The sequence below is a fragment of the Microvirga medicaginis genome (assembly GCF_052658925.1).
The window spans coordinates 1-113449 of the sequence record NZ_JBQWEL010000017.1; the positions used below are offsets into that span (position 1 = coordinate 1).

Annotated in this window: 102 protein-coding genes, 3 tRNA genes and 1 pseudogene (1 of these 106 cut by a window edge); 48 read left to right on the forward strand and 58 right to left on the reverse strand. The window is 61.2% G+C overall.

Annotation, left to right across the window (positions count from 1 at the left end; translation table 11 throughout):
• The 3 genes from ACUXUR_RS19195 to ACUXUR_RS19205 form a co-directional block, all read right to left on the reverse strand.
• Positions 1-425 (reverse strand): PAS-domain containing protein (locus ACUXUR_RS19195; protein WP_445503964.1); only part of this gene is annotated, 425 nt, incomplete at its 3' end.
• A 204-nt stretch (positions 426-629) separates the two neighbouring features.
• Positions 630-797, reverse strand: coding sequence for a hypothetical protein (locus ACUXUR_RS19200; protein WP_445503965.1), 168 nt, complete (start codon positions 795-797; stop codon positions 630-632).
• Positions 798-801: 4 nt separating this feature from the next.
• Positions 802-2769, reverse strand: a complete 1968-nt coding sequence (locus tag ACUXUR_RS19205) for a putative bifunctional diguanylate cyclase/phosphodiesterase (RefSeq protein ID WP_445503966.1) — start codon at positions 2767-2769, stop codon at positions 802-804.
• A 287-nt stretch (positions 2770-3056) separates the two neighbouring features.
• Between ACUXUR_RS19205 and ACUXUR_RS19210 the strand changes: the two genes are divergently transcribed.
• The gene (locus ACUXUR_RS19210) at positions 3057-3419 is read left to right on the forward strand and encodes a hypothetical protein (RefSeq protein ID WP_445503967.1); all 363 of its coding nucleotides are present in this window, start codon (positions 3057-3059) and stop codon (positions 3417-3419) included.
• A gap of 176 nt (positions 3420-3595) precedes the next feature.
• On the forward strand, positions 3596-4165 hold the full coding sequence (locus ACUXUR_RS19215) for a DUF1003 domain-containing protein (protein WP_445503968.1): 570 nt from the start codon (positions 3596-3598) through the stop codon (positions 4163-4165).
• A gap of 43 nt (positions 4166-4208) precedes the next feature.
• Here ACUXUR_RS19215 and ACUXUR_RS19220 read toward each other — a convergent pair.
• The 7 genes from ACUXUR_RS19220 to ACUXUR_RS19250 all read right to left on the reverse strand — a co-directional run bounded on the left by ACUXUR_RS19220 (position 4209) and on the right by ACUXUR_RS19250 (position 11364).
• Positions 4209-4284, reverse strand: a tRNA-Val gene (locus ACUXUR_RS19220).
• A 156-nt stretch (positions 4285-4440) separates the two neighbouring features.
• Complete coding sequence (locus tag ACUXUR_RS19225) at positions 4441-4719, reverse strand: HU family DNA-binding protein (protein ID WP_445503969.1); 279 nt, start codon at positions 4717-4719, stop codon at positions 4441-4443.
• 194 nt (positions 4720-4913) lie between these two features.
• Positions 4914-7340 carry an endopeptidase La gene (gene lon / locus ACUXUR_RS19230; RefSeq protein ID WP_445503970.1) on the reverse strand — a complete coding sequence of 809 codons (2427 nt, stop codon included), beginning with the start codon at positions 7338-7340 and terminating at the stop codon, positions 4914-4916.
• A 230-nt stretch (positions 7341-7570) separates the two neighbouring features.
• Complete coding sequence (gene clpX / locus ACUXUR_RS19235; RefSeq protein ID WP_445503971.1) at positions 7571-8839, reverse strand: ATP-dependent Clp protease ATP-binding subunit ClpX; 1269 nt, start codon at positions 8837-8839, stop codon at positions 7571-7573.
• A 225-nt stretch (positions 8840-9064) separates the two neighbouring features.
• A complete protein-coding gene (locus ACUXUR_RS19240) occupies positions 9065-9697 on the reverse strand; it encodes an ATP-dependent Clp protease proteolytic subunit (RefSeq protein ID WP_445503972.1) in 633 nt (210 codons plus the stop codon).
• Positions 9698-9776: 79 nt separating this feature from the next.
• Positions 9777-11171 carry a trigger factor gene (tig, locus tag ACUXUR_RS19245; RefSeq protein ID WP_445503973.1) on the reverse strand — a complete coding sequence of 465 codons (1395 nt, stop codon included), beginning with the start codon at positions 11169-11171 and terminating at the stop codon, positions 9777-9779.
• Positions 11172-11279: 108 nt separating this feature from the next.
• Positions 11280-11364, reverse strand: a tRNA-Leu gene (locus ACUXUR_RS19250).
• Positions 11365-11532: 168 nt separating this feature from the next.
• Between ACUXUR_RS19250 and ACUXUR_RS19255 the strand changes: the two genes are divergently transcribed.
• Positions 11533-12888 carry a multicopper oxidase family protein gene (locus ACUXUR_RS19255; RefSeq protein ID WP_445503974.1) on the forward strand — a complete coding sequence of 452 codons (1356 nt, stop codon included), beginning with the start codon at positions 11533-11535 and terminating at the stop codon, positions 12886-12888.
• Here the strand turns inward: ACUXUR_RS19255 and ACUXUR_RS19260 are convergent.
• Positions 12881-14365 carry an NAD(P)H-hydrate dehydratase gene (locus ACUXUR_RS19260; RefSeq protein ID WP_445503975.1) on the reverse strand — a complete coding sequence of 495 codons (1485 nt, stop codon included), beginning with the start codon at positions 14363-14365 and terminating at the stop codon, positions 12881-12883. The genes ACUXUR_RS19255 and ACUXUR_RS19260 overlap by 8 nt on opposite strands.
• 180 nt (positions 14366-14545) lie before the next feature.
• Between ACUXUR_RS19260 and ACUXUR_RS19265 the strand changes: the two genes are divergently transcribed.
• Both ACUXUR_RS19265 and glnA read left to right on the forward strand, forming a co-directional pair.
• On the forward strand, positions 14546-14884 hold the full coding sequence (locus ACUXUR_RS19265) for a P-II family nitrogen regulator (protein WP_445503976.1): 339 nt from the start codon (positions 14546-14548) through the stop codon (positions 14882-14884).
• Positions 14885-14948: 64 nt separating this feature from the next.
• A complete protein-coding gene (glnA, locus tag ACUXUR_RS19270; protein WP_445503977.1) occupies positions 14949-16358 on the forward strand; it encodes a type I glutamate--ammonia ligase in 1410 nt (469 codons plus the stop codon).
• A gap of 399 nt (positions 16359-16757) precedes the next feature.
• Here the strand turns inward: glnA and ACUXUR_RS19275 are convergent, their stop codons facing one another.
• A complete protein-coding gene (locus tag ACUXUR_RS19275; protein WP_445503978.1) occupies positions 16758-17546 on the reverse strand; it encodes a bestrophin-like domain in 789 nt (262 codons plus the stop codon).
• A gap of 500 nt (positions 17547-18046) precedes the next feature.
• Between ACUXUR_RS19275 and ACUXUR_RS19280 the strand changes: the two genes are divergently transcribed.
• Complete coding sequence (locus ACUXUR_RS19280) at positions 18047-18391, forward strand: DUF1236 domain-containing protein (RefSeq protein WP_445503979.1); 345 nt, start codon at positions 18047-18049, stop codon at positions 18389-18391.
• A gap of 253 nt (positions 18392-18644) precedes the next feature.
• Here the strand turns inward: ACUXUR_RS19280 and ACUXUR_RS19285 are convergent, their stop codons facing one another.
• Complete coding sequence (locus tag ACUXUR_RS19285) at positions 18645-19298, reverse strand: outer membrane protein (RefSeq protein ID WP_445503980.1); 654 nt, start codon at positions 19296-19298, stop codon at positions 18645-18647.
• Between the two features lie 312 nt (positions 19299-19610).
• Positions 19611-20309, reverse strand: coding sequence for an alpha/beta fold hydrolase (locus ACUXUR_RS19290; RefSeq protein ID WP_445503981.1), 699 nt, complete (start codon positions 20307-20309; stop codon positions 19611-19613).
• Between the two features lie 179 nt (positions 20310-20488).
• On the opposite strand from ACUXUR_RS19290, the gene ACUXUR_RS19295 reads away from it, so the two are divergent.
• Positions 20489-21943: a DEAD/DEAH box helicase gene (locus ACUXUR_RS19295; protein ID WP_445503982.1), complete on the forward strand. Its 1455-nt coding sequence runs from the start codon at positions 20489-20491 to the stop codon at positions 21941-21943.
• Here the strand turns inward: ACUXUR_RS19295 and ACUXUR_RS19300 are convergent.
• Together ACUXUR_RS19300 and ACUXUR_RS19305 are read right to left on the reverse strand one after the other, a co-directional pair.
• Complete coding sequence (locus ACUXUR_RS19300; RefSeq protein ID WP_445503983.1) at positions 21940-22332, reverse strand: TfoX/Sxy family protein; 393 nt, start codon at positions 22330-22332, stop codon at positions 21940-21942. The genes ACUXUR_RS19295 and ACUXUR_RS19300 overlap by 4 nt on opposite strands.
• Positions 22333-22336: 4 nt before the next feature.
• The gene (locus ACUXUR_RS19305) at positions 22337-22717 is read right to left on the reverse strand and encodes a HesB/IscA family protein (RefSeq protein WP_445503984.1); all 381 of its coding nucleotides are present in this window, start codon (positions 22715-22717) and stop codon (positions 22337-22339) included.
• Between the two features lie 170 nt (positions 22718-22887).
• On the opposite strand from ACUXUR_RS19305, the gene ybaL reads away from it, so the two are divergent.
• Positions 22888-24726, forward strand: coding sequence for a YbaL family putative K(+) efflux transporter (gene ybaL, locus ACUXUR_RS19310; protein ID WP_445503985.1), 1839 nt, complete (start codon positions 22888-22890; stop codon positions 24724-24726).
• On the opposite strand, the gene ACUXUR_RS19315 is transcribed toward ybaL, so the two are convergent.
• Complete coding sequence (locus ACUXUR_RS19315) at positions 24640-25860, reverse strand: FAD-dependent oxidoreductase (protein ID WP_445503986.1); 1221 nt, start codon at positions 25858-25860, stop codon at positions 24640-24642. The two genes, ybaL and ACUXUR_RS19315, sit on opposite strands and share 87 nt — an antisense overlap.
• A gap of 137 nt (positions 25861-25997) precedes the next feature.
• Here ACUXUR_RS19315 and ACUXUR_RS19320 point away from each other — a divergent pair, with 137 nt between their 5' ends.
• Positions 25998-26360, forward strand: coding sequence for a hypothetical protein (locus tag ACUXUR_RS19320; protein WP_445503987.1), 363 nt, complete (start codon positions 25998-26000; stop codon positions 26358-26360).
• Between the two features lie 13 nt (positions 26361-26373).
• On the opposite strand, the gene ACUXUR_RS19325 is transcribed toward ACUXUR_RS19320, so the two are convergent.
• From ACUXUR_RS19325 to ACUXUR_RS19350, 6 genes are all read right to left on the reverse strand, one after another.
• Positions 26374-26670, reverse strand: coding sequence for an SUF system Fe-S cluster assembly protein (locus tag ACUXUR_RS19325; protein ID WP_371679829.1), 297 nt, complete (start codon positions 26668-26670; stop codon positions 26374-26376).
• Between the two features lie 98 nt (positions 26671-26768).
• Entirely contained in the window at positions 26769-28004 is a 1236-nt protein-coding gene (locus ACUXUR_RS19330; RefSeq protein WP_445503988.1) for a cysteine desulfurase, read from the reverse strand.
• Positions 28005-28138: 134 nt separating this feature from the next.
• Complete coding sequence (gene sufD, locus ACUXUR_RS19335; protein ID WP_445503989.1) at positions 28139-29452, reverse strand: Fe-S cluster assembly protein SufD; 1314 nt, start codon at positions 29450-29452, stop codon at positions 28139-28141.
• 1 nt (position 29453) lies between these two features.
• Entirely contained in the window at positions 29454-30206 is a 753-nt protein-coding gene (gene sufC, locus ACUXUR_RS19340) for a Fe-S cluster assembly ATPase SufC (RefSeq protein ID WP_445503990.1), read from the reverse strand.
• Between the two features lie 135 nt (positions 30207-30341).
• Positions 30342-31814: a Fe-S cluster assembly protein SufB gene (sufB, locus tag ACUXUR_RS19345; RefSeq protein ID WP_445503991.1), complete on the reverse strand. Its 1473-nt coding sequence runs from the start codon at positions 31812-31814 to the stop codon at positions 30342-30344.
• Positions 31815-31881: 67 nt separating this feature from the next.
• Positions 31882-33054 carry a cysteine desulfurase family protein gene (locus ACUXUR_RS19350; protein ID WP_445503992.1) on the reverse strand — a complete coding sequence of 391 codons (1173 nt, stop codon included), beginning with the start codon at positions 33052-33054 and terminating at the stop codon, positions 31882-31884.
• A gap of 240 nt (positions 33055-33294) precedes the next feature.
• On the opposite strand from ACUXUR_RS19350, the gene ACUXUR_RS19355 reads away from it, so the two are divergent.
• Positions 33295-33951: an alpha/beta hydrolase gene (locus ACUXUR_RS19355; RefSeq protein ID WP_445503993.1), complete on the forward strand. Its 657-nt coding sequence runs from the start codon at positions 33295-33297 to the stop codon at positions 33949-33951.
• Positions 33952-34022: 71 nt separating this feature from the next.
• Here the strand turns inward: ACUXUR_RS19355 and ACUXUR_RS19360 are convergent, their stop codons facing one another.
• Both ACUXUR_RS19360 and ACUXUR_RS19365 read right to left on the reverse strand, forming a co-directional pair.
• A complete protein-coding gene (locus tag ACUXUR_RS19360; protein WP_445503994.1) occupies positions 34023-36008 on the reverse strand; it encodes a M10 family metallopeptidase C-terminal domain-containing protein in 1986 nt (661 codons plus the stop codon).
• A 321-nt stretch (positions 36009-36329) separates the two neighbouring features.
• Positions 36330-37763, reverse strand: a complete 1434-nt coding sequence (locus ACUXUR_RS19365; RefSeq protein WP_445503995.1) for a M10 family metallopeptidase — start codon at positions 37761-37763, stop codon at positions 36330-36332.
• 177 nt (positions 37764-37940) lie between these two features.
• On the opposite strand from ACUXUR_RS19365, the gene tyrS reads away from it, so the two are divergent.
• Positions 37941-39203, forward strand: a complete 1263-nt coding sequence (gene tyrS / locus ACUXUR_RS19370; protein WP_445503996.1) for a tyrosine--tRNA ligase — start codon at positions 37941-37943, stop codon at positions 39201-39203.
• Between the two features lie 245 nt (positions 39204-39448).
• On the opposite strand, the gene ACUXUR_RS19375 is transcribed toward tyrS, so the two are convergent.
• Positions 39449-42907 carry a hypothetical protein gene (locus ACUXUR_RS19375; protein WP_445503997.1) on the reverse strand — a complete coding sequence of 1153 codons (3459 nt, stop codon included), beginning with the start codon at positions 42905-42907 and terminating at the stop codon, positions 39449-39451.
• 159 nt (positions 42908-43066) lie between these two features.
• On the opposite strand from ACUXUR_RS19375, the gene bcp reads away from it, so the two are divergent.
• The gene (bcp, locus tag ACUXUR_RS19380) at positions 43067-43531 is read left to right on the forward strand and encodes a thioredoxin-dependent thiol peroxidase (RefSeq protein WP_445503998.1); all 465 of its coding nucleotides are present in this window, start codon (positions 43067-43069) and stop codon (positions 43529-43531) included.
• Positions 43532-43577: 46 nt separating this feature from the next.
• Here the strand turns inward: bcp and prfB are convergent.
• The 3 genes from prfB to ACUXUR_RS19395 form a co-directional block, all read right to left on the reverse strand.
• A protein-coding gene (gene prfB / locus ACUXUR_RS19385; protein ID WP_445503999.1) for a peptide chain release factor 2 occupies positions 43578-44706 on the reverse strand; the annotation gives its coding sequence in 2 pieces (ribosomal slippage) (positions 43578-44636 and positions 44638-44706; 1128 coding nt in all).
• Between the two features lie 170 nt (positions 44707-44876).
• Positions 44877-47306, reverse strand: coding sequence for a penicillin-binding protein 1A (locus ACUXUR_RS19390; protein ID WP_445504000.1), 2430 nt, complete (start codon positions 47304-47306; stop codon positions 44877-44879).
• A gap of 147 nt (positions 47307-47453) precedes the next feature.
• On the reverse strand, positions 47454-48710 hold the full coding sequence (locus ACUXUR_RS19395; RefSeq protein WP_445504001.1) for an N-acetylmuramoyl-L-alanine amidase: 1257 nt from the start codon (positions 48708-48710) through the stop codon (positions 47454-47456).
• Between the two features lie 611 nt (positions 48711-49321).
• Here ACUXUR_RS19395 and ACUXUR_RS19400 point away from each other — a divergent pair.
• Complete coding sequence (locus ACUXUR_RS19400) at positions 49322-51997, forward strand: Rne/Rng family ribonuclease (protein ID WP_445504002.1); 2676 nt, start codon at positions 49322-49324, stop codon at positions 51995-51997.
• A 110-nt stretch (positions 51998-52107) separates the two neighbouring features.
• Complete coding sequence (locus ACUXUR_RS19405; RefSeq protein WP_445504003.1) at positions 52108-52635, forward strand: hypothetical protein; 528 nt, start codon at positions 52108-52110, stop codon at positions 52633-52635.
• A gap of 11 nt (positions 52636-52646) precedes the next feature.
• Here the strand turns inward: ACUXUR_RS19405 and ACUXUR_RS19410 are convergent, their stop codons facing one another.
• Entirely contained in the window at positions 52647-53825 is a 1179-nt protein-coding gene (locus tag ACUXUR_RS19410; protein ID WP_445504004.1) for a pyridoxal phosphate-dependent aminotransferase, read from the reverse strand.
• Between the two features lie 231 nt (positions 53826-54056).
• Here ACUXUR_RS19410 and ACUXUR_RS19415 point away from each other — a divergent pair, with 231 nt between their 5' ends.
• The 4 genes from ACUXUR_RS19415 (at position 54057) to accC (ending at position 57544) form a co-directional block, all read left to right on the forward strand.
• Positions 54057-54836 (forward strand): DsbA family protein, encoded by a 780-nt coding sequence (locus ACUXUR_RS19415; RefSeq protein WP_445504005.1) that lies wholly within the window; start codon positions 54057-54059, stop codon positions 54834-54836.
• Positions 54837-55209: 373 nt separating this feature from the next.
• On the forward strand, positions 55210-55677 hold the full coding sequence (aroQ, locus tag ACUXUR_RS19420; protein ID WP_445504006.1) for a type II 3-dehydroquinate dehydratase: 468 nt from the start codon (positions 55210-55212) through the stop codon (positions 55675-55677).
• A gap of 26 nt (positions 55678-55703) precedes the next feature.
• Positions 55704-56180: an acetyl-CoA carboxylase biotin carboxyl carrier protein gene (gene accB, locus ACUXUR_RS19425; protein WP_445504007.1), complete on the forward strand. Its 477-nt coding sequence runs from the start codon at positions 55704-55706 to the stop codon at positions 56178-56180.
• Positions 56181-56188: 8 nt separating this feature from the next.
• Positions 56189-57544 carry an acetyl-CoA carboxylase biotin carboxylase subunit gene (gene accC / locus ACUXUR_RS19430; protein ID WP_445504008.1) on the forward strand — a complete coding sequence of 452 codons (1356 nt, stop codon included), beginning with the start codon at positions 56189-56191 and terminating at the stop codon, positions 57542-57544.
• Between the two features lie 47 nt (positions 57545-57591).
• On the opposite strand, the gene ACUXUR_RS19435 is transcribed toward accC, so the two are convergent.
• Positions 57592-57759, reverse strand: a complete 168-nt coding sequence (locus ACUXUR_RS19435; protein WP_445504009.1) for a hypothetical protein — start codon at positions 57757-57759, stop codon at positions 57592-57594.
• A 164-nt stretch (positions 57760-57923) separates the two neighbouring features.
• Between ACUXUR_RS19435 and aat the strand changes: the two genes are divergently transcribed.
• Positions 57924-58589, forward strand: a complete 666-nt coding sequence (gene aat, locus ACUXUR_RS19440; RefSeq protein ID WP_445504010.1) for a leucyl/phenylalanyl-tRNA--protein transferase — start codon at positions 57924-57926, stop codon at positions 58587-58589.
• Between the two features lie 6 nt (positions 58590-58595).
• On the opposite strand, the gene ACUXUR_RS19445 is transcribed toward aat, so the two are convergent.
• The 5 genes from ACUXUR_RS19445 to ACUXUR_RS19465 form a co-directional block, all read right to left on the reverse strand.
• Positions 58596-59216 carry a DUF2155 domain-containing protein gene (locus ACUXUR_RS19445; protein ID WP_445504011.1) on the reverse strand — a complete coding sequence of 207 codons (621 nt, stop codon included), beginning with the start codon at positions 59214-59216 and terminating at the stop codon, positions 58596-58598.
• Positions 59217-59362: 146 nt separating this feature from the next.
• The gene (locus ACUXUR_RS19450; RefSeq protein WP_445504012.1) at positions 59363-59590 is read right to left on the reverse strand and encodes a hypothetical protein; all 228 of its coding nucleotides are present in this window, start codon (positions 59588-59590) and stop codon (positions 59363-59365) included.
• A 30-nt stretch (positions 59591-59620) separates the two neighbouring features.
• Positions 59621-60034 (reverse strand): NADH:ubiquinone oxidoreductase subunit NDUFA12, encoded by a 414-nt coding sequence (locus ACUXUR_RS19455; RefSeq protein ID WP_445504013.1) that lies wholly within the window; start codon positions 60032-60034, stop codon positions 59621-59623.
• A gap of 282 nt (positions 60035-60316) precedes the next feature.
• Complete coding sequence (locus ACUXUR_RS19460; protein ID WP_445504014.1) at positions 60317-61408, reverse strand: calcium-binding protein; 1092 nt, start codon at positions 61406-61408, stop codon at positions 60317-60319.
• 635 nt (positions 61409-62043) lie between these two features.
• Positions 62044-65490, reverse strand: coding sequence for a beta strand repeat-containing protein (locus ACUXUR_RS19465; RefSeq protein WP_445504015.1), 3447 nt, complete (start codon positions 65488-65490; stop codon positions 62044-62046).
• Between the two features lie 996 nt (positions 65491-66486).
• Here ACUXUR_RS19465 and ACUXUR_RS19470 point away from each other — a divergent pair.
• The 3 genes from ACUXUR_RS19470 to ACUXUR_RS19480 all read left to right on the forward strand — a co-directional run bounded on the left by ACUXUR_RS19470 (position 66487) and on the right by ACUXUR_RS19480 (position 72019).
• The gene (locus ACUXUR_RS19470; RefSeq protein ID WP_445504016.1) at positions 66487-70197 is read left to right on the forward strand and encodes a vitamin B12-dependent ribonucleotide reductase; all 3711 of its coding nucleotides are present in this window, start codon (positions 66487-66489) and stop codon (positions 70195-70197) included.
• A gap of 165 nt (positions 70198-70362) precedes the next feature.
• A complete protein-coding gene (locus ACUXUR_RS19475) occupies positions 70363-70902 on the forward strand; it encodes an ImmA/IrrE family metallo-endopeptidase (protein ID WP_445504017.1) in 540 nt (179 codons plus the stop codon).
• 103 nt (positions 70903-71005) lie between these two features.
• Positions 71006-72019, forward strand: coding sequence for a hypothetical protein (locus ACUXUR_RS19480; RefSeq protein WP_445504018.1), 1014 nt, complete (start codon positions 71006-71008; stop codon positions 72017-72019).
• Positions 72020-72408: 389 nt separating this feature from the next.
• Here the strand turns inward: ACUXUR_RS19480 and ACUXUR_RS19485 are convergent, their stop codons facing one another.
• Together ACUXUR_RS19485 and ACUXUR_RS19490 are read right to left on the reverse strand one after the other, a co-directional pair.
• A complete protein-coding gene (locus ACUXUR_RS19485; protein ID WP_445504019.1) occupies positions 72409-72702 on the reverse strand; it encodes a GIY-YIG nuclease family protein in 294 nt (97 codons plus the stop codon).
• A 141-nt stretch (positions 72703-72843) separates the two neighbouring features.
• Positions 72844-73086 (reverse strand): hypothetical protein, encoded by a 243-nt coding sequence (locus ACUXUR_RS19490; RefSeq protein WP_445504020.1) that lies wholly within the window; start codon positions 73084-73086, stop codon positions 72844-72846.
• A gap of 84 nt (positions 73087-73170) precedes the next feature.
• Here ACUXUR_RS19490 and ACUXUR_RS19495 point away from each other — a divergent pair, with 84 nt between their 5' ends.
• Positions 73171-73743: an NADPH-dependent FMN reductase gene (locus ACUXUR_RS19495; RefSeq protein ID WP_445504021.1), complete on the forward strand. Its 573-nt coding sequence runs from the start codon at positions 73171-73173 to the stop codon at positions 73741-73743.
• 61 nt (positions 73744-73804) lie between these two features.
• Here ACUXUR_RS19495 and ACUXUR_RS19500 read toward each other — a convergent pair.
• Positions 73805-74190 (reverse strand): annotated as a pseudogene (locus ACUXUR_RS19500) (4-hydroxylaminobenzoate lyase).
• Positions 74191-74316: 126 nt separating this feature from the next.
• Positions 74317-74457 carry a hypothetical protein gene (locus ACUXUR_RS19505; protein WP_445504022.1) on the reverse strand — a complete coding sequence of 47 codons (141 nt, stop codon included), beginning with the start codon at positions 74455-74457 and terminating at the stop codon, positions 74317-74319.
• A 100-nt stretch (positions 74458-74557) separates the two neighbouring features.
• On the opposite strand from ACUXUR_RS19505, the gene ACUXUR_RS19510 reads away from it, so the two are divergent.
• From ACUXUR_RS19510 to ACUXUR_RS19535, 6 genes are all read left to right on the forward strand, one after another.
• A complete protein-coding gene (locus tag ACUXUR_RS19510; protein WP_445504023.1) occupies positions 74558-75106 on the forward strand; it encodes a sigma-70 family RNA polymerase sigma factor in 549 nt (182 codons plus the stop codon).
• Entirely contained in the window at positions 75099-75860 is a 762-nt protein-coding gene (locus ACUXUR_RS19515) for an anti-sigma factor family protein (protein ID WP_445504024.1), read from the forward strand. Before ACUXUR_RS19510 ends, ACUXUR_RS19515 begins: the two co-directional genes overlap by 8 nt.
• 21 nt (positions 75861-75881) lie before the next feature.
• Positions 75882-76598, forward strand: a complete 717-nt coding sequence (locus ACUXUR_RS19520; RefSeq protein WP_445504025.1) for a Bax inhibitor-1/YccA family protein — start codon at positions 75882-75884, stop codon at positions 76596-76598.
• 31 nt (positions 76599-76629) lie between these two features.
• Complete coding sequence (locus ACUXUR_RS19525) at positions 76630-77214, forward strand: DUF2076 domain-containing protein (RefSeq protein WP_445504026.1); 585 nt, start codon at positions 76630-76632, stop codon at positions 77212-77214.
• A gap of 377 nt (positions 77215-77591) precedes the next feature.
• A complete protein-coding gene (locus ACUXUR_RS19530; protein ID WP_445504027.1) occupies positions 77592-78341 on the forward strand; it encodes a TerC family protein in 750 nt (249 codons plus the stop codon).
• 67 nt (positions 78342-78408) lie between these two features.
• Positions 78409-78864 carry a 4-aminobutyrate aminotransferase gene (locus ACUXUR_RS19535; protein WP_445504028.1) on the forward strand — a complete coding sequence of 152 codons (456 nt, stop codon included), beginning with the start codon at positions 78409-78411 and terminating at the stop codon, positions 78862-78864.
• Between the two features lie 250 nt (positions 78865-79114).
• On the opposite strand, the gene ACUXUR_RS19540 is transcribed toward ACUXUR_RS19535, so the two are convergent.
• The gene (locus ACUXUR_RS19540; RefSeq protein ID WP_445504029.1) at positions 79115-80089 is read right to left on the reverse strand and encodes a quinone oxidoreductase family protein; all 975 of its coding nucleotides are present in this window, start codon (positions 80087-80089) and stop codon (positions 79115-79117) included.
• Between the two features lie 245 nt (positions 80090-80334).
• On the opposite strand from ACUXUR_RS19540, the gene ACUXUR_RS19545 reads away from it, so the two are divergent.
• Together ACUXUR_RS19545 and ACUXUR_RS19550 are read left to right on the forward strand one after the other, a co-directional pair.
• A complete protein-coding gene (locus ACUXUR_RS19545) occupies positions 80335-80451 on the forward strand; it encodes a hypothetical protein (RefSeq protein WP_445504030.1) in 117 nt (38 codons plus the stop codon).
• A 7-nt stretch (positions 80452-80458) separates the two neighbouring features.
• Positions 80459-80614, forward strand: coding sequence for a hypothetical protein (locus tag ACUXUR_RS19550; RefSeq protein ID WP_445504031.1), 156 nt, complete (start codon positions 80459-80461; stop codon positions 80612-80614).
• Between the two features lie 223 nt (positions 80615-80837).
• On the opposite strand, the gene hmpA is transcribed toward ACUXUR_RS19550, so the two are convergent.
• The 5 genes from hmpA to ACUXUR_RS19575 all read right to left on the reverse strand — a co-directional run bounded on the left by hmpA (position 80838) and on the right by ACUXUR_RS19575 (position 87146).
• Entirely contained in the window at positions 80838-82052 is a 1215-nt protein-coding gene (hmpA, locus tag ACUXUR_RS19555) for an NO-inducible flavohemoprotein (RefSeq protein ID WP_445504032.1), read from the reverse strand.
• Between the two features lie 230 nt (positions 82053-82282).
• The gene (locus tag ACUXUR_RS19560; RefSeq protein WP_445504033.1) at positions 82283-82669 is read right to left on the reverse strand and encodes a hypothetical protein; all 387 of its coding nucleotides are present in this window, start codon (positions 82667-82669) and stop codon (positions 82283-82285) included.
• A gap of 303 nt (positions 82670-82972) precedes the next feature.
• Positions 82973-84655 (reverse strand): methyl-accepting chemotaxis protein, encoded by a 1683-nt coding sequence (locus tag ACUXUR_RS19565; RefSeq protein WP_445504034.1) that lies wholly within the window; start codon positions 84653-84655, stop codon positions 82973-82975.
• 319 nt (positions 84656-84974) lie between these two features.
• On the reverse strand, positions 84975-86093 hold the full coding sequence (locus ACUXUR_RS19570) for an ABC transporter substrate-binding protein (protein WP_445504035.1): 1119 nt from the start codon (positions 86091-86093) through the stop codon (positions 84975-84977).
• A 267-nt stretch (positions 86094-86360) separates the two neighbouring features.
• Positions 86361-87146 carry an invasion associated locus B family protein gene (locus ACUXUR_RS19575; RefSeq protein ID WP_445504036.1) on the reverse strand — a complete coding sequence of 262 codons (786 nt, stop codon included), beginning with the start codon at positions 87144-87146 and terminating at the stop codon, positions 86361-86363.
• A 246-nt stretch (positions 87147-87392) separates the two neighbouring features.
• Between ACUXUR_RS19575 and ACUXUR_RS19580 the strand changes: the two genes are divergently transcribed.
• From ACUXUR_RS19580 to ACUXUR_RS19605, 6 genes are all read left to right on the forward strand, one after another.
• Positions 87393-87635 (forward strand): hypothetical protein, encoded by a 243-nt coding sequence (locus tag ACUXUR_RS19580; protein ID WP_445504037.1) that lies wholly within the window; start codon positions 87393-87395, stop codon positions 87633-87635.
• 255 nt (positions 87636-87890) lie between these two features.
• Positions 87891-88079, forward strand: coding sequence for a hypothetical protein (locus tag ACUXUR_RS19585; RefSeq protein WP_445504038.1), 189 nt, complete (start codon positions 87891-87893; stop codon positions 88077-88079).
• 43 nt (positions 88080-88122) lie between these two features.
• A complete protein-coding gene (locus ACUXUR_RS19590) occupies positions 88123-88278 on the forward strand; it encodes a YjiS-like domain-containing protein (RefSeq protein ID WP_445504039.1) in 156 nt (51 codons plus the stop codon).
• Between the two features lie 123 nt (positions 88279-88401).
• Positions 88402-88614, forward strand: a complete 213-nt coding sequence (locus ACUXUR_RS19595; protein WP_445504040.1) for a hypothetical protein — start codon at positions 88402-88404, stop codon at positions 88612-88614.
• Positions 88615-89626: 1012 nt separating this feature from the next.
• Complete coding sequence (locus ACUXUR_RS19600; protein ID WP_445504041.1) at positions 89627-90751, forward strand: DUF2778 domain-containing protein; 1125 nt, start codon at positions 89627-89629, stop codon at positions 90749-90751.
• Between the two features lie 94 nt (positions 90752-90845).
• Positions 90846-91988: an alginate lyase family protein gene (locus tag ACUXUR_RS19605; RefSeq protein WP_445504042.1), complete on the forward strand. Its 1143-nt coding sequence runs from the start codon at positions 90846-90848 to the stop codon at positions 91986-91988.
• 14 nt (positions 91989-92002) lie between these two features.
• Here the strand turns inward: ACUXUR_RS19605 and ACUXUR_RS19610 are convergent, their stop codons facing one another.
• Positions 92003-92989 carry an SDR family oxidoreductase gene (locus tag ACUXUR_RS19610; RefSeq protein WP_445504043.1) on the reverse strand — a complete coding sequence of 329 codons (987 nt, stop codon included), beginning with the start codon at positions 92987-92989 and terminating at the stop codon, positions 92003-92005.
• Positions 92990-93276: 287 nt separating this feature from the next.
• Here ACUXUR_RS19610 and ACUXUR_RS19615 point away from each other — a divergent pair, with 287 nt between their 5' ends.
• From ACUXUR_RS19615 to ACUXUR_RS19625, 3 genes are all read left to right on the forward strand, one after another.
• On the forward strand, positions 93277-94977 hold the full coding sequence (locus ACUXUR_RS19615) for a PAS domain S-box protein (RefSeq protein WP_445504044.1): 1701 nt from the start codon (positions 93277-93279) through the stop codon (positions 94975-94977).
• A gap of 230 nt (positions 94978-95207) precedes the next feature.
• Positions 95208-95912, forward strand: a complete 705-nt coding sequence (locus ACUXUR_RS19620) for a glutathione S-transferase N-terminal domain-containing protein (protein ID WP_445504045.1) — start codon at positions 95208-95210, stop codon at positions 95910-95912.
• A 367-nt stretch (positions 95913-96279) separates the two neighbouring features.
• On the forward strand, positions 96280-97284 hold the full coding sequence (locus ACUXUR_RS19625; RefSeq protein ID WP_445504046.1) for a phasin family protein: 1005 nt from the start codon (positions 96280-96282) through the stop codon (positions 97282-97284).
• Positions 97285-97376: 92 nt separating this feature from the next.
• Here the strand turns inward: ACUXUR_RS19625 and ACUXUR_RS19630 are convergent, their stop codons facing one another.
• Both ACUXUR_RS19630 and ACUXUR_RS19635 read right to left on the reverse strand, forming a co-directional pair.
• Entirely contained in the window at positions 97377-98525 is a 1149-nt protein-coding gene (locus ACUXUR_RS19630) for an amidohydrolase (protein WP_445504047.1), read from the reverse strand.
• Between the two features lie 38 nt (positions 98526-98563).
• Entirely contained in the window at positions 98564-99469 is a 906-nt protein-coding gene (locus ACUXUR_RS19635; RefSeq protein ID WP_445504048.1) for an MYG1 family protein, read from the reverse strand.
• Between the two features lie 243 nt (positions 99470-99712).
• On the opposite strand from ACUXUR_RS19635, the gene ACUXUR_RS19640 reads away from it, so the two are divergent.
• From ACUXUR_RS19640 to ACUXUR_RS19660, 5 genes are all read left to right on the forward strand, one after another.
• A complete protein-coding gene (locus ACUXUR_RS19640; protein ID WP_445504049.1) occupies positions 99713-99922 on the forward strand; it encodes a heavy-metal-associated domain-containing protein in 210 nt (69 codons plus the stop codon).
• Between the two features lie 70 nt (positions 99923-99992).
• On the forward strand, positions 99993-100370 hold the full coding sequence (gene copM, locus ACUXUR_RS19645; RefSeq protein WP_445504050.1) for a CopM family metallochaperone: 378 nt from the start codon (positions 99993-99995) through the stop codon (positions 100368-100370).
• 452 nt (positions 100371-100822) lie between these two features.
• The gene (locus ACUXUR_RS19650; protein WP_445504051.1) at positions 100823-101125 is read left to right on the forward strand and encodes a hypothetical protein; all 303 of its coding nucleotides are present in this window, start codon (positions 100823-100825) and stop codon (positions 101123-101125) included.
• Positions 101126-101296: 171 nt separating this feature from the next.
• The gene (locus tag ACUXUR_RS19655; RefSeq protein ID WP_445504052.1) at positions 101297-101776 is read left to right on the forward strand and encodes a DUF411 domain-containing protein; all 480 of its coding nucleotides are present in this window, start codon (positions 101297-101299) and stop codon (positions 101774-101776) included.
• Between the two features lie 41 nt (positions 101777-101817).
• Positions 101818-102828, forward strand: coding sequence for a ribonuclease Z (locus ACUXUR_RS19660; RefSeq protein WP_445504053.1), 1011 nt, complete (start codon positions 101818-101820; stop codon positions 102826-102828).
• Positions 102829-102834: 6 nt separating this feature from the next.
• On the opposite strand, the gene ACUXUR_RS19665 is transcribed toward ACUXUR_RS19660, so the two are convergent.
• Positions 102835-103299, reverse strand: coding sequence for a DUF2726 domain-containing protein (locus ACUXUR_RS19665; RefSeq protein WP_445504054.1), 465 nt, complete (start codon positions 103297-103299; stop codon positions 102835-102837).
• A gap of 101 nt (positions 103300-103400) precedes the next feature.
• On the opposite strand from ACUXUR_RS19665, the gene ACUXUR_RS19670 reads away from it, so the two are divergent.
• Positions 103401-104102, forward strand: coding sequence for a L,D-transpeptidase (locus ACUXUR_RS19670; protein WP_445504055.1), 702 nt, complete (start codon positions 103401-103403; stop codon positions 104100-104102).
• A 74-nt stretch (positions 104103-104176) separates the two neighbouring features.
• Positions 104177-105391 carry a peptidoglycan L,D-endopeptidase MepK gene (mepK, locus tag ACUXUR_RS19675; protein WP_445504056.1) on the forward strand — a complete coding sequence of 405 codons (1215 nt, stop codon included), beginning with the start codon at positions 104177-104179 and terminating at the stop codon, positions 105389-105391.
• An 88-nt stretch (positions 105392-105479) separates the two neighbouring features.
• Here the strand turns inward: mepK and ACUXUR_RS19680 are convergent, their stop codons facing one another.
• Together ACUXUR_RS19680 and ACUXUR_RS19685 are read right to left on the reverse strand one after the other, a co-directional pair.
• Positions 105480-105908 (reverse strand): RNA polymerase sigma factor region1.1 domain-containing protein, encoded by a 429-nt coding sequence (locus ACUXUR_RS19680; RefSeq protein ID WP_445504057.1) that lies wholly within the window; start codon positions 105906-105908, stop codon positions 105480-105482.
• Positions 105909-106036: 128 nt separating this feature from the next.
• The gene (locus ACUXUR_RS19685; RefSeq protein WP_047189100.1) at positions 106037-106294 is read right to left on the reverse strand and encodes a hypothetical protein; all 258 of its coding nucleotides are present in this window, start codon (positions 106292-106294) and stop codon (positions 106037-106039) included.
• Between the two features lie 123 nt (positions 106295-106417).
• Here ACUXUR_RS19685 and ACUXUR_RS19690 point away from each other — a divergent pair, with 123 nt between their 5' ends.
• Positions 106418-108385: a PhoX family protein gene (locus ACUXUR_RS19690; protein WP_445504058.1), complete on the forward strand. Its 1968-nt coding sequence runs from the start codon at positions 106418-106420 to the stop codon at positions 108383-108385.
• Positions 108386-108504: 119 nt separating this feature from the next.
• On the opposite strand, the gene ACUXUR_RS19695 is transcribed toward ACUXUR_RS19690, so the two are convergent.
• The 6 genes from ACUXUR_RS19695 to ACUXUR_RS19720 form a co-directional block, all read right to left on the reverse strand.
• A tRNA-Asp gene (locus ACUXUR_RS19695) sits at positions 108505-108581 on the reverse strand.
• Between the two features lie 141 nt (positions 108582-108722).
• Positions 108723-108947 (reverse strand): hypothetical protein, encoded by a 225-nt coding sequence (locus tag ACUXUR_RS19700; protein WP_445504059.1) that lies wholly within the window; start codon positions 108945-108947, stop codon positions 108723-108725.
• Positions 108948-108986: 39 nt separating this feature from the next.
• On the reverse strand, positions 108987-109490 hold the full coding sequence (locus ACUXUR_RS19705; protein ID WP_445504060.1) for a peptide deformylase: 504 nt from the start codon (positions 109488-109490) through the stop codon (positions 108987-108989).
• A gap of 26 nt (positions 109491-109516) precedes the next feature.
• Positions 109517-109912 carry a VOC family protein gene (locus ACUXUR_RS19710; protein ID WP_445504061.1) on the reverse strand — a complete coding sequence of 132 codons (396 nt, stop codon included), beginning with the start codon at positions 109910-109912 and terminating at the stop codon, positions 109517-109519.
• Positions 109913-110164: 252 nt separating this feature from the next.
• On the reverse strand, positions 110165-111199 hold the full coding sequence (locus ACUXUR_RS19715; RefSeq protein ID WP_445504062.1) for a hypothetical protein: 1035 nt from the start codon (positions 111197-111199) through the stop codon (positions 110165-110167).
• A protein-coding gene (locus tag ACUXUR_RS19720) for a penicillin-binding protein 1A (protein ID WP_445504063.1) crosses the window boundary here: on the reverse strand, positions 111199-113449 show its 3' portion. 641 nt of this gene lie beyond the right edge of the window; 2251 of the gene's 2892 nt are visible here — the last part of the coding sequence; the start codon falls outside the window, past its right edge — the gene reads right to left on this strand; the stop codon is at positions 111199-111201. The genes ACUXUR_RS19715 and ACUXUR_RS19720 overlap by 1 nt, the downstream gene beginning before the upstream one ends.

The following is a 113449-nucleotide window of genomic DNA, read 5'->3' on the forward strand; positions in this document are numbered from 1 at the left end:
CTCTCATGCGCCTGGCGCAGCGACTTTTCGTTGTGTTTCAGGGCCGTGATGTCGGCGCCGACGGTCAGAACCCAGCCGTTCGGCAGGATCGTGTGGTCCATCCAGAACCAGCGGCCATCGAGGAAGTCGGTCTCGAAGGACTTGCGGGGCACGCTTCGGCGCCGCGGCAGGGTTCGGGCGATGAGGGCCTCGACATCATTGTCATCGATCCTCACGCCAATGCCGTGCTTAGCCCCGTATCTCAGGATTTCTGTAAACGTGAAAGGCCCTTCATAGCCTTGCAGAAAGATGTCTTGATAGGTCCTGTTGGCATACCGAAGATTGTCTCCAGCATCGTAGATGGAGACCGCCTGCCCGCTTTCGGTCAGGGCTGCAACGAGGGACTGGAGGGTCTCGTCATCAAGATTGAGAGGGAACTGCATCATCACAAGCTAAAGCAGAATCAGAGGAAGTTGTAGGCGCGAAAGGAACGCATAATGTAAACGATTACATCCCCCAGGACGAGCCTTCCTCTAAGCTGAGACAGGCGAGGCTTCCGGTTTCAGCCGATTTTGCTTCGGACTGAATTATTTGGGAGTGATGCAGCAACGGGCCATCTCCCGGCAGGGTCTGGAACGGCACCATCCCGCTCAGGACCGAAGCTGCTCGAGACCCCTGGCGGCAAGGATCGCCCGCGCCTGCATCGTCAGAAGGTTTAGCAGGCGCTCAATGGACGCGCCGTGGTCAGCGACCATGCCCACCCCTTGCAAGCAGATTGAACGGCTTGCTGCATGACGCGGCACGAAGTTCATTTCCATCTCTTCAGCTCCGGCCAAGATTCGCGACAGAGGCCCGTGCCATCCCCGAAGTGGCAAGCATCGATGCCAGGCCATTCGCGGGCCTCGGTCGGCTGAAGAGATAGCCCTGGAACTGATCGCAGGCGAGCCCGCGTAATATGTCGGCCTGCCGCTTGGTCTCGATCCCCTCGGCCGTCACCTTCATGCCCAGCTGGTGGGCGAGCGTGATGATGGTGTTCAGAATCTGACGGGCCCTGTGCTCGTCCTTGTCGAGCGCGCTCACGAAGGATCGGTCGATTTTGAGCTTGTTGAAGCCGAACTGCCACAAGTAGGCGAGGCTCGAATAGCCCGTGCCGAAATCGTCCATGGCCACGGAGACACCAAGCGCCTTGAGAGAGCTGAGTTGCTCGGCAGTGCTCTCGGTGTTCTCCATCAGCATGGTCTCGGTGACCTCCAGCTCAAGCCGATGCGGTGCCAGGCCGCTCTCCTTGAGCGCGCTGCCGACGGTCGAGACCAGCGTCTGGTCGAAAAACTGACGGACCGACAGGTTGACCGAAACGAATGTGTCCGAAGGCCAGGTCGCGGCGGTCCGGGTGGCTTCCATGATCACCCAGCTGCCAATCGTTGCGATCAGCCCCATGGACTCGGCAATCGGGACGAACGTGGCCGGAGGAACATAGGTGCCCTGGCGGTCCCTGAGCCGCAGCAGGGCCTCAAAGCCGATGCAGCTCTCGTCATCGGCAGCGAGCAATGGCTGATAGTGAAGTTCGAAGCTCTGGTTCGCCGTGGCATGCTGCACCAAATCCTCAAGCTCGCGCCGCTTGCGCATGCGGTCATCGAGCTCCCTCGAGAACAGGCGCACCATGTTCTTGCCGTCGATCTTGGATTCGTAAAGAGCGACCTCCGCGCGACGCAGCGCCTCCTCGACCGTGACCCCTTCATCCACCATCACGGAGATACCTGCGCTGACGTGGGCGGCAATGGTATTGCCGCCCACAGAGATCGGCTCGTCGATGGTCGTGACGATCGCCTTTACATCGGACTCAATTTCGGCGACCTCGTCCCGGGTCAGCGCGATCACGAACTCGTCCCCGCCGGCGCGCGCGACAATGTCTTCGCTGCCGCAGAAACGGCTGATGCCGCGCGCAACGTGCCTGAGGAACTCGTCCCCTGCCCCATGCCCGAAGCTTTCGTTGATGAGCTTGAAGTCGTCGACATCGAGAAAGACAACCGCCAACTCCTTATCCGGCATCCGATCGGCTAACCTGGCCTGGAGCATTTCCGAGAACCGCGTGCGGTTAAGCAGGCCCGTCATGGGATCGTGGCTGGCGAGAAATTCTGCCCGGTAGCGAACTTCACGCGCCTGTCTCGTCCGGATCAGAAAGGCCACGCTCGGAACCCCGAAGGAGAAGGCGAAACCTACACCTAGCGCAACAGCCAGTGCCCCCAAGGAATGGTGGAAGAACGCTTCTGTTCTCGTCTCGTCGACATAGGTCTCGGCAATGGCGCGCAAATTGCCCTCGCGATCGAGCACCGGAACATACGCTTCGGCATAGAGCGATGGCATGTTGCGCTCGCGGGTACCATCGTTGATGGAAACCAGCGGCTGTTTGCTGGCGATCACCTCCATCACTTCATCGTCGATATGGTCTTGCTGTTCCTGGTTCGAAAATGTTTGGAGGTCGGACTGGAGGACGGCATTGCCTTTGGCGCCATAGAGCTTGAAGCGGAACACGTTGCCAACCATCGCGGTCGACACCACCGCTCTCTGACGTTCCGTGAGCTGGCCGCTGCGGACCAGCTCGTCGAATTCCGGGATTGCCGCGACAAAGTATTTTGCCCAGTCCTCCGCCCGGGCGCGTGCATCGACAGAGACGGCCCGATCAATGGCGAGATCCACGGCGAACACTACCAATCCACCCAGAGCGGCCGTACTCAGCAACGCAGCCGCGATATACTTCCGCAAATCAAATGCGGTAGTGCCAGTGGACATGAAGCTTTCCCCCTTGCAGCAGCTTCCAGCGGTCCATGGCACTCCTTAATTTGCAGTTAATGATCTTCACGGTAGCCGGGCGACTGTCGAATTCATGGATTACGAAGGGCCGCAACGGGTCGAGTCGTATGTAAGCGTGATCACCTGAATGCCGATGATGGCCGCTGTTGTGCGTGTGCTGAAACCAACCCCATGGCCCGGCTTCGCGACAACAGCGGCAGCCCAGAGTCGAGCGCTATTCCCGGCGTGTCGCGGCTCGGCCGTGAGCTCTCAGTAGGAGAATTCTTATGGGCCGTCGCCTTCTCCTTCTTGGTGGCCTCGCTGCCGCCATCGTGACCGCCCCTGCCCTGGCGCAAACCACCGGCCAAGCGGGCGTGAACATGCAAAGCTCCGTGTCGATGGACGCCAGTGCCCGTGACATGATGCCAAAGCTGCAGAACCAGCAGGCCCACGACGAAGTCGACAAAGCCTATCTAGAGGCCCAGCTTCAAGGGCACCGACCTGCTCCAGGTGCAGGAGCGCTATTTGCAATCGAACTCGCAGAACCGCGAGCATATCGCCATGCTGGAAGCCATGCAGAAGACGATCCGGTAACAGCTCTGGCTGACGCGCAAGAAATGGCCCGCTCCACATGTCGCGGAGCGGGCTAGTTGCAGGAGCGTCTCGGGAGGAATTTTCTCTAAACTTTACGCGATACTTCTTGTTGCAGGGGTGCGGCGTTCCACCTCAACCCTCACGCGCCGCTCCCCCTCCTCCGGCAAGCTCCTGAACTCTTCAGCGCACCAGTCGTTCTTGTCCTGCCCACATGAGAAGAAGGATTGGGTTTGTGACGGAGCGGAAAAGGGACTACGGGCATGATAGCCCGAGCACTGGAACACTCCGGCCTGGAGACTTTGCGTCTGTATTGGAACGCAACATCCATGTGCTTCGCGACAAGCGACAGGCAGAGGAAGATCGGGCCGGCCTCCAGGATCGTATTGCCGATACCATTACGCGCTTCAGCGGCAGCATGCTCTTCGTCTATCTGCATCTGGCACTGGTTGGAGCATGGACCGCCATCAATGTGGGGCTTGTCCCCGGCATCGCGCCCTTCGATCCGAGTTTCGTCATCCTGGCGACGGTCGCCTCTGTGGAAGCCATCTTTCTCTCCACCTTCGTTCTCATCAGCCAGAACCGTGCCGCGGCCGAAGCCGATCGAAGGGCCGAGCTCGATCTTCAGACCAATCTCCTGTCGGAACACGAGATCACGCGGCTTCTGTCGCTCACGATCGCCATTGCCGAACGCCTCGGCATCGAGGAAGCCTCCGATCCCAGCCTGAAGGAGCTGGAAAAGCACGTCGCGCCCGAGAAGGTGCTCGACAGGCTTGCAGAGGATGAAAAGGAAAACGAGATCTGAAGTTCGCCCCTACGGCCGCGTGATCCGGGGCAGGGAGAAGGAATGGTGGGCGGTGAGGGGATCGAACCCCCGACCTGCGGTGTGTAAAACCGATGCTCTACCAGCTGAGCTAACCGCCCTTTTGCGATGCCTTCGGCAATCTGTCTCCGAAGGAGCATGCGTCTTATCAGAAGCTGCGGATGTTTCCAGCCCTGATGCGTCCCTGACATAAAAAGAGAAGGCCAACAACGCAAGCGTGTTGGCCTTCCTAAAAGCGAATGCGGCTTTAAAAGCGCTTACTTCGCGTTGACGGCGTCCTTGAGGCCCGCGCCGGCGCGGAACTTCGGAGCCTTGGAGGCCGGAACGGGCACCTTCTCGCCGGTGCGCGGGTTACGGGCCTCACCGGCAGCGCGGTTGGTCACCAGGAACGTGCCGAAACCGACGATCTTCACCTCGTCGCCCTTCTTCAGGGCGCCGGTGATCGCCTCGATGGCGGCGTCGATCGCCTCACCAGCCTGGCCACGAGAAAGACCGACCTTGTCGGCGACGGCAGCAACGAGCTCGCCTTTGTTCATTTTGTATCCTCCAGTGATCACGGCGATCGTGAAGTTATGTATCACCGTTTCAGGGAGCATTCGTGTGGCCTAAAGCTTGCCCTGAAGCAACCCCCAAAGCGCCGCAAATGGGCCATTTTATGCCGTTTCGCACGAAAAAAGCCCCCGGATTTCTCATCCGGGGGCCTGTTTGCGCATAACGCAAGGTCAATCAGTTAGTGAGCGACCACTCCGGCCCCATCGTCCTCGACGGCGGGCTTGGGGCCCTTGAGAACCGAAGCCTCGTCCCACTCGATCGGTTCAGGCATGCGCACGAGGGCATGCTGAAGCACCTGATCCATGGTGGAGACCGGGACGATCTCCATGCCGTTCTTCACGCTCGCCGGGATGTCGACCAGATCCTTGGCATTCTCCTCGGGGATCAAGACCTTCTTGATGCCGCCGCGAAGGGCTGCCAGGAGCTTTTCCTTCAATCCGCCGATGGGCAGCACCCTGCCCCGCAGCGTGACCTCGCCGGTCATGGCGATATCACGGCGAACCGGGATACCGGTGACGACGGAGACGATGGCGGTCGCCATCGCGATACCGGCGGACGGGCCATCCTTCGGCGTTGCGCCTTCCGGCACGTGCACGTGGATGTCGCGACGGTCGAACAGCGGCGGCTCCACGCCAAACGCAACCGCACGGGAGCGGACGTAAGACGCCGCAGCCGAGATCGATTCCTTCATGACGTCCCGCAAGTTGCCCGTGACGGTCATCTTGCCCTTGCCCGGCATGCCGATGCCTTCGATGGTGAGCAGCTCGCCCCCCACCTCGGTCCAGGCAAGACCGGTAACCGTCCCGACCGAATCCTCCGTCTCGGCCTCGCCGTAGCGGAAGCGCGGGGGACCAAGGAAGTCCGGCAGATTGGCCGTGGTGACCTCGACGGACGGCACCTTGGAGAGAAGGATCTCCTTCACCGCCTTGCGGACGAGATTGTTGATCTCGCGCTCGAGATTACGCACGCCCGCCTCGCGGGTGTAGCGGCGGATCAACATGAGCAGAGCGTCGTCGTCGATCTTCCACTCCTTCTCCTGCAGGCCATGCTTCTGCGTGGACGACGGGATCAGGTGCGTGCGGGCGATCTCGGCCTTCTCTTCCTCAGTGTAACCCGCGATGCGGATCACCTCCATGCGGTCGAGAAGCGGGCCGGGAATGTTGAGCGTGTTGGCCGTCGTCACGAACATCACGCTGGAGAGATCGTAATCGACCTCCAGGTAATGATCGTTGAACGAGTTGTTCTGCTCAGGGTCGAGAACCTCCAGCAGAGCCGCCGACGGGTCGCCGCGGAAGTCCATGCCCATCTTGTCGATCTCGTCGAGCAGGATGAGCGGATTGGAGGTCTTGGCCTTGCGCATCGACTGGATGATCTTGCCGGGCATCGAGCCGATATAGGTCCGGCGGTGACCGCGGATCTCCGACTCGTCACGGACGCCGCCAAGCGACATGCGCACGAACTCGCGACCCGTGGCCTTGGCGATCGACTTGCCGAGCGAGGTCTTACCTACGCCGGGAGGACCGACGAGGCAGAGAATCGGGCCCGTGAGCTTGTTGGCGCGCTGCTGCACGGCCAGGTACTCGACGATGCGCTCCTTGACCTTATCGAGACCGTAGTGATCGGAATCGAGAATGTCCTGGGCGGCCTTCAGGTCCTTCTTCATCTTCGAGCGGCGGTTCCACGGAATACCGAGCAGCCAGTCGAGATAATTGCGCACGACGGTCGCTTCCGCGGACATGGGCGACATCTGGCGGAGCTTCTTCAGCTCGCCCAGCGCCTTTTCGCGGGCTTCCTTCGTGAACTTGGTCTTTTCGATCTTCTCTTCGAGCTCGGCCAGCTCGTCGCGACCTTCGTCGTCGCCGAGTTCCTTCTGGATCGCCTTCATCTGCTCGTTGAGATAGTACTCGCGCTGCGTCTTCTCCATCTGACGCTTCACACGCGTCCGAATACGCTTCTCGACCTGCAGGACGGAGATTTCGCTCTCCATCATGCCGAGCACCTTCTCGAGGCGCTGCGCAACGGTCGGCGTCTCCAGGATCGCCTGCTTGTCGCCGATCTTGATGGCGAGATGCGAAGCAATCGTATCGGCGAGCTTTGCAGGCTCGTCGATCTGGGTCACGGCGGAGACAACCTCCGGCGACACCTTCTTGTTGAGCTTCACATAATTCTCGAACTCTGCCACCACCGAGCGAGCGAGAGCCTCGGCCTCGATCTGGTCGCCGAGGGAGTCCGGAAGCACTTCGGCTTCGGCCTCGTAATATTCATCGGTGCGGACATAGGTCTTCACCTGCGCGCGGCTCGCACCCTCGACCAGCACCTTCACCGTGCCGTCGGGCAGCTTGAGGAGCTGGAGCACGTTGGCAAGCGTACCGACCTTGTAGATCGCGTCCGTAGCGGGATCATCATCCGTCGCATCGATCTGCGTCGCGAGCAGGATGTGACGATCGCTCTTGACCACTTCCTCAAGCGCACGAATGGACTTCTCGCGACCGACGAAGAGCGGGACGATCATGTGCGGGAAGACGACAATGTCGCGAAGAGGCAGAACCGCATAGGTTCCGGTCGAGCCCGGGACAACAGGCTGACGTGGCTTCGACTGTGTCATGAGACAACATCCTTATGTATGCGTCCGGAGGGCCCCTTGAATAAGCTGGTTCCCGGACGGGATACCGGAATGCTCAGGCTTTTTTTATGGGCTGCATCCGGTACGTGGCGCCGTCCCTCGGGGGATGAGCTGACAGCCACCACGCAAGTAAGTATGTGGCGTTGCGGGATACGCGTTTCAAGAACCGTGTCCGCAACGTCCTTCATCATGAAGGGAGCCCCCTGAACCCTTTAAGCGCTGGCGCTCGCAGTCTGCTCGCTGCGGTCGCCATGAATGAAGAGCGGCTTGGCCTTACCCTCCACCACCTCGGGGCCGATCACCACCTGCTCGACGGAATCGAGGCCAGGCAGGTCGTACATGGTCTCCAGCAGGATGCCCTCCATGATGGAGCGCAGGCCGCGGGCACCCGTCTTCCGCTCGATCGCCTTGCGGGCGATGAGGGTCAGGGCCTCCTCCTGGAAGGTCAGGGTCACGTTCTCCATCTCGAACAGGCGCTGGTACTGCTTCACCAGGGCGTTCTTCGGCTCCTGCAGGATCTTCTTCAGGGCTTCCTCATCGAGGTCCTCCAGCGTCGCCAGGACGGGCAGACGGCCGACGAACTCGGGGATGAGGCCGAACTTCAGGAGATCCTCGGGCTCCACCTCGCGGAAGATCTCGCCCGTGCGGCGGTCATCCGGCGAGCTCACCGTGGCGCCGAAGCCGATGGAGGTGCCCTTGCCGCGGCCGGCAATGATCCGCTCGAGACCGGCGAAGGCACCGCCGCAGATGAACAGGATGTTGGTCGTGTCCACCTGCAGGAATTCCTGCTGCGGGTGCTTGCGGCCGCCCTGCGGAGGCACGGAGGCAACGGTGCCTTCCATGATCTTCAGGAGAGCCTGCTGCACGCCCTCGCCCGACACGTCGCGGGTGATCGACGGGTTGTCGGACTTGCGGGAGATCTTGTCGATTTCGTCGATATAGACGATGCCGCGCTGCGCCCGCTCGACATTATAGTCGGAGGCCTGGAGCAGCTTCAGAATGATGTTCTCGACATCCTCACCCACGTAACCGGCTTCGGTCAGCGTCGTGGCGTCGGCCATGGTGAAAGGCACGTCCAGGATGCGGGCGAGCGTCTGCGCAAGCAGCGTCTTGCCCGAGCCGGTCGGACCGATCAGCAGGATGTTGGACTTCGCCAGCTCCACGTCGTTGTGCTTCGTCGCGTGGGCCAGGCGCTTGTAATGGTTGTGGACCGCCACCGAGAGCACCTTCTTGGCGTGCTCCTGGCCGATCACGTAGTCATCCAGAACGCGGCTGATTTCCTTCGGGGTGGGCACGCCATCCCGGGACTTCACGAGAGACGATTTCGACTCCTCGCGGATGATGTCCATGCAGAGCTCGACGCATTCATCGCAGATGAAAACCGTCGGGCCAGCGATCAGCTTGCGAACCTCGTGCTGGCTCTTGCCGCAAAAGGAGCAGTACAGCGTGCTCTTGGAGTCGTTGCCGCCAGCCTTGGTCATTATCACATCTCCAATCCGTGCCGGGACGGCCCTGTGCCGACCCCGCACCTCTTAAGTTATGAGCGTCAGAACTAATGAAAGGTTCCGACGCTAACAATTTTCGCAGTCAAATCGCCTCGTCTCCCGAATCCACATGCAATCACGGCCCGGGCGCGCGATCAACAGAAACGGGATTACAGGCCAAAAAGACGCACCTGGGGAGAATTTTTCCCCAGATTTTAAGGATTAGGCCGGTGCTGCCGCTGGCTCGGGACGCTTCTCGATCACCTGATCGATGAGGCCGAACTCACGGGCAGCTTCCGCGGTCATGAAGTTGTCGCGCTCGAGGGCCCGCTCGATTTCTTCGTAGTTGCGGCCGGTATGGCCCACGTAGATCTCGTTGAGGCGCCGCTTGAGGGCTTCGCTCTCGCGGGCATGAATCATGATGTCCGTGACTTGCCCCTGGTAACCGCCGGAGGGCTGGTGAACCATGATTCGAGCATTCGGGAGCGCAAAGCGCATGCCCTTTTCGCCTGCGGTCAGGAGAAGCGAACCCATCGAGGCCGCCTGACCGACGCACAGCGTCGAAACCGGGCAACGGATGAACTGCATGGTGTCGTAGATCGACAGGCCGGAGGTCACGACGCCGCCGGGCGAATTGATATAGAAGGAAATCTCCTTCTTCGGGTTCTCGGCCTCAAGGAAGAGAAGCTGCGCCACGATGAGCGAAGCCGAATAGTCTTCGACCGGACCCGTCAGGAAGATAATCCGTTCGCGCAGGAGGCGCGAATAGATGTCGAAGGCGCGCTCGCCGCGGTTCGACTGCTCGACCACCATGGGAACGAGCGTGTTGTTATAGAGCGCTACCGGATCTCTCATGTCTCACTGCTCCAAAGCGGCCGCGCAGAACGCGCGGCCGTCTGATTGATGCAAGCTGCGAGACGCTCGAGATGAAGCGTTACTCGCCCTTGCTGGCTTTCTTACCGCCCTTACCCGTCGGCTTGGAATCGGTCTCGGCGTCATCGTCGCTGAAGAGAGCGTCCTTGGAAACCTTCTCTTCATTCACCTTCACCTGGGAGAGGATCTGGTCGACAACTTTCTCCTCGAACAGAGGAGCCCGGATTTCAGCTAGAGCCTGCGGGTTCTTTTGGTAGAACTCCCAGACCTGCCGCTCCTGGCCGGGATACTGGCGGACCCGCTCGATGAGGGCCTGAGTCACCTCATCGTCGGAAATCTTGATATCGGACTTCTCACCGATCTGCGCAAGGACCAAGCCGAGGCGAACGCGGCGCTCGGCGATCTTGCGATAGTCAGCCTTGGCCTCTTCCTCGGTGGTGTCCTCGTCAGCGAAGGTGCGGCCGTTCGACTTCATGTCGGCTTCGACCTGCGACCACACGGCAGCGAACTCCTGCTCGACCAGGCTCGGGGGCAGTTCGAAGCTGTACTTGGCATCGAGAGCGTCGAGGAGCTCCTTCTTCACCTTGCGGCGGGACTGAGTGTCGAAGTCGCGCTGGATGGCGTCACGGATGGCTTCTTTAAGCTTGTCCAGGGACTCCATGCCGAAGCCCTTGGCCATCTCGTCGTCGATCTTCAGCTCGCCGGGAGCCTCGACCTCCTTCACGGTCACGTCGAACTCGGCGTCCTTTCCGGCCAGGTGCGCGGCCAGATAGTTCTCCGGGAACTTGACCTTCACGAGCTTGGTGTCGCCGGCCTTCAGGCCGATGAGCTGTTCCTCGAAGCCCGGGATGAAGGTGTTGGAGCCCAGCTCCACACGGACGTCCTGGCCCTTGCCGCCCTCGAACTCGGCACCGTCGATACGGCCGACGAAGTCGACGACGACGCGGTCGCCATCGGCCGAGGCGCCGTCCTTCTTCTCGAAGGTGCGGTTCTGCTTGGCCATGCGCTCGAGCGACTCGTTGATTTCCGCATCGGAAACCTCAGCCACCGGCTTCTTCACGCTCACGTCCGACAGATCGGCCAGCTCGAACTCGGGGAGAACCTCGAGAGCCACGGTGAAAGCCAGATCGCCCTTGGCGTCCATGGCCTTCTCGATCGTCTCCTTGTCCTCGGGGAACTGGATCTGGGGCTCGTGGGCGAGCTTCAGGCCGTTATCCTCGACGATCTTGCGGTTGGCCTCGTTGACGGCGTTCTGGAGAACGTCGGACATCACGGAACGGCCATAGACCTTACGCAGGTGAGCAACCGGCACCTTGCCGGGGCGGAAGCCGTTGATCCGCACGCGATCCTTGATGTTGTCCAGCTCGCTGTTCAGGCGCTGCTCCAACTCGGTGGCCGGGAGCACGACCTTGAACTCTCGCTTCAAGCCTTGGGACAGTGTTTCCGTCACCTGCATTGTTCTATTCGCCTTCGTTCACTCGAAAAATTGATGTTAGGCTCCGGCCGACGCGGCAAGAGCGCCGCCAACCAGTTGCCAGGAGCCTCCGGATCCAATCCTGACGATTGGTGCGGGCGGAGGGAGTCGAACCCCCACGACTTGCGTCGCTGGAACCTAAATCCAGTGCGTCTACCAGTTCCGCCACGCCCGCCTGGGAGCAGCACGATACACGCGCCCCTCTTCCGGGACGCGGCTCTATAGCATGCTTGGCGCGCCATGCATCAAAAAAGTTCGTGTGGGCTGAACCGGCAACCGAACTTGGCCTTTTCCGTTCAAGAAGATAACCCCCTACGCCCGATTTCCCTCGTGAGTTCTCCCGATGATCACCCGCCGCACCGCCACCGCAGGCCTTGCCGTCACACTGATTGGCTTGGCGGGACGGACGGAAGCCCAGACAGCCTCCCCGCCGGCTGTGAATAGGCTCAAGGGCAACGGACTTCGGTGGACCGTCACCGCCAAACCCGCTGCTCTGCGCCTGCGCCCAGATGCGGCGAAGGAAGCCGACCTCTGGACTCTCAATGGCGAACTGGCCCCTGTGTTCAGCTTGAAACACGGGGCAGACATGCGGCTTTCTCTGAAGAACGAAACCGCCCTGCCCCTGTCCCTGCATTTTCATGGAGTTCGGGTCCCGAATACCATGGATGGCGTCGGTGCCCTGACCCAAAAGCCCGTCGCCTCAGGCGGGAGCTTCGATTACACCTTCACCCCGCCTGATCCGGGCACCTTCCTGATCCGCCCCTGTATCCTTGGCGGCAGCGCCGAACCAATGGAGCGTGGGCTGTCGGCCCTCCTGATCGTCGAAGAGGCCAATCCTCCCCAGGTCGATCAGGACATCGCTCTGCTTGTGGACGATTGGGCCCTCGCCGAAGACGGCAGCCTTGCGCTCGCCGAGCCGGCTCCTGCGGGGCGTCTTGGCAACTTCCTGTCGCTGAATGGCAAGCCGACCCCGCAGCAGATCAAGGCCCTGCCTGGAGGGCGAATCCGGCTCCGCCTTGCCAATGCCTGCAATGCACGCACCATGCGCCTGCGCTTCGACGGATTGAAGGCGTATGTGATCGCCGTGGACGGGCAGCCCTCCAGCACCTTCGAGCCGTTGAAGTCCGTACTACCTTTTGCCCCTGGCAACCGTTATGATCTTCTGATCGACCTGCCGGTTGAAGCAGGTCAGAGCAGCACGGTGATTGCTCAAATCGGCAACGGGTTCCCGCTCGCTGAAATTCTGACGGAAGGCAGCCCGCGCGCGAGCCAGCCGCCCATCGCCCCGCTGCCGCCCAACGCCAAGCTGCCGGAGGCTATCAAGCTCCAGGATGCCACGCGCAAAGATGTGGTGATCAAGGGCGATCCCAAGACCAATGCTCTCTGGACGGTCAACGGCGCCACAGGCAAGCCCTCGGACGCGCCTCTCGTGAAGGTCAAGCGCGGCACGCCCGTGGTCCTGGCCTTGAAAAACGAGACCGCCTTTCTCCAGTCCATGCACCTGCACGGACATTCATTCCGGCTCCTGCACCCCCTGGATGATGGCTGGGAGCCCTATTGGCTGGATACGGTCCAGATCCCCGAGAACAAGACGATCCGCATTGCCTTCGTGGCCGACAATCCGGGCAAGTGGCTTTTCGCCTCGACCGTGATGGAGCGGTTCGACACGGGCCTGTGGACCTGGATCGATGTCAGTTAAGGAGCTTGCGGAGAACGCCCGGGATCAACTCGGACAGATCCTCCGCGATCAGCCCCGGCCCGAAGCTCGCGCCCGCCTCGGCATGGATCCAGACGCCTGTACTGGCGGCTTCGAAAGCCGGCAGACCTTGGGCCATGAGCCCGGCGATGATGCCGCACAGCGTATCGCCCGTGCCTGCCGTGCCGAGATAAGGAGTGCCGTTCTCGTTGATCGCGGCCCGGCCATCGGGAGCGGCGATGACCGTATCCGGCCCCTTCAACACCACGACCGCATCCGTGTAGACCGCTGCACGGTGCGCACGCTCGATTTTCGATTCCGGATCAAGGATATCCGGATGACCCTTGAACAGGCGCTTGAACTCGCCGTCGTGAGGCGTCAGCACGGTCGGGGCATAATGGAAAGCCTGATGAAGCTCCGAGGCTAAGCCTTCGAAAGAGGTCAGGGCATCCGCATCGAGCACGAGGCCGCGCCGCGCATGGGCAGCAACGGCCACCATGGCGCGGGTGCCGGAATGCACCCCGAGGGCCGGTCCGAGCGCCAGGGCGTTCAGGCGCACGTCCTGCAGAATATGATGGAGCCCCTCAGGTCCATCGCAGCCCCTGAGCATCACGGCAGTGAGCTGGGCCGCATTCACCCCAAGGGCCTCGGGCGGCGAGGCTACGGTGACGAGGCCTGATCCGATCCGCAAAGCCGCCCGGGCCGCCAGGCGCGCAGCACCGGTTCGGGTCGCACCACCTGAGACCACAAGCGTGTGGCCGCGGTCATATTTATGAGAGGAGAGTTCCGGCCTCGGCAGCTTGTCGAGCCAGAGAGCAGGAGCGTTGGCGAAGAGCTTTCCACCCGATGCGGCAAGCGTCTCGCTGGCAATGCCGATGTCGGCGACCTCCACCTGACCGCTGAAAGCACGTCCCGGCATCAGCAGGTGGCACGGCTTGCGGGCAGCAAAGGTCACCGTGCGCACAGCCCTGACCGCAACGCCCCTCACCTGGCCTGTATCGCCATCGATGCCGGATGGCAGATCGACGGCCAGGATGGGCCTCCCGGATGCGTTCATACGCTCGACGACGGTGCGGGCCGAACCATCGAGGTCACGCGCGAGCCCGGTGCCAAACAGGGCATCAACGATCAGATCCGCTTCCGCGAAGGACAAGTCCTCGGCGGCCTCAACCGGCCCCTTCCAGTCCTTCGCAGCCAGCGCGGCATCGCCCGAGAGCCGATCCGCGTTTCCCAGCAATCCGATGGAGACGCGGTGGCCCTGCTGGGCCAGCAGAGTCGCCACGATGAAGCCATCGCCTCCATTTTGACCAGGGCCGGCAGCGACAACCACCTTCGCCTCTTTCGTGAGCATTTCGGCAGCAGCGTTGGCCACTGCGCCACCGGCGCGCCGCATGAGTTCGATGCCCGGAATGCCCGTTGCGATGGTCGCAGCGTCCGCTTGTTTCATTTCTTGGGGGCGAAGGACGAGTTCAGGAGGCATTTTGGGCCTCAAAATCATTACTCAGGGCCCCTTTGCCGTTGAAATCCGCACATGCACAAACTTTGAGCAGGAAGTGCCTTCGAGAGGTGCAATTCTGCCCGGTTTGAATCGTAGAGACCATGGAAGGTACCCCTGTCCTGGTGCTAAAAGCGGCAAGTCCTGAACCGAAACGGTTATCCGATGAAGAAGATCGAAGCCATCATCAAGCCTTTCAAGCTCGATGAAGTCAAAGAAGCCCTCCAGGAGGTTGGCCTCCAGGGCATCACGGTCATCGAGGCAAAAGGCTTCGGCCGCCAGAAGGGCCATACCGAGCTGTATCGTGGCGCGGAATACGTCGTCGACTTTCTGCCCAAGGTGAAGCTCGAGATCGTCCTCAACGACGACATGGCTGAAAGCGCCATCGAAGCCATCCGCAGGGCGGCCCAGACGGGCCGCATCGGAGACGGAAAAATTTTCGTGTCGACGGTCGAAGAGGCCGTCCGCATCCGTACGGGCGAGACCGGATCCGACGCGATCTAAGCTCCCCTATCACAAGCCAAGGCTTTCAAGCCGAGGACAATCAAGGGCAGAAGAGGACTACGACATGCAGACCGCCAAGGATGTGCTCAAGGCGATCAAAGATAACGACGTCAAATACGTCGACTTCCGTTTCACGGATCCGCGCGGCAAGTGGCAACACGTGACCTTCGACGTCTCGATGGTCGATGAAGACCTGTTCGCCGACGGCATCATGTTCGACGGCTCGTCCATCGCCGGCTGGAAGGCGATCAACGAATCCGACATGACCCTCATGCCCGACCCGACGACGGCCCAGATGGACCCGTTCTTCTCGGCGGCCACCATGTCGATCAACTGCGACATTCTCGAGCCGGCGACGGGCGAACCTTATAACCGCGACCCGCGCGGCATCGCCAAGAAGGCAGAGGCTTACCTCAAGTCCACGGGCATCGCTGACACGGTGTATGTCGGCCCCGAGGCCGAGTTCTTCGTGTTCGATGACGTGAAGTTCATGGCCGACCCCTACAATACGGGTTTCAAGCTCGATTCGGCCGAGCTGCCGATCAACGGCGACACGGCCTACGAAGGCGGCAACCTCGGCCATCGCATCCCGACCAAGGGCGGCTACTTCCCGGTTCCCCCGCTGGATTCCGCTCAGGACATGCGCAGCGAAATGCTCGCCGCCATGAAGGCTATGGGCGTGACGGTCGAGAAGCACCACCACGAAGTGGCTTCCGCTCAGCACGAGCTCGGCACGAAGTTCAACACGCTCGTCCGCACCGCCGACGAGATGCAGATCTACAAGTACTGCATCCACAACGTCGCTCAGTCCTACGGCAAGACGGCCACCTTCATGCCGAAGCCGGTCTATGGCGACAACGGCTCGGGCATGCATGTGCACCAGTCGCTCTGGAAGGGCGGCAAGCCCCTCTTTGCCGGCAACAAGTATGCCGACCTCTCCCAGGAATGCCTGTGGTACATCGGCGGCGTCATCAAGCACGCCAAGGCCCTGAACGCCTTCACCAACCCGTCGACGAACTCCTACAAGCGTCTCGTTCCCGGCTATGAGGCTCCGGTTCTGCTGGCCTACTCGGCTCGCAACCGTTCGGCTTCCTGCCGTATTCCGTGGACGACTTCGCCGAAGGCCAAGCGCGTCGAAGTTCGCTTCCCCGATCCGACCGCCAATCCGTACCTCGCCTTCGCGGCCCTGCTGATGGCCGGTCTCGACGGCATCGTGAACAAGATCGATCCCGGTCAGGCGATGGACAAGGATCTCTACGATCTGCCCCCGAAGGAGCTCAAGAAGATCCCGACGGTCTGCGGCTCGCTCCGCGAAGCTCTCGCGAGCCTCGACAAGGACCGCGCCTTCCTCAAGGCCGGCGGCGTGTTCAACGACGACTTCATCGACAGCTACATCGAGCTGAAGATGACCGAGGTCGCTCGCTTCGAGATGACCCCGCACCCGGTTGAGTTCCAGATGTACTATTCCGTCTAATCGGAACGGTATTCCTCCCGGCTGCTTTTCGCAGCCTGCCTGCCGGAGCCCACAAGGCTCCGGCTTTTTTATTGCGAAGTTCTATGATTGAAGGCGTCGGCTGTTCTGGCCGGATCATCGGGCTGTGCCCTGTGAAGTCTTCAAGGTGTTGGTGGCGTTCGTGACCCGGCTGATAATCGCCTTTCGCACCACCGCAGCCTCATGCCCAAGCCGGAAGGAGACTGGCGCTACTCCAAGCTCGATCCGCATCGCGTCTTTCTGCTGCGTCGGGAGGCTGAAACAAACGACATCACGATGCCGCAACTCGTTCACCGCCGACGGCTACGGACCCACGGGAACGTCCGTTGCTCTCGTTCAAGTACTCCCAAGATCCAAGCGGGCTCGACGTAGGCAGTTGCACTATGGGGACGACAGTCTTGCAGCCCTCACCAGCGAAGCCGGCGAGACGCTCGTATCTCCTCGAAACGGCGCATCCATCACCAGGATCAACGCAACAACTAATCCGATTGCCCCCATGTGGAAGGCGATCAGCGCCATTCCGAAGGCGTCCAGTTTATGGCGCCCGTTCATGATCATTGCGCCGATGATGAAGACGGCCATCACCCACCAGAACACCGGAGGCACACTCTTTGTAGCGCTCTCGAGCCGGCTCTGGCGCAGATCTTCCAGCTTCTCCACGTAAGCTCGTAAAGTGCTGGCGGCTGCAGGATTGTTTGCTGCCACCGTGTTGACCTGCGCTACGAGCGACGCCATGGCATGGTCTGTTTCCTCTGCAAGCAAGGGCTCATACTGGGCGAGCGTCTTCCACTCTGCTGAGACCGCCGACCTGACATAATCCTTGACGCGCTCAATCGCGGTTAACGCATCCCCGGTCTTCAAAGTCTGGAGGTCTCGAACAAGCCGCGTGATGACCGAGGCTTCCCGAAGCTCCACGTCGTCCGCCTTCCCGAGGTTGGAGCGGACTTCCGTCAATACCAGAGCAAGAACGAAAACGGAGAATGCCAGAAGGCTTCCATGGACCATATCGGCCAGCTTGCTGTGGCTCTCCAAGGCCTCGTTGCGGGGTGAAAAGAGAAGCCACCGCGAGATCAGGGCGAGAACAAGGGCAAGAACAGCGGTGCTGACCACTCCCCCGACGAGAATGACCGCATCGCTACTGTTAGCGATCAGCTTGTATAGCCAGTCCATGATGTCCGCCGCCTTCACAAAAAGTAGGGGCTGGTGTCCTCAGCCCCGGTATCCTCACCGGGAAGAGTTGCGCGTCATAGCCGCCGCCGATGAATGCTACCTCAAGAACCCGGCCATTCATGGCAGGAATGTTGATGGTGGCCAACGGCAGGTCGAGCCGCTGTCACGGTACCCGCTTCTGACTGGCTGTAGCGTGTAATGGAAGCGGGTCTTCATACCGCGACTATGCCAGCCTACTGCACCCCGCTCAACGGTATAACCAACGGTGGGCGGGATCTGAGACCTCTTCGAGCGCATGAGTGCCTCAACTACGTCACCCCGCTGGTTCTGGTTTCGCGTGAACCTCCGCTGTTCCAAGGGCTGCCCTCAGGACAAAAAGTGCCGCGAATCAGGAACGATTTCCCTGCCTCCCGAGTTAGCCAGCCCGACGCGGTCGATCAGAGTGACTGCGGGCTTGAGCCCGGCTCAGGCAATTCAGGATTGTTCAGAGGAGTCAAACGATGAAAGCAATGATGATTGCCGCTGCTGCTGCTATCGGTCTGATGGCCGCTGTTCCGGCTGGCGCCCAGACCTCAGTAACGACCACGGAAACCACCGGCTCCATCACGATAGCTCCGGAACAGCGCACCGTCATTCATCAGCGCCTCGGTACGGCCAAGCCCGTGACCATCAAGGAGCGCGTCACTGTGGGTGCGACGGTGCCCGACACCGTTGAATTGCAGACTGTCCCTGACACCATCGTGTCGGATATCCCTTCGGTGAAAGGATACAGCTACTTCGTCTATAACGACGACGTGGTTCTCGTAGACCCCAAGACCCGCAAGGTCGTGACCATCGTCGAGTAACCGCAATTTGCTTCAAGAATGCCGCTCCCTCGCCGGAGCGGCATTTTTTCTTTTGAGCATGTCTCTAGAGCCTCGGACCCAAAAGTGGACTTGCACTTTTGGGATCAACCCGATGCTCTTTCTTGATAAGCGCATCGTCTGCGCGGAAAACCGGGTCCACTTTTCGCTGACGCGGCCCTTCGGGTCCGCACGATGCGCTAACGAAAAAGGCCCGGATTTCTCCGGGCCTTTTCTGTCGCGGAAGCGACGGATCTTAGTAGGTGCCGAAACGGTAGTTCAGACCAGCGCGGATCACGCCGAAATCGGTCTCACCGGTGCTGAAGGTCGTGCCAGCAAACTCGAAGTCGTCGTCCTCGAGGTTCACGTACAGGCCTTCGATCTTAGCCGAGAGGTTGTTGGTGAAGGCGTACTCGAGGCCGCCGCCAACGGTCCAGCCGGTGCGGTCGTCAGCGAAAGCGAAACCGCCGGTGGCGTAGATGAGGGCCTGACCGAAGGCCACACCAGCGCGAGCACGGACAGTACCGAACCAATCTTCGGAATCGACCGTGACGACGTCGCCACCGCCGAAGTCGTAGGTGGTGCTACCGAAGTCAGCGTACTGGATGTCGCCCTCAACACCGACCACGAACGAGCCGATCTGGTAGTTGTAGCCGATCTGAGCACCGCCGATGAAGCTGGCGTCGTCATCGCTGTCGCCGATGATCGTGGTGCCGCCGAACACGATTTCGTCTTCGTCGTTGTCGTTGAAGCCGACGCCGGCGTTCACACCGACGTAGAAGCCCGTCCAGGTGAAGACCGGAACGGCAGCGACGATCGGAGCCGGAGCGCGGCGGGAGGGAAGGTCAGCAGCCGAAGCAGCAGCAGTGAGGCCGAGCAGGGCAACCGAAGCGAGGAGAATCTTTTTCATAGTTATATCCGTTCACAAAGAAGGCTATGGCTCCGCTTCTAACTCAGGGTTGCCGGAACGTCTGTCACTTTTGCGCCACACTCTCCCAGGGAAGCTGCGCCAGGTTCTTCCGAAAGGACAGAGTGGCACGACTGAGGAGCTGGGTCGGGACCAGCCGCGGCAAAAACGAGGCCTAGCATAAAGAGGGTAAATTATTGAATTATTTGGCTAATGCTCGCCGTCACAATAGTTAACAGCACCCTAATGTGCCGCGCGCAGGCGGGTAAGGAAACATTGACCATTCCTCAAAGGAATACCTCTCCTGCCGTTTGATCAGCCTTCTTCGAGCCATAATCGCAGGGCGTGCGTGACATGCTCCGGCTGCTCCAGGGTGGACAGGTGCCCCGCCTCGGGAATCACCACGAGGGAAGCCCATTCGATCATCTCGGCCATTTCCCTGGCGGTATCAGGTGGGGTGACGGCATCGCCCTCCCCGACGAGAATCAGCGTCGGAATTTCGATTCCGGGCAGCAGAGGGCGGGAATCGACCCGTGCCATGATGGCGTGTTGCTGTCTGATATAGGCCTCTGCTCCGACCTGCCGCATCATGTCCGCCATCACATCCTGCAGAGCCGTGTCGTCCCGCCGATCAGGATGAACGAGACGGGGCCACCAATTCGTGATGATATCCTCGTAACGCCCGGACTGGGCCAGGGCGATGAGGCGCTCGCGTTCCTGGGTTGCCTCCGGCGTATCCGGTCTGGCGGTTGTATCGAGCAAGGCAAGGCGCTGAACGCGTTCAGGAGCCTGACGCATGACCTCCATAGCCACGTATCCGCCCATGGAGAGCCCCGCGAGGGAGAACTGTTCCGGGGCATCCTTCAACAGGCGGGCTGCAATCGCAGGAACCGAATCATCTTGGGCGTGGTTGGCAACGACAATGTTCCTGGTGCCGGACAAGGCCGAGATCTGTGCCTCGAACAGGCGCGCATTGCAGGCTAAACCAGGAATCAGAACGAGCGTTTCGGCCATTGCCTCTTTTCCCTTGCAAGTTTGCTTGTATTGACAAGCGCCTAGCTTGTCCTATGGTCCCGCCACACCTTAACTTGAGCAAGAGCCTCAGGTGAAACCAGTCTCGCGCCTGTTTGTTGCCGTAGAGCGCGGCCGGCACGTTAAGCGCACCCTGCCCCCAACGGTATAGATAGATATTCATGTCGTTCGCCGAACTCGGACTTAGCGATAAAGTTCAACAGGCCGTCACCGCTGCCGGTTACACGGAGCCGACGCCGATCCAAGCCCAGGCCATTCCCCATGTGCTTGCCCGCAGGGACGTGCTGGGCATCGCCCAGACAGGCACTGGCAAGACGGCCGCCTTCACGCTGCCCATGCTCACCATGCTGGAGCACGGCCGCGCCCGAGCCCGCATGCCGCGCACGCTGATCCTCGAACCTACCCGCGAACTGGCGGCCCAGGTTCAGGACAACTTCGACAAGTACGGGGTCAACCACAAGCTGTCGGTGGCTCTGTTGATCGGCGGCGTATCCTTTGGGGACCAGGATGCCAAGATCACCCGCGGCGTCGACGTGCTGATTGCCACGCCCGGTCGCCTGCTCGATCATTTCGAGCGCGGCAAGCTTCTGCTGACCGGTGTCGAGCTTCTCGTCATCGACGAGGCGGACCGCATGCTCGACATGGGCTTCATCCCGGACATCGAGCGCATCGTGAAGCTCGTGCCCTTCACGCGCCAGACCCTCTTCTTCTCCGCGACGATGCCGCCGGAGATTCAGCGCCTCGCAGATGCCTTCCTGCACAACCCGGTGAAGGTCGAGGTCGCCCGCGCCGCCTCAACAGCGGCGACGATCACGCAGCGCCTGGTGGCGACAGGCCGAGAGGATTGGCAGAAGCGCGAGACGCTGCGCGACTTGATCCGCAATGCGACGGACCTGCAGAACGCCATCGTGTTCTGCAACCGTAAGCGCGACGTCGCCGTACTCCATCGTTCCCTGCAGAAGCATGGCTTTAGCGCCGTCGCTCTTCATGGCGACATGGATCAGCACGCGCGCATGGCCGCCCTCGACAGCTTCCGCACAGGCGAGATGCCCATTCTGGTGGCAAGCGACGTGGCAGCTCGCGGCCTCGACATCCCGACCGTGAGCCACGTCTTCAACTACGATGTGCCGCATCACGCGGAGGATTACGTCCACCGTATCGGTCGCACGGGCCGTGCCGGCCGTACCGGCCAAGCCTTTACGCTGGTGGGTCCTGGTGACGAGAAGTCCCTGGCCGCTATCGAGAAGCTGATCAACACGCCGCTCGTGTGGGAAGGACCGACACTTGCGGAGCTTCCGGCCTCGGAAGGCTCGTCATCCCGCCGCGGCGGCCGGGGCGAGGAGCGCTCCCGCAGCCGCAAGGTGAAGGTTCGCTCCGGCTCGGACCGGAAGCGTTCGCGCTCCGAAGCTCCGAGTGAAGAGGTGGCCCCCATCCGCGAGACCTCCGCGCCTCAGCAGGAGGAGGGCCGCAAACCCCGCCCCGAACGCGACCGTCAGGCTTCCCGAGGCAATCAGGGCCGCTCTCGCCGTGATGACGACAACGACGCACCGGTCAAGGGCCTAGGCGATCATGTGCCGGCCTTCCTGATGCGTCCCGTCACGATCAAGAAATCCTAAAAGGCAGGTTCGGAAACGGGCTTGCGTGGTTTTCGGGAAGGCGAAGGTTTCCTCGCCTTTTTGGGACTCGCTGCTTTCACCCGCAACGCGGCCCTGAGCGCCATGCGCGCCAGCTCGGCCGCTTCATCTGGATCGTCCAGAGCCGATTCAGGCATGAGCCAATAGCTCATGATCGTGGTGCGGCCATCCTTCGTCTGATAGCTGAAGGGCCGTGAGCCGAGATCGCGAAAGTGGCCGACGCTTTCATCGTCCACCTTCAGGTACAGCTCGCCCTCATCCGCAAGGGCGAACATGACGCCATCACGATAGATCCCCTGCCCGCCGAACATCCGGCGGATATCAACCGGGCCGAACGCCTCGAAGATTTCGCGGATGGCCTCGGCGTCCATGGGCTTAGCCGGCGGTATGGAGCGCAGGAGGCGTGGCCGGCGTGATCGCGACGGATTCGCCGCAGCCGCAGGCCGAGGTCTGGTTCGGATTGTTGAACACGAATTGGGACGACATCTTCGTCGTCTGAAAATCCATTTCCGTCCCGAGCAGGAACAGCACCGCCTTGGGGTCGATGAGCACGGTCACACCCTTGTCCTCGACCACTTCGTCGAGGGGGTTGATACTTTCCGCATATTCCATGGTGTAGGACATGCCGGCGCAGCCGCCGTTCTTCACGCCGACGCGGACGCCGACGATGGGGCGATCCGCCTTACTGATGATGTTCTTGACGCGGTTTGCCGCCGCGTCGGTCAAGGTCACGACCTTGAAGCCGGGTAGAGCCATAAGCCTTCTCTCCTGACGGCCGGGTTCAAGGCCCGGGCAGAACGAGTACGATGCCCCATAAATAAGAGATGAGAGGCCAAACGTCGAGACCAGCGGGGTTGTGATAACGGCTCAGCTGGCCCATATCGGGTTCACCCCCACCACAACAGAGAACCCATGAAGGAGAGCAGATGCCGCATCACATGCCGCTGATCTCAACTATCGTCGTCGGCCTTGTTCTGGCATTTGTTCTCGGCGCCATTGCACAACGCGCCCGTATCTCTCCTCTCGTTGGCTACCTTCTGGCCGGTGTTCTCGTCGGCCCCTTCACTCCTGGCTACGTGGCGGATCAATCGCTCGCCAACCAGCTCGCCGAGATCGGCGTGATTCTGCTGATGTTCGGCGTCGGCCTTCACTTTTCCTTGAAGGATCTTCTTTCGGTCAAAGCCATTGCCATTCCCGGCGCTGTCGTGCAGATCGCCAGCGCCACGCTGCTCGGCATGGGATTGGCATGGCTGATGGGTTGGAGCATCGGCAGCGGCCTGGTCTTCGGCCTTGCCCTCTCGGTTGCCAGTACCGTCGTGCTGCTGCGAGCCCTGCAGGAGCGCCGCCTCGTGGAGACAGAGCGCGGCCATATCGCTGTCGGCTGGCTGATCGTCGAAGACCTCGCCATGGTGTTGACGCTGGTTCTGCTGCCAGCCTTCGCGAAAGCCACGTCCAGCGCCTCGACCGATATCGAATCCATCGTGATTTCGCTTGGCCTGACCCTCGGCAAGGTGATCGCCTTTGTCGCCGTCATGCTGATCGTAGGCCGCCGCGTGATCCCGTGGATCCTGCATTACGTGGCGCATACAGGCTCCCGCGAACTGTTCCGCCTCTCCGTTCTCGCCATCGCCCTCGGCACGGCCTTCGGCGCGGCGGAGCTGTTCGGCGTGTCCTTCGCGCTCGGCGCCTTCTTCGCCGGCATGGTGTTGAGCGAGTCCGAGCTCAGTCATCAGGCCGCTTCGGAAACGCTGCCGCTCCGCGATGCCTTCGCCGTCCTGTTCTTCGTCTCGGTCGGCATGCTGTTCGATCCGATGATTCTGATCAACGAGTTCGGGCCGGTGCTGGCTGCCTTCCTGATCATCGTCGTCGGCAAGTCGCTTGCGGCCTATGCCATCGTCCGCCTCTTCCGCCATCCGGATTCAACGGCCTTCACCATTGCGGCCAGCCTCGCCCAGATCGGCGAATTCTCCTTCATCCTCGCAGGCCTTGGCGTCGAGCTGCAGCTTCTGCCGGACCAAGGGCGCGATCTCATCCTGGCGGGCGCCATCCTCTCGATCCTCGTGAACCCGTTCCTGTTCGCGCTTCTGGACCGGTGGTTTGCGAAGCGTGAGCCCGCAAAAGCGGAGAAAGCCGCTGCGGCACAGGCCACGGAAGCGCAACCTGAGCAGCCCTCCATCGTGCGAGAACCTCTGCCCGTCACCGCACTGACGGATCATGTCGTCCTCGTCGGTCATGGCCGGGTCGGCAAGTTCATCAGCAGAAAGCTCACCGCGTCTGGGACGCCCTTCCTGGTGATCGAGGCCAACAAGAGCCAGCTCGCCGATCTGCAGCGAGATGGCCACGAGATACTTGTCGGCAATGCCGCCGACCCTGAGATTGCCGCCGCGGCCAATCTCAAGGAAGCCCGCTGCCTTCTAGTCGCCATCCCTGACGCATTTGAAAGCGGCCAGATCGTCGAGCAGGCCCGCAGGCTCAACCCGAACCTCCCGATCATCGTACGCGTCCATTCCGCCGCTCAGGAAGAACATGTCGAGAAATTCGGTGCGACGAGGGTCGTAATGGCCGAGCAGGAAATCGCCCGCGCGATGGTCTCCGCCGTTCCCGACGCACCTCGCCAGCCGATCTTCTCATCTGTCGAGGAGGCTGAGGACATCGTTGGAGATGCGGAGGACGAAGCCTCACCGCAAGTGCTCCGGCCGGAAGCCGAGGCCGACCAGGCGAGCGGGAATGCGCCGGAAAAAGGACCATCGGGCCAGCAGCCGTAAGATCCAGGGCGGAGAGATCGGCGCTCGGCTGCCCAAGACGCGGCGGATCAACCTGTTCTGGATGAGCACCTGAAGCCGCTGTGTAAGGCGCGTCGGCAGCTCCCGCCTCCTCTGCACCCGTGCCAGCAGATCCGGTCCCACCGGGCCGCTCCGCAGCGCGGTCCCAAGGATATTGGCCGTCGCCACCGCATCCTGGATGGCAAGATTAATGCCGATCCCGCCGATCGGCGACATGGCATGAGCCGCATCCCCGATGCATAGAAGCCCGGGCCGGAACCACTGCTTCAGCCGGTCGACCGTCACGGTCAGAAGTTTGATATCATCCCAGGTACGGATCTCCTCGACTCTGCCGTCGAGAAATGGGGCGAGCCTTGCAACCTTCGCCCGAAAAGCCTCCAGGCCTTCCTGCCGGATGGTCTCAAACGAGCCCTTCGGAATGACGAAGGCACATTGCCAATAATCCCTGCGATCAATCAGCACGAGCATCTGCCCGGCTACGATCCGTCCCTGAAGCTGGCTCGGGTCATTTGGAAGCCGGCTGATCCGCATCCAGAGAACATCCATCGGTGCGCCGATATCCATCACCTCAAGGCCCGCCTTCTGGCGGATAATGGAGCGCCGCCCATCGGCTGCGATAACGAGATCAGCCCACACATCGAGAGGGCCATCAGGCGTTACGACCCGCACGCCCCTTACCTCGCCGTTCTCCTCGATCAGATCCGTCGCCTCGGCCTGCATCCGGAGCCTGAAGGTCGGGAACTCACGCGCATGATCGACAAGGAAGTCGAGAAAATCCCATTGCGGCATGAGGGCGATGAACTTGCACTGCGTCGGCAGGTGGGAGAACTCGCCCAGCTTCAGGGGCGTATCGCCGATCGCGACTGTGACGGAGCGCACTTCCTGGTGCGGCCTCGCGAGGAAGTCCTCCAGCATGCCGAGTTCGTGCATCACCTCGAGGGTCGAGGGATGAATGGTATCGCCGCGAAAATCCCTCAGAAAATCGGCATGCTTTTCGAGAACTAGCACCTCAACGCCTTGGCGGGCCAGGAGAAGCCCCAGCATCATCCCCGCTGGCCCTCCGCCGACGATGCAGCAGCGGGTGTGAAGGAGTTCGGCGAGTCGAGGCGTATCCATGGACTGACCTCCCGACACTGGTACGGGCGCTCCTTGGGTACAGAAAGCTTAGCACTCTGGAGCCGAACTTAGCGTGTACATGATATAGAGCAGAGGATATTTCATGCTATATCGTATGACAAAAAGGATAGAATCCCATGGAGTATGATATTCATGTCACACGCGGCAAGCTCTGGTTCATGCTCACTCCTGAGGAGGAGATATCGCTCGGGGAATGGCAGCAATACGTTGCCGGCGATCCCGAGATGCGCTTGGACGGCTTTGCTGAGGCCCCTTTACCAAGTGGCGGCACTCTCAAAATCGAAGACCCAAGTATAGCAGTTTGGACCGCCTATTCGAAAAATGGCACCGAGGGCAACCAGGCCTGGATCCGGTGGTGGGGTGGAAATGTAAGTGTCAAGAATCCCGATGACGAGATACTTGGAAAGATGCTCCAGATCGCAAGGTCGCTAAACGCCCGTGTGCAAGGCGACGATGGCGAGTTCTACGAAGAAAAATAGAACCTCGACTTCTCTACCACATATCGAGCGCAACCCGCGCCTCGTCCGACATGCGGCTCTGGTCCCACGGCGGATCGAACACGATAGTGGCCTTGACGCTCTGAACGCCGGGAACGGAAGCCACCGCGTTCTCGACCCAGCCCGGCATCTCGCCGGCCACAGGGCAGCCCGGCGCCGTGAGGGTCATGTCGATGGAGACGTTGCGGTCATCATCGATATCGACCCGGTAGATCAGGCCGAGTTCGTAGATGTCGGCCGGAATTTCGGGATCGTAGACGGTCTTGAGTGCCGCGATGATGTCGTCCGTCATGCGGTCGAGCTCTTCCGGCGCAATCTTCGAGCCGGGGGACACCTGCGGCGCGTTGGGCGCATCTTGGATGGGGGTGTGGTCGTTCACAGGTCTATCCTTCAGGCAAACAGGGCTTCCGCCTTCTGCAAGGCGTCCACCAGCTTATCGACTTCTTCCATGGTGTTGTAGAGGCCGAACGACGCGCGGCAGGTCGAGGTCGAGCAGAAACGGGCGAGAAGCGGCATGGCGCAATGCGTGCCGGCCCGAACGGCCACGCCCTGCCGGTCGATGATCGTGGCCACGTCGTGAGCATGGGCATTCTTCAGCTCGAAGGCGATGATCGGGCCCTTCCCCTTGGCCTCGCCGATGATGCGGATGGAATTCATGGCCCGCAGGCGCTCATGGGCATAGGCCGAAAGAGCCTCCTCATGGGCCCGGATGTTATCCCGGCCGAGTTCCATCATGAACCGCAGGGCGGCATCGAGACCGATGGCCTCGAGGATGGCGGGCGTGCCGGCCTCGAATCGGTGCGGCGGATCGTTGTAGGTGATCGCATCCTCGCGCACCTCGCGGATCATCTCGCCACCACCCTGGTAGGGCGGCATCTTCTCGAGGAATTCGCGCTTGCCGTAGAGAACGCCGATGCCGGTCGGCCCATAGACCTTGTGGCCCGTGAACACATAGAAATCGGCATCGAGATCCCGCACATCCACGTCGAGATGCACGGCGCCCTGTGCGCCGTCCACCAGCACGGGAACGCCATGCGCGTGGGCGATGCGGATGATCTCCTTGATGGGTGTCACGGTGCCGAGCACGTTCGACATCTGCGTGATCGCGACGATCTTGGTGCGGGGAGAAAAGAGCTTCTCGAACTCCTCGACGAGGAAGTTGCCCTCGTCGTCCACCGGCGCCCACTTGATCACGGCGCCCTTCCGCTCGCGCAGGAAGTGCCAGGGCACGATGTTGGAATGGTGTTCCATGATCGAGAGGATGATCTCGTCTCCCTCCCCGATATTCATGCGCCCGAACGAATCCGCTACGAGGTTGTAGGCTTCCGTAGCCGACTTGGTGAAGACGATCTCTTCAATGGAACCGGCATTGATGAACTCGCGCGCCGTCTCACGGGCGCGCTCGAAGCCTTCCGTCGCCACATTGGCCATGTAATGCAGGCCGCGATGGACGTTGGCGTAGCCCGTCTCCATGGCGTTCACCATGGCATCGATCACCGCGCGGGGCTTCTGGGCCGAGGCGGCATTGTCGAGATAAACGAGCGGCTTGCCATAGACCTGGCTCGACAGGATCGGGAACTGCGCCCGAACCGCCTCGACGTCATATGGCTTGGTTTGCATATTCATCGCTTATGCCTTCCTCCACCGTCATCCCTGGCCTGTTCCCGGCTCCACGTCTTTGCTCCGCAACAACGTGGGAAGACGTGAATGGCCGGGAGATCCCCGGATCAAGTCCGGGGATGGCCATGACGGGTTGAGTTTTACGCGCGAGCCTTCAGCCAGTTCTCGACCGTGCCGACCAGAGCCTCGCGGGCGCCCTCGTTCTCCACAAACTCGATCGCCTCGCCGAGGAATGCCTGAACCAGGAGGCTTTCGGCCTCCTTCTTCGGCAGGCCGCGTGCCATGAGGTAGAACAGGAGATCCTCGTCAAGCTGACCGCAGGTGGCGCCGTGGGCGCACTGCACGTCGTCGGCGAAGATTTCGAGCTCCGGCTTGTTGTTCATCGCAGCGTTCTCGCCGAGGAGAAGCGCCGCCGACATCATACGGCCATCGGTCTTCTGGGCGTGATGCGGAACGATGATCTTGCCCTGGAAGACGCCGGTGGCTTCATCATCGACCACGGTCTTGAACAGCTCGCGGCTCTCGCAGTGGAGAGCATTATGCTCGACCACCAGCGTGGAATCGCCGTGCTGCGAACCTTTCAGCATGGTCGCGCCATTGACCCGCAGGTTCGTATTCTCGCCGTTGAGAATGGCATAGACCTGGTGACGCGAGGTAGCAGCGCCAGTCACCACGTTGATGCTGTTGAAGGTCGCCTCGCCGCCGATCTTCAGAGCCAGCGTCGACAGAGCCAGAGCCTTGTCGCCTTCGGCATTCAGACGAACGTGCTGCACGTTCGTCCGGTCTCCGACGAGCATCTCGACCACATCGTTCGGCTGATGGTTGGCGCCGCCCGTGCTCTCGTGGGACTCGATGAGCGTGAAGGAGGAGCCCTCTTCGACCACCACGAGCACGCGGGTCGCGGTCGCAACGGCCGAGGTGGCGGCGGTGACGAAGCGCAGATGAACCGGCGTCTCGACAGAACCTGCAACGCGGATCATCACGCCATCGGCCATGAAGGACGTGTTGAGCTGATAAACCGGATTGTCGTTCGCCCATGGCACCGGGCTCAAGTGAGCCAGCCACTCATGGCCGTCAGCCAGAGCCTCGCGCAGGGGCACGATCTCGATGCCTTCCGGCAGATTGTGGAAGTCCACGGCCTCGCGCACGAAATGGCCGTTCACGAACGGCACCGGCAGCGCCGCCACGTTGGCGAAGGCCTTCGAGCCCTGGAGCGCAGCCTTGGCTTCCCCAGCTGTCGGCACGCCCGCGAAGGGCGCGATCTCGCGCAGGAGAGCGCGAAGATCGGTGTACTTGAACTCTTCCACGCGCCGATGCGGGAGGCCACGAAGGTTGAACTGCTCGAAGGCCTGGGCACGCGATTCAGTGTTGCCCGGAAGCGTCGTCTTGGCGCTTTCGAAAGCCTGCGCCAGCGCGGTTTCCGCCGGCGTCTTCATGAGAGTGACGTCAGCCATCTTACGCGGCCTCTTCTTCCCGGTAATCGGCGTAGCCGTTGGCCTCGAGCTCGAGGGCGAGCTCCTTGCCGCCGGTGCGCACGATGCGTCCGCCATGCATCACGTGCACGGTATCGGGCACGATGTGGTTCAGGAGGCGCTGATAGTGCGTGATGACCAGGAACGAACGATCCGGCGAGCGCAGGGAGTTCACGCCCTCGGACACGATGCGCAGCGCATCGATGTCGAGGCCGGAATCCGTCTCGTCCAGGATGCAGAAGGACGGCTGGAGCAGCGCCATCTGCAGGATCTCCATGCGCTTCTTCTCACCGCCGGAGAAGCCGACATTGAGCGCGCGCTTGAGCATGTCCTTTGGCATCTCGAGCTTGGCGGCCGCCGCATTCACCTGCTTGATGAAGTCGGGGGTCGACAGTTCATCCTCGCCACGAGCCTTGCGCTGCGCATTCAGGGCAGCCTTCAGGAAGGTCATGGTGCCGACGCCTGGGATCTCCAGCGGGTACTGGAAGGCGAGGAACACGCCGGCGGCGGCGCGCTGATCCGGCTCCATCTCAAGCAGGTTCTGGCCGTCGAGCAGGATCTCGCCGTCGAGAATCTCGTAGTCTTCCTTGCCGGCGATCACGTAAGAGAGGGTCGACTTGCCCGAGCCGTTCGGGCCCATGATGGCAGCAACCTCACCCTTGTTCACGGTGAGATTGAGGCCGTTGAGAATGCGCTTGTCCTCGATCTGGACAACAAGGTTCTTGATTTCGAGCATTTTGATTTTCCTAAACCCTCATCCTGAGGAGCGCGCTTCCAGCGCGCGTCTCGAAGGATGACTTCAGCGAGACGCCCCTCGTCCTTCGAGACGCCGCCCTTGGCGGCTCCTCAGGATGAGGGGCTATGTTGGCGATTAACCGACCGAGCCTTCCAGCGAGATCGAGATGAGCTTCTGGGCTTCCACCGCGAATTCCATCGGGAGCTGCTGCAGAACGTCCTTCACGAAGCCGTTCACGATGAGCGCCGTCGCCTCCTCTTCCGAGAGGCCGCGCTGCTGACAGTAGAACATCTGATCTTCCGAGATCTTCGATGTCGTCGCCTCGTGCTCGAACACGGCGCTGGCATTCTTCGACTCGATGTAAGGCACCGTATGTGCACCGCACTGATTGCCGATGAGGAGCGAGTCGCAGTTCGTGAAGTTACGTGCGCCGGTCGCCTTGCGGTGGGCCGAAACCAGACCGCGATAGGTGTTCTCGGACTTGCCCGCAGCAATACCCTTCGAGATGATCCTGCTCGTGGTATTCTTGCCGAGATGGAGCATCTTGGTGCCGGAATCGACCTGCTGCATGCCGTTCGACACGGCGATCGAGTAGAACTCGCCGCGCGAGTTGTCGCCGCGCAGGATGCAGGACGGGTACTTCCAGGTGATCGCTGAACCCGTCTCGACCTGGGTCCAGGTGATGACCGAGTTGCGCCCACGGCAATCGCCGCGCTTGGTCACGAAGTTGTAGATGCCGCCCCGGCCCTCGGCGTCGCCCGGATACCAGTTCTGCACCGTGGAGTACTTGATCTCGGCATCGTCGAGCGCGATCAGCTCGACCACAGCGGCATGAAGCTGGTTCTCGTCGCGCTTGGGCGCCGTGCAGCCTTCGAGATACGAGACGTAGGAACCCTTGTCCGCGATGATGAGGGTGCGCTCGAACTGACCCGTATTCTTCTCGTTGATGCGGAAGTACGTGGACAGCTCCATCGGGCAGCGCACGCCCGGCGGCACGTAGACGAACGAACCGTCGGTGAAGACCGCCGAGTTCAGCGTCGCGAAGAAGTTGTCCGTCACCGGCACGACCGAGCCGAGATACTGGCGCACGAGGTCCGGATATTCGCGGATGGCCTCCGAGATCGGCATGAAGATCACGCCGGCCTTCTTCAGCTCTTCCTTGAAGGTCGTGGCGACCGACACGCTATCGAACACCGCGTCCACGGCCACACGGCTCTGCGGCTCGACTCCGGCCAGAATTTCCTGTTCGCGCAGCGGGATGCCGAGCTTCTCATAGGTCTTGAGAATCTCGGGATCCACCTCGTCGAGGGACTTCGGCGCCGGGTTCTTCTTCGGGGCGGCGTAGTAGTAAATGTCGTTGTAGTCGATCTTGTCGTACGACACGCGCGCCCAGGTTGGCTCCTTCATGGTAAGCCAACGCTTATAGGCATCAAGACGCCACTGGAGCATCCACTCGGGCTCGCCCTTCTTGGCCGAGATGAAGCGGATCACATCCTCGGAGAGGCCTTTCGGAGCCTTCTCCATTTCGACTTCGGTTTCGAAGCCATACTTATACTGATCGACGTCAATCGACCGGACCTGGTCGATCGTCTCCTGCACTGCAGGCATCTGTCTCTCCCACCGCTCACGGTTTCAAGGACCGCGGGTTGATGACATGGAATGCGAAACGAAGCCTTCAGGCCGCGCTCGCCCTCCGCTTATATAAGGTGCCAACCACCTTTTCGCACGCCTCCGCAAAGCGGATCACGTCCTCTTTCGTGGTCGTCCACCCCAAACTCACACGCAAAACGCCCTCGGCAAGGGCCGGCTCCATGCCCATGGCGTCGAGCACATGCGAACGCTTGACCTTTCCGGACGAGCAGGCCGAACCGGAGGACAGGGCAATGCCCGCAAGATCGAACGCGATCAATGCCGTCTCGGCCTTGAGGCCGGGTATGGCAAAGGCGAAGGTATTAGGCAACCGCTCAGCGTCAGAGCCCACAACAAGGGCGTCCGGCGCAATCCGGCGCACATGGGCCTCAGCCTCGTCGCGCAACTGCCGTAACCGCTCGGCTTCCCGCTCCAGCCCTGCCAGGGCGAGCTCGGCCGCAGCTCCAAAACCGGCAATGGCCGCCACGTTCTCGGTGCCGGCCCGATAGTTCTTTTCCTGCCCGCCACCGCGGATCAGGCGTTCGCCAATCTCGTATTGATCGGAGGCGAGAACCAGGGCCCCTGCCCCCTTTGGCCCCCCGAGCTTGTGGGCCGAGAGTGTCAGCGCATCGACGCCGAGACCGGCAAGATCGACCGAAATCCGGCCTGCCGCCTGCACCGCATCGGTATGGATGAGCCCGCCATGCTCGCGAACCAGCCGGGCAATCTCGGCCATAGGCTGAAGGACGCCGGTCTCATTATTGGCAAGCTGGACGGACACCAAAACCCGCTCGTCCCCGGCGCCCTCCAGGCGGGTCTTGAGCCAGGCGAGGTCAAGGATTCCGTGCTCGTTGACCGGAATAACGTCGACCTTGCTGGCCAGAAAACGATGACCGTTCAAAACGCAGGGATGCTCGGTTGCGCCGACGAAGAGCCGCGCCGCCCCCGACTGGCCCAAGCGGCGGAGGGACGGCGTGAGCACGAGATTTGCGGCCTCCGTGCCTCCACTCGTAAAGAACACGTTTTTCGCCCTGGCACCGACGAGCTTGGCGACAGCAACCCGAGCCGTCTCGATTTCAGCCCGAGCGGCACGGCCCTCGGTATGAATCGAGGAAGCATTGCCCGGCAGCTGCATGGCGCGCAGGACCGCCTCCGCCACCTCCGGCCGCAAGGGCGACGTGGCGTTGTGGTCGAGATATGTGCGCTGGCCGATCGCCATGGCTGTCCGTCTCAAGCCTCACGAATTTCTTGCAATTGACCCTGGTTGCTGTGTTAAAGCACCGCAACCACATGTCTCCCGTGTTTCCCCGAAGGCTCAAACCGCCGGAACTTTTTTGAAACAATGGAGCATTTTAGAAGAATTCTAAGGGTTTCTGTTTAAGGGAACTCAAGACCTGGAGTCAAGGTCGCACGGGGTTTTCCCTCTCCTTACAGAGAGGTGCTCAAGAGGTTTGCGTATATGCCTGAAGTCATCTTCACGGGTCCCGCCGGTCGTATCGAGGGGCGCTATCAGCCTGCCAAGGAGAAAGGCGCACCCATCGCCATCATCCTGCACCCGCATCCGCAATTCGGCGGGACGATGAACAACCAGATCGTCTACAACCTGTATTATGACTTTGTGAAGCGTGGCTTCTCGGTCCTGCGCTTCAACTTCCGCGGCGTGGGCCGCAGCCAGGGCGCCTTCGACCATGGCCAAGGCGAGCTCTCGGATGCTGCTGCGGCCCTCGATTGGGCCCAGGCCATGAATCCTGACGCACGCGCCTGCTGGATTGCCGGCGTGTCCTTCGGCGCCTGGATCGGCATGCAGCTCCTCATGCGCCGTCCGGAGATCGAGGGCTTCATCTCGATTGCCGCCATGGCGAACCGCTATGACTTCTCCTTCCTCGCCCCCTGCCCCTCCTCGGGCCTCTTCGTGCACGGCTCCGAGGATCGCGTGGCGCCGGTCAAGGATGTGGTCAGCGTCATCGAGAAGGTGAAGACCCAGAAGGGCGTGCAGCTCGAGCACGCGGTCGTGGAAGGCGCCAACCACTTCTTCGACGGCAGGGTCGACGAGCTCATGGTGGCCGTGGACAAGTATCTGGACAAGCGCCTGGGTTCGATCGAAGAGAACGCTTGAGAACACCTCGCCGGACGAGAAAAGGCAGGGCGTCAGAACGCCCTGCCTTTTTGGTGAGTTCGGTCAGCCTGTCAGAGGAAGGCAAAATCACTCGCAACAAGCGATGAAAGCTGCTTGTTGCTCAAGGTGAGACTGAATTCGCCCTTCGCAATCACGACATCACTGCCAATCTGGCGAGCATAGGCCATCATCGCAGAGAAATTCGCGAACAGAGGCTTGTTCCAGATATAAATCTGGTCGTGCGCGCCCGGGCCCGTATAGAAGTCCGTGATGGTGGTTTTGGCCCAGGGACGGATCGAGAAAATATCGCACCCTGCCCCTCCGGTCAGCCTGCTGCCGACGCCCCCACCGACAAGAACATCATCACCGTCGCCACCATAGAGGTAATCGGCACCGGCGCTGGGACTATCGTCGATGTCGAGATAGTCGTTTCCGGCCCCGCCGTAGAGGATGTCCGTTCCGCTCCCGCCGATGAGGGTATCGTTGCCACCGTCGCCGTAGAGGATGTCGTTGCCGTTTTCACCGTAGAGCTTGTCCTGACCTACGCCGCCCCAAAGGGTGTCATGATCCGTACCGCCAAAGAGCGTGTCGTTACCGTTGTCGCCGTACAGGGAGTCGTTGCCGTCTTCACCACCTGCAATGAAATCGTCACCGTCATTGCCATAAAGCTTGTCATTGCCCCAGCTGCCCCATAGCGTGTCATCACCCATGCCGCCATTGAGTATGTCGTCGCCATGCCCGCCGTTCAGGTGATCGTTGCCTGCATTACCGGAAAGAACATTGTCGGCAACATTGCCCGTGATCGTATCATTCCCTGAGCCGCCAACAGCATTCTCGATCAGGGAGCGTGTATCTGCATGATATTGCAGAGCATTGTAGACGTTGCCCTTTGCACTGCCTGACAACTGGTGAACGGATGCGACGGAGAAGCTACCTGGCGTCAGATCGATCTTGAGGTTCGTGTTGTAGTTCTCGAAATTGTACGTATCGATCCCGCCGCCATCCCAGATCGTCAGGAAGATCTGATTGTTATAGCCGGGCCTGCCTTGGCTGACTCCGTTGACAAAGGTTTCGCCGGTCTGCTGGCTCCATTTGTAAACCGTGTTGCCGCCGTTGGTCGTAAAGTCGGCACCATACATCTCCTGCAGGGCGGCGATGTCGTACATCATGAACGTTTGCGGATGTCCGATGACATTGTACGACATGACCGTGTACTCGGTCGAATCGTGCTCGGCACTCATTTTCGGCAGGTTTCCGCCGCTTTCATGAGCGTGCTTCATCCCGAGTGAATGCCCGAGCTCATGCAGAAACAGATAATATTGGTACGTACCAAGGATATTGAAATTTGGCGTCTCGTCGGCATTGGTGATCCAGGTATCGCCGCCGTAAACGGGAACGCCGGGATAATACCCGTGGCTGCGATTGATGACGCTGCCAGGCTGGAAGCCACTCAGCTTGATATCGGCACCGTTCCGGCCCGCATAGACGAATGTGGCGTTCGTAAACGACTCAAGCGAGGTCAGAGACATGACTCCGGCCGCGCCCTTGAAGATACCGTGGAAGGCCGTTTGCGTGGCCTGGGAGACGGGCTTGAAGCCGGAGGCACTCGGATTGATCCACTCATAATCCCAACGCGAATCCGGGAAGCTGTACGTGATGGTGCCGGAGGCCCATTGAGACCCGGAGAAAAGCGCCAGCACATCCTGATCGATATGGGTCGGCGCATAATATTTCGTGCCGAAGATCGCGACATTCGGAAGCCCCGCGGCAGCCGCAGAGAATATGCTCAGCGGCAAGCCCGAGATATTGTCGCTCACCCAGTCGTAAGCGGAAGAGAGCCACGACCCCACGCTGCTGAAGGATGGCGCACCCGCCGCCAGGGATGCCCATTTTGCAGGCCCGGTGAGAGCGGTCGTCCCTTTTTGGGAATATCCCGAGCTTCCTGCACCATAGGTATCGTGCTCATCGGGAGAGAGGAAGGAAGGCTTCCTTTCCAGGCTATGAGAGAACGACGCCCAGGAAACGCCCTTATGATCCGCAACACAAGCATAGCACATGAAGGAACCTCCCCCTACGTTTGATGAAATAATATTTTATTGCATCAACTGAGCTTGGCAATAGACCGAACGCTCTAGTTCACCACCCTAGGACGAGGCTGCATCCTGACCACAACTTGTAAATGGCTTCGTGACGCGCGAGCGCGCGGTCATGGAGGGCACGAACCACTTCTTCGACAGCGAGGTCGATGAGTTGATGGTGGTCGTCGACGATCATCTCGACAGGCGCCTCGGCTGGACCGAAGAGGCGGCTCGAGAACACTTCTCAAAAAGGGGAAGCAGAGCATCTAAACGCTCTGCTTTTTGTAAGCACGATGTCCTTCAGAGGAAAGCAAAGTCGCTGGCGACGAGTGACGACAGCTGCGTATTGCTCAGGGTGAGACTGAAATCATCCTTCGCAATGACGACGTCACTGCCAACCTGACGCGCCCCGGCCATCATTGCCGTAAAATCCGGGAACAGGGGCTTGTTCCAGATATAAATCTGATCGTGTGCTCCCGGGCCCGTGTAGAAATCCGTGATGGTGGTCTTGGCCCAAGGACGGATCGAGAAGATATCATAGTCTGCTCCTCCGGTCAGCTTGCTGCCGATACCTCCACCAACCAGGACGTCGTTGCCGTCGCCACCATAGAGTTCGTCGGCACCGGCACTGGAGCTATCATCAATGTCGAGATAGTCGTTTCCGCTCCCGCCATAGAGGGTGTCCGTTCCGCTCCCGCCGATGAGGGTGTCGTTGCCGAAGTTACCGACCAGCATGTTGTCGGCAGCATTGCCGGTTATTCTGTCGTCGAGATCTCCCCCAATGGCGTTTTCGATCAATGAGCGGGCGTCACCTTCAAATTGAAGTGCGTTATAGATGTTGCCCTGGGCGAAATGATTATCACCGAGATTGGCGAGCCTCGCGGGGGAAAATGTCGACCACGACCCGGGCGTGAGATCAATCGTCATCTCATCTGCGAAATCGCTGAAGTCATAGGTATCGATACCACCGCCATCCCAGACCGTCAGGAAGATGCTAAGGCCGCGACCGGCTTCGATTCCGTTCACGTAGAGTGCACCGGTCGAGTCATCCCACCGATAAACCGTATCTGTCCTGTTGGTGTTGAAATTAGCACCGTAGAGATGTTGCAGCGCCGCAATATCGTACATCATGAGTGTCTGCGGCGTGTTCAAAGCACCGAATGTGGTCAAGTCCTGATCGCCCACATAGGTCCGGTAGGTCATGACCGAGAATTCGATGGAGTCGCGGTCAGGGGTCAGTACGACAGGATTGCTGGTAATGTCTTGGTCGTGGCCATGCTTCAGCCCAAGAGCATGTCCGAGTTCGTGCATGATTGTATAATAGCCGAAACTCCCCAGCTGAGCGCTTGTGATGTCATTGCTGAGCCAAACGTCGCCTGCGCGGATATCACTCCATGTCTGATCAGGATAGTAGGCGGTTGACCGGCTCAGCATGGTCGAACGACCGATGGCAATGGTCTCGGGACTTGCGCCAGTCGAATAGAGCGTCAGGCTCGAAACGCCCTCCACAGAGCTCAGCGTCATATAAGACTGGCCATTGAAGAGCGAGGAGGAGCTCCCCTCGAGAATATTCTGAACGGCTAGCTGATGGGCGTCCCCGACTGGCTGAAAGCCATACACGAAAAGCGGGCTCCTGTACCGGTAGTCCGATAGGGAATCCGCGAAGAAGTAGCCGATCACGGGTGACGACCAATAGTGCCCTGAAAGCAGAGCGGTGACGTTGTTTTCGGGCATGGATCCTCCCTTTAGGACGTTTCTTATTTTGTTATAATGTATCATAAAGACAGGCACAACCTTCCCCATAGGAAGACCGTCGTCTGGGGTGTTGGTTATGCCTTGGGAGGAAAGCCGATTGTTGCGGCGGAGGCTAAAACTGCTACAGGGATATTTCTTCTCTCAACGAGTGCCGTGATGACTGCGCCCCGATCCGAATTCCTGAAGGTCCTCACCGAGCGAGGCTTCATTCACCAGACCTCCGATTTCGAGGGAGTGGATGCGGCTGCTCTGGAAAATCGCCTGACGACCTATGTGGGCTATGATTGCACGGGCCCGTCGCTCCATGTGGGCCACCTGCTCTCGATCATGATGCTGCACTGGCTCCAGAAGACGGGAGCCGGCAAGCCGATTACCCTCATGGGCGGCGGCACGACCCGTGTGGGCGATCCGTCCGGCAAGGACGAGAGCCGCAAGCTCCTGACCGTCGAGCAGATCGAGGCCAACAAGGAGAGCATCAAGACCGTCTTCTCGCGCTTCATCCGCTTCGGCGAGGCTAAGACCGACGCGACGATGGTCGACAACGCCGAGTGGCTCACCAAGCTCAACTACATCGAGTTCCTGCGCGATGTGGGCCGCCACTTCTCGGTCAATCGCATGCTGTCCTTCGACAGCGTGAAGCTGCGCCTCGAGCGCGAACACGAACTGTCGTTCCTGGAATTCAACTACATGATCCTCCAGGCCTACGACTTCGTGGAGCTCAACAAGCGCTACGGCTGCGTGCTGCAGATGGGCGGCTCGGATCAGTGGGGCAACATCGTCAACGGCATCGATCTCGGCCGCCGCCTCGGCACGCCGCAGCTCTACGCCGTCACCTGCCCGCTGCTGACCACGGCCTCTGGCGCCAAGATGGGCAAGACCGCCTCCGGCGCGGTCTGGCTCAATGCGGATATGCTCAGTCCCTACGATTACTGGCAGTTCTGGCGCAACACTGAGGATGCGGACGTTCCGCGCTTCCTCAAGCTGTTCACGATTCTGCCGATGGACGAGATTGCCAAGCTCTCGGCTCTGCAGGGCGCCGAGATCAACGAGGCGAAGAAGGTGCTGGCCACCGAGGCCACCGCCCTCCTCCATGGTCGCGAGGCCGCGGAACTGGCCGCAGAGACAGCGCAGAAGACCTTCGAGCAGGGTGCGCTGGCGGAGAGCCTGCCGACCATCGAAGTCGCTTCCGGCATCCTGAAGGAAGGCCTCGGCGTGCTGACCGCCTTTGGCCCGGATTATGCGAAGCTCGTACCGTCATCGAGCGAGGCCCGCCGTCAGGTCAAGAGCGGCGGCCTGAAGGTGAACGACCAGACGGTTTCCGACGAGCGCGCCACGCTCAATCTGTCGGACCTCACGAGCGAAGGCGTGATCAAGCTGTCCTTCGGCAAGAAGAAGCACGTTCTTCTGCGGGCCATCTAAAAAGCCCAGCTCTCGCCCGTCGAGACGGATTGCTTACGCGATCCACCTCGGAGCGACGCTTTGGATCTGGTTGAGGATTCTTGGGTTCTAGCGCATCGTGCGGACCCGAAGGGCCACGTCAGTGACCCGAAGGGCCGCATCAGCGAAAAGTGGACCCGGTTTTCCGCAGTCAACGATGCGCCAGCATAAAGCGTGAGCATCGGATGGATCCCAAAAGTGCAAGTCCACTTTTTACGTCCGATGCTCTATCGCTCCGGGGTCGCAGGCGGTGCATCGCCCTGCGACTCCGTTCCCACACCGAAGAGCTTGCGCAGGAAGCCCGGCGCTACCGCCGAAAGCGGATTGACCGTCAGCGTCGGAGCGCTTGTGGAACCCATGGCGCGGAAGTTGACCGCAAATAATCCCTCATACTGACCGCCGCCGAGCAGAGGCCCGAAGAGCGGCACCTTGGCAAAGGCGTTGTTCAGCCCATAAGCCGGCACGAAGGTGCCCGAGATATCCATGCGATCCCGGCCGTAATCGATGAAACCGCCGAGGGTGAAGCCGATCTGATTGCCGTAGATGGCGGCATCCCTGAAATCGATGCGGCCGGCCGTCCGCGTGAAGTCGACCCTTGCCCTGGCGAAGGTCGCCTCGTTGACGTCCACCCGGACGGATTGCGGATTGCCGGCTTTGTCCTGTCCGGCAATCACTTGCGTCTGGGTCGGGATGATCCGGCGCAGGGCCGGCTCGTTGACCAGGGTGAAGGAACGCAGCAGCAGAAGCCCGGGCTGAGCCCCCTCGCCCGTCGCCATGTTGATGATGAGATCGCCCCCGGCCATGCGCTTGTACACATCGGTAAAGCGCAGGAGCGCCCCCGCATCCTCCGCCTGAATGATGAGGACAGAGCCGCTCCTCCCCTGGGGATCCGTGCGGGCGGCAATGTTCGAGGAGCCGAGCCGGCCTTTCATATCGAGCTGGCGCAGGGTGTCCTTGCGCACGGACGCCTTGATCGTGGCGTTGGTGATCGCCTCGTCGTTGTAGCCGGTGAGGATGTTGAGCGCGAGGTCGATGTCGACATCCTTGGAATCCTTCTGCGCGTTTCCGCTACGAGACGAGGATTGCGAGCCGAAACCTTTCAGAAAGGGGCGCGCATCGCCCACATTGCCGCGCACATTCACCTTATAGATGCCCCCGGATTGCTCGATCTGCACCCGCATATCGTCGCCGGGCGAGAGCTTGAAGGTGGGCAGATCCGCCTTCTCAATCTCTCCGTCCTTCGACAGAGTCGCGGTACCGCGCAACTGCACCGTTCCGCTGTCGAGTTGCAAATCGCGGATCTCATTTTCGGTCCCCTCGACCATCGCGAAGGTCAGCTTGCCGGGCCGACCTGCAGGCTTGACCCAGCCGGGGATGAGCTGATCCACACCAGCTTTGGCGAAGTCTGCCTCAATCAGCATATCGGGCGCGTCGGGCTTGCCCAGAGGCAGGCCCACCTTGAGCGCGACACTGCCCGTCAACTGCGAGCCGAAGGAGAGCCCTCGCTTGCTGCGCGCGGCCTCGTCGAGAACGAAGGAGACATTCGCCTGGCCGCCCTGGCGGTTCTTCTGCACGTCGATATTGGCCGGACCGCCACCCATCTTGCCGTCGCCTTTGATCGACAGGTCCCCCTTGTCGTAGGCGATCGTCAGGTTGGCCCCTTCGAGCTTTTCCTTGCCGAACAGCTTGTCGAGAGTGAGATCGTTCAGCGTTCCCGCGATCTTCAGCGGAAGATCGGCAATCGCGGGAATATTGTTGACGGCGAGCCCAATCCCAACCCGCAGGTCAGCCTTGCCCTTCATCGTGGCGGGATCGACCTGGAACCCCGCGATCTCCTTGACGACAGGCTGCTGGAGCATGGCGCCGACACCATCCGCCGAGCCCATGAGGCGGAAGTCGATGCGCGCAACCGCATTGTCGTCCCAGTAATTGTCGAGAGCGAAAGAGCCTTCGGAGGCATTCAGGCTGTAATTACCGGCCATATCGATACGCCCCGTCGGAGCGCGTAAGGCAACCTTCGTACCGGTCACCTGCCCGGTCACATCCATCTTCGAGATCGGCGGCAACCCCTCGGCAGCCTGAAGGGTGCCCTGAGAGATCTGGAAATCGATCTTCACGGAGTCGTCGGGGATGGGTCCGCCGGACATGGACTTTTCCACATCGCCCCCCGTCATCGCTACCTTGAGCTTGAATCTCTCAAGGGTGCCGCTCTTGAGGTTCGCCACCAGGAAGCGCCGAACTGGAGGAGCCACGGCCTCCGGCCAGACGCGCAGCGCGGATCGGACATTAGTCTGCGTGGCCGTCACATCGAATTTCAGCCCCTTCGGATCGGCCGAATCCGCAAGGGCGCCGCTGATATCCGTGGTGAGGTCGGGCCCGCGCAGCTTGATGCTGTTGATCATGACGCCATTGGGACCGGAGAGGTTGGCGTCGAACTGCGAAACCTGGAGCGGGGCATCGCCGGGAGCCGCACCCGACCAGACGAGATCCTTGCCGCTCAAGAGCAGGCGCCAGGGAGCATTCGCCGTCGGCGTCGACAGCGCGCCTTGGAGCTTGACGCGCGTCTCGCCGCCTTTGAGCTCAAGAATCGGCAGGTTGAGGGTCTTCTTGGCTTCGTCCCAATCGGCCACGATCGTGGCGCGCTCGACCGGCAGAGCCGAGGTATCCTTGTCCTCGATCTGGATCATGCCCTTGTTGCTGTCGAGACGGGTCTTCAATTCCGTCACGCGGCCATCCGCATAGGCCACGTCGAAGCGCCCCGAGAACTCGAGATCGGTCGCAGCCGGAAGGCCTGACAACCCGCTGAGCAGCAGGATGTCCTGGATCGGCGCGGAATCGGCGACGACTGCCGCGCGGTAGGCCGTGCTGCTCTCGGCCTTCGCATCGCCGTTGAGCTGCCAGGGTCCCTGAGGACCTTCGACGGTCGCCGCGAAATGACGTCCACCATCCACCGACCAGTCGAAAGTGGCGTCGACACGTTTGAATCTGGCCCGTTCGCGACGATCCGCATCGATGAAGACGAGCTGAGCATTGGTCAGTTGTGCGCGTCCAAGAGAGTTGAGGACGCTTCCCGGGCCGACGACCAATTCGAAAAGAGAGCCTACGGTGCCCGACACCTGAGACGGACCATCGGTGCTCGCCGCCAAGGCGGCAGCGGCTTCCTTGGAAGGAGTGGGTTCGGCTGTCGCATCAAACGCAGCATGCACTTCTTCCGTCGTCTGCACGGGCGAGAAGGTCAGCGAACCATCCCGGTTGACCAGAATCCGCAATTGCAGGTCCCGCACCTCGATGGCTTTGGGCTGCAGATTGGCTGTGAGCAGCGACAGGAAGTCGACACTGACAAGGGCATACGGAGCCCGAACAACGAGTCCTCCGCCAGGAGCTCGGATATCGAGGCCGTTCGCCCGCAGGGCCGGTGTCCCTTCATGCAGCTCGATGGCCGTGTTGCGCAGCGTCACGGCCCAGCCGGGGCCAATGCGGGCGGCCAAGGCCTCGGCAACGCGCTCGGGCAGGCGTCCGAAGGTCATGGGTCCCACGGAGAGGCGCAGGTAAAAAAGCCCCGCAACAACAATGAGAAAAGCGATCAGCCCAAGCTTCACGTAGAGCGTACCGCGGAGCACCCGGCGCCAAAGGCTCTTCTTGGCCGGTTCTCGCCGGGACAACGTGGTACGGAACGGTGACTTCATTCTTGTGATGTCGGGCAACTCGGTTCTTGCGCTTCTGCGGCAGCGAAGGAATCACTGAGGGACCTTATCTGTCCCGGCAGCCTCCCGCGACCGCCTCTTCTCCGTCGTGCACACCAAGAGGCTTCCAATCAGGACAATCCGCCAAAAGGAAGGCGAACGATGGCACTGACACCCGGAACCCAAGCCCCCGCTTTCTCCTTGCCCGCTACTGGAGGGAAGGACATCTCCCTGGAGAGCCTCAAAGGCAAGAAGGTGGTGCTGTATTTCTACCCGAAGGACGATACGAGCGGCTGCACTCTGGAGGCTCAGAACTTCCAGGCCCTTCGCAAGGAGTTCGAGGCCGCCGACACCGAGGTCATCGGTGTCTCACCCGATCCCGTGAAGAGCCACGACAAGTTCCGCACCAAATACGACCTCGAATTCCCCCTCGCCTCCGATGAGGAAAAGAACATGCTGGAGGCCTATGGCGTTTGGGTCGAGAAGAGCATGTATGGCCGTAAGTATATGGGCGTAGAGCGTACTACGGTGCTCATCGACCGCGACGGCACAATCGCCAAGGTCTGGAACAAGGTGAAGGTGCCCGGCCACGCGGAGGAAGTTCTGGCGACAGCCAGGACTCTCTGAACCAGAGCAAAATGAAAGGCCGCTTCGATGAAGCGGCCCTTAGTTCTTAGTCGATATCCTCGACCTCTTCGCCGCCGCCATAGACGCGCTGGGCGAGCGAGGCCTCCATGAACGGGTCGAGGTCGCCGTCGAGCACGTCCTGCGGGCTCTGGGACTGAGTGCCCGTGCGCAGGTCCTTCACCAGCTGATAGGGCTGCAGCACATAGGAGCGGATCTGATGGCCCCAGCCGATATCGGTCTTGGCGGCAGCTTCAGCATTCGCCTTTTCCTCGCGCTTCTTCAGCTCGGCCTCGTAAAGGCGCGCACGCAGCATGTTCCAGGCGGTCGCGCGGTTCTTGTGCTGCGAACGCTCCTGCTGACACGCCACGACGATGCCGCTCGGGATGTGCGTGATGCGCACCGCCGAGTCCGTGGTGTTCACGTGCTGGCCGCCCGCACCCGAGGAGCGGAACGTATCAATACGGCAGTCGGATTCCTTGATCTCGATGTTGATGCGGTCATCCACGACCGGATAGACCCACACCGAGGCAAAGCTCGTATGGCGGCGCGCGTTCGAGTCGTAGGGGGAGATGCGCACCAGACGGTGCACGCCCGACTCGGTCTTGAGCCAGCCATAGGCGTTGTGGCCCTTGATCAGAAGCGTGGCGCTCTTGATGCCGGCTTCTTCACCATCGGTGATTTCGAGGAGCTCGACCTTGAACTTCCGGCGCTCGGCCCAGCGGGCATACATGCGCTGGAGCATGGAGGCCCAGTCCTGACTTTCCGTGCCACCGGCACCCGAGTGCACTTCGAGATAGGTATCGTTGGCGTCGGCCTCGCCCGAGAGCAGGGTTTCCACCTGACGGCGTGCAGCCTCTTCCTGAAGAGCGCGGATCGTCTCCTCGCCTTCCTTGATGGTGCCTTCGTCGCCTTCCATCTCGCCGAGTTCGATCAGCGTGACCGCGTCATCAAGCTCCTGCTCCATGCGCTTGATGGCGGAAATCTGATCCTCCAGCGAAGTGCGTTCGCGCATGATCTTCTGCGCGGCCTCCGCATCGTTCCAGAGGTTCGGGTCTTCGGCTTGGGCGTTCAGTTCGGCGAGGCGGCGCTGGGCATTCTCCCAGTCAAAGATGCCTCCTCAGCAGCCCGACTGACTGCTTGGTCTCTTCTACGAGGTGTTCGATTTCGGCGCGCATTTTGTCTTGCTGTCTGTGCCTTGAGTTCGAGGGCGTCTTAAGGGGACTGCCCCACGGTGTAAAGAAGCCTTCCCGCAAACTGCCGAGCACTGCAGTCACCTTCGCGTCTGCAGTGCTCATGCGTTCTCGTGCTTGTCAGGAAGCGCACTTCATATGGTGAGGAAGACGGATCAATACAATCCGCCCGGATTTGCTCCCACCGCCCGCTGTGGTGGAGGAGCCGGCGAGTACTCGGCCTGCGGCACCGCTTCCTCCTCCGGAGGAGCATAGTATTCCGGCGGCGACTGGCCGGGCTTGAAGGCCTCCAGGATCGTGCCGGCGCCCTCGCCTCCGGCGCGGGTGCCGGTGGCAGCGCTGACCCGGATCAGCTTGATGCCCGGGGGCACGCGGAACGGCGTCGCAGGCTTGTCCTTCAGGGCCATCTGCATGAAGTCACGGAACACGGGCGCAGCATATTGGCCGGCGGTCGCCGCATTGCCGAGGGACTTCGGCTGGTCATAGCCGAGGAACACGCCGACAGCGAGGTCGGGCGAGAAGCCCACGAACCATACGTCCTTCGCGTCGTTGGTGGTGCCGGTCTTGCCGGCGAGCGGCTTGCCGACGGCCTTGACCGACTGGGCGGTGCCGCGCTGCACCACGCCTTCGAGGATCGAGGTCATCTGATAGGCGGTCAGAGGGTCGAGCACCTGCTCGCGATTATCGGTGAGCTTGGGCGCGGCGCTGCCGTCCCATTTCTCCGCGTCGCAGGTGGCGCATTTGCGATCGTCGTGGCGATAGATCGTGCGGCCGTTGCGATCCTGAATCTGGTCGATCAGCGTCGGCTTGATCCGGCGGCCGCCGTTCACGAACATGGAATAGGCCGCCGTCATGCGCATGACCGTGGTCTCGCCAGCGCCGAGCGACATGGAGAGCAGCGGCAGCATGTCGTCATAGACGCCGAAGCGGCGCGCATATTCGGTGACGACCGGCATGCCGATCTCGTTGGCCAAGCGCACCGTCATCAGGTTCTTCGAGTGCTCGACGCCGTAGCGAAGCGTGCGCAGGCCCGCAGACTTGCCGTCGTAGTTCGACGGCGCCCAGGCCGCCTGTCCCGGGCCCATGTCGAGCACGAAGGGCGAGTCCATGATCTGGGACGAAGGCGTATAGCCGTTGTCGAGAGCCGTCGCATAGACGATCGGCTTGAATGAGGAACCCGGCTGGCGCATCGCCTGCGTCGCGCGGTTGAACTCGCTCTGATCGAAGGAGAAGCCGCCGACCATCGCATGGACGCGGCCCGTCTGGGGATCCATGGCGACGATGGCGCCGGAAATTTCAGGCACCTGGCGCAGACGGTACTGGCCCTGCTTGCCATCGATGGGCTCCACATAGACCACGTCGCCGACAGCAAGCGCCTTCTCAACGGCGCGGCGCGTCCACTTCACACCGTCGGCGGTCACGAAGCCGGTCTCGCGGTCACGAGACAGCTGCCCTGAGGATTCCTTCTTCGGCTGCAGGCCGATGCGGGCACGTCCGCTGGCAACGTCGAGCACCACGGCCAGACGCCAGGGCTGCACGTCGCCCATGGACTGGACCTCGGCCAGTGCCTGGCCCCATTCACGGCCTGCCAAGTCGAGCTTTTGCTGTGCACCGCGCCAGCCGCGCGCCTCGTCGAAGCGCACAAGACCGTCGACCAGGGCCTTACGGGCCATGGCCTGCATCTTGGGGTCGAGGGTCGCACGGATCAGGAGACCGCCTTCGTAGAGCTTCTCTTCACCGTAACGCTCGGCAATATCGCGACGCACGCCCTCGGCGAAGTAGCCTGAGGCGATGCTGTTGGGCGACACGACGCGCGGCGTGACGTTGAGCGGCTGTTTCTTGGCCGCTTCCGCCTGCTCCGGCGTGATGTAGCCGTTCTCGGCCATGCGGCCGATCACCCAGTTGCGGCGCTCGATGGCGGCTTGGCGCTGGCGGAACGGATGATAGTTGTTCGGCGCCTTCGGAAGAGCAGCCAGATACGCCACCTCGGCAATATCGAGCTCGTGGAGCGACTTGCCGAAATAGTTCAGCGCCGAGGCGGCGACGCCGTAATTGCCGAGACCGAGATAGATCTCGTTGAGATAGAGTTCGAGGATCTTGTCCTTCGAGAAGGTCGATTCCATGCGAAGGGCAATGAGCGCTTCGCGGATCTTGCGCTCGTAGCTCCTCTCGTTGCCGACGAGGAAGTTCTTGGCCACCTGCTGGGTGATGGTGGACGCGCCCTGCTCGCGCTTGCCGCCCGACTTGACGTTGACCAGGATCGCGCGAATGACGCCCTCGGGGTCGATGCCCGGGTGCTTGTAGAAGTTCTTGTCCTCGGCGGACAGGAAGGCGGCCTTCACCAGCTTCGGCATGGCCTGGATCGGCACGTAGAGGCGGCGCTCGCGGGCATATTCCGCGATCAGGCTGCCGTCCGAGGCGTGGACGCGGGTCATCACCGGCGGCTCGTAATTGGCGAGCTGCGCGTGATCCGGCAGGTCCTTGGAGTAGAACCAGAATCCATAGGCCAGCCCGACGGCGCCGATCAGAAAGAAGATCGCCCCGATGCTGAACAGGAACCCGAAGAATCGTAGGACAAAACGCATCCGAAGATATTCCGTTGTCGGCGCTTGGAAGCACCCGTTTATGCAAATCTCGAACGCCGTTTCCCATCGGAACAGGAACGGCGCTCAAATCTGCCCCGCTCTGTTAACCGAGGAATCGCGCCCCCGCTACGGGTATCCACACTCTATCTATGGTAAAACTGCGGCAGCACCCTGCCGAGCGAAGCGTGGTGCAAAAAAGCGATCCACCGCCGCACTCATGGCGGAGACCATTTTGCCGCGCCACTCCTCGGACATGAGCAGATCGAGATCCTGCTTGCTCGAAAGATAGCCCAGCTCCACCAGGACGGAGGGCACGTCATGGGCCCGCAGCACCTGGAAGCGGGCCTGACGGTGCGGGTTCTTGTTCAGACGGGCGATCGAATCGAACGCGCCGACCAGACGGGTGGCGAAGCCATGGGAGAAATTGCGCGTCTCACGTAAGGTCAGCTCCACCAGAATATCCGACACGTCATCCGGAATTTCGGTGCTTTCAATGCCCGCGACCGCGTCGGCCTTGTTTTCCCGCTCGGCGAGCCGGGCCGAGTCGGCGTCGGACGCCCTCTCCGCCCCTGTATAGACGGTCAGCCCTCGCACCTCCTGGCCTCCGGAGATCGAATCCGCGTGGATGGAGATGAAGAGATCGGCCTGAGCATTGCGGGCGGCGCGGACGCGGTCTCCGAGGGAGATGAACACGTCCTTGTCGCGGGTCATCAGAACCTTGTAGCGCCCGCTCGCTTCCAATGCCTTCTGCAGCTTCTGGGCAAAGGAAAGGACGAGGTCCTTCTCGAACACGCCCCCCACGGAATTGGCACCGGGGTCAATGCCCCCATGGCCGGGATCGATCACGATGACCGGACGGGCATCCTTGGTGAGCGGAGCAGGCTCTTGCGCGGTGACCTCGGCTGCCTTAGCCGCAGTGTCAACCGCCGCGCGATGGAAATCAACGCGCTCAGTACGGGTCAGCTCGATGGTCAGAAGCGCCGTGCCGCCGGCGGCATTCGCGTCAACGGTCATGCCGGAGACGATGGCCGGCTGGGAGAGCTCCATCACGACCCGGGAGCGGCCGGGAGCGAAAAGGCCGTAGCGATAGGAGGAAATCAGTCCCGCCTTCTGGCGTCCGGTCTCGGGCGGCAGGTGAAACGCCACCTCCGGCAGGTCGATGATGAGGCGGTCCGGCTTCTCCATGAGTGAAGCCTGAGCCGTCACGGGCTTGGAGAGAGCAATCCGGAACCGGGTTTTAGCGCCCTCAACCTCGACCGAGACATCTGCCGCGATCACGGGAGCAGCCTTGCCGGCATCGTTTCCCGAAGCCCATGCGGGGCCAGCCCCCGAGGCGACGAGGGTCGCCACGAGGCTCACAAGGAGACCCACGCAGATCAGGCGTATGAAAGCTTTGATTCTCATGCTGCCGCTGGAAGTTTCGCGCCTCCTTCCCTACCTCATTAGAAGGCATTTGGTTAACGAAGCTTCTCCTGTGGACGCTCATTGTCGAGATACTGTTGCATTAACGACACATTGCCTCGGCATCTTGCCAAATGCCCCATTCGATCTGTAATGATCATGACCCCGTCCGGCATGGCCGAATCTGACGGCGAACCAGAGGAGATGGTTGTGTTGACCAGTCCTCTGAGGATCCCGTCACCCTCGACAGGCGCTCGGAGGGGTTCAGTGGGCGATACAGATCGCCGCATTTTGCCGATGGCCGGATCTCGTTCGGTCCATCGATTCCTAGAAAGGGCCGCCTTGAATGGTTGCGAATACGAAGTCAGCTTTGACTCTCGTTCCGGCACCGTTCGAAGCGCGCGTTTCTTTTCGCGCTCGCCCTTCCCTCACCTCATCCGGCTCAAAGCCGTCCCGTTTCAACCCAGAATGCGCCCCTCTGCGGCGCACGATGGCGATCGACAGCAATCCGAACGCAATTCCAGCCCGCCGCTTCTTCTTGCGGCGTGGCCACCCGCCTTCACTGCGGCTAATGCCTCAGGTCCTGCCCTCGATCGCCATGTCGAGAGTTCAACATGGCAAACAAGATGCTTATCGATGCCTCCCACCCGGAAGAAACCCGGGTTGTGGTGGTACGTGGTCAGAAGGTCGAAGAATTCGACTTCGAATCCGCTAACAGGAAGCAACTGCGCGGGAACATCTATCTCGCGAAAGTGACCCGCGTAGAGCCGTCGCTCCAGGCGGCCTTCGTCGAATATGGTGGAAACCGCCACGGCTTCCTCGCCTTCAGCGAAATCCATCCCGACTATTACCAGATCCCGGTCGCCGACCGTCAGGCTCTGCTCGAGGCCGAAGCCGAGGCGCAGGCCGAAGAAGAGCGCGAGGAAGAGCGCCGCCGCAACCGCCGCCGCCGCTCCGCCCAGCGCCGCACGGCAAGCGACGCGGTTGTTTCCTCCGAAGCCGAGGCCGTTACGGAAGAAGGCGCCGAGGCTCAGGCCCCTGCGGAGAGCACCGAAGAGACCATCGACCTGATCGCCGCCGGCGGTGATTTCGAGCTTGCCTCCGGCGAGCCAGCCGAGCCTGTTCAGACCGCTGAGGGCGCCGAGGAGGTGAAGGCCTCTGCCGCGGACCAGGAAGCTCCGGCTGAGTCCCAGGAGACCGCAGAGGCCTCCGAGGCTCAAGAAGCCGAGACTTCCGGCGAGGAAGACGAGGACGAGGAAGAGGGCGACGACGAGAACGCCGAGGGTGAGGACGAGGACCACGTCGAGCAGCTCGGTGGCGGCGATGCGTTGGAGGACGTTCCCCAGCGCCGCGTCCCGCGCAAGCAGTACAAGATCCAGGAAGTCATCAAGCGCCGTCAGATTCTGCTGGTTCAGGTCGTGAAGGAAGAGCGCGGCAACAAGGGCGCGGCTCTCACCACCTACCTGTCCCTCGCCGGCCGCTATTCGGTGCTCATGCCCAACACGGGTCGTGGCGGCGGCATCTCGCGCAAGATCACGAATGCGGCCGACCGCAAGCGCCTGAAGGAAATCGCCCAGGAGCTGGAGGTGCCCGAGGGAATGGGCATCATCCTGCGCACGGCCGGTGCGTCGCGCACCAAGCCGGAAATCAAGCGCGACTACGAATATCTGATGCGCCTCTGGGAAAGCGTGCGCGAGCTCACCCTCAACTCGTCGGCTCCCGCGCTGGTCTATGAGGAAGGCTCGCTCATCAAGCGCGCCATCCGCGATCTCTACAACAAGGAGATCGACGACATTCTCGTCTCCGGCGAGGACGGCTATCGCGAGGCCAAGGACTTCATGCGCATGCTCATGCCGAGCCATGCCAAGATCGTCCAGCCCTACCGCGACCTGCAGCCGCTCTTTGCGAAATACGGCGTCGAAGCCCAACTCGACGCGATGTTCTCCAATATCGTGACGCTGAAATCCGGCGGCTATCTCGTCATCAACCCGACGGAAGCGCTGGTTTCCATCGACGTGAACTCAGGGAGATCCACCCGCGAGCACAATATCGAGGACACGGCGCTGCGCACGAACCTCGAAGCGGCGGAGGAAATCGCCCGCCAGCTTCGCCTGCGCGATCTCGCGGGCCTTGTCGTCATCGACTTCATCGACATGGAAGAGAAGCGCAACAACCGCGCAGTCGAGAAGAAGCTGAACGAGTGCCTGAAGAACGACCGCGCCCGTATCCAGGTGGGGCGCATCTCGCCCTTCGGGCTTTTGGAGATGTCGCGCCAGCGCATCCGCACGGGCGTTCTCGAATCCTCCTCCATCCCCTGCCCGCACTGCGCCGGCACCGGTTTCGTCCGCTCGACGCCGTCCGTGGCGCTGCATGTGCTGCGCTCGATCGAGGAAACCCTCATCAAGAATTCAGGCTACAACCTCATCGTCCGCACGCGGATGGAGGCAGCCTTCTACATCCTCAATCAGAAGCGCATTCACCTGCGCGACCTAGAGACACGTTTCGGTGTGGCGATCTCCATCGTCGCGGACGACTCACTCACCGGCACGACCAATTACGTGATCGACCGCGGCGAGCCTGCGCTGCGCCTCGAGCACAAGGCGGCCGCCACCGGCATCCAGATCGACGCCATCGCTCCCGCGGACGTAGTGGAGGAGATCGAGCCCGAGATCGAGGCCGAGGACGAGGAACTGGCCGAAGAGGAGGCTCGCGCCTCCGAGGAAGGCCGCGGTGAAGAAGGCGAAGGCCGCCGCCGCCGCCGTCGCCGCCGCCGTCGTGGACGTGATCGCGAAGCTTTTGCAGGTGCTGCCCAGGGCGAAGAAGGCGCCGAGACCGAAGCCGGCGAAGGTGAAGAACTCGAAGGCGAAGAAGCCGAGGCCTCTGGCGAAGAGGATGAAGCTGCCGAGGGCTCAGAGACCGCTGAAGACCGTGGCCGCCGTCGCCGTCGTCGGGGCCGCCGCGGTGGTCGCGGCCGTGGCCGCGACGAGGCCATCGAGACCTTTGCCACGGAGGAAGGTTTCGTAGCCGCCACCGAGGCTGTGGCCGAGGCCGTCAGCACCCTGGACGAGGAGCCGGTGCGCGAGCCTGCCCCTGCTCCGGAGCCCGCCGCGTCGGAAGAGCGTATCGAGACCCAGCCCGCTCCGCAGCCGGCCGAAGAACCCGCGGAAGCCCCGCGCCCCGTGGTCCCCGAGCCGGAGCCGGTGGCCGTGGTCCTCACCCCGCCGGACCCGGAGCGCCCGAAGCGCGCCGGCTGGTGGTCCAAGGCCAAGTCGGTCCTCAGCGGGTCGTAAAAGCCACAATCTTAACGTCATGGCCGGGCTCGTCCCGGCCATGACGTTTTAGAAGAGCGCCGCCTGCTTGCATCGAGACAGACAGAGAAGCAGCACGGGGGAACAGCATAATGATCAGCGATGCGCATCAACAATCCCCCATAGAGCCACTTTCCATAGTCGAGCATGTGGCAGGGCTGGCGCTTGCCATGGCGATCTGGGATTTATCGCTCCGCTGCCGAATCGAGCCGGATCTGTTCTCAGTCCACCCTGGTGAAAAACCGAAGGTCGCCTCCTTCGATACGGATGACTATCTCGATGCCATTCAGCACGCCCGCAACTTCGTTCCTCGACGTTTCGACGAGGGAGCTTCGATCTGCTGCCTAGCCTACCAAGGGGTCGAGACCTCAGAAGAAGGCGCGCAGCAACGTGTGATCGTGATTCAGGTTTTCTGGCACAACGGTGACATTGCGCTCGTCACCGTCCCCTGGGGCAATCATGAAGGCGCGATAGGCTGGCTCGGACCTTTTGATGTTGGCACGTCTAAGGGCAGTCCGAATCTTTCGGCATTGGAAGAAGCCGTGCTTGCAGGCCTGCCCTTGTTTCCGAAAGGGTACAAGGTTTGGAATGAACTAAAGAACAGGACCAAACTTCAATAGACGAGCACGTCTCAAAGCCATCTCTTCAGCCGTTCCACCGTCTCCCGACAATCCTGCTCCGAACCCGCGAAGGACAGGCGCATGTAGTGCGAGCCTTCGATGGGGTCGAAGTCGAGGCCGGGGGTAGCCGCGACGCCCGTCTCCTCCAGCATGCGTTTGCAGAAGCCGATGGAATCGTTCGTGTAGCGGGCGATGTCGGCATAGATGTAGAAGGCGCCGTCCACCGGGTGCATCTCGGCGATACCGATCTTGGGCAGCTCTTCCAGGAGATAGGCGCGGTTGCGCGCGTACCCGGCCTTCACCGCTTCCAGCTCTTCGATAGCGTCGAAAGCCGCGAGCGCCGCTACCTGCGAGAGATAGGGCGGCGAGATGTAGAGATTCTGCGCCAGCCGCTCGATGGGGCGGACCAGTCGCTCGGGCACTACGATCCAGCCGATGCGCCAGCCCGTCATGCAATAATACTTCGAGAACGAGTTGATCACGATTGCATCGTCGTCCGAGGCAAGCGCCGTGGAGGCCGCCTCGCCATAGGTCAGACCGTGATAGATTTCGTCCGAGACGAACCAGAGGCCGAGGCGGCGGCAGGTTTCTCCAAGCTCCGCCAGCGCCTTGCGCCCGATCATCGTGCCGGAGGGGTTCGCGGGGCTCATGGCGAGGATGCCGTGGAGCGGCTTTTCCGCATGGGCCTTCTCGATGGCTTTGGCGGTCATGATCCAGCCATCGGCCTTAGCGAGCGGAACGACGACGGGTTCGATGCCGAGAGCTTCGAGAATGTTGCGATAGGCCGGATAGCCCGGCGCCGTGATGGCGACGCGCTGGCCCACATCGAAAAGGCTCAGAAAAGCCAGCACGAAACCGGCCGAGGAGCCCGTCGTCACGACCACGCGCTCGGGCGCGATGGAGACGCCGTAAGTGTCCCGGTAGTGCTTGGCGATCCGCTCTCTCAAGGAAGCGATGCCGAGCGCTTCCGTATAGCCGATTCGCCCGAGATTCAGCGCAGCCTTGGCCGCCTCGCGAGCGGCGCGGGGCGCGGCGGCGGAGGGCTGGCCCACCTCCATATGGATCACGCTGTCCCCTCGCCTTTCTTTCGCCGCAGCGGCGCTCAACACATCCATGGCCAGGAAGGACGCGACCCGGTCCATGCGGCGGGCGATGAGGGGCGGATTCTGATCGGCAATCGATTTTGTCATGGGAAGGCTCGTAGCCCTTTGGAAAGCCGGTCTCAAGAACCATGTTTGAGCCGTCATGGCCGCACTTGCTGCGGCCATCCACGCCTTTTCCGCGTTGAAGACGTGGATCCCCGGAACAATCCCGGGGATGACGAGCCGGGTTCGCAAAACGAAGGCGTGATTTGACGCCGCGCTCCCCAAGCCGCTAACTCACCCCAGATATTGTACGGGAAACTCCCCAAAGGATCGGATATGCGCTTCTCGCTTCTCAAAACCTGCCAGGCCGTGGCTCTGTTCGGTGCTCTTGCCGTGGCACCTGCCGCCCAGGCTCAGAACGCCGTCTTCAACGAGCAGCAGAAGCAGGCCATCGGCGAGGTCGTGCGGGAGTACCTGCTCAAGAATCCCGAGGTTCTGGCCGAGGTCATCAGCGAACTCGAAAAGCGCCAGGCCGAGGCCCAGCAGACGGCCCAGGCCAGCGCCGTGAAGGAGACGAAGCAGACGCTTCTGAACGCGCCCCATTCCTATGTGGCGGGCAATCCGTCGGGCGACGTCACCCTGGTCGAGTTCTTCGACTATAATTGCGGCTACTGCAAAAAGGCTCTCTCCGACGTACAGACACTCCTGAAGAGCGATCCCAAGCTGCGCGTCGTGCTGAAGGACTTCCCCGTTCTCGGCCCCGATTCCGTTGAGGCGAGCCGCGTTGCCCTCGCGGTGAAGAACCAGCTGCAGGGCCAGAAGCTCTTCGATTACCACGTGAAGGTTCTGGAAACCCGCGGTCGCGTGGGCGGGGAGCGCGCCATGGCCGTCGCCAAGGAGATGGGCGTCGACATGGCCAAGCTCCAGAAGGACATGGACAGTCCCGAGCTGCGCGCCGCCCTGCAGGAGAACATGGCTCTCGGCGACAAGCTCAATCTCACCGGCACCCCGGCCTTCATAATCGGCGAGACGGTGATCCCGGGAGCGGTCGGCCTCGAGCCTCTGAAGCAGGTCGTCGACAACGTGCGCTCCTGCGGCAAGGCCACCTGCGGATAGGCTGAGCCGCTACACCACGTCATCACCGGCCCCGTGCCCACCGCAGCCTCACCCTGGGGATTGCGAGAGCAATCCGTCTCGAAGGGCGAGGCGTCTCCAACGCCCTCTTGATCTTCCTTCGAGACGCAGCCTCACGGCTGATCCTCAGAATGAGGGCGGTGTTTCCCAAAACGTGGATGGCCGGGACAAGCCCGGCCATGACGAACGAAGGCCCTTAAAGAGGCTCCTTCCGCGAAAATCGGCGCTCCTCTCCTTAGGGAAATATCGCCAAGTTCTGGAAAGGCTTGGTTTTCCCCTTCCCCCATGCCCTCCTTTTGGCTAAGAGGGCGTTTCGGCTCCGCCTGACGGAGTTTCACGGAACGCTCCTTTTGCGATGATCAACGTCCACGTCCTCAACGGACCCAACATCAACCTGCTCGGCCGCAGAGAGCCCCAGATTTACGGCAGCACCACGCTGGCGGATATCGAGAAGCTCGTACGAGACAAGGCTGAGACCCTGGGGGCAGCGATCACGTTCCGCCAGTCCAACCACGAAGGACAGCTGGTCGACTGGATCCAGGAAGCAGGAGCCCAGGGCGCAGGCGTCGTCATCAATGCCGGCGCTTACACCCACACCTCGATCGCGCTGCGTGATGCCATCGCCGGCAGCGGCGCTCCGACGGTCGAGATCCATCTTTCCAATGTTCATGCTCGCGAAGGCTTTCGCCATCGCTCGTTCATCGCACCCGTGTCAGTCGGCGTGATCTGCGGTTTCGGCCCCATGAGCTATCTGCTCGGCCTCGAAGCGGTTCACCATGTCATGGTGGAACGGGCACGGCTTCAGAAGCCCTCCCAGCACTAGTTCCTCACAATAAAGAGGTGAGCCCCATGGCCAAGGAAAACCCTTTCGATCCCGATCTCGTCCGGGAGCTGGCGAACCTGATCGCCGATACGAATCTCAGCGAGATCGAAGTGGAGAAGGGCGACCTTCGCATCCGCGTGGCGCGCGTGATCCAGGCAGCCGTGACGGTTCCGGTTGCTGCCCCCGCAGCACTTGCTCCGGCCCCTGTCGTGGCCCCGCCCCCAGCGGCTTCTGACGCTGCTGCCGCTGCCAAGCCCAGCGCTCCCCATCCGGGTGCCGTGCTCTCCCCGATGGTCGGCACCGCCTACCGCAAGCCCTCGCCAGATGCGAAGGCCTTCGTGGAGATCGGCTCCAAGGTCCAGGCCGGCGACAAGGTATTGCTCGTCGAGGCCATGAAGACCTTCAACGAGATCGTCGCCCCGCGCGCTGGCACCGTGACCGCCATCTATGTCGAAGACGGAACCCCTGTTGAATACGGCGAACCCCTCCTCGTCATCGAGTAAGGCGCGACATGTTCGATAAGATCCTCATTGCCAACCGAGGCGAGATCGCCCTGCGCATCCTGCGCGCGGCGAAGGAGCTCGGCATCGCCACCGTCGCTGTGCATTCCACCGCGGACGCGGACGCCATGCATGTGCGCCTCGCCGACGAGAGCGTCTGCATCGGCCCGCCCGCGGCCCGCGACAGCTATCTCAACATCCCCGCCCTGATCGCCGCCTGCGAGATCACCGGCGCGGATGCCATCCACCCCGGCTACGGTTTCCTCTCCGAGAACGCCCGCTTCGCTGAGGTGCTGGAGCATCACCGCATCACCTTCATCGGCCCCAAGGCGGAGCATATCCGCATCATGGGCGACAAGATCGAGGCGAAACGCACCGCCAAGCGCCTCGGCATTCCCTGCGTGCCGGGCTCCGAGGGCGGCATCTCCGATGAGGATGAGGCCAAGCGCGTCGCAGGCGATATCGGCTATCCGGTCATCATCAAGGCTGCCGCCGGCGGCGGCGGGCGCGGCATGAAGGTCGCCCGCAACGAGGCGGACCTCGTCCATGCGCTGCAGACGGCCAAGACCGAGGCGAAAGCCGCCTTCGGCGACGATGCGGTCTACATCGAGAAATATCTCGAGAAGCCCCGCCACATCGAGATCCAGGTTCTCGGCGACGGCAAGGGCGGCGCGATTCATCTCGGCGAGCGCGACTGCTCGCTTCAGCGCCGCCACCAGAAGGTCTGGGAGGAAGGCCCCTCGCCGGCTCTCAATGTCGAGATGCGCGAGCGCATCGGCGGTGTCGTGGCAAAGGCCATGCAGGAGCTGCAATATGCCGGCGCCGGCACCATCGAGTTCCTCTACGAGGATGGCGAGTTCTACTTCATCGAGATGAACACCCGCATCCAGGTGGAGCACCCGGTCACGGAGATGATCACCGGCATCGACCTGGTGAACGAGCAGATCCGCGTGGCGGCAGGCCATCCGCTCTCGGTCAGGCAGGAAGACATCAAGATCGAAGGCCATGCCATCGAGTGCCGCGTGAATGCCGAGCATCCCTCGACCTTCCGCCCCTCGCCCGGCACGATCAGCTACTTCCACCCACCGGGCGGCCTCGGCGTGCGCGTCGATTCGGCGGCCTACCAAGGCTACCGCATCCCGCCGCATTACGATTCCCTCGTGGGCAAGCTCATCGTGCATGGACGCACCCGCAACGAGTGCCTCATGCGCCTGCGCCGGGCGCTGGACGAGTTCGTGGTGGACGGTGTGGATACGACGCTGCCGCTCTTCCGTACCCTCGTGCGCAATCCGGACATTCAGAACGGTCAGTACGATATTCACTGGCTCGAGAATTTCCTGAAGACAGGCGGACTGGAAGAAGCGTAACCGGTGCTCCGCTTTCTCCACGTCGGCTGCGGCCAGAAGCGCAAGGATCAACCACCCTGCCCTTCACGCCGCCGGAGCGGGAGGACGTCACGCCCGATATCGACGAGCGCATGAATGCCGATGTCATCGACAGGCTGCCGGAACTCGCGACAATCGAATCCGGCAACTTCGACGCGGTGTTCCCATCCCGTAACGTCGAGCATCTTGACCCGCACGAAGGACCCGTAGCCTTTAAAGCGGTCCGTGGTCGTGACGAAGTTTCTTAAGACGGAAGAAGAGCTGTAAGCTCTCGGCAAAATCTATATCGCCCTGATCTAACCTTAGGCACTGGCCGTACTATGTGTGCTGACATGGCCCGAAAGATTGGACATGCTGGTGAATGACCCAGTCTTCCGAAGATACCATCACCATCACGCCTGAGATCCTGCTGAAAGCCTATGCAGCCGGCATCTTCCCCATGGCGGAGGATGCTGACGATCCCTCCCTCTTCTGGGTCGAACCACGCGAGAGGGGCATCCTTCCCCTCGACGGCTTTCATCTTCCCAAGCGGCTGGCTCGAACGATCCGCTCGGATGAATTCGAGGTCCGGGTGGACCGGGATTTCGATGCGGTCATTGCCGGTTGCGCGGCGCCAGCGGCGGATCGGGAGAAGACCTGGATCAACCGGCGGATCCGGGATCTCTACGGGCAATTGTTCGAGGCCGGCTTCTGCCACACGGTCGAGGTCTATCGGGACGGTCGCCTCGTCGGCGGGCTCTATGGCGTGCGCCTGAAAGGCGCTTTTTTCGGCGAGAGCATGTTTCATACCGAGCGCGATGCCTCGAAGGTCGCTCTCGTGCATCTCGTCGCCCGGTTGAAGCGCGGCGGCTTCACGCTTCTCGATACCCAGTTCGTCACCTCGCATCTTGCCCAATTCGGCGCCGTCGAGGTTCCCCGGCGCACCTACAAGCAGATGCTGCGCGCGGCCATGGACCACGAGGGCCATTGGTATGTCTGGCCCAAAGGCCGAAACGTGAGCGGCGAGGAAATTCTCGCCGCGATCTAGACCCGCTTAACGGTCGGTATTGATGAGAGGAGCGTTCCGGTTGAAATCCCGGATCGAACGCTGCGCGGGCTGGCGCGGCTGCAGCGGAGCCGTGCTGAGTGGCGGTGCAGGCGGCAGAGGCTGGGCTGAATCTGCTGGCGCGATGATGTTGCCGGGTCGGGCAGCTTCCGCCGCCGGCGTGCGCTGCGTGGTCGGCTCGATCGGCGGCGGCTCTTCCACCTCTTCCTTGGGCTCGGCGATCACCTCAGTGCCGCCTTTGCAGTCCACGAGCCAGATATCGTAGACCGGGTGTTCAATGCCGTGCAGGCCGGGGCTCGATGCGAACATCCAGCCGGAAAACACCTTGCGGGGCGCTCCGTCCGTTCCGGTTTCCTCCACCTCGACGAAGGACGTGGTGTTCGGGGTCTCGGTCTGCGGCTTGGTAAAGCAGACGCGCGGCGTCATCTGCAGAGCGCCGAACTGCACCGTCTCATCGACTTTCACCTCGAACGACACGATGCGTCCGGTGATCTTGTCGAGGCCGGAAAAGACAGCCGTCGGATTCTTGATTCTGTCCGCCTGGGCTGCGCCCGCTGTGCCGATGAGCGATGCGAGCACCAGAGCTGCCCGCGTCCATTCGAACTTCATTGTTGATCCATGCCCCTTGTGAGCTGGCTAAGCGGCCGAGCACGGCCGCTGTCGGGTTCCGGCAACGCGATAACACGCGAACCATGATGGAAAAAGGGCAAGCGAGACCAGAAAGCCCATTACGCCGCGCCTTTTAAGGGCAGCGCCTACCGAAAGCCGCGCTCCAGGGGATTCGGCGCAGGCTCCTTCATGGGAGCGCCCTCTTTCTCCCTCTTCTCATAATGAGCAGTGGAGCAGGTCACGGAGCACAGCAATCCGCGATCCGACCAGTAGGACGGGCCGTTCTCGATCTTGCCGGCGTGATATGCGAAATCCGTATGCCCGTACGGCAGGCCACACTCGACGCAGGCGCGGGAGTTCGTTCGGTTCAGCATGACAGGATCAGGGGCAAGGCCGGAACGGCCTTACTCACCCGGCGTCCATGGAACATAGTCACCGGTGGCTGCGGGGCGCCGCCCGGCCGACAGCTGCGAGCCCTGCGGACGGTAGGCCTGGGGCGTACCCGTCATGTTCGGCACGTAGGGCCTCTCCCAGGAGCGCGGCTGATAGTTCTCCTCGCTCGGAGGAATATCGCCGTTGTGACAGAGCCACGCGCGCCAGCCCGGAGGAACCCGGGAAGCATCGGCATCGCCGTTGTAGATGACCCAGCGGCGCTCGGCACCCACATTCGAGTCGATCGGCTGAGCCTGAGTATAGCGGTAGTAGCGGTTGCCGAACTCGTCCTGGCCCACGAACTGCCCCTTGCGCCACGTGAAGAATCGGGTGCCGAGGGTTTGTCCGTTCCACCAGGTAAAGAACTGAATCAAAAACTGTTTCATCGCTACCGCCGAGGGGGTTCGTTAGGTCGCGCGGAATATGGCGCCTGAGATTGAAGAAGTCGAGAATAAAGATATCTGCTCCGCCCTTGTGGGTGTGATTACCGGCCTCCTCTGACGGGCGGCTTGCCGCTCTTCTCTCTCAGGCAGCTGGTCCCCTGGACGGATTCGCTCGAATCCTCGGCCGAGGAAGTGGCCCAAAGACGCGAGTGGCTCCCTCGTGAAGGACAAAGAGCCGGTCTTTCGACCGACTCTCCTTTGCATGTTGAGCGCTTCAGCTCTGACTTAGACCAGGAGGAAGTTGCTCGCGCTCAGCGCCAGATCAGCCGCCAGCTGGGCAAACTTGATCTGCGCCGCCCCGCCAATGCCGTCCGCATCGTAGGACAGATCACCCGTAGCGCTGTTGTAGACGATCTGGGCTCCTCCAGCCGTGGCGCTCGCCCCCACGGCGAGGGACACGGAAGCGCCGAACCCGCCGAAGACAGCGCGGCTCAGCTCGATCCGGTCCTCCGCGACGTTGAAGTCGAGGATCCGATCGACGTTGCCGGTAGCACTCAGGGTGGTGGCGAACACGAAGGTATCTCGGCCCTGCTCGCCCACAAGCACGTCATTGCCCAAGCCGCCGAAGATCCGGTCGTCGCCCATGCCGCCCCAGAGATTATCATCGCCGGCGCCGCCGTCGAGAACGTCGTCACCGTCCTCACCACCGGCCAGGAAGTCGTTGCCGTCCTCACCGTAAAGCGTGTCATTGCCGAAGCTGCCCCACAGCGTGTCCTGGCCCGTGCCGCCGTAAAGCGCGTCGTCGCCAGCGCCACCATTAAGATGGTCGTTGCCCTCATCGCCCTTTAGGATATCGAAGCCTCGGCTCCCGACGAGCGTATCGTCACCGCCACCGCCATGCAGGATTCCGCCTGCGGTGATGACATCACTCCTGGCAGTGCCAAGACTGGCCGTGACGAGCACGGAACCCGTCCCACCCTGATAGACCAAAGCGACCTTCTCGACTTCATCGAGGCTCTCCTCGCCGACATCCTCGATATTTTCCGGAGGGGGAGGAATTAGGTCGGGATAGAATTCATGAAGGAGATGCCAAGGTGGCGTACCGTCATTGTAAAACAGCTGGTAGGGCCTGTCGTATCCTCCATCATAGAGAGACCAATCCAAGGCCCACTCCCCATGCTCCCATGGATCGTCATTGATGATCGGATAGTCAGGACGATCCGTTGGATCATCTGGACCTACTCCATCACCGCCGTCGGAAGCATCCCCCGAGTCGCCTGTGATGGGGCCTGAAGACAGCTCGGTGCCGCCATAAGCGATACCGCCCCCACTGCCGTTGAAAAATTCGCTTAGCGCTTGTTCGAGCGAAAACGTCATTCGTTTTCTCCGTTACCAGTCATTGCATTGAAGCTCGCACGCCGGTCTCTAACCGTCCGGTCGTACTTGCTCCGGAGCCAGACCGTGGAAGTCTGCCCCCGAGCCAAGACTGGTCTCATCGCTTTTTATGTGATGTAACATTTCACACGCGCTTGCCACAACCGGCAATTGCAGAACACAAAAGCTTTTCACAATAAGTTTAGTTTAATTATTGCCGACTATTTATTGAAAGTTTTATAAACTATACTAATCTTACGGAAGAGCATTTCTATATCTTTCTATTGTAAATGATCATTATTTACAATCCAATACTATTGGTTGATTATATTGCAAAAACAACCTTTGTCGCTGAATCCCATTGTGGAGGTGATATCCGCTGCCGAACTCGTCCTGGCCCACGAACTGCCCCTTGCACCACGTGAAGAATCGGGTGCCGAGGGGGGGCGTTAGGTCGCGCGGAATATGGGGCCTGAGTTTGAAGAAACCGAGCATGAAGATGCCCGCTGAAAGCACCGCCCAAAATCCGCAAAAACCTGAGAAGCGGCCCTTCCGATCACTTTGAACTCAAAAGCAGGCAAGGGGCTTGAAAGCCCCTTGCCTTGGATCCTGGCGGAAGAACGGGATAAAGCCCGGCTTCAGAACCACTCGTCGTCACCTGTTGGTGGCGGGGCATAGCCGGTGACAGTGAACTGGGCGGCGGTCAGGTAGGCTCCCGCGTCGAGAACCGCAACCTTGATCTGCGCCTGACGGCCCGTCCCATCCGCGTCGTACCACAGGTTACCTGTCGCGCTGTCGTAGACGAGCCGCTGCTCCTCTGTCGTGGCCGTGCTGCCATAGCCGAACGCATCCGCAGCCAAGGCCCCCGCCACGAGGGCCGTGAACACGTTCACGTCAAGTTCAATCCGATCCGCAAACCCATCGAAATTGAGGATCCTGTCTACATTGTACGTCCCGCTGAGCGCCGTATCGAACACGAACACGTCGTTGCCTGCCCCGCCATCCAGCGTGTCGTTCCCGGCCCCGCCATCCAGCGTGTCGTTGCCGGCATTGCCGATCAGGCTGTTGGCGCTCTCGTCGCCGCTCAAACGATCCGCATAAGCTGATCCCCTCAAGCCCTCGATCGAGTTGTAGCTGTCGCCTGCCGCATCCCCGGTGTTGAGAGATGCCCCCGACAGGCTCGCCACCACGCCGGAAGACGCATCGCTGTAATCGGCCAAGTCACGCCCCGCCCCGCCCAGCAGAACGTCCCCACCGCTGCCGCCGGAGAGCACGTCGTCGCCCAAGCCGCCATCCAGGGTGTCGAAACCATCCCTGCCGCTCAGCACGTCGTTGCCGGCATTCCCGATCAGGCTGTTGGCGCCCGCATCGCCCGCAAGCTGGTCGTTGTAAGCGGAGCCCATCAGGTTCTCCACGCCGCTAAAGCGGTCGCCCGCCGCCTCGTCGCCGTCGCCGTAGCCGTAGCCGACCCCCAGATCGATCACCACGCCGCCAGCGGCACCTGCATAGGACGCGGTGTCGATCCCCGATCCGCCCGTGAGCGTGTCGAAGCCGAGCCCGCCCACGAGAAGGTCATCGCCAGCTCCGCCATCAAGGACGTCGTTGCCGTCGCCACCGGAGAGAACGTCGCTGCCGCCCTGGCCCAGCAGCGTATTGGCGCCGGCATCGCCGGTGAGTTGGTCGCCATCGTTGGAGCCGATCAGTCCCTCGATGCCGCTGAACGTATCACCCGCTGCCTCACCGAGGCTGCCGCCGGACACCAGGCTCGCGGTTACGCCGGACGTGGCATTCTCGTAGGACGCCACGTCGAAGCCATTGCCGCCGACGAGGCTGTCGGCCCCGAGGCCGCCGACGAGCGTATCGTTGCCACCGTTGCCCATCAGAACATTGGCGCCGGCATCGCCCGTCAGGTTGTCGCCAAAGGCCGAGCCGACCAGGGCCTCAACGCCGCTGAACGTATCGCCCGTCGCCTCGCCGCCTGTGCCGCCGAGCACCAGGTTCGCCACGACGCCCGACAGAGCGTTCTCATAGGAGGCCACATCGAAGTCGCCGCCGCCGATCAGCATGTCGGCGCCCAGACCACCAGTCAGCGTGTCATTGCCGTCCAGACCAGAGAGAAGGTTCGCGCCGGCATCGCCCGTCAGGCGATCGCCGAAGGCCGAGCCGATCAGGCTTTCGATACCGTTGAACGTATCGCCCGCCGCCTCGCCGAGGCTGCCGCCGCTCGCAACGCTTGCCTCCACTCCGGACGCAGCATCCGCATAAGACACCGTATCGAAGCCCTCACCGCCGCTCAGCATGTCGGCGCCGAGACCGCCGACGAGTGTGTCGTGTCCCTCGCCGCCGTCCAGTGTGTCGTTGCCCGCCTCCTCCGACAGCAGATCATTGCCGGCTTGGCCCAGCAGCGCGTTCGCTGCCGCGTCGCCAGACAGGACGTCGCCATAAGCGGAGCCCACCAGATCCTCGATGTCCACGAGGCTATCGCCGAACGCCTCGCCGCCGCTGCCGCCCGTCGCCAAGCTCGCAACAACGCCCGACACCGCGTTCTCATAAGACGCCATGTCGCGACCATTCCCACCAATCAGCGTATCGGCGCCGAGACCGCCTTCCAATGTGTCGGAGCCGAAGCCGCCGTTCAGCACGTTGGCAGCAGTATCGCCCGTGAGACGGTCGGCGTGATTAGAGCCGATCAATCCTTCGATGCCGCTGAGTGTATCGCCCGCGGCGTCCCCGCGCGTGCCGCCGGATGCCAAGCTCACCACGACGCCCGACAGAGCGTTCTCATAGGTGGCTACGTCGACGCCGTCGCCCCCGATCAGTGTGTCGGCACCATTTCCACCCTCCAGGATGTCATCACCCCCGAGGCCCGAGAGACGGTTAGCCCCGCCATCGCCGATCAGCCGATCCGCGCCGTAAAGCGAGCCGGTCAAGGCCTCGATCCCGACCAGCACGTCTCCTGCCGCATCACCAGCCGTGCCAGCACCGAAGGCCAAGCTCACATTGATCGGTGAGTAGGACCAGGCATACGACACTTCATCGAATCCGGACCCACCGATCAGAAGATCTCCGCCTTGGCCAGCTGACAGGGTGTCGTTGCCCTCGCCGCCGTCAAGCGTGTCGTCGCCATCATAGGCAACGAGACGGTCGTTGCCGCCCCTCCCAAAGAAGGCATTGGCGCTTTGCAGGCCCGACTGGGTATCGCTGAGCACATCGTCGAGTTCCGAACCCGACAGGCCCTCGATATCGATCAGCACGTCCACGCCGGAGGCGCCGACCCCCAGGCTGATCGTCACGCCCGCCGTGGCATCGGCATACGAGGCAATGTCGAAGCCTTCGCCGCCGTCCAGCACATCGGACCCGTCTCCGCCCATCAGCATGTCGTTGCCAGAGCCGCCGATGAGAAGGTCGTCGCCATCGCCACCCGTCAGCATGTCATCGCCGCCACCGCCGCTCAGCATGTCGGAAGCGGCGCCACCAGAGACAGCGTCGTTGTCAGATCCTCCTAGGACGACGCCATAGTCCTGGATGGGAGCATTGCCAGATGAGCCGGATCTCACCCGAAGCGTAAAGCTCGACACTTCATTTGTAGCATTTTCCCCTGTCGAGTTTTCCCCGTCTTCGTTCCCATACACAGGGTCTACGTGGATATGCCCTTCCGAGAAATGCTCTCCGTAGGTCTCATAGAGCCAATAGGGTATGATGTCAGACGTTCCGTAGAGCCACTGGTCGTATCGATATTCCAGGCGATCGAGATCGGTCCTCATCGAGTCGAGGAATCCGGGTTCTTCACCCGGCCTCAGCTCTGGCGCTCGGATGTGTATGTCCACATAGACGAGGTTACCGTCCTCATCCCAGTAGCTGCCTTCAGGAAGGCCGTCGCTCGCGGGAGAATCCTGGATGCTAGGATCGCTATCCATCGGTTGATCGTGAGGATGAATTTCAACTTTATACGATGAGCCTGTTCCCGAACCGCCGGTGACGTTTCCGGTGACGTTGGCACCTGTGCCGGTTCCCCCGTAGACCACACCGCCACCACCGCTGTTATCCCAAAACTCGGCAAATGCCTGCCAAATATTGAAGCTCATACGACGTCCCCCTGATCAACGAGGTATACGAGCGTCGGACAATTCCCGGCGTGGACCACCTCGTAATTTTACGTTATAACTTTTCACTGAAGCTTCCAGAGCACCCAAGTTGCAGCAGGCAAAACCTACGCGCATCGGTTGCGCAGCAGGCCGAGCACCCCATTCAGAAGCGCCCTATGCTCTTTGTGCAACTTGTCCTTGCTCGTTCCCGCCGACACCTTCGCATGATACGAACCACTCCGGCTCGGTTCTCTCGTCGGCTCCATGGTTTCCCATCTCACCGTGAAGTTCTGGATCAGCAGAGAATCATCTTGAGTCGAAACCCGCCCCTGTGGCGACAATCCCTGGCCCCATTCGCTGTCCATCCCGCACGAGAGGTCGGCTGCGCGGCCAGTGCACCTCGGCCAACTGATTCTGCGCCGATTCCACTTGGGCGATTCTGAGGCGGATTTTCCGGGATTCACGGGATTTCAGCGCCTGAATCAATTTTTGTCCCGCCCGTTCGCTCCCGCCGCACATTGATGCGCCGGCACAACATCTGTCCGCTCCTGTGCATGGCAAAATTGCAAATCTGAGCCGGCCAACCTTAGCCATTTGAAAAATCGGATTTGGAATCTGAAAGGAGTCTCCAAGGCTTAGCTAGTTTTCCACATTCTTAACACTTGCCCACTATATATAGAGGGAACAAGAACGCTCAGCACAAGTTCTTGACGTGAGGCTCGCAACACGACTAGCTTGCCGGGGTTCCGATCCGAGACCGGCGACCGGCCCGAAAGGGCGGTCGAAATCTCCCCCGAGTAAGCGTCCAGAGCCCGCGGCAACCTCGTTGCTGCGCGACCCATGGTGTCTGAAGGAGTCCGTAACTCGGGCGTGTTGCGTGTGGCGATCCGGAAAAAGGATCGCTGGGGTGTCGAACAAAGTTTTTTGGGGCTGAAGAGCCACAGGGGCAACTTGTGGCCAAGGGGACGTTTGTCTCCAAACTTGAGGATATAAAAGATGCGGATCGAGCGGCGTTACACCAAAGCTGGGCAGTCGCCTTATTCCTCCCTCGCCTTCCGGCTCGCCACGAGCGAGATCCGCAATCCGGACGGCTCTGTCGTCTTTAAGCTCGAGAACATCGAGGTGCCGGAGACCTGGAGCCAGGTCGCGTCCGACGTTCTCGCTCAGAAGTATTTCCGTAAGGCCGGTGTCCCGGCCCGCCTGAAGAAGGTCGAGGAGAACGACGTTCCCTCCTGGCTCTGGCGCTCGGTGCCCGACGAGGCAGCCCTTGCCGAGCTGTCGGAAGAGAGCCGCTTCGGCTCCGAGATTTCCTCCAAGCAGGTCTTCGACCGGCTTGCCGGCTGCTGGACCTATTGGGGCTGGAAGGGCGGCTACTTCTCATCGGAAGAAGACGCCCAGGCCTTCTACGACGAGCTGCGCTACATGCTCGCCAACCAGATGGTGGCGCCGAACTCCCCGCAATGGTTCAACACCGGCCTGCACTGGGCCTACGGCATCGATGGTCCCGGCCAGGGCCACTATTATGTGGACTACAAGACCGGCAAGCTGACGAAGTCGAAATCGGCCTACGAGCATCCGCAGCCGCATGCCTGCTTCATCCAGAGCGTCGAGGACGACCTGGTGAACGAAGGCGGCATCATGGACCTGTGGGTCCGCGAGGCGCGTCTGTTCAAGTACGGCTCGGGTACGGGCTCCAACTTCTCGAAGCTGCGTGGCGAGGGCGAGAAGCTCTCCGGCGGCGGCCGTTCCTCGGGCCTGATGTCCTTCCTCAAGATCGGCGACCGCGCGGCCGGCGCGATCAAGTCGGGCGGCACCACCCGCCGCGCGGCGAAGATGGTCGTCGTCGACGTCGATCACCCGGACATTGAGAGCTACATCGACTGGAAGGTGAAGGAAGAGCAGAAGGTCGCAGCCCTTGTGGCCGGCTCCAAGCTCGCCTCCAAGCACCTCAAGGCCATCATGAAGGCCTGTGTGAACTGCGAAGCGCCCGGTGACGCCTGCTTCGATCCGGAGAAGAACCCGGCTCTGAAGAAGGAGATCAAGCTCGCCCGCCGGGTCCAGATCCCGGACAACTACATCAAGCGCGTCATCCAGTTCGCCAAGCAGGGCTACACCGACATCGACTTCCCCGTCTACGACACGGACTGGGACTCGGAAGCCTACCTCACGGTCTCGGGCCAGAACTCCAACAACTCCGTATCAGTCACGGACGAGTTCCTGCGCGCGGTGGAAGCCGACGGCGAGTGGAAGCTCACGGCCCGCAAGGACGGCAAGGTTCTGAAGACCCTCAAGGCCCGCGACCTGTGGGAGCAGATCGGCCATGCCGCCTGGGCCTCCGCCGATCCGGGCCTGCACTTCAACACCACCATGAACGACTGGCACACCAGCCCCGCCGGTGGCCGCATCCGGGCGTCGAACCCCTGCTCGGAATACATGTTCCTGGACGACACGGCCTGCAATCTCGCCTCCGCCAACCTGCTGCAGTTCTTCGATCGCGCCGCGCATAAGTTCGACGCCGAGTCCTTCGAGCATGCCTGCCGTCTCTGGACCGTGGTGCTCGAAATCTCCGTGATGATGGCGCAGTTCCCGTCCAAGGAGATCGCGCAGCTCTCGTACGAGTACCGCACGCTCGGCCTCGGCTACGCGAATATCGGCGGCCTGCTCATGACCATGGGCCTGCCTTATGATTCCAACGCGGGCCGCTCGCTCTGCGGCGCGATCACCGCGATCATGACCGGCGTCTCCTATGCCACCTCCGCCGAGATGGCGGGCGAGCTCGGCGCGTTCCCGAACTACAAGGCCAACGCGAAGTCGATGCTGCGCGTGATCCGCAATCATCGCCGCGCGGCGCATGGCGTGTCGGAAGGCTACGAGGGCCTCTCCGTCAATCCGGTGCCGCTCGATCACGCCTCTTGCCCCGACGCCGACCTGATCGCTCATGCGAAGGCCGTCTGGGACAAGGCGCTCGAACTCGGCGAAAAGAACGGCTACCGCAACGCGCAGTCGACCGTGATCGCGCCCACCGGCACGATCGGCCTCGTGATGGATTGCGACACCACCGGCATCGAGCCCGACTTCGCTCTCGTGAAGTTCAAGAAGCTCGCCGGCGGCGGCTACTGGAAGATCATCAATCGGGCAGTGCCCGACGCCCTTCGTGCCTTGGGGTACCGCGAGTCTGAGATCGCCGAGATCGAGGCCTATGCGGTCGGCCACGGCTCCATGAAGCAGGCCCCCGCCATCAACCCAGGCTCGCTGCGCGCCAAGGGCTTCACGGATGAGAAGATCGAGGCGGTCGAGAAGGGTCTGAAGACCGCTTTCGACATCAAGTTCGTCTTCAACCGCTGGACGCTCGGCGAGGATTTCCTCACCGGCACGCTCAAGGTGCCTGCGGAAAAGCTCAACGATCCGTCCTTCGACCTGCTCCAGCACCTGGGCTTCTCGAAGGCCGACATCGAGGCCGCGAACATCCACATCTGCGGTGCGATGACGTTGGAGGGCGCGCCGTTCCTGAAGCTCGAGCATTATGCGGTGTTCGACTGCGCCAATCCGTGCGGCAAGATCGGCAAGCGTTATCTCTCGGTCGAGAGCCACATTCGCATGATGGCGGCGGCGCAGCCCTTCATCTCGGGCGCGATCTCCAAGACCATCAACATGCCCAACGACGCCACCGTCGAGGATTGCAAGAACGCCTACATGCTCTCCTGGAAGCTGGCGCTCAAGGCGAATGCTCTCTACCGCGACGGCTCCAAGCTCTCGCAGCCGCTGAACTCCGCTCTCATCGCCGATGAGGAGGACGATGCGGAGGACGCCGCCGAAACCATCGCCGCCATGCCAACTGCGGCGAAGGCAGCCCACGTATCGGAAAAGATCGTGGAAAAAATCGTCGAGCGCGTCGTGGCTCTGCGCGAGCGCGAGAAGATGCCCGACCGCCGCAAGGGCTACACCCAGAAGGCCGTCGTCGGTGGCCACAAAGTTTACTTGCGTACCGGCGAATACGACGACGGTCGTCTGGGCGAGATCTTCATCGACATGCACAAGGAAGGCGCCGCCTTCCGTGCGATGATGAACAACTTCGCCATCGCGATCTCGCTCGGCCTGCAATACGGCGTGCCGCTGGAGGAATACGTGGAGGCCTTCACCTTCACGAGATTCGAGCCGGCCGGCTTCGTGCAGGGCAACGAGCGCATCAAGTCCGCGACCTCGATCCTCGACTACGTGTTCCGCGAGCTCGCGATCTCCTATCTCGGCCGCAACGATCTTGCCCACGTGGATCCGTCGGAGCTGGGCCCCACCACCATCGGCCAGGGCGAAGCCCAGTCGAAGGCGCCGGAAGCGGCTCCCGCCACGGCCATCGTCTCCCGCGGCTTCACCCGCGGTAACGTGGACCGCCTCATGCTGATCCCCGGCGGTGGCGGCAGCGCCGCAGGCATCACTCAGCGCACGGGCACGGTGACCGTGGGTGCGAATGCCCTGAAGGGTGAACTTAGCCAGCCCGCCGCGCAGGAGCAGGTCGTCGGCGAAGCCGAGATGTCCAAGCTCGCCTTCTCCGCCCCCGCCGCCTCCCCCTCGATCGCCGACAAGCGCGCCGAGGCCAAGATGAAGGGCTATGTGGGCGAAGCCTGCCCCGAATGCGCGAACTTCACGCTGGTGCGGAATGGGACTTGCCTAAAGTGCGATACGTGCGGTTCAACGACTGGGTGCTCGTAAGCGTAACCGAGCACAGTTTCAATAAATCTAAGGCTCGCCTCTAATGAGGCGGGCTTTTGTTATTTTATTTCAGAATCCCTTGATTTTGCTGTTAATTCACGATATGTTCTCATCGACGTTATGGAGTGCCTAGGCGTTACTAACTAAGTCACTAAGGGGTGCACCTTGAACTTTCTTGAGCCTATTCCGGCAAGACTGCTTAAGAGCAAGGTACACGACATTGCTGAAAGCGTGGCTGAACAGCTTTCGTTCCGGCCTGGCGACCCGATGGAACCATTGGTTGCCAAGCTGGGCGGTCGCATAGCATTGCGTAGTCCCGTGTTTGGCGAAAACCAGCTTTCCGAAGCTATCCGCGTCGAGCCGGATCGTAAGTTTACAATTTACGTATCAAGCATCACTTCCGCAGAGCGTGATCGTTTCACCATTGCGCATGAGCTTGGACACCTTTTTCTGCACTTCCCGCAGATCAAAAAAGCCAACCCTGATGCAGGGATGATTGCTACACGTTGGGTGAGCGACACCGACGAAGAGCAACGGCGAGCAGAATGGGAAGCAAATTGGTTTGCAGCGGCATTCCTGATGCCAAGAATTGAATTTGAACGCATGTTCAGCAAGAGAGCACGCGATTTTCGAAGCGTCGCAAGCTACTTCGGTGTGAGCGCACATGCTGCGCAAGTCAGAGCAAAGACGCTTGAGCTAGTCTAAGGTTAAGCCTGACGTGCCGCTGTGCCCAGATTATAGAATTAGACTTTTTCTCTCTGTCGACCTTGTAGGCTCAACCGCATACAAAGCGGGAGCCGGCGGCAATATGGACGAAGCCGTTCAATCTCCTTTTCCCATTTGGGTTAATCGAATTGGACATTTTTACCGTGAATTTCCCAAGCAGTTGAGTCGCGAGTTCGAGAGACGAGCCGAGGCGGACCATCCTGACTCGCGCGATCACATCCCTAATGTCTGGAAAACAATTGGAGACGAAATAATTTTCTGCGTCCGCTTACAGAGCACCGAGCATTTAGCCCTTTGCGTAGACGCATTCTTGCGAACTCTTGAACAATACGGTGATGACTTAGAAAAAGCTGATATTCCTTTGGATGTTAAAGGGGCAGCGTGGGTTGCTGCCTTTCCAACACCAAACATCACGGTACCGGTTTCTGATATATATTCAGAACCTACGGAGGCCGCTCTTGGCCTTGAGACGGATGAGGCAATGGAAGCGCTCGCTGAGAAAGAACCGAGCCGATATGACTTTCTTGGAAAGGATATCGACACTGGTTTTCGCATCGCCAAACATTCTGGCTCTGATCGTTTAGCTTTATCAGTAGAGCTTGCTTATCTGCTTGCATCAGTCTGCGCAGAAGGAAAACAAAACTTCCGCTTCTCATACTCGGGGCGCGACACCATGAAAGGCGTAATTGGCGGACGTCCCTACCCTTTGGTTTGGATAGATACTGAACGCAAATATTCCCGACGTGAGGTTCGGGCACTTGAGCGCGCAATGACTGGAGAAAAAGAAGTAGATCACCATCTGCTTCGGAATTTCCTAGAGGCCTTTATGAGTGATGAAGAGCTAGTCAAGCCTTTGCTCTTAGGACATGGAAGCACAGTATCCTCTACTGATTTGCCCGAGATATACTTAGCATTCAAAGATGCATGGCACGCTCAAGCCAAAGAGAATGAGCAGCGTGAGCTTGTAGAGTCTGAGAGCGTCGGAGAAGGATCAGCCCCGACTGCAGCTGCCGAAGTCGGCGAGCCAGATGAACAGTCGCTCCGTGCTATCGAAGAGAATATCAAACAGATTCTATCAAGATTTGAGAGCGACTAATCCTTAGTCGCTAGTCCACCACCCAGCTTCTCACCCTTTCCGGCAGCGCGCGCAGAAAAGCGTCGCATCGGAGAGTGTCGGCGTTGCGCTAGACGAGAGCATCGACGCCCTGCCCTATTCCCATCCTGACACATGAGCCTCTTCGTCATGGCCGGCCTTGTCCCGGCCATCCACGTCTTCAATCCATCGAGGTCTCCAAGACGTGGATGGCCTTGAACCAAGTGCGGCCATGACGGCGCGTTTCCCGATGTAAGGGTACGGCGCGAAAAGCCGTGGATCCCCGGATCAAGTCCGGGGATGACGAGGTGCTTGTGGTTACACGCGGAGCAAAGACGTGGATGCCCGGATCAAGCCCGGGCATGACGATGAGGGTGCGAGAGCGTCCGCGCCTACTGGTTCAGCGTCTCGTAGAGATCGTCCCACTCCGGGTTCATGGCGTGGATGAGGCGCACTTTCCAGGCCCTAGGCCAGTGCTTCATGGTTTTCTCGCGGTGGATCGCAAGGCGGATGTCGTCGTGCCACTCGTACCAGACGAGACGCGTGAGTCCGTATTGCTTCGTGAAGCCGTCGATCAGGCTCTCGCGGTGCTGCCATGCGCGTCGGGCGAGATCGCTCGTCACGCCGCAATAGAGCGTGCCGTTGCGCCGGTTCGTCATGAGGTAGACCCAACCGCCCTTCTGCATAGGGCGATGATACGCGCCCGCTCACGCCGCTCCACCGTCATGGCCGTGCTTGTCACGGCCATCCACGTCTTTTTGCAACGGTGTTTTTAAGACGTGGATCCCCGGGACGAGCCCGGGGATGACGGGAAAGACGAACACGCATCACTCCTCCGGTCGCCTCAACACGCCGCCGATCACCTGCCCTCGCCCGATCAGTTCGGGCGGCAGGTTGGTCCAGTCAATTGCCTCGGGTTTGCGGTCATGTCGGTAGAGCATCCAGCGGCCTTGGGCATCCTGTCCCTGCCTGGTGTGAAGGTGCTCGATGTCGCCGGCGCCGGAAGTCCTTCCCGGGAGCACGTCCGATCGGGCCGTCGCGAAAGCGCTGCCGGCATAGCTTGGAATCATCGGGCAACCGTCCCAAGGCCGAAAGAGTTGTCTTAGCGGCTGACAGACCGATCCCGCCAAAATCTTCATGTCAGGGAGAATCCCATGACCACGTTCAAGGTCGGCTATCTGGTCGGCAGCCTTGCCAAGGAATCGATCAACCGCAAGCTCGCCAAGGCACTGATCGGCCTTGCGCCGGAGCACCTGGAGTTCACCGAGATTCCGATCCGGGACCTGCCGCTCTACAGCTACGACTACGACGCCGACTTCCCGCCGGTCGCCAGAGCCTTCAAGGACGCCATCGGGGGCGTCGATGCTGTGCTGTTCGTCACGCCCGAATACAACCGCTCGATCCCGGGCGGACTGAAGAACGCCATTGACTGGGCGAGCCGCCCCTACGGCCAGAACGCGTTCACCCGCAAGCCCTCGGCCGTGATAGGCACCTCACCAGGAGCCATCGGCACCGCCGTCGCCCAGCAGCAATTGCGCAGCGTGCTCAGCTTCTGCAACTCGCCGCAGATGAATGCGCCGGAGGCTTACATCCAGTTCAAGCCAGGGCTGATCACCGACGAGGGCGAGGTCACCAACGAGTCAACGGCCGAGTTCCTGCGCAAGTACATGGCGGAGTTTCACCAGTTCATCGTCAGGGTCTACACCGCCCTGCCGCGGAACGCCTAACCGGGACGGCTCGTGCCGCCCCAGCCTGACAAAAGTCCAGCCTCACCTGGACCGGTCGCGATCAGGTTGGCGGACTGAGATCATGGGAGATGCGGCCCGCCGGAGGATAGAACAGGCGATGACCGCCCCTCCCCGGACCTCCGGATAATGCCGACTTCCGGGATCAGGCGCCGTCCACCCTGGACCCTGCAGGACTTCATTGTCGTCATCCTTGAAGCGCTGAGGATCCTTGCCGTTCATGGACACGGCCGTAATGCTGAACCGGAAGGTTTCCGGGGACGGCTCCAAGATACGGCTGCGCCGGTAGTTCGGCCCGTCGACCTCCCGGTTGGCGGTCCGGCCTTCCGCGACACCGATCTTGATCAGGCGCGACAGCTCTCAATACAGATCACTGTTTTCGCCGTACTTCTCATTGAGCCCCTTCTCCATATCCGCGCCGGGGGTCATATCCTTGACCTCCTGAAGAAACGGAATGCTGCGCTCGATGAGTTCTTTCTTCCCGACCTCCCATGGTCGTCTTCTATCCCTGTGTTTGAGAGGATTCGTTCAGTCATTGAATGCGACACACGACATTTAGTTGAACTCCGTCCTGGCAATTTCGTTGAGAACCGCAATCTTTTCTTGCCCCGTACCATCCGTTGCGCTCAGCGCTTTCTCGACGAGGGTTATCATGCGCTGGAAAGTGGAACCCGCGATATTTTGGAGCAGCGGCATGTCCTCATTCCAGGTCCTGCGTGGCGGCCACGACACCGCCGAAACCGGAAAATGTGACCGCCGCTCGGATTAAGTCCGCCAGCAGCTTCGTATACCCGGCATGAACGACACCAAGCGCATGGACGTGATCGGCCTGCTCGGCCCCTTGCGGCGCTACGCCCGCTCCCTGACCCGCGACGAGACCCAGGCCGAGGATCTCGTGCAGGACACGCTTGTCCGCGCCTATGAGCGCCGCGCCTCCTTCCGCTCAGGCGGCAACCTGCGCGGCTGGCTGCTCTCGATCCTGCACAACACCTTCATTGATCAGCGACGTCGTCATGTTGCGGAATATCGCCGCCTGGAGCAGGCGGCGGCCTTCGTCGACACCGAGGCCCCGCCCGAACAGGAAAGCAGGGTGCGGCTTCAGCAGGTCCAGACCGCCTTCATGAGCCTGCCGGACGAGCAGCGTGCCGCCCTGCATCTCGTGGCCATTGAGGGCCTGCCCTACCAGGAAGCGGCCGATGCGCTGAAGATCCCGGTCGGCACCCTCATGTCCCGCCTAGGCCGCGCCCGCGCGGCCCTGCGCGGATTCGAGGCTGGCTCCGACCTGTCGCGGCCGGCCCAGAACAAGTCCCCAAGTCTTCGCATCGTAGGAGGATCCGATGTCTGACCCCATCACCGAATCGGACCTCCTAGCCTACGTGGACGATCAGCTCGCTCCCGCAAGGCGGATCGAGGTCGAGGAGCATCTCGCACGAGACCCGGAAGCGGCCGCGCGCATCATGGCCGATCTGAAGGACCGGGACGCCCTCCGACTGATCCATGCCGCTCCCCTGTCACGCCCGTCGGAGAATACCCTCAAACTTGCGGTTCGGCTCGAGCGGGCTCTCGCCTGGCGCGAAATCGGCACGAAGCTTCGTCGGATCGCCGCCGTCGCGGCCCTGATCGGGTTCGGCTGGTTTGCCCATGGACAGGTCGGCCTGGGGATTTCCGACAGTGAGGCCTCGCCCAAGCCGCCTGCCTTTGTCGAGGACGCTCTGCACTCGCACGAGACAGGCCTTCTGCGCGCCCGCATGACCTCGCAGCCGGAGGTCGAGGACTATAACCCCGCCGAGATTCTAGCCGCGACCGGAATCCAGCTGCCTCCGCTGCCCAAGGACTGGCAGGTCAGGGATGCGCAGATCTTCCCGTCGCGTCATGGCCACAGCGTCGAGCTGGCCATTGACGCCGGCAGTCTCGGCCGCGTGTCCCTCTTTGCCGCACAGACTCCGGCCTTCGACGTGGCTGCCCCAACGCTGGCCCACTTCGAGAAGGTGACGGCCGTGTACTGGCAGACCGGCAAACTCACCTACGCGCTGACCGGAAACGGCAGCGACAAAGACCTTGAACAGGCGGCGATCCGGCTGTCCGGCAAGCTTCAGTAATTCCAATCAGGAGGACTAACGATGAATACACCCTACGCCTGGCAGGCCACAACGGCCCGCGCGAGCGGCGCTCTCTTCGACGAGGGCCTGCGCCAGCACATGCTGCGCGTCTACAACTACATGGGCATCGGCCTGGTCGTGACGGGCCTCGTGGCGTTTTTCGTCGCCTCGACGCCTGCTCTCTACGTGCCGCTCTTCCAGACGCCGTTGAAGTGGGTCGTCATGTTGGCTCCGCTGGCCTTCGTGTTCTTCTTCTCATTCCGGATGGAACGAATGACGGCAGCATCCGCCCGTGCGACCTTCTTCGTGTTCTCAGCCGTCATGGGCCTGTCGCTGGCATCCGTGTTCCTGGTGTTCACCGGAACCAGCATCGCGCGTACGTTCTTCATCACCGCGACCATGTTCGGCGCCACAAGCCTCTACGGCTATACGACCAAGCGGGATCTCTCAAAATTCGGCTCGTTCCTGATCATGGGTCTGATCGGCATCATCATCGCCTCACTGGTCAACATTTTCCTTGCCTCAAGCGCCTTGCAATTCGCGATCTCGATCATCGGCGTTCTCGTGTTCACGGGCCTGACCGCCTACGACACGCAGTCGATCAAGGAGCAGTACGCCGAGGGCTTCGGCAATGAGGCCAACACCAAGATGGCCGTGTTCGGCGCGCTCTCGCTCTACCTGAACTTCATCAATCTGTTCCAGCTGCTCCTCAGCCTCACCGGCCAGCGGGAAGAGTAACCCCGTCCATTGCCAGAAAGGATCGATATTTATGGACCATCAGGACCGTCAGGCCATCGAGCAGCTCTTCGGCAAGATCGCCCAGGTTGAGGATCAGTCCGCGCCCCCGGACGCGCAGGCGGTGGAGTTCATCCGCTCCCGCATCGCGCAGCAGCCAAACGCTCCGTACTACATGGCCCAGACCATCGTGGTACAGGAGCAGGCCCTGAGCGCCGCCCACGGCCGGATTCAGCAGCTCGAGCAGGAGCTTGCCAGCCGTCCCGCCGGCGGAGGCGGCTTCCTGTCCGGCCTGTTCGGCGGCGGGCAGTCCCGGCCGCAGCCCTCCTACCAGCCGCATCAGCCTTATCAGCCGCAGCACGGCATGGCACCTCATATGGCGCCCGGCATGATGGGCGGCATGGCTCAGCACCGCGGAGGCGGCGGCTTCCTGGCCGGAGCGGCCCAGACCGCCATGGGCGTCGCCGGCGGCGTGCTGCTCGGCAACATGATTGCCAACGCCTTCTCGGGCGGAGACGGGGCAAAGGCTGCCGATGCTGGACAGGCCGAGCCGCAGCAGGCCGCTGCCGAGGATTTCGGCGATGCCGGCGGCGACTTCGGCTTCGAGGAAGACATCTAGATCCAGGAAATTGTGGGGCGGCCACCCCCCGATACGTGGCCGCCCCACGACAAACCTCCGGATCCGAATGACGCTGTCCTGACGGGGCATCCAGGATTTTCGGTGCGGATCCGCACCGCCGCATTCTTCAAGCTCCTCAAATCATCCTGCCAGGAACGGAACACCGGCGAAGCAGCAGCGTTGCCCGGCTCCCGGCTAGCGCATCGTGCGGAACCGAAGGGCCGCGTCAGCGAAATGGGGACCCGGTTTTCCGCTCAAAACGATGCGCCCCTTGAAGAAAGGAAGCATCGGATTTGTCGCAAAAGTGCCAATCCACTTTTCCTGTCCGATGCTCTAGACGAACGCACTCTCCCGGTTGGGACCAAAAGGAACATTGCATGGACTTGACGTGGCTCTCCGACCCGACGGCCGTGGTGGCGCTGGCGACCCTGATCGTGATGGAGGTGGTGCTCGGCATCGACAACCTCATCTTCATCTCGATTCTCACCAACAAGCTGCCTGAGCATCAGCGCTCGAAAGCCCGCCGCATCGGCATCGGTCTCGCATTGATCCTGCGTCTCGGACTGCTCGGCACCATCGCGGTGATCGTGACGCTGACCGAACCGATCTTCACTTTGTTCGGACATGCCTTCTCCTGGCGGGATCTCATCCTGATCGGCGGCGGTCTCTTCCTGGTCTGGAAGGCCACGAAGGAGATCCACCACAACGTGGATCCCACTCCCAACGACGACATGTTCGACACCGGCAAGGCCACCATGACCTTCGGTTCGGCCATTGGACAGATCCTTCTGCTCGATCTCGTGTTCTCTCTCGACAGCATCATCACGGCGGTCGGCATGACCGACATTGTGATGATCATGGTGATTGCGGTGATCGCTGCCGTGACGGTCATGCTGCTGGCCGCCAACCCGCTGGCCAACTTCATCAACAGGAATCCGACCGTGGTGATGCTGGCGCTGGGCTTCCTGTTGATGATCGGCATGACGCTGATCGCGGAAGGCTTTGGGGCGCATGTGCCCAAAGGCTACATCTACGCCGCCATGGCGTTCTCGGCCCTCATCGAGGGGCTCAACATGCTCTCCAGGCGGGCGGCCCGACGCAAGGCCGCCACCGATCCCAAACAGTAATTGGGAGGCTCGCCCGCAGGAAGGCGACCTGCCCTGCAGCGTCATTCATCCAGCAAGGAGTTCACGAATGCACTGTTCGCAATCTGCGGTTACGGTCTTCGCTATCGGCTGCGCCCTTGTTCTGTCCGGGACTGCCGCCTTGGCTCAGCCCAATACAGCTTACCGGAGCACGGATGTGGTTGCCGGCAAGCCGCATCGCCTGGGGGTTTACGGCAACGTGCAAAAGGACTGCACGCCGGGGCCGCTGCCGACTGTCCGGGTGGTGATCCCACCGAAGCATGGCGAGTTGAACGTGCGCAGCGGGAAGCTCAAAGCCGGGCGGATCTCGCGCTGCCCGAAGCTGGAGGCCACAGCCCAGGGGGTCTTCTACAAGCCCAACCCCACCTACAAGGGAGCCGACGAGGTCAGCTACGTGGTCAAGTCGGCCAGCGGCAAGGTTGAGAGCCACACCGTCAGGATCACGGTGAAAGACGCGACGCCCGCCGACGCCAAGCCCAATCCGGCCGTCGACACCGAGCTGTGACGCGTGCATTGGCCCCGTTTCTGGCTGCGCCGTTGAAAACTTGGACCAAGCCCCAACATTGGCAAGGGCTGGCCGCGCCTCAGCGCTGAACCGGGGAGCCCTTATGACAGACGAGCCACCGCCCGGCCGCTGGCCGGTGAAGGCTCACATGTACAACGCACGATTCAGGCGGACGCCGTATTCCGCATCCGGATCTTGTCAAGCGGCCTTGTTCTCCCGGCGGGCGTTATCCAGCCGTCGGGCCGAACTGTTACACCGTCAGGATTGTTGATCCGGTGGTCTTGCGCGCTTGCAGATCCTGATGGGCCTTGGCCGCATCCCTCAAAGGATAGGTTTGGTTGACTTCGATCTTGACCTTGCCTGAGAGAACGACGTTGAACAAATCCTGGGCCATGGCCAGAAGATCGGGCCGCTTATCCGCATAGGTTCTCAAGGTAGGGCGCGTCACATACAGCGATCCCTTCTGGGCCAGGATACCGAGATCGACGGGTGCGACCGCACCGGAGGATTGCCCGAAGAGCACCATGAGCCCGCGCGGGGCAAGACAGTCCAACGAGGCGGCGAAGGTGTCCTTGCCGACCGAGTCGTACACGACCGGCACCATGTTGCCATCGGTGATCTCCCTCACCCGCTCGACGAAGTTCTCGCGCGTGTAGACGATGGGATAGTCGCAGCCGTGGACCCCGGCGAGTTCGGCCTTCTCATCGCTGCCGACCGTGCCGATGACGGTTGCGCCTAGCGACTTGGCCCACTGGCACGCGATGAGGCCGACCCCGCCAGCTGCGGCGTGGAACAGGATGGTGTCGTCTTCCTTGACCTTGTAGGTCTGCCGGATGAGGTACTGGGCCGTCATGCCCTTGAGCATCATCGCGGCGGCCTGCTGATCGGAGATGCCGTCCGGCAGCACGACCAAGCGGTCCGCCGGCATGACCCGCACCTCCGAATAGGCGCCTTGGGGGCCGCCCGAATAGGCGACACGGTCGCCGACCTTCACGTCTGTCACCCCTGGACCGACCGCCTCGACCACGCCAGCCGCCTCCGTACCAAGGCCGCTAGGAAGGGAGGCCGGGTACGCGCCCGAGCGCACATAGGTGTCGACATAGTTAAGGCCGATGGCCGTGTGTCGGACACGGGCTTCACCCGGCCCTGGCTGGCCAACCTCAACCTCCTCCCAAACGAGAACCTCAGGCCCGCCGGTCTCATGGAAGCGAATTGCGTGGGTCATGATGTCGTTCCCTTCCAAGCCAAATTGCGGCTCCACTTTAGGAGAAGGTTGAAGGTCTGCAAGGGTGAGGCTCTGAAATTCCCCTGCCCTTCAAGAACTTCCGCTTAGGCTCTTACGCCGATCAAACCCAGGCCATGGCATCCGATTCCGCCTTTCTGGTCACGCAGGCTGTCCTGCCGGCGATGAGGTCGGCAGGCTGAGGCCGGATTATCAATCTGTCATCAGTGGCTGCCCAGAGCGGATGTGTGGTCGGTTCCCACTATGCCGCCTCCAAGGCCGGGCTGATCGGGCTCACCCATTCCTATGCATCCGGTTCGCCAAGAAGGGCATCACCGCGAACGCGATCGCCCAGCCCTGGTTGAGACCGACATGATCCGCAGCAACCCGAACGTCCGTCCTGACCTGATCCCGGTGGGTCGCTTCGGCGCCGTGGACGAGATCGCTGAGGTCGCGGTCATGCTCGTCCGCAACGAGGACGTCACCGGCCAGACCATCAACGTCAACGGCGGTTGGTACATGAGCTGAGGTCAAGAAATATCGGCAGAGCAAGGTGTTGCGGGCGCTGCGGGGTTCTTATTGCGTGTTGGCGATATCGGAATAAGACTACCGGAATATGCCGGGAGCTAAACCATTCTACATCCACACGAATATGTCTGACCCTCTCTTTTTATGCCCGCAACTGTTGCGGGCATGACGCGAGCTTTCCCGCTGCTGAAGACGGGGTGTCTCGAGGTCAGCCCAAGGTCAGCTAGGCCGCCGTGAGGATTTCGTCGGCAGGTCCGAAGAACTCGTAGTGGATGCGGTTCGACCGGACGCCTGCCAGGGCCAGCCCGCCCACGAACGCCCGCAGAAACGGGCGCGGGCCGCACAGGTAGTAGCCCGCCTCGTCCAGCGGCGTGTTGGCCCGCAACCAGTCCACCGTGATCAGCCCCTCGTGATCGTAATCCTCGCCCTGGCGGTCCTCGGGGCGCGGATCGACGTAGAAGGTCGCCGCCGTGATATTGGGATGGGCCTTGGTCAAGGACCGGACGCGGTCCTTCATGGCATGCGTCGAGCCGTTGAGCGTGCCGTGCACGTAATGCGTAAACTTGTTGGGGTGCCGGGCCGCAATGGTCTCCAGCATGCTCATCATCGGCGTCAGCCCGACCCCGCCGCTCAGCAGCACCACGGGCCGCGGCGATTCCTCGTTGAGGAAGAACTCGCCGGCGGGCGGCGCCACCTTCAGGATCTGCCCGACCTCGGCCTTGTCATGCAGCCAAGTGGATGCGACGCCTTGCGGCTCCCTCTTCACGGAGATCCGGTAGGTCTCGTCATTCGGCGCGCTCGAGATGCTGTAGTTGCGCTTGAGAGGATGCTGGCCCGGCACCTCGATCCAGAAGGTCAGGTACTGGCCGGGCTGATGGCGCAGGACAGGCTTGCCGTCCTCAGGCCGAAGCACGAAGGAGGTGATGATCTCGCTCTCGCGGCTCTTGCTCTCGATCCGGAAATTGCGCCAGCCATTCCATCCGCCCGGTGCGGTGGCGAGCCAGCCGTAGATCGCTGTCTCGCGTGCGATCAACACATGCGCCAGGAACCAATAGGCCTCGCCCCAGGCGGCGAGGATCTCGTCGGTCGCGGCATCGCCAAGCACATCCTTGATCGCGCCGAGCAGTGCCTCGGCCACGTGAGGATAATGCTCAGGGAGAATGTTCAAGCCCACATGCTTCTGCGCGATCCGCTCCACGGCCGGCGCAAGCGCGCCGAGATTGTCGATGTTCTGCGCATAGGCCAGGATCGCAGAGGCGAGCGCCTTGGGCTGCGAACCGGTCTCGCCGTGATGGGACTGATTGAAGAGATCCCGGATCTCCTCGTTCTGGAACATCCGCTCATACATGCGCTTCGTGATCCCCAATCCGTGTTCCTGAAGGGCCGGAACGGTGGCCTTCACAAGATGAATGGTCATGTCGCTCAGCGTGGTCGCCATGGAACTTCCTCAAAACAGCAATTTCGGGAATGGCGAACTTAGCGGATCACTGCGGCTCCCTGAGGGCAGCGGGGCCCTGCCCGAAGAGGCACGCCGGAGGCAGGGAAATCCATGGATGCCGCCGCCTGAGACCAGAACGGCGGGCAACGCACTTCATTCGATCACCTCGTGGTTATGGATCCCCGCCTGCGCGGAGATGACACCAGAGAATGCGGGAATGACCGCTCCTCTTACTCCCTGCTCTCGATCTCACGTCCATTGAGCCTCAATCCCCGCCGGGTGAGAACGAGGTTGAATCGTCTGAAGAGCTTGAGGAATTCGTCGAGGGACACGTCCAGCTCGACATTCTTGAGGGGCAGCGGATCGGAGCGGTCCTCGATGCGTCTTGCTGCATCGTCATAACTGGCAGTGCACACGACCAGGGCCTTCATCGAAACCGCACTCCCCCTGCTCTCGGAGGTCTCGGGAACGGAAAGCTCCACACCGACGACGAATTCGCTTTTGCGATTGAGCAGACCTTTTGTCTCGAGAAAATGCATGAGGCCCTTCTCCACATTATCGGCTGCGACCGTTCCGTCCCAATCGTTGTATCGCGCGCTTGCAGTCAATGCTCTCATCAAAGCCCCCATGGGTTGCTGTGCAAAGGATGTCTACACCATTTCTGCAACCCTGGGCAGAAGTTCGCCTGGAAAATACAACCAGGGCAGTGAGCCGCTCTTCGTTCACTCCTCCGGCCAGACCATGCCCTCGCTCGCCTGCCCTCGTTCAATCAGCTCCGGCGACTGATTGGTTCAGTCGATTTTCTGTGGCGACGCACGGGCTGCAGCTCGACAGGGTCGCCAAGCATGAAAAAGCCCGCCCCATTCCTGGGGCGGGCTCTCGTCTTTCGAAACGAAAGGAGTGATGGGTTGGGCGGCGGATCAGGCGGCTTTCACGCCCTGGAGGAAGGTCGAGACCTCGTGACCCAGGTCGTTCGAATGGCGGGCCAGGTCCTGGGCGGCGCCCAGCACCTGCGAGGCGGCAGCCCCTGTTTCGCCTGCCCCCTGCCGAACATCCTCGATGTTGCCGGTGACCTGTTCGGTGCCGCGGGCGGCCTCCTGCACGTTGCGGGCGATCTCCGCGGTCGCCGCGCCCTGCTCCTCCATCGCGGCCGCGATGGAGATCGAGATCTGCGACATCTCCGCAATCGTCCGGGCAATCTGCTCGATCGCGCTGACCGCATGCTGAGTCGCCTGCTGCACGGAGCCGATCTGCGCCGAGATTTCCTCGGTCGCCTTGGACGTCTGGTTGGCGAGCTCCTTCACTTCGGATGCGACCACCGCGAAGCCCTTGCCGGCCTCGCCAGCCCGCGCCGCCTCGATGGTCGCGTTGAGCGCCAGCAGATTCGTCTGGGAGGCGATGGTGTTGATGAGCTGCACCACGTCGCCGATCCGGTCGGCCGAGGTCGCCAGAGCCTGCACGGTCTCGTTCGTGCGCTGGGCATCGGCCACCGCACGCTCGGCGATGTGCGATGACTGGCTGGCTTGGCTCGCAATCTCGCGGATCGAGATCGACAGCTCCTCGGTGGCGGCTGCCACCGTCTGCACATTGGCCGAAGTCTGCTGGGCGGCCGAGGCGACCGTGACGGACTGGCCGGTGGTCTGATTGGCGATCGCCGTCATGGATTGGGCGGTCGCCTCCATCTCGGTCGCGGCGCTCGACAAGCCTTGCGTCAGAGCCGACACGTTCGCCTCGAAGCGTTTGGTGAGATCGTCGAGCAACTGCGCCCGGCGCATCTTGGCATCCGCGTCGAGGGCTGCGGCTTCGTCCGCTTCCTTCTTGGCGATCAACGCATCCTTGAAGACCTGCACCGCATCCGCAATCGTGCCGAGTTCGGTCTTCTGGCCACGGAACGGAATTTGCGCATCCAGGTTGCCATGCGCCAGCAGATCCATCGGACGCGTGACGGATGCGATGCCGCTGGAGATCGACCGGATGATGAAGAGGGCCAGAGCGGCGGCGAGGATTGCGCCTGCGGCGAGCACGCCGATCGTCAGTGTCTGCGTCGTCGCATAGGTGTCGGATGCAACCTTCTTAGCCGTCTCGGCGCCCTTGCTGTTCCATTCCATCAGCTGCGTCAGAGCCTGTCCCATCTGCTGTGCGAGAGGGAGCACCTTCTGATTGTTGTAGTCCCGGGCTGCGGCCGTTTCGCCTTCATTGGACATACGAATGACGGCTTTCGCCTCCTTCAGATAGGAAGCCCACAGCTGCAGAAACTCGTTGAACTGCCTGCGATCCTCGTCGAGAACGATGGTCTTTTCGTAGCCCTGTACTCTCTCCGCGATGGTCTTCTCGCGACCGACCATCTCCTGTTCGATGGCCTTGGCTTCAGCTTCTCCCGCCAGGATGTGTCGCAAAAGCGTGGTTCGGTAAGCGGCAACCTCTCCGTTGAGCCCCCCGATTTCCCGCACGGCGACGAGCCAGTTTTCGGCGATTTCGATCGTTTGCATGTTGATCTGCTGCATGCCGCGAAGCCCCAGCGCACCGAGGCCGACAAGCATCAGAACCAGGAAGGAGAACGCGCCGATGAGCTTGGCGCGGATGGACAACGCTCGGATAGACATTTTCGCTTTTGTAACCTGCTCGCATGGCCGCAAGGGGCCCGCATCCCAATGATGCGATTCACCAGATCGCAGTGGGATATCGATCCAGGCTTGCCTGACGCTTTCCAAATCCGCACAGCACCGGCCTGCAGCCTGGCTATCGATTGTGCCGTGCCGGTGATGTGACGTGGAAGGATGGCCCTCCTTCGCAGCCCGAGGGGACGCAGCGCCTCAAAATCCGCCAAGCCAGCCTGAAGGCATGAAGCTTGCGCGCAGCACCATCGCCTGCCTTTCCGGCAGACCGATGATGCCGCGCGTTCGACGGTGACGGCCGCAGACGCTACTGCGTCAGCTTGCTGTACTTGCCGTCCTTCCAGACGTTGATGTCGTAGCGCGGGTTCTTGACGTCGCCCTTCTCGTCGAAGCTGACGGAGCCGACGACCGTATCCACGTTCGGGGTGCGCAAGGCTTTCGCTACGGCAACCGGGTCCGTGCTGTTCGCCTTGGCGATGCCGCCGGCAATCGCCTGGACCACGGCGTAGGAGAACAGGGTAAAGCCCTCAGGGGTGAAGTTGATCTGCTTGAACTGCTCCAGGGCGCTCTTGGCGGCCTCGTTCTCGCGGGCATCCGGCGGGAAGGTGAACAGGGTGCCCTCGCCTGCAGGTCCGGCGACCGACCAGAATTCGGGCGTGGCGAGGCTATCGCCCATCATGAGCTGGAATTGGTAATTCTGGTCCGCCGCCTGCCGTTTGATCAGCCCGGCCTCGGTGTGATAGCCGCCGAAATAAAGGAACTCGACGCCCGCGCTCTTCAGGCGGTTCACCACGGCCGTGTAATCCTTCTCCCCGGCATTGATGCCCTCGTAGAGAACTTCCTTCACGCCGGCTTTGTTGAGGTCTTCCTTCACCACATCGGCGAGGCCTTTGCCGTAGGCGCTCTTGTCATGCAGGATCGCGATCTTTTTCGTGCCGTACCTCTCCTTGATCCACGGGCCGATGAAGCGCCCTTGCGCATCGTCGCGGCCATAGAGGCGCAGGATCGTGGTGTAGCCGTTCTTCGCCGCATCGTCCGTGAGCTTGGGGGCGCTCGAGGCCGGGCTCATCATGAGGATGTTGTTCTCGCCATAGACTTCAGCCGCGGGGATGGACGATCCCGAGCAGGCATGCCCATCGACGAACTTGATGCCCGCCGACAGGATACGGTTGGCAATGGCGACGGCCTGTTTCGGATCGCAGGCATCGTCCTGGATCGAGATCTTGATCGTCTTGCCGTTGACGCCGCCGTTCTTGTTGATGGCCTCGGCCGCGAGTTCGGCTCCGCGCCTGATCTGCTCGCCGATCGACGCGACGGCGCCTGTCATCGGCCCTGCCACCGCAATGGTGATGTCTTCAGCGCGGGCAACTCCGGTGGCTGCCAGCAGAGACAGGATGGACAAGGGAAACAGCGGCCTGACGTTCATGATATTCCTCCCGTTCGTTGACCAGCGCAGCGGACTTTTCGAGATCCGAAGCAGTCATCCAATGGCGTTGGATCGAGGAGGAACTAGCACATCGTGCGGAAAAGTGGACCCGGTTTTCCGCAGTCAACGACGCGCTCCCCTCAAGAAGGAGCATCGGGAAGGCTGCACGGGATGGAAAGTCCACTCACCCGCTTCGGCTTCAGCTGAAGCCCGGGCTGATGCCGGCCCGAGCCTGCTCTTGGAATTCCCGAGGAATCCTGAGGCTCCCTAGTTCTTGGGCGGAGTGGCGGCAGCGTCTCCGCCGGCAGGAGCCTGGGCAGGGTTGCCGAAGCTGCCCATGCGGCGGTTGCGGAGTTCCTCCGCCTGCTTCTGAAGCTCCTCCTGCACCTTCTTCTGCTGCTCGGCCAGGACCTTCGGATCAATCGGCGGTCCGTCAAAGGCTTTGCCGAATCCCTCGGCCGGAATGGCAAAGGCAACTTCCCGGCCAACCTGGTTTCGGGCGCTGATCGTCAGGGTCGTACCTTTCTTCAGGGCCGCGACGAAATCATCCTTCACCGGAGCCTCGACGAAGCAGCCGTTGGGCATGCAGCTCGCGTAGCGGCCCCCGACCGGCTGGCTCTTGTCGACGACGATCCGAACGCCGGGCGGCACGAGGAAGCCAAGCGGCATCATGATCCGCATGAGCTTCTGCGATGTCTTGCCCTTGACGTCATAGAGGGCCACGGCAACGATCCGCTGCCCCTTGTCGGTGACGAAGTCGCGTGTGGTGTAACAGACTTCCGCCTTCGCCCCCTCGTCCTTCCCACAGACCTTGGTCCATTCCGTCTGAGACGGCTCCGCTTTCAGCGCTACGGTCACCAGGCCGGCATTCTGGGGCTGTTGCGCATTCTGCTGTTGAGGCTGAGCTGGCTGAGCCTTGGGAGCGGGTTGCTTCGCTTTGGGGGCCTGCCCGGAGGTTTGGGCGAGACCCGGTGCGGCACCGAGCGCCAGCGCCATCGCGATTGTGCTGGCGCGGGCGATCACAGAACCGGCAAGGCGGAAGATGAATGGCATCTCGGGAATTCTCCTCTCGTTGAGACCTACTCTCATCGGGGCGGGCCACATCACATGCTGCTTACCCCAGTCCGGGGCTGTTGTTCGAAGCGGTGAGCTGACGCAGTGCCGGTGAACAGCAGCTTAACGGCGGCCATCGTTCCCTGCTCCTGCGGATGATGGGCGGAACTTACCCTAGGGATCGGCCGTCTATCGGGAGAGGCCAGCGTCTTCGCTTATGGGCCGCGGAGCCAGGAGAATACTTGAATGAATAAGGGATTTGGCGTCACCGTGACAGTGACACAGCCGGGCGTTCAGGCCCCGAAGATCGCACCTTTCGTCGTCGTCGCCCAGGACGAGCGTGACGCCGAGCTGATCGCAGCACAGGCCGCCGGCCCAACGGCATCCGCCGAAACGCTGCGTGAACTCACGGACGAAGAGGTCCTCGCCTATGGCCTGGACCTGCAGAACCATGGCAGTGCGAAGGTCTTGCCGATCCTCAATCTATAACGGTTTCAACTACTTAGACAGCAATCCCCTATAGGGCATGATCACGGCGGATGAACGGTCGCCAGCATGCTCATTTTCCGTGCTGTCTGCCCAGCGATCAGGCGCCAGTCGCATAGCAAGTAATCATTTACCTCTGTGACATGCTCTCTGAGCATATCTCGCATTCGCGAATGCTCCTTTGCAACGCACAAAAATGGGCATAATCACTTATACGAAAGTATTAAGTTTACTGAACCAGCGTTAAGGTGAAACTCGATGAGCACGTTGCAGATCAGCACTCCCATTGCCGCCGATTCTTTCGGTGCCAACCCGCGCCGGCCGGGCCCCCTGCTCCGAGCGCTTCATGCGGTCATCGCCGCGATGGCCGAAACCAACCGCCGCAGGGCCGAGCGTGAGATTGCCCGCGTCGACCGCATCTACGGAATCGGCTCCGCCCGGCACTGAGCTGCCGACGCGCTTCAGCTCCTCCCAGATCGAGACCGCTCTCATGCTTACGTCCATGTTCCTCAATCGCCTCGCCGCTTGGCGCCGCTACCGTCAGGCCTTTCGCGAGTTGGACGGGCTCACCGACCGGGAGCTCGCTGAACTCGGCTTCGGCCGTCGTGACATCCGGGCCCTCGCGCGACAGGCTGCCGCCATGTGAGTTGTCCCGGGAGCCATCCCGGGACATTCCGCTTCAGATCAGCGACGCTCGACACCTCTTGGTCCAGCTCAAGCTCCTGTTTGCATGAAACCGCTAAGGTGAAGCGCCTGAAGAGGTGCTTCCATGCTGAAACTTGCCACCCTCATTTGGATGATTATCGGCACCGCGCTTGCCGGAGCCTTCATGATCCCGATCCTCGCTGTCCCCTCCCTTGCCGAGCAACGCATGACACTCATTCCCTATGCCGCCGGAGGCGGTTCCCTCCTTGCCGTTCCGCTTGCCATCCTGGTCGCGCGGAAGATCTACGCGGCGACAGCGGCACGCCGTACGGCCTGAGACAAGCCGAGGGCCAGCGCCATCCACGAGCTCAGATCCCTGACACTCCTGATGGCGCAACCTGGGACAACCCTCTCGCATCATGGCTGTACGTGTCGTGGCTCTTCACGTGTCCTCACCTCATCCAGTTCCCCGTCATGGCCGGGCTTGCCGCAGCCATCCCGTCTTGTCGGGTTCGACCTCATCCTGAGGAGGATCGCGTGAGCGATCCGTCTCGAAGGAGGCTCCAGTGCGCGCTGACGACGCCTCGCCCTTCGAGACGCTACGCTCCTCAGGATGAGGCTGTGGTGGGCATGGGGCGGGATGACGGGGAGCTGGATTGCGCCGGAGAATGTTCTCATTTTGTTCTTGACTGCCGCTCCAAGCTCGGCTATATCGTTCTCTGTCCTGGTTCACCGAGGGGCGCGCTCGCGAGGCGTCGTGACTGTGGAGCCGGGGCACGGTCCTGCCGGATGAGCTGACCGCACAGCCGCCGGGCAGGAGGCCGCCCGCATGTCGCAAGTGACCGATGCGGTGTCCGCCTAAAAAAGCCGTGCGCGAGGAGCCGTTCGGTTCCACGCTTCCACCTCAGATCGAGCCGGACCGCTCCTCGCGCGACCCCTCGACCCATTCACCCTCGGGCCACCACGCCGCGAGGACGCTGCCGCGCGCTCTTTGACATCTCACGCCGACAGCGCCTGCCCGTGAGCCCATCCATGACCCCGCTCCTGTCATCCTCGGCGGTCCGCCGGGACCGGGAAAGGGATCCACTCACAGGCGTAGCGCTCTGGCATCCCGTCCCCTCCGAAGGTGGCACCATCTCCGGCCGGAAATGACAGCCTCCGTCATGCTCTCTCCGTGATGCCCGGCAGCGGAACTGCGAGCGTTTCAGCGTGAGGCAGAAGCGCACCCGATTATCCATGTTTTAACCAAACCATCGTCTAATCGCTCCTGAGTGAACGTGTGTTTGCGCGCATGACGGCTTCATCACTCACGATGTCTTGTGCGCTCAAGTTGTTGCGTAGAGTCCGCCATGATGCATTATCGTTATCCGTCGGGCCGCCGTGTTCATCGGAAGAACCGGCGCAATCTTTTCCTGACGGCCGCTCTCGTGGCGATCTCCATGAGTCCTGTGGTCTTCTACGCCAATCTCCAGGGTCTAAGCGCCACACCACCCATCATCGAGGTTTCCGGCAGCATTGCAGACGCCGTGCCTGCGCCACGCACGATAGCAACCGCCCCCGTCGAAGCTGATGCGTGGATGCTGGTGGATCCCAAACCCATGGGGAAACCCGAAGCACTCGGCTCGACGCATAATCCACCGCTTGGCACAACGTTCAAGCCGCCCTTCGCGCCGCGTGCCGTAGCCAGCGCCGTGCCGCCCATGCAAGAGACCGTTCGGGAGATCGAGGCGCCTCCAGCCAGCACGACGGCTGAAGTCATTCAGCCGGCCCCTGTTCCTCTGCCTGTGCCGCGTCCCGCCGAATTCCGCTTCGCCAAGGCCCCCGACACGCCGAAGCCCGAAGCGTCGAGATCGGCAACCGCAGCAGACCCGGCGCGGGTCAAGACAGCCGCCTTGCAGACACCGCAGCCTGCAGCCATCGCCGAGCCCTCCTTCATCGAGAAGCTGTTCGGCATCAAGCCGGCGGCGCCGCCTGACAATACCCTCAGCTACGCTGCGCTGGGCAGCACCACCGGCAGCATTGCGCCAAGTGCGCGCTTCAGCCCTGCTCCGCAGGTCGGCGACCAGACCGCTGTCTACGACATCAGCGCGAAGGTCGTCATCATGCCCAACGGCGAGCGCCTGGAGGCGCATTCCGGCCTTGGCGACAAGCTCGACGACCCGCGCTTCGTTCATGTGCGCATGAGGGGCGCGACGCCGCCGGGCACCTATCTCCTCACCGAGCGCGAAGCGCTGTTCCACGGCGTACGCGCCCTGCGCATGAATCCCGTGGGCGGCAGCGCCGCCATCCATGGCCGCGACGGCATTCTGGCCCACACCTACATGCTCGGGCCGAACGGGGACTCGAACGGTTGCGTGTCCTTCAGGGACTACGACCGTTTCCTGCAGGCCTATCTCAGAGGAGAGGTGAAGCGCCTGGTCGTCGTTGCCGGGAGCAAGCAGGATCTCCTGCCCCGTATGGTCAGTCGAAGCTGACGCATACCGGTGCGCGAGCGCGATACCTGGAACCCGAACGATCTTGCACACCGCCTCTCTCCGCCTAGTTCATGGTCGAACAGGGAGAGACGGGATGAAGGGCACTCTGGGATTGTCTGTGCGACGGGCTGCGTTCCGGAACCATCACGTTCTGGCGCGAAACCTGCTCGCCACCTCGGCCCTTTTCGGCATGCTGGCGATGGCGGCTCCGGCTGCCGCGCAAGGCGGGACAGGCTATCTGGTCCCCGCTCCCGCCCCTGACAATCTTCAGAAGACGCCGCGGTACGATTGCGACACGCCCGGCGAGCCGCTGGTCTCGCTCGATGTGAAGAGCAAATACAAGCAGGACGATGCCAGCCGCTCGACCATCGATGAGGATGCCGAAGAAGACTATTCCGAAGCCGTGGAGCCCCTGCGCGATTACGGCAAAGCGCTGGTGAAGATTTCGAACGCCTACGTGAAATCCAGCCCCAAGAACACGGCGGCTTCGGCCTGCGCCCTCACGTGGCTCGACAGCTGGGCGAAGGCGAATGCACTCACCGACATGCGCACCAGGCAAGCGAGCCACAATCAGGGTCAGGCCGTCGGCGGCATCGCGCTGGCCTATCTCCAGATCCGTCATGCGCCCGGCCTGCCGAACGAGCAGAAGAAGCGGGTAGAAGCCTGGCTCAACACATTGGGGCATCAGGTCGCAGATGCCATGGACAAGAACAACGGCGTCTCGAGCCGCAACAATCATCGCTACTGGAACGGCCTGAGCGCGATCGCCGCCGGCATTGCCACGGGTGACCAGAAGCTGATCAAATGGGGCGCCGAGAGTGCCCGCATCGGGATCAGACAGATCACCAAGGACGGCACCCTGCCCCTGGAACTCAAGCGCGCCAAGCGCGCCCGCGACTATCACAATTTCGCTGCCGAACCGCTGATCGCCACAGCGGAACTCGCACGCACGCAAGGCATCGATCTCTACGCTGAGAACGACAAGGCTCTTTCGCGTCTCGTCAACCGCGTGGTCGAGTCCTTTACGGATCCATCCTTCTTCGAGAAGGCCACGGGCTCCAAACAGGAACCCTATTCCGGCGACGGCACCGTGCCGGACTCGCGCATCGCATGGCTCGAAATCTACCAGAGCCGCTTCCCCTCAGAGAAGGCCGAAGCCCTTCTGGCCTCCAGGCGCCCGGTTGCCTCGAGCGGCATCGGTGGGAACACCACATTACTGTTCCGCGGCAAGGACTGAGGAGCGCCATGGGCTCAGGGCTGTCCGCTGCCACCGGCCGCGCCATAAACCTGCCCCGTGGCATAGCTCGCATCAGACGCGGCCAGCTGCACATAGATGGAGGCGAGCTCCACCGGCTGGCCTGGCCGTCCGAGCGGCGTATCGCCGCCGAATTTCTGCAGCTTTTCCTGCGTGGCCCCGCCGCTCACCTGAAGCGGCGTCCAGATCGGGCCAGGCGCGACGCCGTTCACGCGAATGCCCTTGGGGCCGAGCTGCTTCGCGAGCGACTTCGTGAAGTTCATCATCGCCGCCTTGGTCATGGCGTAATCGACGAGATTGGCCGACGGATCATAGGCCTGCTCCGACGTGGTCTGGATGATCACCGACCCAGGACTTAGGTGCGGCAGCGCCGCCTTGGTGAGCCAGAACATGGCGTAGATGTTCGTCTTCATCGTCGCGTCGAAATCCTCCGACGTAATATCGAGAAGCGATTGCCGCTGCTGCTGCCGGGCCGCATTGTTGACGAGGATATCGAGACCACCGAGCTCGCGCACCGCATCGGCGACGATGCGTGTGCATAAGGCCTCGTCACGAATATCGCCAGGCAGAGCGACGGCGATGCGGCCTTCCTTCTCGATGAGATCGATCACCTCGCGGGCATCGGGCTCCTCGTCAGGATGATAGCTGATCGCCACGTCGGCTCCCTCGCGAGCATAGGCAATCGCCGCCGCGCGGCCCATGCCGGAATCGCCGCCAGTGATCAGGGCCTTGCGTCCCTGCAGCCGGCCAGAGCCCTTGTAACTCGTTTCGCCGTGATCGGGACGGGGATCCATCTTGCCTGCCAGGCCCGGCCAGGGCTGCGACTGGGATCGGAATGGCGGCTTGGGATATTTCATGGTCGGATCGTCCTTGGCCATGGCACCGCCGGGACGTCCTGGCTGCGCCGCCGCAGACGCCAAGCCTATTGCTGCCTCGCCAACGACACCTCGCCGCGAGATCGAACTGTCATCGTCTCGATGCATATCACTGCCCTCTCATCGGATATTTCAACCGGCTAACGGGCTTCCGGGGCAAGGGTTCGGAAAATGCTCCGGCCTCGCATGGCGGCAAGGCGTCACTGGCAAGCTCCGATCCTCCGGCTTTTCCGCTGGATCCCCGTTCCTGCTTCGGAACCTCGACAGCATATGAATGTTCATGTTCAGGCCTTGTCCCGAGGACCAGGAGCCACAAAGCCGTGTGATCTCACGCCGGTTGACTGGGCTCATCCGGTTCCTGTCCCGGCAATGGGCGGATCAGGAGTAGGCAACCGGTGGACGTGCTTTTCACTCAGGCAACGGTTGGCCTCGCCGAGTGCGATCTGGACGGATACCTCCTGCGCGTGAACGATTATTTCTGCACCATGCTCGACCGCAGCCGAGATCAGCTTCTCGGATGCCACCTCAGCAGGATTGTGCACCCGGACGATCTTCCTCGAACCGAGGCCCTTCTGACGGGTCTGATGAAGGAAGATCGCTACGAGGTCGAGAAGCGCTACCTCCGCCCTGACGGCTCGGTTGTCTGGACCCGGACGGCAGCGACCCTCATTCGCGATGAGACGGGCCGACCGGAAAAGGCTCTGGCGGTCTGCATCGATATCACCCAGGACAAGCGCCACGAAGAAATCCTGCGGGAGAGCGAGGAACGCTTCCGCCTGCTCGCCAATGCGGCGCCTGGAATGGTCTGGATCACCAACGGCGAAGGTGAAGTGACTTATGCCAGCGATCGATGGGCAGAATATACGGGCCGCCCTCTGTCGGAGGTTTTCGGATATGGCTGGCTCGATACGATCCATCCTGATGATGTGGAGAGAACGCTTCGCATCTGGGCCGATGTCCGTGCCAAGGAGACCTCCTACGAGACGGAGTTTCGGTATCGCCGATACGATGGCGTCTACCGTTGGCATGTCGTCAGGGCCAATCCCTATCGACGCCCCGGCACCGGCCAAATCACCGCCTGGTTCGGCAGTTCGACGGATATTCACGAGCTCAAGGTCGCCGAAGCTGCCCTGCGTGAAAGCGAGCAGAGGCTACGGGCAACCTACGAAAATGCGGCTATCGGCATCGTCGAAGTCGACGTGAATGGCCGTTTTCTGCGAATCAATGAATGGCTGTGCGCCATCAGCGGCTACGAGCGGCACGAACTGCTCGCAATGACGATACGCGACCTCACTTTCCCAGAAGACCAGGCGCAGGACCTGGAGCTGTTCTACCGGCAAATGGCCGGTGAGATCGATGTCTATTCCCTTGAGAAGCGCATCCTGCATAAAGATGGGCATCTTGTTTGGCTTGGTCTTTCTGCCTCGCGTGTCGATGATCCGGACGGCCGTCCCCTTTATGGCATCAGAGTCCTGCACGATATCTCCGCCCGTAAGCACGCGGAAGAAAGCCGCAACCTCCTCATCAACGAACTCAATCACCGGGTGAAGAACACCCTGGCAACCGTACAGTCGATCGCACGGCAGACCTTGCGCAATGCCCGCTCACCACAGCAAGCCGAAGAGGATTTGGAGAGTCGTCTATTGGCTCTCTCCCGGACGCACGATGTTCTCACGCGGGAAAATTGGGAACGCGCCGGTCTCCCGGATATCGTGGCCCAAGCGATTGCCCCCTATCTGAGCCGGGGCGAGCAGCGGTTTGAGGCGCACGGCCCGCAAGTGATCCTGACTCCGCAACAGGCCCTCTCGCTTGCAATGGCTCTTCAGGAACTCGCCACGAATGCAGTCAAGTACGGCTCGCTCTCGAACGAGACAGGCACGGTTACCATTGAATGGTCCACGACAATCTCAGATAGAGGCCTATACCTGCATCTTGTCTGGAAGGAGAGCGGCGGCCCGCCGGTGCAGCCCCCTACCCGCCGCGGATTCGGAACGCGCCTCATAGAAAGAAGCCTCGCCAGAGAGCTGGAGGGGCAGGTCACGATCGACTTTCACCCCACCGGACTCATCTGCACTGCAGATATCCCTTTGGGATGAGGCATACTTCTCGAGTTTTTCGCCGATGTCGCCGGCGAAGCAAATCGTGTTGACCGGATCACCGGCTTTCTCGTCATCGACGATACGATCCGGAGCGATCACATTATCTAATGATGCCGATGGCTTCGGAAAGGGAGGCGCGGCCCTTTGTGCCGTTCTCTCCAAGAGGCCCAGGATGACAACCTCGAATTTCTACGTCATCTAAGAGCCTCCCCATTCTGGAGATTCCTATGGCAGACCTTTCCGCCTTCCCCATCACCAAGCGCTGGCCCGCCTCCCATCCGGACCGGCTGCAGCTCTATTCGCTGCCGACGCCCAACGGGGTGAAGGTATCGATCATGCTGGAGGAGATCGGCCTGCCTTACGAGCCGCATCTGATCGACATCGGCAAGAACGAGACCTGGACGGAAGAATTCCTCTCGCTCAATCCAAACGGCAAGATCCCGGCGATCATTGATCCCAACGGTCCGGACGGAAAGCCGTTAGGGCTCTTCGAATCCGGCGCGATCCTCCTCTACCTTGCGGAGAAGAGCGGCCGACTCCTGCCGAAGGATCCGGCACGGCGCTACGAGACTGTTCAATGGGTATTCTTCCAGATGGCAGCCGTAGGCCCAATGTTCGGCCAGCTCGGCTTCTTCCATAAATTTGCGGGTCGCGAGATCGAGGATAAGCGGCCGCTCGAGCGCTATCGCGCAGAATCGAAGCGCCTGCTCGGCGTGCTGGAAAAGCGGCTCACGGGCCGCCAGTGGATCATGGGCGACGAGTACACCATCGCCGATATCTCCCTGCTTGGCTGGGTGCGCAATCTCATCGGTTTTTATGGAGCCGGCGAGCTTGTTGAATACGATACGCTCAAGAATGTCCCTGCCTGGCTGGAACGAGGCCTTGCTCGCCCTGCCGTGCAGCGCGGTCTTGAGATCCCGAAGCGGGCGTGACGCATTATTAAACGCTACTTTTCTCGATATCTTGTTAGCCAGCAACCGTGAGAGCGGCCTCACGGTTGTCTTCACGATCGCGCGTCAGAACGGCTTAGATCGATCTCGCGACTGCCCAAAAATTAACACAGAATAATCAAATCAATAGAGGCGTGCTCCTGTCTCAATCCTCGCAAAGAGGAAACCACAGAGTAAGCTGTGACATTAGGTGCCAGCGAAGCAGCCTGGCTGAGAGCACGTTTATATGGCCTCACCTTCGATTGTGTTTCAGTTGGGGTGAAGCCTTGCGGCTCTGATCGACACAGATCGAGCCGGTAGTGCGCGTTCAAGTGAATTGGAACCACTCTTTTCATAGCAGTGAGACACAATGCCCGCTAACAGACGGTTCAGTCAAACGCCACCGGACAAGGCAAACGAGCTCTTCGAGAAGCTCCTTGCGACATCCGACAATGCTGTCAAGACACGCGAACGCCTTTTCGCAGACCTCAAGGAAGAGCTCGAACTCCTGGCAAGCCTCCAAGAGCAACATCTCTTTCCTGTTCTGATGCGGAACGGCATGCACGATCTCGTGCAGATGGCCGTCAATGACAACCAGGAAACTATTGCGCTCCTAACGCAACTCGAGCGCATGCCCAAGAACAGCAGCGAGTTCCTCGATCATGTCACCCGATTGAGGAGAGTTTTCCAGCAGCATATCCGGGATGACAAGAAAGAGCTTCTTCCTGCCGTGCTCGAGGTTCTCAGCGAGGAGGAGGTGGAGGCGGTGATCGAGAAGGTGGAGGATAAGATGGCCAGTATTGACGAAGCAAAGCGGTTTGAAACGCAGCATAACCGTGAGCAGATCGAGACCGTCCAAAGGGTCGCGATTGATGTCGCTGATACAATGCGGGCTGGAGCGGAAAGCGCCCAGACCCTGGCCCGTGCTCTCCAGGAAGCCGTCGAGAGCAGCGTCAACACGTTCTCCGAATTGGCTCGCCACTCGACAGGGCAAGCCTTGCAGATGTTTAACCGTCCCAGCGGGGAGACACAGGGGCTCACGACCCAAGCCTCGCAGAACTTCCGGATTGCCGCGCAATCCGGTTCGGCTCTGGCGCGCGGGATGCAAGACGTTTCCCGCGAATGTTTTGAACTGAGTCAGAAGCGCCTTCAAAGAAATCTCGAAGGCTTGACTGCCCTGGCCCAATGCCGGTCTATGTCTGACCTCATTGCAGCTCAGAGTTCCCTGATCCGGGACAATGTTGAGCAAACCGTTGACAATAGCCGGCGCATTGCCGAGCTCGCCCTCCAGGTGGCGGACGAGGCCACTCGCACCGTGACCGTTCAGGTTGAAAGATCCGAAAAATCAGATCAACGCGTCAGCCGTGCAGCCTGAGACTTAAAACTGTCCAGATCGGAACGCTCCTGGCTTCGAAGCCAGGAGCGTCGGTTCGCATCGCGTCGAAAAGCGGCAAAAGCGCAAGGAATTTATCCCAGCAAGTCCCGCAATGTACGCATGAAAACGCGCGACCCGATCACGATCAGATCATCCGGAAAATCATAATCCGGATTGTGGAGCGCTGGGTGATCCTCACCAGCGCCGAGAAAAAACATTGCGGCTGGAGCTTTCGCACCCAATTGCCCGAAGTCCTCGGACGCACGCATCGGCAGATCCCCCTTGTCATGCGGCACGCCCTCGGCTTCGAGTGCACGGCGTAAGTGTGCCACCGCTTCGGGAGCGTTCTCGCAATGGTGGAAAACGTCGCTATACGAGATCTCGATGGATAGGCCGCTGTCCCGCGCTGCATCCTTCGCCATTTGTTCGGCCTTGGACACGAGAGCGTCCATGCCCGCGTCAGTCATCGTCCGAAGCGTCGCCCAGATCTCTCCGTGAGCAGGAGCAATGCCGAAGGCCGGCTCGCCGATCTGCGCGTGCGTCACGGTCACCATCGCGCAGCTCTCGTCCATGGGACCACCGCTCCCCAGAGCGGTGAGCGCTGGCATGAGCTGTGCGATGGCACTGACCGGCGACACTCCGGTCTCAGGCATCGAGGCATGGGCTGTCTTGCCCGTGAGCACAATGCGTATACCCCGCGAGGCGCAATTCACCGGTCCTTCGATCAGCGCGACCTTGCCGAACTTCATGCCCGGCATGTTGTGAAGCGCGAACACGAAGTCGGGCGCAACCTCGCGAAACCTAGGATCCGCCACAACGGCGGCGGCTCCCGCTCCCGTCTCCTCGGCAGGCTGAAAGAGCAGGATGGCACGACCACGTTGCGGACGTTGCCGACTCAAGCCTCGGGCAAGAGCTGCGAGGATCGCCATGTGCCCGTCATGTCCGCATAGATGCGCTTTGCCTCGTACGCGTGAGCGATGAGGCGCTTCGGAAATTTCCTCGATAGGCAGGGCGTCGAGCTCCGCGCGAAACATCACCGTGGGACCGGGCTCCCCGCCCTCGAAGATGCCGGCAACGCCATGACCGCCGAGGCCCGTGAGGATCCGATCGGCGCCCGCCGAGGCAAGCAAAGTCTCTACCGTTCGGGCGGTTCCAGCCTCCTCCCCTGAGATCTCGGGATGGCGGTGCAGTCCGCGGCGCCACTCGGTCAACTCGACCACATCTTGATTGGTTAAAAACACAGCATGGAACTCCAGCCATCCTCATAAGAATAAGGTGGTCAGATTGCCCCGATTTGCTCACCCACGGCAATCGCCTGTTCTGCCAATCGGATGGCCGAGGCTCGGGAGCGGGCTCCGCAGATGAAACCGCTCGGATGGCAAAAGACGCCATCCGGGATGCCTGCGGCCTTGGAGAAGGCCTCCTCCTGCAGGCCTCGCCAAGATTCCGGCAGGGACAGCCGTTGTCCGAAGGAATTGGGCTCCGGAGGAATCGTGCGGCAGTACCAAGAGGTAGAATCCTCGTTCGGGTAGATGACGAAGAGCAGATCCGCCAGGCCACCGTCGAATACTGCTTTCTCCCAGGGCAGCTTTCGATCGAGCACGATCATGCGCGGATCTTTCGTCTCACGCGCCGCCGCTGTCACGAAGGACACGGCTTTAGCCTCCGCATAGGCCTGGCGGCAGGCTCGCTGCAGAATGCCGTGCGCCACGTCAGCCGCCTCCGCGAATGCTTCATCATAGGTTTGAGTGCTGTCCCAAGTGGGGTTGAATGCTTCGATCAGGAAGGCAAGATGCCCTGGGCATGCGGACGAGACGCCGTTGTCGGCGAGATCGATGGTAAGGATGAGCCCTCCATCAATATCTTGCCAGACGGCCTCGCGCGTATCGTCGCCCATTTCCGGCACGAATCGGTCGAGAGCCTGACGCCCATATTCGCGCCAGATCAGGCCGACCGAGCTGTAGGGCGTGCCATCCTCGCGGCGCGGCAGGTCGCGCATATGGTGATCATAGCGCTTCCCCGCAGGATCATAGACGCCGCCCACGTCGAACACGATATCGGCTGCAGCAATCAGAGCAGGGTCGCGGGTGCGGATGAAATCGAAATCCCCAAGGGCGACGCGCAGGACAGTGGAGGCGAACACGTCATCCGCATGGAATGTTCCGCTATGGGTGACGACCTTCATGCTTCCCGTCCCGTCCAATCAAAACTCTTGTCGACTCCTCAGGAGCCAAGCTGTGGCGAGGCATATAACCCTATCACAAAGGCGCAGAACAGGGCCGACATACCTGAATAGCGTCTTTCTTGCCTTTATCTGAACCTTTCTTTCGAGTTAGGGCAGCCAGAAGGCCGGCCACCATCACTTGACCTTGCCATGGTAGGAAGGTCTAGACAGCCGAGGATCTTGGTTTACTGAGAAGATCCGAACATGCATCGCTTCCACATTCCAGGCATGACCTGCGGCGGCTGCCTCGGGGCTGTGACAAAGGCAATCCAGAAGCTCGATCCGCAAGCGCGTATCGAAGGTAAGCTTGAAAACCGCACGATCACGGTCGCAACCGACAAGGCCGAAGCCCCCCTGCTCAACGCTCTGGAGAAGGCTGGATACCCAGCTCAAGCCGTCTCCGGCGATAGGTGAAGCTACGGCCTTATCTCTTTCTGGTGCAGCCCTTGCACCTCACATTCCCTCTATTCTTAGGAGATCGATCATGATCCTACGCTCTTTGATCATGGCCGCCAGCATTATGGCGCTTCCGACGCTCGTATTCGCGCAAGGAGTCTCCCATAGTGGCCATTCCACGCCGATGCAGACGCAGCACTCCACGGACACGCCGGCCACGAAGGGTTACCGCGAAGCCAACGCGAAGATGCACCGCAATATGGACATCCCTTATACCGGCGACTCTGATGCAGACTTCGTACGCAGCATGATCCCGCATCACCAGGGTGCCATCGACATGGCGAAAGTCGCTCTTCAGAATGCCAAGGACGAGCAGGTTCGCAAATGGGCAACCGACGTGATCCGCGAGCAGGAGCGCGAGATTGCGGAGATGCAGGCCTGGCTGAAGAAGAAGGGTGTACAGTAAACCGCAATAGCCGGGCCTTGAGCCCGGCCTTTTTGTCTCAGGTGTGCTCGTGAAGAGCCTGAGCTTCGGCCTTGCTCTCGAAGAGATGAGGCCGCACGCGGGGGGTGAGCACCTGCCCTGGCAGATGCGACACCTGGCGTGCCGATGCCGATGAATCCCGACGTACAGACGATGTCGACGCTCTGAATCGGGGCGATCGTCTCTGTCCCGCGGCGATCTTATCACGCATGGCCTCTCTTCTCTCTTTGAGACCCGTTTCCTCACCAAGCTTCCAACGCATTGTGATAATTGATGTCTTTTGACGATCAGCCCGCCCTCGCCTTGGCAGTGTCAATATGACCATGGAGCGTGTAGAGGATGGTTGCTGCGCACTTGTGGGGAGTACCATGCTTCGAACGAGAGGGCTCGTGCGTTAACGGGTATCCCTTGCGGGCGACAGGAAAGGAAAAACCATGTTCACGCTTACAATCAGCGACAAGCCGATTGCCATCACCAATGCCGATGAGGAGGAAGCCCGCGAACTCCTCATGAGCGACGATTTCAAGGAAGATCTCAAGTACTTGGAAAGCGAAGGCGCTCCCATCTGGGACGGCATTGCCACTCTCAATATCCGACCTGCCACCGAAGAGGAAAAGGCCGAATTCGAGGGGGCGGATTTCGACGATGAAGAGGACGAGGACGACGATGAGGAGGATGGTCCCTATATCATGTTCCTGGTCGACGTGACGGACCCAGATGAGGCTGACGAGGACTAAGTCCTTTCTTTTAAAGTAGCTTTTAAGAAAGCCGAGCCCGCTTGTTCCGGGCTCGGCAACCAGGACGCGGCGTTCCAATTCTTGGACGAGACACCTCCCCCTTTACGTTCTTGACCTTGCCATGGTGGGAAGGTGCAGACCATGAGCGACGTGGCTTAATGGAGTTCAACCATGCGGTCCAACCTGACGATCAGCCGGAGGGCGTTGCTGACAGCCCTCATCGCTTCCCCCATCGCGATGCGGACAGCCTCGGCGGAGGCCTTGCCGAAGATGATGGTGACGAAGGATCCGACCTGCGGATGTTGCGGCGCCTGGGTGGAGCATGTCCGCTCAGCAGGCTTTACGGTCGAGGTTGTTGAATCGCCGGAGATGAACCGCGTGAAGGCGCGCCTCGGCGTGCCGCAGGATCTGGCCTCCTGCCATACGGCAGAGATCGGCGGCTATGTGATCGAGGGTCATGTGCCTGCGGACTCGATCAGGCGCCTTCTCGCGGAGAAGCCCGGCGCTAAGGGGCTTGCCGTTCCCGGCATGCCGGCAGGCTCGCCTGGAATGGAGGTTTCAGGGATGGAGCCTGAAACCTTCGACGTGGTGCTCTTCGGCCCCTCGGGCCGGCGATCCTTCGCCCGCTACCAAGGTGGCAGACCGGCCTGACGTGCACGGGAACACGGGAGGAGCCGGGCCGTTGGGCCTTCATGTCCTGGCTTGTCCAACCCCGCCTCGTGAACGCCCCCTTCAGTGACCCAGGCGTCTATCTCGACTTTCGGTACGGCCGTCGGGCGATCCTCTTCGACCTGGGCGATGTGAGCCTGCTGTCCTCGCGCGAGTTGCTGCGGGTGAGCCATGTCTTCGTCTCGCATACGCATGTGGACCACATTGCAGGTTTCGACCGCCTGTTCCGTCTCTGCCTGCATCGGCCCTCGCCGCTCATTCTGATCGGGCCGCCGACTTTCATAGATCAGATCGAGCACCGCATCCGCAGCTTTACCTGGAACCTGCTGGATGAGGACTCCGTCGATTTCTGCCTGTGTGCGATGGATTACGACGGCGTTCGCCTGATGAAGACTGCAGAATTTCACGCCCGCGAGGCCTTCGCTCGACGCGATGTGCAGGCGCCGAATTTTCCAGAAGGCATGGCATGGATGGAGGCTGATTTCAGGATCGAGGCCGTTGCCCTCGACCATGGCATTCCCTCCCTCGCTTTTGCCTTGAAGGAGGTCATGCAGGTCAATGTCTGGCGCGATGTGCTCGCCGAAATGGGGCTTCCACCCGGACCATGGCTCAATGAGGCGAAGCGTGCCATCCGTCGCGGGCTGCCGGATGATCACCCAATCTCGGTTTCAGATCATGAAACAATCAGGCTGGGAGACCTGAAACACCGCGCCCTGCGCATCGCTCCGGGACAGGTGGTCGCCTATGTCACCGATGCGTCTCCGCATGCGGCAAACCGCGCCAAGATCGTGCAACTCGCCGACAAGGCTGATCAGCTCTTCATCGAGGCGGTGTTTCTGGAAAAAGACCGGCACCTCGCTGAAGCCGCACATCATCTCACCGCCTGGGAAGCAGGCATGATCGCCCGAGAAGCTGGCGTCCGGTACGTGACGCCGTTCCATCACTCCGCCCGCTATCTCAGTGAGCCCGATGTTCTGAGGCAGGAATTGTTCGAGAGCTTCAGACCAAGGGAAGCGCAGTCCTTGATCGTCTGAGGCCGCTCACCGCGTAGCGAACACAGCCTCATGGATCTGCTCCGGTTCGGGCCTCTTGCCGGACTGGAATCTCAGCACGCGATAGCCACAGGATTTGAGGATCTGGTCGCGCCTGGCGTCCCGCTTTGCATCATGGGAGCGGTCGTCGAGCTCGATCACGGCAATCACCTCTAGGTCCCTGGCGATGACCCAATCGACGCGCATGTTGGAGATCTGCTTGAACGCAATCCAGAACGTGCGGCTGCCTTCCTTGGCGTCGGGCCGCAGGAGGGCCAGGATCGGCACCTGAGGCCAGATCTCGCAGTCGGGAAACGCCGCCAGCAGGCGCTGGTAGAACTCTCTCTCATTGGCCGTCATGATCGGCGTGCGGCGATAGCGCACGCGGCGCGCCCAGATCAGCGCAACGATGAGCGCCAGAGCGAGCAGGACAATGCCGGCGAGCCATGTCCAGGACATGTTTTCGATGATCATGCGACCCGCCCCTCTCGTGGCCTCCAACCAGGCTCCATGAAACCGAGCCGTATAGTCCTGCGTCTTCTTATTGCCAGGTTAAAGTTTTGGGGAGAGTGAAGATGGACCTCAATCGTCGCGCCTTTGTCTTAGGTCTCCCGGCTGCCGCAGTTTGCTCCACACTGCCTACCGGTTCGGGCCTTGCGCAGCTGGCGTTGTCGCGCTCGACCTATCAGGCGATATACGCGCCGATCGATGACGATCTCTATCCGATCCCCGGCATCGACCTCTCGAAGATCAACCAGAATTACCTGCGCAAGGTCGTCCCGTACGAGACGAGCGAAGCGCCCGGAACGATCGTGATCGATCCTCGGAGCCGCTATCTCTACCTCGTGCTGCGCGACGGCATGGCGGTCCGCTACGGCGTCGGTGTGGGTCGCTCCGGCTTCAGCTGGTCCGGCACAGCGATGATCAAGGACAAGCAGGAATGGCCGGATTGGTATCCACCCAAGGAGATGTTCGGGCGCCAGCCTGAACTGATGGAGCAGATGGCCGAATTGCCTGGTGGCACCGGAATGCCGGGCGGGCCCGGCAATCCTCTCGGCGCCCGCGCCATGTATCTCTGGCAGGGCAACAAGGACACGCTTTATCGCATCCATGGCACCTTCGAGCCCTGGACCATTGGCACCAATGTTTCGTCCGGATGCATCCGCATGATCAATCAGGACGTGATCGATCTCTACAATCATACTCCTCTCGGAACGAAGGTCGTGGTTCTCGGCTCTGCAGGATCCAAGCGTAACCAAGCGGCATCCCGATCCTGAGAACGAAGTATTAAGCCTATTTTTGCCATGGTTGACCGCCACACCTGTCGCAAGGGTAGCGGGATAAAAGCAACATGCGGGACATCATGGCCCGACCGGAACGGTCGCTTGGCAAGCATACGACACCACGTGTGCTGGCGAACAACTGCAAGCAAGCCAGGAAAAACATCCTGAAGATTACATATCTTCTTGCTGGTGCTGCCGGGCTTGCTGCCATGATGCCATGGAATACGGCAGTGCGCGCGGATGGCGAAACGCGAACCCTGAGCTTCGTTCATACCCATCGGCAGGACAGCACCACCATCACCTTCCGGCGGAACGGCCAGTATGACGAGCAGGCCCTGAGCCAGCTCAACTGGTTCCTGCGCGACTGGCGCAACGACAAGCCCGCTCGCATGGACCCGCGCCTGTTCGATGTGCTCTGGGAGGTCTATCGCGAGTCAGGATCGCGGCAGCCCATCCATATTATCTCATCCTATCGCTCCCCTGAGACCAACGCAGCCCTGCGGCGTCGGTCGAGCGGCGTCGCCGAGAACAGCCAGCACATGCTCGGCAAGGCCATGGACATTCGCCTGCCCGACGTTCCCACCGAGCGTCTCCGCGAGATTGCCATGCGTATGCAATATGGCGGCGTCGGCTATTATGCATCCTCCGATTTCGTGCATGTCGATACGGGTAACGTACGTGCTTGGCCACGCATGTCGCAGCAGCAACTTGCACGCCTTTTCCCTGACGGGAACACTGCTCACCTTCCTGCCAACGGCAGGCCGCTTCCTGGCTATGAACAGGCCAGGGCTCAGATCGCTGCCCGTAACGCTGCCCTTGCCACCCAGGCCTCGGCGGGTGGTGGCTCCATCGGTACTCTGCTGGCCAATGTCTTTGGACGTAAGACGCCGGCACAACCGCCAGCGCCCGTTCAGGAGCCGACGGTGGTTGCCTCCGTGGCGCCTGAGATCAAGGCGCAGCCAGTTCCGCTGCCGCCGCAGCGGCCACAGGACGCAGCCATCGAGACCGCAAGCATCGAGGCACCGTTGCCGCCTGCCAGGATCGCGCTGGCCCCGGCTTCTGCCAATAAAGCAGTCGTCTCTTTCGAGCCTATTCTGGGTTTCAACGTGAAGGCCGCCGTAAAGTCGCTCTTCGAGCCCAAGACCGCCCTGCTCGATACGGGCTTCTCTTCCGGCGCGCTGGATGACCTAAGCCACACGCGCTTCAGCGGCCCCGCAATCAAGCCCGTTCCGCGACTTGAGCAGGAGCCGTCCCCTCGTAGCATGTGGGCAAAGGCTGGCTAGAGCCGTTTCCACTTGCGTGGAATCCGCTCTCTTCCTTGTGCTGCGCATTTTCTGATTGCGAACCGGATCCACTTCGCCGGAAAATGCTCTAGCTCGCTGTTGCAAAGATGATCAGTGAGAACACGGCGAGGGCGAGCATTCCGGCGGCTGCGATCATCCAAGGAGAGGAAGAGGTTTCCTCCGTTTCGGTTTGACGCGGCTCAGGGAGACCGGGCCTCGTCGGCTGCAGGGGCTTTGCCTTGGAGGACTTGCGGCTGGTGCGAGGCCCCGGGAAGGGAATGATCTCCGCGCTCCGGCGCGGCATCGCCATGGGCTTCGGATGAGGCGAGAGCAAACTTTCCTCAAGCTCGACCGGAACGCCTGTCTCCTCCAGATGAACCACGACCAGCGCGATCTCTTCTGCGCTCATGCTCTCGACGGGAAGGCTCGCTCGAAGATCTTCGGTCGTGAGATGTCCCCTCTCGCGCCCGAGGGAGATCAGACGGTCCAAGGTATTACTATCGAGTGCCGGCTGCATGAGGACATGACCTCAACGTTTGACAAGGCTTGTGAGCTTAACGCGGCAATCTCGTAAGGTGTTGCACCGGCTCTGCATCCGTCCGGCAACATTTTTTGAGGACAGGCTCTCTCGGGCTCCCGAGCGCTTCAGTTCTTCGTCGCGTTGGAGGCTTCCTTGAGTGCCTCCTTCTGCTGCCGAACCTGTTCGGAAAGCTGCTCGGCGATGGCTGCCAGTCGAGCGGCCGCCACTTCCTTGCCGAGCACCTCGACCTGACCGGCCAGTCCCACGGTCAGGAGAGACTCGAAAATGATGTCGGCAGGCAGGCCCTTCTTGATCAGCTCGATGGCGAGCTTCTGCCATTGATCGGCCAGCTGGATGCGGAGGGTAGCGTTGTCGTCGGTCATAAATCGATCCATACACGATCCGGCAGGGTCTGTCCTGGGCAATTGTGCCAGAACTCAGAGCTGTCACTCAGCTTACATAGAACCGTTCTAAGGCGATTGGGTCCCTCATGATGGAGAAGCCCAATGGACGAGCACAAGGTTCGCCTTCGCGCCAGCGAGTTGGAAGATTCTGGCGATGTCGGTATCAACCCGACGGAAAACCTCACCATGGGCGAGATCATCGCCACGCGCTTCAACAGGCGCGATCTCCTGCGCGGCTCGCTTGCCATTGCCGCCATCTCGGCGACAGTCGGCACGCGCGCTCTGGCCGCGAACGAGCAGCCAGCAAAGAAGCCGATGGCAGCCTCCTTCGACTTCAAGGAAATCGAGGCCGGTGTCGACCAGACCCACCATGTGGCGGAAGGCTATGATGCCCAGGTACTCCTGCGCTGGGGCGACCCGATCTTCGCCGATGCCCCCGAATTCGACCCCATGAATCAGACCGCAGAGAAGCAGGCGCGTCAGTTCGGCTACAACAGCGACTTCATCGGCTTTATCCCGCTCAATGGCTCGGCCGATCACGGCCTGCTCGTGGCGAACCACGAATATACCAACGAGGAGCTGATGTTCCCGGGTGTCGGCATTCAGGATTCCAAGGATGCGAACTTCGGCAAAATGACCAAGAAACTGGTGGATATCGAGATGGCGGCCCATGGCGGTGCCGTGGTCGAAATCCGCCGCGTCAACGGCAAATGGGAGGTGGTGAAGGACTCCAGGTACAACCGCCGTATCACCGCCGAGACGCCTATGGAGATCGCCGGTCCGGCTGCCGGCCATGACCGGATGAAGACCTCCGCCGATGCCACCGGCCGCAAGGTGAACGGCATGGTCAACAACTGTGCCGGCGGCGTGACACCCTGGGGCACTTGGCTGAGCTGCGAAGAGAACTTCAACGGCTATTTCTGGGGCAAGCTCGCCGACGACCATGCCGAGACGAAAAACCACAAGCGCTACGGCATCGGGACACCAGCCTATGCCTGGGGCAAGTTCTATGATCGCTTCGATCTGACGAAAGAGCCCAACGAGGCAAACCGCTTCGGCTGGGTGGTGGAGATCGATCCGTTCGATCCGAACTTCGTGCCCAAGAAGCGCACTGCGCTCGGCCGCACCAAGCATGAAGGCGCGGCCGGCATCACGAACAGCGACGGCCGCTACGTGGTCTATCTCGGTGACGACGAACGCTTCGACTATGTTTATAAATTCGTCACAGCCGGCAAGGTCGACACGCAGAACCGGGCTGCCAATTTCGGCCTCCTCGACGAGGGCACCCTCTATGTCGCCAAATACAATGCGGACGGCACGGGCACCTGGCTGCCGCTCGTTCACGGCCAGGGACCGCTCACCGAGGCCAATGGTTTCAAGAGCCAGGCCGACGTGTTGATCGAGACCCGCCGCGCGGCCGACCTTCTCGGCGCGACCAAGATGGATCGTCCCGAGGACATCGAGGCGAACCCGCAGACCAACCGCGTCTACGTCATGCTGACGAACAACACCCGGCGCAAGGACGACCAGGTAGACGCAGCCAACCCACGCGCCAATAACGCCTTCGGGCATATCGTCGAGATGATGCCGGAAGGCGGCAACCACGCTGCCACGAACTTCACGTGGGAAGTCCTGGTGAAGTGCGGCGATCCGTCTGTTGCCTCGGTCGGCGCGACCTTCTCGTCCGAGACCACCAAGAACGGCTGGTTCGGCATGCCGGATAATTGCACCATCGACAGCCAGGGCCGCCTCTGGATCTCCACCGACGGCAACAATGCCAAGGCAACGGGTCGTGCTGACGGTCTCTGGGCCCTCGAAACCGAGGGAGAGAAGCGCGGCACCTCGAAGCACTTCTTCCGCGTGCCGGTCGGCGGCGAGCTGTGCGGTCCCTTCTTCACGCCGAACGACGAGTCTCTTTTCCTCGCCGTGCAGCATCCCGGCGAGGCGGAGGAAGGCGCGACATCGACCTTCGAGAATCCGATCACCCGCTGGCCGGACTTCAAGGACAACATGCCGACCCGTCCCTCGATACTCGTCATCACCAAGCAGGGCGGCGGCAAGATCGCCTGATCTGCACGACACTCAATCTCAATCGGCAAAGGAGCCCTTGCGGCTCCTTTGTTCGGTTCAGGAGCAGACGCGGCTCAGTCTTACGACTGCGCAACGCGATTATTTCTGAGAGGGGGAAGTGGCGCGGGCGACGGGGCTCGAACCCGCGACCTCCGGCGTGACAGGCCGGCACTCTAACCGACTGAGCTACGCCCGCGCATTTCGTCATCATCGCGTTCGGCCAAGGCCTTGATTTCTGCGATGGAGGCGCGCTCGTACCGGTGATTTGGCGGGCTGTCAAATGTTGTTTTCGCCATCCACAGCCCTGACCGGCTTTCCCGGACAATAATCCTCTCAATCAATCCCGTGTACTGACGGAAAACAATTCGTGCCCTGCCCCGTTCAGCACGCGCACGACCTCGATCTCGGGATCGCGAGATTGCGGGCGCCGGGCGAGTGCGAAGACCTTGAGAGCGCGCTCCTTCGCCTTCTCCAGAGAATCGGTGCGGACCATGATACGGCGGACAACCCCGCCGCCTGCCTCTTCTGAGGCAACGGTCTCGATGCGGTAGATTTCAATCACGAAGGAGCAACTCCACTTGGATTTGGATTTGGCTCCATATCACGCCCTCAGGCGCTGGAGCTTGTCGAATTTCTTGATCAGGCGGTCCCGCTTCAGCTTCGACAGGCGGTCAATCCAGAAGATCCCGTCGAGCTGGTCGATCTCATGCTGGTGACAGACGGCCATCAGCCCATCCGCCACCTCCTCATGCTCCATACCATCGAGATCCTGGTAACGCACCCGCACCTGGGCATGCCGTTCGATCTCGTCGGTCACGCCGGGCATCGAGACGCTTCCCTCCACGTGATGGATCATCTCAGGCGAGAACCAGACGATCTGCGGATTCACGAAAACATGCGGCGAAGCATCCGTTTCGAGCTGGATCACCACGAGACGCCTGAGCACCCCGATATGGGAAGCCGTGATCCCGATGCCAGGAGCTGCCCGCATCGTGTCCGTCAGATCCTGCGCAAGCGTGCGGAGTTCATCGTCAAAAGCGACGATCGGCTCGGCCTTGAGGCGCAGACGCGGATCGGGAAAGCGGACGACAGGACGGATCGCCACGGGCAAGCTCCTATGCTTGAGATGTCTTATTTGTAGCGCCCGCCGCGCTGCAGCACTTCGATCTTGTAGCCGTCCGGATCCTGGATGAAGAAGAATTTCGCCAGGAGCTTGCCCTGATGCATGAATTCCTTGATCGGCAAAGGATTGAGACCAAGGCCAGACAGACGGGCATGCTCCGCCTCCAGGTTATCGACCGACACGGCAAGGTGCCCATAGCCGTCGCCCAGGGCACAAGGTTCGATTCGATCATGGTTGATCGTCAGCTCAACCTCGAACTCGCTCTCCGAATTGCTCAGATAGACCAGCGTGAAGCCATCGAAACCAAGCCGCTCCGTGACCTCGAGGCCGAAAGCCTTGCTGTAGAAATCCAGGGAGCGTTGCTCGTCCAGGACCCGGATCATGGAATGAATGGCTTTAGCCATGAGGAAGACCTCGTTGCGGATATAAGTCTTGGGAAGCAAAAAGCGCCTGAACGATAAAGATGTTTGCTGTCAGAGCACATAGTCGAGAAAACGTGAACCTGCCAAGCTGTCGGGAGCTTCTAAGTCAAGGAACCTTGGTTCATTCCGAATTCTTGACTTGGCACGGAGGCATCACACCCGCAACCCCTTATCGCCTCCGCCAACTTCCAAGCCCCGTTCAGCCCGCGTTGGAACGGGGCTTTTTCGTGGGGCTCACTTTTCCAGCATTTCGGCAATGGCGCGGATGCGGTTGCGTACATAATCGGGCAGCCCGGCACTGATGGAGTTGCCGGTGTTGAAGGAGCTTTTGCCCATGAGCACCTGTATCGGGATCAGGTTGCGCAGAACAGGCACGTTCGCGAACTCCTTCTTCTGCTGCAGAACATCGGTCTCGATGCCCAGGGCCATGAAAACGGTTGCGACCGTTTTCGCGCGATCCGCCGGATGCGGCTGCAGTACGGCGAGCAGCTTGCCGAACTGCATCACCTGATTCACGTCGAAGAGCGCCTGCTCCAGCACTCCTGCCACAGGCGCATCGATATTGGTGAGCTTGGCCAGCCCCGCCTGATCGATCTCCTGCTGCGGCAGAACGCGGATCTCGGTTTGAAATTCCATGAACTCCGAGATTTTCTTGCCCCCCTCCTCCAGCTTGTTGGCGAGACGAATACCAACCGGCAACCGTCCTTCAAGCGGGTATCGAGACTCAATGCAGAGGCTCTGCGGAGCCTCGCACCAGCGCCGGTCGGGGTTGCGGTTGTGAGCGCTTTTCGGATCGGTGTTGGGGCGAGCCTGTTCGGCCGTGATGCGGCGATGCTTGATGGAAGGATCGATCTTTTCCAGCATATCGAGACTGGCGAACCGATTGAGATCGATGGCGTCTGCAGGCTTTCCGACCAGGAAACGCGTTTTCACCACATACATGTGGAGCTTTTCGGTATAGGGCTTCTCGATCCCGTGGACGGAGACCTTGATCGTCGGCTCTACATAGCTCGGAAAGAGGCTCAAGAAGCGCTTTTCCTGGGGCAGTTCCCGCGCCCAGTCCTCAAACCGCATGAGGCCCGATTCACCATCACCGATTTTGTGGCCGCTGCCGTCACTGAACAAGATCGTCCTCGGCTTCAGCTGCGCAAGGGGGACAGCGGTGACCGAGGACACCTCCTCCACGCGAAACTCCTCAGCCTGAGCGACGGATAGAGAAAAGGCAGCCAGGGCAATCACGCTCCAGCGCAATGAACAAAGTGCTTTCATCAATAAACCCGTCGATAGCCCCAGGGAAAATCCGGATCGACCCGGCGCGGTCTTGGACGAGGCTCATCCTCCCACCACCAGCGGAAACCCGGCTCGGCGCGCCGTTGAGGAGGAGCGCTCTGACGGAGAGAATCCAGCCAGCTCTGCCCTTGTGAGTAAGGAGCTTCATCATAAGAGCCGTATCCGCCGCTCTCATCCCCATCACTCCAGGGATCGGGATTGCGCAGGGCATAGACCTCTTCCTGTGGCACGAGGCGGTACTGCGTGTCACTGAGGCGTCCGAACCAGTTCAGCCGGAAATACTCGTTGAATGCTCCTCGCCGCCCATCCGTCACCCGATCGCCCGTATTGATGTCGATCGGCATCGCGATCAGCTGCTTGGCGGCCTGAGGCGATGGCGGGCTCAAGGGAGATTTCGGAATATGGTGCTGCCAGGCGGCTTCCACGATGTCCTTGAAGATCGGAGCCGCCACCTTTGCGCCGGTCTGCCCACGTCCGAGCGTGCGGCGCTTGCCGTCTGCGTTGTCGTGCCCCACCCAGACAGCCACCGTCACATCATTCGTGAAGCCGACGAACCAAGCATCGTTTTCGTTATCCGAAGTACCCGTCTTACCGGCTGCATAAGGCGCAAGAGACTTCAGATTGCGGGCCGTGCCTCGCTCCAGCACGCCTTGGAGCATGGTCTTCAACTGGAAAAAAGCTGCGGCATCTGCGGAGCCAAGCCGCACCAACCCTTGCGCCTTGCGGCTATAGATGGGATGCCCTTGCTCTTCGATGCTCTCAAACGCATGAGGCACCGGCATCGCACCCTCATTCGCGATGCCAGCATAGAACGCCGCGAGATCCAGGATCCGCACTGGCTGCGCGCCGAGCACGAAGGGATAATGCGGAGTGCACTCCAGATAGAGCTGTGCCTCCAAGGCCAGATCGCAGACATCCTGAAGACTTTTCGCCGGATCGGATTCGATGCCGCCATCGAGCAGACGGGCCGTCACCAGATTCTTCGAATTCTCCAATGCCCGGCGCAAGGTGACGATGCCGCCCCCGCCGCCATCGTAATTCTTCGGTCGCCAGTAATCCTGTGCCCGCACATTTGGGCCAGGGTTCACGGGCGGCAGGGTGACGGGTGCATCCCAGACCAGCGTGTTCGGCTGCAATCCTTTCGAGAGAGCGGCGAGATAGGTGAGCGGCTTGAAGGCGGAACCAGGCTGGCGATGCGCTTGGGTCACACGATTGAGCTGACTCAACGGATAGGAGAAACCACCCACCATTGCGAGAATGCGACCGGTCTTGTTTTCCAGAACAACCGCCCCGCCCTGTACCGTTGGCGGCACGCGCAGATCGGCGCGCACAGTTCCCTTACCCTTTTGCTCGGTGATGCGCACACGCACGACATCATACAGCTTCAAATCGCGACGGGCCGCCTCCCAGGCATTAAGAGGGAGAATACGTCCATCGGCGAGCCCGACGCGCAGAACATTCGCCCCAGTCTTCTTGTCCCTGCCCTTCTCGATGACAACGGCAGCCGGCCATTGCACGTCATACAGAGGAAGGCGCACAGCCTCCAAAGCTCTGCGCCAGGCAGGTGCCGTCCCATCGACATTCTTGTCATCCAGTGTCTTGATGGCATCGGCGAGATTAGCCTCCGCCGCCAGGAAACGCTGGCGGCCGATGCTCAACTCGTATCGAGCCAGCCCCTCCTGCAAAGCCGCCTCGGCCGCCTGCTGCAAATCAGGGTTGATCGTGGAGCGCACGGTATAGGAACCGGCGGTGAGGTTCTCGATACCCGCGAGCGTGCGTGCATCGCGGCTCAGGTGATCGACGAAATAAAAACCGCTGTCACGGCGCGGACGCTGGTAAGCAACGCGCGGCGGCAAGGATGCAATCGCCTGCTGCACCTGATCGGCATTGAGAAAGCCATCCTCCTGCATGCGGCTCAGGACATAGGCCATACGCTCCCGCGCCCGTTCGGGTTGCGTATCGGGATTGTAGTAGTTCGGCCCCTTCGCAAGGCCTGCGAGAAGCGCCCCTTCTGCCACGGAAAGGGCTTTGGCGCTTTTTCCGAAATAGCTTTGAGCCGCCATCTCGATGCCCCAGGACGTGCGCCCGAGATAAATGGAGTTGAGATAGACCTCCAGGATCTCCGCCTTGCTCAGCGTCCGCTCAATGCGGGACGCAACGATCATTTCGCGCATCTTGCGCTCATAGGTGACGTCGTCGCCCACCAGCAGGTTCTTGGCGACCTGTTGT

What these genes read in the sequence shown, in the direction of transcription:
- ACUXUR_RS19200 (WP_445503965.1), bottom strand. Translation starts at nt 797, where the DNA reads ATGGAAATGAACTTCGTGCCGCGTCATGCAGCAAGCCGTTCAATCTGC.
- ACUXUR_RS19205 (WP_445503966.1), bottom strand. Translation starts at nt 2,769, where the DNA reads ATGTCCACTGGCACTACCGCATTTGATTTGCGGAAGTATATCGCGGCT.
- ACUXUR_RS19210 (WP_445503967.1), top strand. Translation starts at nt 3,057, where the DNA reads ATGGGCCGTCGCCTTCTCCTTCTTGGTGGCCTCGCTGCCGCCATCGTG.
- ACUXUR_RS19225 (WP_445503969.1), bottom strand. Translation starts at nt 4,719, where the DNA reads ATGAACAAAGGCGAGCTCGTTGCTGCCGTCGCCGACAAGGTCGGTCTT.
- lon (WP_445503970.1), bottom strand. Translation starts at nt 7,340, where the DNA reads ATGACACAGTCGAAGCCACGTCAGCCTGTTGTCCCGGGCTCGACCGGA.
- clpX (WP_445503971.1), bottom strand. Translation starts at nt 8,839, where the DNA reads ATGACCAAGGCTGGCGGCAACGACTCCAAGAGCACGCTGTACTGCTCC.
- ACUXUR_RS19240 (WP_445503972.1), bottom strand. Translation starts at nt 9,697, where the DNA reads ATGAGAGATCCGGTAGCGCTCTATAACAACACGCTCGTTCCCATGGTG.
- tig (WP_445503973.1), bottom strand. Translation starts at nt 11,171, where the DNA reads ATGCAGGTGACGGAAACACTGTCCCAAGGCTTGAAGCGAGAGTTCAAG.
- ACUXUR_RS19255 (WP_445503974.1), top strand. Translation starts at nt 11,533, where the DNA reads ATGATCACCCGCCGCACCGCCACCGCAGGCCTTGCCGTCACACTGATT.
- ACUXUR_RS19260 (WP_445503975.1), bottom strand. Translation starts at nt 14,365, where the DNA reads ATGCCTCCTGAACTCGTCCTTCGCCCCCAAGAAATGAAACAAGCGGAC.
- ACUXUR_RS19265 (WP_445503976.1), top strand. Translation starts at nt 14,546, where the DNA reads ATGAAGAAGATCGAAGCCATCATCAAGCCTTTCAAGCTCGATGAAGTC.
- glnA (WP_445503977.1), top strand. Translation starts at nt 14,949, where the DNA reads ATGCAGACCGCCAAGGATGTGCTCAAGGCGATCAAAGATAACGACGTC.
- ACUXUR_RS19275 (WP_445503978.1), bottom strand. Translation starts at nt 17,546, where the DNA reads ATGGACTGGCTATACAAGCTGATCGCTAACAGTAGCGATGCGGTCATT.
- ACUXUR_RS19280 (WP_445503979.1), top strand. Translation starts at nt 18,047, where the DNA reads ATGAAAGCAATGATGATTGCCGCTGCTGCTGCTATCGGTCTGATGGCC.
- ACUXUR_RS19285 (WP_445503980.1), bottom strand. Translation starts at nt 19,298, where the DNA reads ATGAAAAAGATTCTCCTCGCTTCGGTTGCCCTGCTCGGCCTCACTGCT.
- ACUXUR_RS19290 (WP_445503981.1), bottom strand. Translation starts at nt 20,309, where the DNA reads ATGGCCGAAACGCTCGTTCTGATTCCTGGTTTAGCCTGCAATGCGCGC.
- ACUXUR_RS19295 (WP_445503982.1), top strand. Translation starts at nt 20,489, where the DNA reads ATGTCGTTCGCCGAACTCGGACTTAGCGATAAAGTTCAACAGGCCGTC.
- ACUXUR_RS19300 (WP_445503983.1), bottom strand. Translation starts at nt 22,332, where the DNA reads ATGGACGCCGAGGCCATCCGCGAAATCTTCGAGGCGTTCGGCCCGGTT.
- ACUXUR_RS19305 (WP_445503984.1), bottom strand. Translation starts at nt 22,717, where the DNA reads ATGGCTCTACCCGGCTTCAAGGTCGTGACCTTGACCGACGCGGCGGCA.
- ybaL (WP_445503985.1), top strand. Translation starts at nt 22,888, where the DNA reads ATGCCGCATCACATGCCGCTGATCTCAACTATCGTCGTCGGCCTTGTT.
- ACUXUR_RS19315 (WP_445503986.1), bottom strand. Translation starts at nt 25,860, where the DNA reads ATGGATACGCCTCGACTCGCCGAACTCCTTCACACCCGCTGCTGCATC.
- ACUXUR_RS19320 (WP_445503987.1), top strand. Translation starts at nt 25,998, where the DNA reads ATGGAGTATGATATTCATGTCACACGCGGCAAGCTCTGGTTCATGCTC.
- ACUXUR_RS19325 (WP_371679829.1), bottom strand. Translation starts at nt 26,670, where the DNA reads ATGACGGACGACATCATCGCGGCACTCAAGACCGTCTACGATCCCGAA.
- ACUXUR_RS19330 (WP_445503988.1), bottom strand. Translation starts at nt 28,004, where the DNA reads ATGAATATGCAAACCAAGCCATATGACGTCGAGGCGGTTCGGGCGCAG.
- sufD (WP_445503989.1), bottom strand. Translation starts at nt 29,452, where the DNA reads ATGGCTGACGTCACTCTCATGAAGACGCCGGCGGAAACCGCGCTGGCG.
- sufC (WP_445503990.1), bottom strand. Translation starts at nt 30,206, where the DNA reads ATGCTCGAAATCAAGAACCTTGTTGTCCAGATCGAGGACAAGCGCATT.
- sufB (WP_445503991.1), bottom strand. Translation starts at nt 31,814, where the DNA reads ATGCCTGCAGTGCAGGAGACGATCGACCAGGTCCGGTCGATTGACGTC.
- ACUXUR_RS19350 (WP_445503992.1), bottom strand. Translation starts at nt 33,054, where the DNA reads ATGGCGATCGGCCAGCGCACATATCTCGACCACAACGCCACGTCGCCC.
- ACUXUR_RS19355 (WP_445503993.1), top strand. Translation starts at nt 33,295, where the DNA reads ATGCCTGAAGTCATCTTCACGGGTCCCGCCGGTCGTATCGAGGGGCGC.
- ACUXUR_RS19360 (WP_445503994.1), bottom strand. Translation starts at nt 36,008, where the DNA reads ATGTGCTATGCTTGTGTTGCGGATCATAAGGGCGTTTCCTGGGCGTCG.
- ACUXUR_RS19365 (WP_445503995.1), bottom strand. Translation starts at nt 37,763, where the DNA reads ATGCCCGAAAACAACGTCACCGCTCTGCTTTCAGGGCACTATTGGTCG.
- tyrS (WP_445503996.1), top strand. Translation starts at nt 37,941, where the DNA reads ATGACTGCGCCCCGATCCGAATTCCTGAAGGTCCTCACCGAGCGAGGC.
- ACUXUR_RS19375 (WP_445503997.1), bottom strand. Translation starts at nt 42,907, where the DNA reads ATGAAGTCACCGTTCCGTACCACGTTGTCCCGGCGAGAACCGGCCAAG.
- bcp (WP_445503998.1), top strand. Translation starts at nt 43,067, where the DNA reads ATGGCACTGACACCCGGAACCCAAGCCCCCGCTTTCTCCTTGCCCGCT.
- ACUXUR_RS19390 (WP_445504000.1), bottom strand. Translation starts at nt 47,306, where the DNA reads ATGCGTTTTGTCCTACGATTCTTCGGGTTCCTGTTCAGCATCGGGGCG.
- ACUXUR_RS19395 (WP_445504001.1), bottom strand. Translation starts at nt 48,710, where the DNA reads ATGAGAATCAAAGCTTTCATACGCCTGATCTGCGTGGGTCTCCTTGTG.
- ACUXUR_RS19400 (WP_445504002.1), top strand. Translation starts at nt 49,322, where the DNA reads ATGGCAAACAAGATGCTTATCGATGCCTCCCACCCGGAAGAAACCCGG.
- ACUXUR_RS19405 (WP_445504003.1), top strand. Translation starts at nt 52,108, where the DNA reads ATGATCAGCGATGCGCATCAACAATCCCCCATAGAGCCACTTTCCATA.
- ACUXUR_RS19410 (WP_445504004.1), bottom strand. Translation starts at nt 53,825, where the DNA reads ATGACAAAATCGATTGCCGATCAGAATCCGCCCCTCATCGCCCGCCGC.
- ACUXUR_RS19415 (WP_445504005.1), top strand. Translation starts at nt 54,057, where the DNA reads ATGCGCTTCTCGCTTCTCAAAACCTGCCAGGCCGTGGCTCTGTTCGGT.
- aroQ (WP_445504006.1), top strand. Translation starts at nt 55,210, where the DNA reads ATGATCAACGTCCACGTCCTCAACGGACCCAACATCAACCTGCTCGGC.
- accB (WP_445504007.1), top strand. Translation starts at nt 55,704, where the DNA reads ATGGCCAAGGAAAACCCTTTCGATCCCGATCTCGTCCGGGAGCTGGCG.
- accC (WP_445504008.1), top strand. Translation starts at nt 56,189, where the DNA reads ATGTTCGATAAGATCCTCATTGCCAACCGAGGCGAGATCGCCCTGCGC.
- aat (WP_445504010.1), top strand. Translation starts at nt 57,924, where the DNA reads ATGACCCAGTCTTCCGAAGATACCATCACCATCACGCCTGAGATCCTG.
- ACUXUR_RS19445 (WP_445504011.1), bottom strand. Translation starts at nt 59,216, where the DNA reads ATGAAGTTCGAATGGACGCGGGCAGCTCTGGTGCTCGCATCGCTCATC.
- ACUXUR_RS19450 (WP_445504012.1), bottom strand. Translation starts at nt 59,590, where the DNA reads ATGCTGAACCGAACGAACTCCCGCGCCTGCGTCGAGTGTGGCCTGCCG.
- ACUXUR_RS19455 (WP_445504013.1), bottom strand. Translation starts at nt 60,034, where the DNA reads ATGAAACAGTTTTTGATTCAGTTCTTTACCTGGTGGAACGGACAAACC.
- ACUXUR_RS19460 (WP_445504014.1), bottom strand. Translation starts at nt 61,408, where the DNA reads ATGACGTTTTCGCTCGAACAAGCGCTAAGCGAATTTTTCAACGGCAGT.
- ACUXUR_RS19465 (WP_445504015.1), bottom strand. Translation starts at nt 65,490, where the DNA reads ATGAGCTTCAATATTTGGCAGGCATTTGCCGAGTTTTGGGATAACAGC.
- ACUXUR_RS19470 (WP_445504016.1), top strand. Translation starts at nt 66,487, where the DNA reads ATGCGGATCGAGCGGCGTTACACCAAAGCTGGGCAGTCGCCTTATTCC.
- ACUXUR_RS19480 (WP_445504018.1), top strand. Translation starts at nt 71,006, where the DNA reads ATGGACGAAGCCGTTCAATCTCCTTTTCCCATTTGGGTTAATCGAATT.
- ACUXUR_RS19485 (WP_445504019.1), bottom strand. Translation starts at nt 72,702, where the DNA reads ATGCAGAAGGGCGGTTGGGTCTACCTCATGACGAACCGGCGCAACGGC.
- ACUXUR_RS19490 (WP_445504020.1), bottom strand. Translation starts at nt 73,086, where the DNA reads ATGATTCCAAGCTATGCCGGCAGCGCTTTCGCGACGGCCCGATCGGAC.
- ACUXUR_RS19495 (WP_445504021.1), top strand. Translation starts at nt 73,171, where the DNA reads ATGACCACGTTCAAGGTCGGCTATCTGGTCGGCAGCCTTGCCAAGGAA.
- ACUXUR_RS19505 (WP_445504022.1), bottom strand. Translation starts at nt 74,457, where the DNA reads ATGCCGCTGCTCCAAAATATCGCGGGTTCCACTTTCCAGCGCATGATA.
- ACUXUR_RS19510 (WP_445504023.1), top strand. Translation starts at nt 74,558, where the DNA reads ATGAACGACACCAAGCGCATGGACGTGATCGGCCTGCTCGGCCCCTTG.
- ACUXUR_RS19515 (WP_445504024.1), top strand. Translation starts at nt 75,099, where the DNA reads ATGTCTGACCCCATCACCGAATCGGACCTCCTAGCCTACGTGGACGAT.
- ACUXUR_RS19520 (WP_445504025.1), top strand. Translation starts at nt 75,882, where the DNA reads ATGAATACACCCTACGCCTGGCAGGCCACAACGGCCCGCGCGAGCGGC.
- ACUXUR_RS19525 (WP_445504026.1), top strand. Translation starts at nt 76,630, where the DNA reads ATGGACCATCAGGACCGTCAGGCCATCGAGCAGCTCTTCGGCAAGATC.
- ACUXUR_RS19530 (WP_445504027.1), top strand. Translation starts at nt 77,592, where the DNA reads ATGGACTTGACGTGGCTCTCCGACCCGACGGCCGTGGTGGCGCTGGCG.
- ACUXUR_RS19535 (WP_445504028.1), top strand. Translation starts at nt 78,409, where the DNA reads ATGCACTGTTCGCAATCTGCGGTTACGGTCTTCGCTATCGGCTGCGCC.
- ACUXUR_RS19540 (WP_445504029.1), bottom strand. Translation starts at nt 80,089, where the DNA reads ATGACCCACGCAATTCGCTTCCATGAGACCGGCGGGCCTGAGGTTCTC.
- ACUXUR_RS19550 (WP_445504031.1), top strand. Translation starts at nt 80,459, where the DNA reads ATGATCCGCAGCAACCCGAACGTCCGTCCTGACCTGATCCCGGTGGGT.
- hmpA (WP_445504032.1), bottom strand. Translation starts at nt 82,052, where the DNA reads ATGGCGACCACGCTGAGCGACATGACCATTCATCTTGTGAAGGCCACC.
- ACUXUR_RS19560 (WP_445504033.1), bottom strand. Translation starts at nt 82,669, where the DNA reads ATGAGAGCATTGACTGCAAGCGCGCGATACAACGATTGGGACGGAACG.
- ACUXUR_RS19565 (WP_445504034.1), bottom strand. Translation starts at nt 84,655, where the DNA reads ATGTCTATCCGAGCGTTGTCCATCCGCGCCAAGCTCATCGGCGCGTTC.
- ACUXUR_RS19570 (WP_445504035.1), bottom strand. Translation starts at nt 86,093, where the DNA reads ATGAACGTCAGGCCGCTGTTTCCCTTGTCCATCCTGTCTCTGCTGGCA.
- ACUXUR_RS19575 (WP_445504036.1), bottom strand. Translation starts at nt 87,146, where the DNA reads ATGCCATTCATCTTCCGCCTTGCCGGTTCTGTGATCGCCCGCGCCAGC.
- ACUXUR_RS19580 (WP_445504037.1), top strand. Translation starts at nt 87,393, where the DNA reads ATGAATAAGGGATTTGGCGTCACCGTGACAGTGACACAGCCGGGCGTT.
- ACUXUR_RS19585 (WP_445504038.1), top strand. Translation starts at nt 87,891, where the DNA reads ATGAGCACGTTGCAGATCAGCACTCCCATTGCCGCCGATTCTTTCGGT.
- ACUXUR_RS19590 (WP_445504039.1), top strand. Translation starts at nt 88,123, where the DNA reads ATGCTTACGTCCATGTTCCTCAATCGCCTCGCCGCTTGGCGCCGCTAC.
- ACUXUR_RS19595 (WP_445504040.1), top strand. Translation starts at nt 88,402, where the DNA reads ATGCTGAAACTTGCCACCCTCATTTGGATGATTATCGGCACCGCGCTT.
- ACUXUR_RS19600 (WP_445504041.1), top strand. Translation starts at nt 89,627, where the DNA reads ATGATGCATTATCGTTATCCGTCGGGCCGCCGTGTTCATCGGAAGAAC.
- ACUXUR_RS19605 (WP_445504042.1), top strand. Translation starts at nt 90,846, where the DNA reads ATGAAGGGCACTCTGGGATTGTCTGTGCGACGGGCTGCGTTCCGGAAC.
- ACUXUR_RS19610 (WP_445504043.1), bottom strand. Translation starts at nt 92,989, where the DNA reads ATGCATCGAGACGATGACAGTTCGATCTCGCGGCGAGGTGTCGTTGGC.
- ACUXUR_RS19620 (WP_445504045.1), top strand. Translation starts at nt 95,208, where the DNA reads ATGGCAGACCTTTCCGCCTTCCCCATCACCAAGCGCTGGCCCGCCTCC.
- ACUXUR_RS19625 (WP_445504046.1), top strand. Translation starts at nt 96,280, where the DNA reads ATGCCCGCTAACAGACGGTTCAGTCAAACGCCACCGGACAAGGCAAAC.
- ACUXUR_RS19635 (WP_445504048.1), bottom strand. Translation starts at nt 99,469, where the DNA reads ATGAAGGTCGTCACCCATAGCGGAACATTCCATGCGGATGACGTGTTC.
- ACUXUR_RS19640 (WP_445504049.1), top strand. Translation starts at nt 99,713, where the DNA reads ATGCATCGCTTCCACATTCCAGGCATGACCTGCGGCGGCTGCCTCGGG.
- copM (WP_445504050.1), top strand. Translation starts at nt 99,993, where the DNA reads ATGATCCTACGCTCTTTGATCATGGCCGCCAGCATTATGGCGCTTCCG.
- ACUXUR_RS19650 (WP_445504051.1), top strand. Translation starts at nt 100,823, where the DNA reads ATGTTCACGCTTACAATCAGCGACAAGCCGATTGCCATCACCAATGCC.
- ACUXUR_RS19655 (WP_445504052.1), top strand. Translation starts at nt 101,297, where the DNA reads ATGCGGTCCAACCTGACGATCAGCCGGAGGGCGTTGCTGACAGCCCTC.
- ACUXUR_RS19660 (WP_445504053.1), top strand. Translation starts at nt 101,818, where the DNA reads ATGTCCTGGCTTGTCCAACCCCGCCTCGTGAACGCCCCCTTCAGTGAC.
- ACUXUR_RS19665 (WP_445504054.1), bottom strand. Translation starts at nt 103,299, where the DNA reads ATGATCATCGAAAACATGTCCTGGACATGGCTCGCCGGCATTGTCCTG.
- ACUXUR_RS19670 (WP_445504055.1), top strand. Translation starts at nt 103,401, where the DNA reads ATGGACCTCAATCGTCGCGCCTTTGTCTTAGGTCTCCCGGCTGCCGCA.
- mepK (WP_445504056.1), top strand. Translation starts at nt 104,177, where the DNA reads ATGCGGGACATCATGGCCCGACCGGAACGGTCGCTTGGCAAGCATACG.
- ACUXUR_RS19680 (WP_445504057.1), bottom strand. Translation starts at nt 105,908, where the DNA reads ATGCAGCCGGCACTCGATAGTAATACCTTGGACCGTCTGATCTCCCTC.
- ACUXUR_RS19685 (WP_047189100.1), bottom strand. Translation starts at nt 106,294, where the DNA reads ATGACCGACGACAACGCTACCCTCCGCATCCAGCTGGCCGATCAATGG.
- ACUXUR_RS19690 (WP_445504058.1), top strand. Translation starts at nt 106,418, where the DNA reads ATGGACGAGCACAAGGTTCGCCTTCGCGCCAGCGAGTTGGAAGATTCT.
- ACUXUR_RS19710 (WP_445504061.1), bottom strand. Translation starts at nt 109,912, where the DNA reads ATGGCTAAAGCCATTCATTCCATGATCCGGGTCCTGGACGAGCAACGC.
- ACUXUR_RS19715 (WP_445504062.1), bottom strand. Translation starts at nt 111,199, where the DNA reads ATGAAAGCACTTTGTTCATTGCGCTGGAGCGTGATTGCCCTGGCTGCC.